Genomic DNA, 114,301 nt, shown 5'->3' with positions numbered 1-114,301 from the left:
CCCTGGGGCCGGTCCACAGGAACATCTCCAGGACCAGGATGTAGACGTGCAGAGCGGCGATGAGCAGTACCACGGCGGTTGCAATGATTGACATGAGGAACAGGTTCACACGACGCTCCCGGTCATCGTGCAGGTGCGGCTGCCGTTGGCCTCCCCCGTTGAGACCACGCCGCCCTCCGCCTACCGGTATTCGCGCTGATGATCGGTATCGTCCGCCCCGACGCACAGGGCCTTCAGTACAGCGGCCTGCAACGAGGAGGATTCACCATGGCCGATCACCGGCAGGGGACCGCGCCCGAGGACGGATCCCCATCGCGGACGCCGGACACCGATCATGCGGGCGCGCACGGCACGGTGCGCCTGGCCCTCGTGATCGGTGCTCTCGGCGTGGTCTTCGGTGACATCGGGACCAGCCCGATCTACACCCTGCAGACCGTGTTCGACCCGGGCGACCCGCACCCCGTCCCGGTCACCACTCAGAACGTCTACGGGGTGGTGTCCCTGGTGTTCTGGTCGGTGGTGGTCATCGTCCTGGTCACCTATGTGCTGCTGGCGATGCGCGCCGACAACGACGGCGAGGGCGGCATCATGGCGCTGATCACCCTGGTACGGCGATGGAGCTCACGGCGGGCCGGACGCACCGCCGCCGTACTGGCAGCGCTGGGCATCTTCGGCGCGTCGCTGTTCTTCGGCGACAGCATGATCACCCCGGCGATCTCGGTCCTGTCCGCGGTCGAAGGACTCAAGGTCGTCCAGCCGTCGCTGGAAGGCGCGGTCGTACCCGTCACCGCGGTGATCATCGTGCTGCTGTTCCTCGTGCAGCGCAGGGGAACCGCGGCGGTGGGCCGGGTCTTCGGACCGGTCATGATCGCCTGGTTCGCGGCCATCGGCGCCTGCGGTGTCGCCGGCATCGCCGACCATCCGGCCATCCTCAGGGCGCTGTCGCCGAGCTACGCCCTGGGCTTCCTGTTCGGCCATTTCGGCACGGCCTTCTTCGCTCTGGCCGCGGTTGTGCTGGCGGTCACCGGCGCCGAGGCGCTGTACGCCGACATGGGGCACTTCGGCCGCCGGGCGATCACCCGCGCCTGGCTGTTCCTCGTCTTCCCCGCCTGCATCCTGAGCTACTTCGGCCAGGGCGCGCTGATCCTCGCCGATCCGCACAACATCAGCAGCCCCTTCTTCCTGCTCGCACCGGACTGGGGACGCCTGCCGATGGTCGTGCTGGCCACGGCGGCCACCGTGATCGCCTCCCAGGCAGTGATCACCGGCGCGTACTCGGTGACCTCCCAGGCAGCCCAGCTGGGTTACCTGCCGAGGCTGCGGATCGCGCACACCTCCGAATCCACCATCGGCCAGATCTACGTCCCCTGGATCAACTGGCTGCTGATGGTCGCGGTCCTCACCCTGGTCTTCGCCTTCCGCAGCTCCGCGGCGCTGGCCTTCGCGTTCGGCATGGCGGTCACCGGCACCATCACCATCACCACCCTGCTGTTCTTCTACGTCGCCCGCGCGAAATGGGGCACGCCCAAATGGCTGGTCGCCATCGGCGCGACCGTGCTGCTCTTTGTGGACCTGCTGTTCGTGGCGGCCAACCTGACCAAGTTCGTCCACGGCGCGTGGCTGCCGCTGATGATCGGCGTCACCGCGTTCACCGTCATGACGACCTGGCAACGCGGACGCGAGGTCGTCACCGCCGAACGGGCGCGGCTCGAAGGTCCGCTGCCCGAGTTCATCGAAGACCTCCGCTCAGGGAAGCTGTCGACGCTCCGGATCCCGGGCACGGCCGTTTTCCTCAACCGGGGCAAGCAGACCGCGCCCCTGGCCATGCGGGCCAACGTCGAGCACAACCACGTGCGTCACGACCAGGTCGTCATCCTCTCCCTGGCGACCGAACCCATGCCCCGCGTACCGGCCGACCAGCGGATCGTCGTCGACGACCTCGGCTACACCGACGACGGGATCATCCACGTCACCGCAAGGTTCGGCTACATGGAGACACCGGACGTGCCCGGCACCCTGGCCGTGCTCACCCCGGCACAGACCGAGGGGCCGCTGGACCTCGACCAGGCGTCCTACTTCCTGTCGAAGATCGAGCTCCGGCGCGGCACGTCACCGACGATGGCGCCCTGGCGCAAGCGGCTGTTCATCGCCACCTCCTACATCACCGCCGACGCCGCCGAGTACTTCGGCCTGCCCCGCGACCGCACCGTCATCATGGGCTCCCACGTCGAGGTGTAGACGCGTGGGTCACCGAGGACAGATGCCCGACTCCGCTCGGACTTCCACCATCACCGTCTGGGCGGCCTCGGCCGACGCGGCTGCCTGGCGGTGAGCAGTCCGATGTCCTCGACGTCGGAGGTCAGGATCGTCACCCGGCCGGGGTGCTGGAGCGCGGTCGCGCACAGCATGGCGTCGATGGCGTGCTTGTGACCATGCAGCCCCGCTGCTCGCAGTGTCCAAGGCACCGCTCATACGGCCGCCCCGGCATCCGAGGTCCCGCCGGTGAGCGGAGCCCGCTTGGCCGCCGCCTCCAGGTACGCCGAGACGCGCCCGAAGTGCGGGCCGTGGACGCGGAGTCGAGCGAGGACGGATGTCATGTCCGGCGAAGTGTCCGACACCACGCGGGTTTTGAGCGGCTCCGTTTCCGGGGCGGCAGGACCTACTCTGATCCCCGTGAGGCAGGCAGGCGCTGGGAAGGACGATCGGCGATGACGCCCCTGAGCACCGGGGACCCGGAGTCCATAGGCGGGTACACCCTTCTCGGCCGGCTCGGGGCGGGCGGTATGGGAGTCGTCTATCTGGGAGTCTCCGCCTCGGGACGGCAGGTCGCGGTCAAGCTCGCGCACGGGCCGTATGCCCAGGAAGAGGAGTTCCGGACACGCTTTCGGCAGGAGGTCGCGGCAGCGCGCAGAGTGAGCGGCGCCTTCACCGCGCCTGTCGTGGACGCCGACCCGGACGCCGACCGGCCATGGATGGCGACGCTCTACGTCCCGGGGCTCAACCTCGCCGAAGTCGTGGAGCAGGACGGCCCGTTGAGCCAGCGGGAACTGCGCGCGCTGGGGCTGGGGCTCACCGAGGCGCTGCGCGACATCCACCGGGCGGGCCTGGTGCACCGGGACCTCAAACCGCGCAACGTCCTGATGACCGAGGACGGGCCGCGCGTCATCGACTTCGGCATATCGCGCGCCTCCGACAACCAGAGCCTCACCACGACCGGCCGGATGATCGGCACTCCGCCCTTCATGTCGCCGGAACAACTGTCCGCTCCCCGAGACGTCACCCCGGCCTCGGACGTGTTCTCGCTGGGGTCACTGCTGGTGTTCGCGGCCGTCGGCACGGGGCCGTTCGACAGCGACAGCCCGTACATCACCGGCTATCAGGTGGTGCACGGGACCCCGGACCTCGACGGGGTGCCCCAAGCGCTCCTGGGCATCGTCGAGCGCTGCCTGGACAAGGACCCGGCCGCCCGGCCGGAACTGACGGACATACACCGCATGCTCCAGGCGCTGCCGGAGTCCGACGTCACCGCGTCCCCGAGGACCGGGCGGTCCGCGCGGCCCCGCCGCCGGGCACGGTTGCTGCTCACCGGCCTCGGCGCGGCGCTGGCCGTCACGGGGCTGTGTGTCGGGGTGGGGGTCTTCGTGTCCGGTCCGGACACCACCGCCGCCTCCCGGGCCGCCGCCACGGCCACCGCCCGTGCCGCGTCACTGCCCGACGGCTGGCGGCCGTGGCGCACGGAGCTGCGGTACGACGTGAAGGGTGTCCCTCTCGACTACGACAGCCCGGGATGCGTGGCGGCGGGAAGCGCCCTGTTCTGCGGCGGCACGGGCTTCACGGCCGCCAGGATCGACGCGGCCTCCGGCCGCACCCTGTGGCGGACCGGCACCCGCCCTCAGGGGGTGCAGCCGATCGGCGTTCGCGACGGGCTGGTCTATGTGTACGAGGATCCGGACGACAGGACCCGGCGCGTGGTGGCCCTCGACGCCGCCACCGGGCACCGGCGGTGGCAACGCGACATCGACAAGGCCGAGGACGCGGTCCTGTACGACGGCGGGTTGCTGACCCTGTCTCCCGACCACGCGTCGTTCGTGGCCTACGGGCCTTCCGGCAAGGAACTGTGGCGGGCGCCCTCGCCGGCCGAGTACTGCACTCCGTCGGCGCTGGGAGGCGTCCCCCGTGCCCTGTGCTCGAAGGGCACCGAGCCCGGCCGGGCCCCGGTCGAGCTGATGAAGCCCGGACCCGGCAGCCTGACCGGAACCGCCACACTGCCCACGAAGGCGCAGGCGCTCGGCGCTGTCGGCGGGCAACCCCTGTTCCTCGCCCCCCAGACCGCGAAGGACGTGTACGAAGCCGGGTACGAACGGCCGTACAACGCGCTGCTGCGGGTGACCTCGACCGGGCAGGTCAGACGGATACCGCTGGCACGTCCGCTGACCGGCGCGGCCACCCTTGTGGACGGCGTCGTCTACTTCGTCCGGTCCGACGGGTCGGTCACCGCGGTGTCGGCGGACAGCGGCAGACAGCTGTGGCAGAAGGTGACGGACGTGGAGAGTCTGTCCGCGCCCGCGGTGTCAGCGACGTACGGGCGGGTGTATTTCTCCAACCGCTTCGGCCGTCTGCTGGCGCTGGACAGCCGCACCGGAGCGGAGGTCTGGCGCACGTCCGCGCTGGACGACCCCGGGGACAAAGCGCAGGACTATCCGCCGCGCGTACTGCTCGTCGAGGACGCGATCGTGGCGACGGCCGGCGACACGGCCTTCTCCCGAAGCCCGCACGGGCCCACCTGACCCGGACACGGTCCCCGATCACGTCGCGGATGGGGGCACGGCCTCGACGTGACACCCTCCGCCAGAGGTACGCCGCCTCTCACTGCGTGATCAACCTGCCCGAACGGGGGTCTCCCCTCGTTACTGAGGCAATTGGGCCTTTCGGAGGAGGCGGGGCGGCGGCGCCACCGAGAACGCGACGGATGGCCCCTACAAGGGACAGTCACGGATATATCCGTTCTTTGTAACGCACATCCTTTCGTCGATCCGGTCCCGTGCCGGCGGGCCACAGTGTGGGGCCTCGGCACAGAGCCGGGAATCTCGGATGGCACGCCCGGCCCCGGCCAGGGGCCGGTATGCACGAACGTGAGGTGACAGCTTCATGTCTGTTTCTCGTACGACGATCCGCCTGATCGCCACCTGTCTGGCCTCGGGCGCCCTCATCGGCGCGGCCGCCATGCCGGCCCTGGCCGCCGGGGGCGGTCATGACCGCGACCACGGAAGGAACTACTCGCACAGTCGCAGGGGCGACCGCGACCACGACGGCCGATTCGGCGACCGGGGCCGGGGCCACGGCTGGGACCGGGGCCGTGACCGGGACCGGGGCTGGCACCGGGACCACGGCCGGTACGACGACCGGTACCGGGGTCACGAGCGCTACCGCGGCCGCCGCTAGCCCGCCCCGCCGGAGGGCCGAGGGCCGAAGACCGTTCCACGCGGTCCTCGGCCCTCCGGCCGTGTTCCGCACCGTGCGGCGCTCGCGCGCCCCGTCCCGCATGCCGTGGCGGGTTCGTCCCACAGGGCGGACAGTGGAATCGGGAGCCTCAGGGCATCAAAGGGGGCAGGGGCGTCAGGGGCGTCAGGAAATCGGGGTGATCATGGACCGTTACCCGCCCATCGCCGATCACGGCCTCGTCGGTGACCTCCAGACCGCCGCCCTGGTGTCGTCCCAGGGGGTCGTCGACTGGTTCACGGCTCCCCGGTTCGACTCGCCCAGCGTCTTCGCCTCCCTGCTCGACCACGACCGCGGCGGCTCCTTCCTGTTCGCCCCGGAGAGCCGGAACACCACCTGCAAGCAGCTCTACTACCCCGACACCGCGGTCCTGGTGACACGGTTCATGTCGCCCGACGGAGTCGGCGAGGTCTTCGACTGCATGCCGCCGGACCGCACCGGAACCCCCACCGACCGGCATGTTCTGATACGCGGCGTGCGGGCGGTCCGCGGCACGGTGCGCTTCACTCTGGAGTGCCGTCCGCGCTTCGACTACGGCAGGGCCGCCCACCGCCTCGACCTGCGGGACGGTACCGCCACCTTCCGGGCACCCGGCGCCGCCGCCTGGTTGCAGAGCACCTTCCCCCTGCGACAGGACGGCACGGACGTGCGGGGCGAGGTGACCCTGCGGACGGACGAGGTGGCCGCGGCGGTGTTCACCGTCGGCGGGCCCGGTGGCGATCCCCCGCCGCCGGTCACCGCGGAGCGGGCGATGGAGCGGTTCTGGGAGGTGGTGGACTTCTGGCAGGACTGGGTGCGCTCCTCCCGGTACCACGGCCGGTGGCCGGGGGTGGTGCACCGCTCGGCCATCACGCTCAAGCTGCTCACCTACGCGCCCACCGGTGCGCCCGTCGCCGCCGCGACCATGGGGCTGCCCGAGCAGATCGGGGGTGAACGCAACTGGGACTACCGCTACACCTGGGTCCGCGACGGCTCCCTGTCCGTGCGTGCCCTGCTCGACCTGGGGTTCGCCGAGGAGGCGGCGCGGTTCACGCGCTGGCTGGGGGACCGCCTCCAGGCCCGGGAGGGCGCCGGCGGCGAGCCGTTGCAGATCATGTACCGCGTCGACGGCGACCCCGAGGTGCCGGAAGAGGTGCTCTCGCACTTCGAGGGCTACCGGGGCTCGTATCCGGTACGGCTGGGGAACGCGGCGGCCGGCCAGTTGCAGCTGGACATCTACGGGGAGGCGCTCTACGCCCTGTCGGAGGGGAGCGAGGTGACGGCGGGAGGCAGCTACCACGGCTGGAAGAACGTCGCGCGCACGCTGGACTGGCTCGCCGACTCCTGGGACCGCCCCGACGAGGGCATCTGGGAGACGCGCGGCGGGCGCCGGGACTTCACCTTCAGCCGGGTGATGGCGTGGGTGGCCTTCGACCGGGGGCTGCGTCTGGCGTGGGAGCACAGCCGTCCGGCGGACGCTCCCCGGTGGACCGCGGCGCGCGACGCGATCCTCGAACAGGTGATGGAGCGGGGCTGGAACGAGCAGGAGCAGGCCCTCGTCCAGCACTACGGCAGCGACGTCCTCGACGCCTCGCTGCTGCTCATTCCGCGCGTCGGGTTCCTGGCGCCGAGGACGGTGAGCTGGCTGTCGACCCTGGACGCGATGGAGCGCACGCTGGTGTCGGACAGCCTCGTCTACCGCTACGACCCAGCGGCCTCGCCGGACGGACTGCGGGGCTCCGAAGGCACCTTCAGCCTCTGCACCTTCCTCTACGTGGACGCCCTCGCCCGCGCCGGCCGGATCCGTCCGGCGCGCTACGCGTTCGAGAAGATGCAGACCTACGCCAACCACGTCGGCCTGTTCGCCGAGGAGATCGGCCCCAGCGGCGAGCAGTTGGGCAACTTCCCGCAGGCTTTCACGCATCTGTCGCTGATCATGGCCGCCACCACCCTGGACGACGCCCTCGACCAGCAGCGCGTCTGAGAACCTTGCGCAGGGGTGGTGTGGTGCCGTCGTACGCGAGAGGGGCAGGTCTTGTGGGGGCCGCCGTGGGGTGGGCCGGGGCTGGATAGGCTCCCCGCGTGCCGATTCCGCGCGAGTTGTCCACGAACGCAAATCAGCAACTTCGATTCGCTCTGCTCGGGCCGCTCCAGGCCTGGCGTGGCGAGGCGGGTCTGGAGCTCGGGCCGGTTCGTGAACAGGCCCTGCTCGTGGCCCTGTTGCTGCGACCGGGCAGGACGGTCGGCCGGCGGCAGCTGCTCGACGGGGTGTGGGGTGCGGAGCCCCCCGGCACGGGCGACCGGGTGATCCCGGTCTATGTGCACCGGTTACGGCGGCGCCTGGACGCTCCTGGAGAGGGCTCGGCGACCTCCGTGATCGACACCGTTCGCGGCGGCTACCGCTTCGCCCCGGGGACCGCGGGTGTGGACGAGGCGCGGTGGGCGGAGCTCGCCGCCGAGGGGCGTGCGGCGAGGGACTCGGGGGACCTGGACGCCGCGGCGGACACGTGGTCCCGGGCGCTGGCCCTGTTCCGCGGCGAGCCCCTGGCCGGGATTCCCGGGCCCTTCGCGGAAGGGGAGCGGCTGCGGCTGGCGGAGCAGCGGCTCCTGCTGACGCAGGACAAGGTGGACTGCCGGCTCCGGTCGGGACGGCACGCCGAGGCCGTGGGAGAACTGTTCTCCCTGACGACGGCCCACCCCCACAACGAGGCGCTGGCCGCCCTGCTCATGCGCGCCCTGCACGCCGCCAACCGGCAGGCCGACGCGCTGGACGTCTACGCCGCGGTGCGCCGCCGGCTGGTGGACGAGCAGGGGGTGGAGCCCGGCGCCGAACTGCGCCGGGTGCACGAGGCGGTCCTCCGCGGCGACGACGCGTTCCTGCTCGGCGACACCGCCGACAACGCCGTACGGCAGGGGCGGGCGGCGCGGCACCCGACGCGACGGCCGACCGGGCCCCGGCGTCCCGAACCCGCTGCCGCCACCCGCCGGATACGCCATGAACTGCCCGTCGAGACAGGCAGCTTCACGGGCCGGGACCGGGAGCAGCGGCTGCTCGTCGCGCCCGCCGACGCGCGGGCGGTCACCGTCCGGGCGGTCGACGGCATGGCCGGGGTCGGGAAGACCGCCCTGGTGGTGCGCGCGGCGCGGGCGCTGCGGGACCGGTACCCCGACGGCTGCCTGTTCATCGAGCTGCACGGGCATCGCGCGGACCGTGAGACGGCGGGGCGGCAGCGCGTACTGCGCCGGCTGCTGCGGGCGGTGGGGGCCGGCGAGGGGGAGGACTCCGAGGACCTGGACGAGCTGGCCGCGTCCTGGCGGGCGGCGACCGCCTCCCTCCGGCTGCTCCTCGTGCTCGACGACGCCTCGCGCGCCGAGCAGGTGCGCCCGCTGATCCCCGCCGGTGCCGGCAGCATGGTGATCGTGACCAGCCGCCGGCGCCTGACCGGGCTGGACGCGGACCGCAGGGTCTCGCTGTCCCCGCTCGGCATCGACGAGGCCGCGAGGCTGCTGACCCGTATCGTCGGCGGCGGCGAGGACGCCGACGGGCCGGGCGAGGACCGATCCGTCCGGGAACTGGCCGTGCTGTGCGGCCGGCTTCCGCTGGCGTTGCGGATCGTCGGGGCGCGCGTCCAGGACCGCCCGTCGTGGGCGGTGGCAGCCCTGGTGGCGCGGCTGACCGACGACGAGTACCGGCTCGACGAGCTGGCGGTGGAGGACCGCAGCGTCGAGGCCGCGTTCCGGATCTCCTACGACCGGCTGCCGGCCGCCGAGCAGCGCGCCTTCCGCGCCCTGGGCCTGTCGCCCACCGTACGGCTGGACCGGCTGACGCTGGCGGCCCTGCTCGGCTGCCCGCCCCCCGACGCGGCACGCACCCTGGAGAGCCTGGCCGACGCGAGTCTGGTGCAGCGGGTGACCGCCGACCGCTACCGGCTGCACGATCTGGTGGCGGTCTATGCCCGGCGCGTCGCCGCCGCCTCGCCCGACGAGGTCGCGACGGCCCAGGAGGGTGTGTTCCGGCTGTACGTGGTCGCCGCCCGCTGTGCCGGTGACTGGGGCACCACGTCCTTCCCGACCGGCCCGCGGGGCATCGGCCCCTTCGCGGACTGGGAGGAGGCCGCGGCCTGGCTGGACGAGGCGGGCGGTGAACTGGTCGACGTGATCGGCCGGGCGGCGGCCGCGGGCCGGCTGGACGAGGCCTGCTGGATCGCCGAGGGCCTGGTCGACTACCTCACCCGGCAGGGCCGGTTCCACGAGTGCCGCACCGCGCTGGAGACACTGCTGCCGCTGGTCGGCCGGGCCGGCGACCGGCGGATGGACTCCGCGCTGCGCACCGGCCTGGGCATCCTGTTCGGGCTCCAGGGCCGTTACGGGCAGGCCCGCACCTGGTTCACGGAGGCGCTGGACATCAGCCGCCGGGCCGGTGACCGGCATGAGCAGGCCAAGGCCGCGGCCGGTCTGGGCACCTTCGCCAACCTGGAGGGGCGGATCGCCGAGTCCATGGCCCATTTCGCCGAAGTCCTGGGTCTCGTAGGAGAGTTGACGCACGACGACTGGCTCATGGGCTCGGTCATGACGCGCGCCGGCGATGTGCACCACCAACTCGGCGAGTACGACAAGGCGTACGACCGCTACCTGGAGGCGATCGCCCTTGCCGAGCGGGCGGGCAGTCCCCGGCTCCTCGGCAAGACGCTGCTCCGCCTCGGTGGTCTCCAGCTCGACCTCGGGCGGCCGGCCGAGGCCGTGGGCACGCTCGGCAAGGCCGAGGACCTGGCGAGGCGTCTCGGGGACGTTCCCCTGCACTCCGCCGTCCTCGGCCGGCTGTCCGCGGCGGAGGCCGACCTGGGCAACCTGCGGGCGGCGGCCGAACTCCGCCGCCGGTCACAGGAGTTGCTGGACGAGCAGACCGGCAGCGCGCCGGAGATCGCGATACGCCATCGGCTGATCCGGCCGGGCGCCGTGGCGGAGGACCTGACCGGGGCGCGCGACTTCTTCGAGCGGGGCACCGCCCTGCCCGCCACCGACGCCAACCGTGCGCGCATCTCCCGGGTGCTGGACGACCTCGGCCGCCGCCGACGCGCACACCGGCGGCCGGACGCGGACGAGCCGTAGCGGCCCGGGTGGGTACGAGCGGGGCCGGGCCCGGCCGGGACGTGCCGGCCGGGCCCTTCTTCCCCCGTGTCCTCCCCTGCCCCCGTTGCCCCGTTCGCTCAGGGGTCCTACACGGGGTCTCCGTTCTCGTTCAGCCACTGGACGCCGTCTTGGCCGTCCTGGGTGAGGTTCTTGGGGATGACGAAGTCCGGGTACTTCCAGTGCAGGTTGACGTAGCCGGGGGCGTTCGTGAGGGACCTCAGGTCGCAGACCGGGTCGCCGACGATGCAGTACCGCCTGACCGGGATGCCGTTGAACTCCACCGGGCCGGCGCCGGGGGCGGTGGCCACCCCGGGGATGCCCAGCCCCTTGGGCAGGTGCGCCCCGAAGCCGGTGTCGGGCTGCATCGGGTCGGCGTAGAGCATGCCGTCGACCTGGGAGAGCGGGATGCCGGTGCTGCCGCTCGCGATCGTCTGGAGCACCCGGTCCGCGGCCTGTGCGCCCTGGGAGTAGCCGGTGATCGTGATGCGGGCGCCGGGGTGCGCCCGGTGGGTGTCCTGCGCCGCCTGCAGCCCCCGCTGGTAGCCGAGTTCGACGCTGGCGTCGTAGGTCGGTGCGGTGAGGGCCTCGGGGTTGACCTTCAGGGGGAGCTCGACGAGCCCGCCGGTGGGGCCGATGACGGGGCCGGCGGTGGCCGGGTAGCACACCTCGATCGCAGAGGAGCCGAGGCCGAGACGGTCGTTCGCGGTGGTGTAGGAGCGCGTGGTGGTGGGGCAGCCGTCCTTGTTGTCCGTGGGGCCGGTGCCGCCGATCTCGATGTAGTAGTGCCCCGCGTCGGCCGCGTGGGCGGCGGCGGGAAACGCGACGGCGGCACCGGCGGTCAGCGTCGCGGCGACGGCCGCGGTGCGCACGGCCCGTGCCAGCCTGCTCGTTTTCGACATGGCGTGATCTCCCCCTGGGATGGTGGTCGTGCCGGGCGACGAACGCACCAGACGCTAGGCACCGGTGTTCACATCGCGTTGACATACCGATGACTGCGCAGGTGGCAGGGCGCGCTCAGCCGCCGGCGGCGCGGCGTCGTACGAGGGCGAGCAGCGAGCCGAGAGCCAGCAGGACGCCGAGGGTCGCGTAGCCGTGGGTGAGGGTGGTGAGCGAGGCGACCGTGGCGACGAGCAACGGGCCGCCCGCGTCGCCGAGTTCGCGGCCGAGTTCGGCGGCGCCCATGGTCTGCCCGAGCCGTTCGGCGGGGGTGCTCGCGGCGAGGGCGGCGAAGCCGAGCGGGGTGATCAGGCCGGTCCCGGTCCCGGTCAGGGCGGCGCCGAGGAGGATGCCGGTCAGGCCCGGCAGCATGGCGCAGCCCATTCCGGCGGCGGCGAGCAGCAGCCCGGCCGTGATGCCGGACCGGGTCGTGAGCCGCCCGTCGTCCAGGGCCCGGCCGGCCCGTGGCTGGACCACGGCCGAGCAGGCGGCCAGCACGGACACCGCGGCGCCGGTGGCCACGGTGCCGAGCCCGGCCGCACGCCCGGACACCGGCAGGAAGCCGACCCCGACCGACAGGGCGGCCGTGGCCGCCGCGAGTGCGGACGTCGGGGCGAGGAAGGCCGGGTCGGCCAGACGTCGGGCGAGGTCGAGGACCGTCTGCCGGGCCTTGGGCAGCGGGGGTACGACGGGCACGGCGAGCGCGGCCCACCCGGCGACCGCCGCACCGAGCACCGCGAGTACGGCGAACAGCAGCCGCAGGCCGCCCGCCCACACCAGGACGCCGCCGAGCAGCGGGCCGAGGGTGTAGCCGATGGATTTGCAGAAGCCGTAACTGCCGAACGCCCGGCCGTGCCTGGCGGCCGGGTTGAGGCGGGCGACCAGGGCGGAGGCGGACGGGGAGAAGGCGGAGGCCGCGGCGCCCTGGCCGAGCCGGGCGGCCCACAGCCAGCCGGGGCGGTCGGCGACGACGTACAGGGCGGACGCGGCGGCGAAGGCGACGAGTCCGCCGAGCAGCACGGGCCGGGCGCCGATGCGGTCGGCGAGGGTGCCGAACAGCGGCTTGAGCAGCACCTCGGCACCGTCGTACAGGGCGAGCAGGCCGCCGAGCACGAGCAGCGAGGTGACCGCGCCCCGGCCGTGCCCGCCGAGGTTGGCCGCGATGCCGTGCGCGCCGAAGGCGGTGGTGAACCCGGCGGCGTACAGCGGCCACATCTGCCGGGCCGGAGCCGTCCGCGCCGTCGGCGTCGTGCTCACTGTTCCGCTTCCGTCCGCGGGGCCTGGTGCAGGGCGGCGAAGACGCGCTCGGCGTAGTCCTCGCAGACGGCCACGCACCGCCCCAGCCGCTCGCCGGCCTCGGCCGCCTCGGGAGTCCCGAACACGTCGCGTGCCGTCAGGTCCCGGTGCCGGCGCCGAAGCCGCTCCAGCGACCGCTCCTCCTCCTCCAGTTCGGCCAGCGTGAACGTGGCGACGCGGATCCCCTCGGCGATCTCCGCCTCGAACGTGCCGCAGTCGGCGAGGAACTCCGCCCAGTCCGCCGAGCGGGCGGCGTCGAACATCTCCTGGAGGAGGGTGGCGTCCTGGGCGCCGCGCCCGGAGGCGGCCAACGTCACGACCTGGCCCGCGGCCTGCTCGGTGAGTACGACCGCCCGCGCGATGCCGTCGGCGAAGACCGGCACGTCCGGCACGGCCCAGATCCCCTGGCCGAGCGAGAGCGCCCCGATCCTGCGCAGCTCCCGCCAGACGCCGACGCGGTGCCGCGACGGCTGGGCGGGGAGTCTGATCAGGAGGACGAGCCAGCGGCTCACCGTTTCGACGTTCGACACACCGCCGAATGTAGCAGCGGTTACATCCGGTGGTGTGCGGATGAGTGATGCGGCCGTCATCCGCCGGTCCGGGCGGAGGTGCGTTCAGCGGCCCGGCCGGCGCCGGGCAGGAAGAAGCCGGAGCAGGCCCGCCTCAGGCCAGCGTGAAGTACGCGAGGCTGCCCAGGCCGGCCAGTGTGCAGTAGACGGCGAACGGGATGAGGGTGCGGTGCTCGAAGTAGCGGACCAGGAAGCGCGTGGCGAGGTAGGCCGCGACGAACGCGGCCACGCTGCCGGCCAGCAGGGGGCCGCGCAGGCCGTTGCCCTGCGCCCCGAGCAGCGGCGGGAGCTTGAGCAGCGCGGCGCCGCCGATGACGGGGGTGGCGAGGAGGAACGCGAAGCGGGCGGAGTCCTCGTGGTCCATGCCCTTGAAGATGCCCGCGCTGATGGTGGAGCCGGAGCGGCTGATGCCGGGCAGCAGGGCGAGGATCTGGGCGGCGCCGATGGTCACGGCCTGCCGGATGGTCAGCCGGGTGATCCGCAGGTCGGACTGCTCGTCCGCCGACAGGTGCTCCTCGCCGGGGGCGACGGCCGCCCCGGCCCGCCGGTGGCCGGTCCCGCCGCGCCGCAGCTGCTCGGTGACGAAGAGGACGATGCCGTTGAGCGCCAGGAAGATCGCGGTGGGGACGGGCTTGCCGAGCGTCGTGCGGAAGACCTTGTCGAGCGCGATGCCGGCGATGCCCACCGGGATGCAGGCCGTGATGATCAGCCAGGCGAGCTTCTGGTCCACGGTCTCGATGCGGCGCTGGGTGACCGACGTGAACAGACCGCGGACGATCCGCACCCAGTCCCGCCAGAAGTAGACGACCAGCGCGAGCGCGGTGGCCAGGTGGAGGCCGACCAGCTCGTTGAGGTAGAGGGATCCGTCGGCGGAGACGTCCAGGTCGTGCTTCCAGTGCCCGCCGAGCAGCGCGGGTATCAGGATGCTGTGCCCCAGGCTGGAGACGGGGAACAGCTCGGTGACGCCTTGCAGCAGGCCGACGCCGACGGCTTCGGGATAGGTCAGGACGGACATGGAGGGCCTTCGACTCGGAATGCGGGAAAGTGAGGCTTCGGGCGACGCTCGCGGCGGCTCCGACCCGTCCGGAAACTACTACATCTTGTAAAACTTGATGGCCGGGGTGAGGGGGTGTTCATCTCGGCGTCCCGCAAGGTTCACCTTCCCCGGCCGGGCACGCGTCGACGGCGGTGACCTTCTCGCACCGCCCGACCGGGAGGGGCGCGCACCCGGGCGTCGGCGCTCTCCTGACCGCGCCGCGGAAGTTCCGGTCGGCCGGTCTCCTCGATGAGTACGACCATGCCCCGGACGACGCCGGAGACATCGCAGACGTCGTCGTCGGTCAGGGGCGATGCCGACCAGGAGACCGGGACCAGCCGTCCGTCACCACGCAGGCACCCGTCGTCGTCCACACGCCGTACGCCCCAGCAGCTGCTCCGCGGCCGGGTTGGCCGCGACGATCCGCCCGGCCGGGTCGATCGCGGCGACGGCCGTACCCAGCTGCTCGACGACCCGCTGCCACAGATCCGGCTTCGCCGCCGACGGCAGCCGTTCGTGCTCTCCGCCGGGCTTCGAGCCGTCCGTCACGCCGCCGCCCTTCCCGCACGGACCACACCGCCGCCGGGCCCGGGCCCCGGTCATGAAGGCGCCGGTGCCCCGACGGTCCCCCTGCGGGTACCCGCCCGCACGGCCGGCACGACGGCGCATGCGCGACACCGCTGTCCGTGGCAGTGTGATCCGTACCGGGCGTTGGGTCCTTCGGCCCCATGCCCGGGAACTGTGGCCCGGATCGGCCGAGGTCTCGCTGATCCATCCTGGTGGCGCTGGGTCGGTCGGCCGAGGGAAGTGATCGGCATGATGTGGTACGACGGCGGCTGGGGCTGGGGCGGCTGGATCGTCATGACGGTGTTCATGGTGCTGTTCTGGGCCGTCGTGCTCGTCGGGCTCCTGGCACTCGTGCGCCACCTCGCCGGTTCCCGTCATCATCAGCAGCCGGGCTCGCCTCCACCGCCCGGCGAGGGCGGGTGGCAGGAGCGGCGGGCCGAGAACCTGCTCGCCGAGCGGTTCGCACGCGGGGAGATCGACGAGGACGAGTACAAACGCCGGCTCGCGGTGCTTCGGGAGCACCGATGACTCCGCGTCGCCGCCGAGAGGTGTGGACGGCGCTCGCCATCGCCGCCGCGGCCTTGGTCCTGGGCATCGCCACGACGGGCCTGATGGCCGCGTCCGGCGCCTTCCACAGGGCGGGGCCGGCCTCCTGGAGAGCGCAGAGCACACGCTGTACGGCACCGGCCGCGAAAGGCAGTGCGGTCGACGTGACCGTATGGGACACGGGACGCATGATGCGGGGCCCGGACGGGCCCGCGCCGAACAACGGCCACCCCGGTTGGTACGGCATGGGCATGATGCGCCTGGCGGCCCGCCCCATGACCGTTCCGGCGGGCAGGGTGACCGTGCGGGTGGTCAATGCGGGAGCCCTCACGCACGAGGTGATCGTGTTGCCGCTGCCGGCGGGCCGGGCTGCCGGAGAACGTGCCATCGGCTCCGACGGCCGGGTGTCGGAGGCGGGCAGTCTCGGCGAGGCGTCCCGCACCTGTGGCGCGGGTGCCGGAGAGGTCATCGCCTCGGGTGCGGCGGCCTGGACCACGGTGACGCTGCGACCGGGCCGCTATGAGCTGCTGTGCAATGTCCCGGGCCACTACGCGGCCGGGATGTACGCGGAACTGGACGTCACCCGCTGAGGGTTCGGCCGCCGTCTCCACCGGGCGCGGGCTTGCCGCTGTACCGGGTAGGGGCACCGCGTCTGCCCTTCACTGTTTTTCTACGTCTCGTAGTAGCTTGAACGGGGCGAAGACGCGGCTTGCTGGAACAGGCAGAGGGAGGTGCTGGATGACCGGCGGTGCTGACGGCCGGAAGGAGTCCCGGCGCCGTGCGCGGGGAGAGCTGGAGGGACAGGTGCTTGCGGCCCTGTGGGCGGCCGGCGGGCCGGCGACGGCTGTCGTGGTGCACGAGAACCTGGGCGACGACGGCACGGCCCACACCACCGTCCTCACCATCCTGACGCGGCTGTGCGACAAGGGGCTGGTGACCCGGCGGCGCGAGGGGCGCAGTTACGTGTACACACCCGTGGACGACCGGCCGGGGATGGCCGCCGCCGGAATGCACTCGCTGCTCGACGACGGTGGAGACCGCGCCGTGGTACTGGCCCGGTTCGTGTCGGATCTGTCGGCGGAGGACGAGCGTCTGCTGGAGCAGTTGCTGCACGGTGACGGCCCCCTGCGGGGGTGAGGCGTGTTCTGGCCCGTCCCGATGCATCTGCCGCTGCTGGTGAGCGCGGCGCCGGCGCTGGTGGCGGCGCAGGGGCCGTGGTCGGTGAGCGTGCTCGCGGCGGAGGACCCGGTGAACCGGAAGGTCGCCGCGGTGTGCGCCGGGGTGGGGCCGGCCGTGGTGGCCGGTGTGACGGTGGCGTCCTGGCGGCGGGGACGAGCGCTGGTCGACGCCTGGCGGGAGTGCCGGGACAGCGCGGGGGGGGGCGGGGAGCTCGCGGTGGTCGACGATCCCGTCCCTGCGGCCTTCGCCGTGCTCGGCGTGCCGGGGCGCGTGGTGGTCTCCTCCGGGATGCTGCGGCTCCTGGACGCGCGCATCTGACGGCCATGATCGATCCGTTGCTGCGACCGATCCCTTGCTGCGACCGCTGGAGCGGTCGGCGGACGAGGAGGCGGGGGCCGAGGTGGCGGACCGGCGCCTGGTGGCGCGGGCCATCGCACGGGCGGCAGGACTCGAACTGCACCGCTCCGCTCCCGGCCCGGTGACCGCCATCGCCGCCACGCCCGGACGGCGGCGGCTGAGCCTGGCCGTCGCAGGTGCGGCGGCCACGGTGTCGCCGGGCATCGCCGTCCCGCTCGCCTGCACCGAAGCCCCCGCGCACCTGTAGTGCGGTGAGGGCCGGGCCGAGGGCGCCGTCGGGGTGAGCAACGGGCCGCCCGCGTCGCCGAGTTCGCGGCGGGGCGGCGGCGCGCCGCTTCCGGCTTCGGCGCGTCCGGGGATGTAGCAGGCGTTACACCCGCCCTGCGGGCGCATGGCACACTCGGACGACGGCGGCACGGACGCGGCCGTGGAAGTGGAAGCGGAAGCCGAACGGGAGGACGGTGGATCCATGAGTGCCCCTGCACGCGGACGCGGCCCCCGGCGGTCCGGCCCGGTGCGCGAGGCCGTCCTCACCTGCGTACCGTCCGTCCCCCGCGCCGAGTCGCCGCGCCGGCTGCTCGGCCCCGACCAGCACCCCGGCCGGTAGGACCGGCGGGAACCGGAAGAGGCCGCCCGGAATGCGCGTCGCCGTCTATGTGCCGCTGCTGCTCTCGCTCGTCGCCCCGCTCGGCGCACGCCCGCTGGCCGAACGCTGTGAGCCCCGCCTCGCCACCTGGCTGCTCACGGCCTCGGCCCTCGTGCTCGGCACGGCGAGCACGATCTCCCTGGGCCTGCTGGCCGTGACCGGTCTGATCCGCGTCCCGCGCCTCGCGGCCCTGGGCCACTGGTCGGCCGCCACCGCCCGGCACGACGACCCCGCCGCGCTGCCCGTCGCGCTGCTCGCCGGACTGCTGCTGGGCGTCGCCGTGCTCATGGCCGCCCGGATGCTGTGGCGCCGGACCCGGTCACTGGCCTCCGCCGCGTGGGACGCCGCCTGCATGCCCGCGCGCGAAGGTCTGGTCGTCCTCCCCGACGACGCCCCGGACGCCTTCGCCCTGCCCGGACTGCCCGGCCGGGTCGTCGTCTCCACCGGCATGCTGCGCACCCTGGACGAGACCGAACACGGCATCCTGCTCGCCCACGAACGCGCCCATCTGACCGCCCACCACTACGCGTTCGTCGCCCTCGCCCAGTTCGGCGCCGCCGCCAACCCGGTCCTGCGCCCCCTCGCGACGGCCGTCACCTACACGATCGAGCGCTGGGCCGACGAGAGCGCGGCCGCCCAGGCGGGCGACCGCAGGCGGGTCGCCCGTACGGTCGGCAAGGCGGCACTCGCCGCCCTCCGCGCCCCGGCCCCCGCCCACGCCGCCGGTACAACCCTCGGCATCCTCGGCATCCTCGGCCGCCGCGGCCCGCTCGCCTCCGCGGGCCCGGTCCCCCGCCGCGTCGCCGCCCTCCTGGCCCCGCCACTGGGACGCCACCCGGCTCTCACCGCCGCCACCGCGGCCGTCCTCACCGCCACGGCCCTCACCACCGCCGAAGCCGCCCACGACCTCCACCTCCTGCTCCGCACAGTCGGCGCCTGGTAAGGACCCATAAGCCGGAGGCCGGCCACGGCTCCGACCCAGCAACCCGGCCCAGCCCGGACCGATCCGGCCGACCGATCCCGCCCCGCCGCCCGAAAGGGGTGGACCCGCGCCGTCGCCGCGGCCGATCGTGAGCGGTATGGACGATCACCGCGACGCACCCGCCACGCCCGCTGACGCCACCGAAGCCGCCGAAGTCCGCCGTTTCTGGACCGGGCTCGGCCTTCCCGGGCTGGTCGACGTGCACACGCACTTCATGCCCGAGCGTGTCCTGCACAAGGTCTGGGACTACTTCGACACGAACGGACCGCTGATCGGCGGGCTGGAGTGGCCCATCACCTACCGGACGCAGGAGGCCGAACGCGCCGGTCTGCTGCGGGAGTTCGGCCTCCGGGCCTTCACCGCGATGCTCTACCCGCACAAGCCCGGCATGGCCCGGTGGCTGAACGACTGGGCGGCCGGCTTCGCCCGCCTCACCCCCGGCTGTCTGCACACCGCGACCCTCTACCCCGAGCCGGGCGTCGAGACGTACGTCCGCGAGGCCGTCGAGGCGGGCGCGCGCGTGTTCAAGGCACATGTGCAGGTGGGCGGTTACGACCCCGCCGACGAGCTGCTCCGGCCGGTCTGGGGGCTGCTGGCCGAGGCGCGGATCCCCGTGGTCGTCCACTGCGGCTCCGGACCCGCGCCCGGCAAACACACCGGTCCCGAGCCGATCGCCCGGGTGCTGGCGCGGCATCCGGGACTGCGGCTGGTCGTCGCGCATCTGGGGATGCCCGAGTACGAGGAGTTCCTCGGCCTCGCCGAGCGGTACGACCAGGTGCGGCTGGACACGACGATGGCGTTCACCGACTTCACCGAGGCATTCCTGCCGTTCCCCCGCCGCGCCCTGCCCCGGCTCGCCGCACTCGGCGACCGCGTCCTGCTCGGCACCGACTTCCCCAACCTCCCCTACCCCTACGTCCACCAGCTCCACGCCCTGGAACGCCTGGACCTGGGGCAGCACTGGCTGCGGGCCGTGTGCCACGACAACGCGGCACGGCTCTTCGGGCTCTGAGTCCCCCCTCCCTGAACAGCGGGGATTCCCGGCTCAGCCGGGGACGTCGCCGGGGGTGGCGTCCTTCCACACCGTGTCGAAGGCCAGGCGCAGACAGGTCGCGAGGGCGGGGTGCTCGATGAAGAGGGTGGTGGTGGAGCCGGCGGCCACCGGGTCGGGCATGTCGCACAGGACGAGGGAGGCGTCGGCGATGACGAGCTTCAGCGGCAGGTCGGGGGCGAAGCGGGCCTCCTCGCCGGCGGCGGCGAAGCGCCGTACGTGCTCCATGGTCTCGGGGTCGTCCCGGGCCTCGTCGAGGTAGAGGGCGCGCACGGTGCCGCCCGCCCGGTGGAGCCGGCGCACCACCGCGATGCCCTCCGTGTTCTCGGCGGGGGCCACGAACGGCGGTTTGCAGAAGGTGAGCAGCTCGTGCCGGGCCTGCCGCTGGATGTCGGCGAAGCGCTCGGCGATCGCCTTCGGGTCGCGCAGGATCTCGATGTAGTCCAGCGGGTCGGTGTGCTCCCGGCCCTGGGACCACAGCGGTTGCAGGACACCGGCCAGCCCCTGCGAGACCCGCTCCAGCCGGTCGACGGACTCCCGCTGCACGGCCATCAGCCGGGCGACGGCCAGTTCGGGCGTGACGGCGGAGTACGTGGCGACGCGGCCGGGATGGGCGGTGACCAACTGGCGTCGTACGAGCCCGTCCAGCACGTCGTACACGCGCTGGCGCGGCACGTCGGCCTCGCGGGCCGCCTCGGCGGCCGTGTAGGAACCACGCCTGATGAGCGCCAGGTAGACCCGCGCCTCGTACCGGGCGAGGCCCAGCGACATCAGGTCGTTGACCGTTGCATCTTCCAGCTCCATGGCTGCACAAGGTACCCGCCGCAGCCGAGGAGTTGAGGGCAAGGTTTTACCAATCGCCCCTGTTCTCTTCGGCAAATGTTCCATAACCTCGTCAACAGCCACCACTGACCGGGGTGGCACGACCGACAGCATGCCCGGAAGCGGGCTCCTCCACGGCACACCCCCAACGGAAAGCGCTTGTCATGCACTCGCCACCTCGCTGAGGCGGGTGCCACCGCAGCGCTTCCGCCCCGCCGTCGCGGAGCCCATCCATCCCCCCACGGAGGGCAGTTCATTGCATTCGCATCGCAGAAGGAATCCGATACGCCGCGGCATACCCGCCCTGCTGTCCGCAGCGGCCCTGATCACCGGCGGTTTCGTCGCCTCGCAGTCGGCGGCCTTCGCGACCACGACCACCTCTTCTTCCACGGCCTCCTCCGCCGCCACCACGGTGCACACCCACCGGCTCTGCTCGCAGCCGAGCAAGCCCGGCTACATGGCCTGTCAGGCGGAGGTCCGCACCGACCTGAAGACCCAGAAGTCCCTCGGCCGCCACGACACCCCCAAGGGCTTCGGCCCGGCCGACCTCCAGGCCGCCTACAACCTGCCCAAGGACGGCGGCAAGGGCGCGACCGTCGCGATCGTCGACGCCAACGACGACCCGAACGCCGAGAAGGACCTGGCGGCCTACCGCTCGCAGTACGGCCTGCCGGAGTGCAGCACCGGCAACGGCTGCTTCAAGAAGATCGACCAGGACGGCGGCTCCAACTACCCGACGGCCGACGCGGGTTGGGCGGGCGAGATCTCCCTCGACGTCGACATGGTCAGCGCCGCCTGCCCGCAGTGCCACATCCTGCTCGTCGAGGCCAAGTCCGCCAACATGGACGACCTCGGCGCGGCCGTGAACCAGGCCGTCAAGCAGGGCGCCAAGTACGTCTCCAACAGCTACGGCGGCGGCGAGGACACCAGCGACACCAAGGCGGACGACCAGTACTTCAAGCACCCCGGTGTCGCCATCACCGTCAGCTCCGGCGACAGCGGCTACGGCGTCGAGTACCCGGCCGCCTCCCCGTACGTGACCGCCGTCGGCGGCACCTCGCTCAAGAAGGACAGCAGCACCCGCGGCTGGTCCGAGTCGGTGTGGGGCACCTCCGCCGGCGGTGACGGGGCGGGCTCGGGCTGCTCGCAGTACGAGGCCAAGCCGTCCTGGCAGAAGGACACCGACTGCGCCAAGCGCAGCGTCGCCGACGTCGCCGCGGTCGCCGACCCGGCCACCGGCCTCGCCGTCTACGACACCTACCAGGCGAGCGGCTGGAACGTGTACGGCGGCACCAGCGCCTCCGCGCCGTTCATCGCCGGCGTCTACGCCCTCGCGGGCGCCCCGGGCTCCGGTGACACCCCGGCGTCCTACCCCTACGCCCACCCGGACAAGCTGAACGACGTCACCAGCGGCGCCAACGGGTCCTGCTCGAACTACCTGTGCAAGGCGGGCACGGGCTACGACGGTCCGACCGGCCTCGGCACCCCGAACGGCGTCTCGGCCTTCACCAAGTGACACCCGAGAGCTGAGCATCGGCGAGAAGGGCCCGGCACGCCATGTGCCGGGCCCTTCCCCTGTGTCCGGCACTCGGTGAACGAACCCGCGTCCCGCGTGAGCGCGGGCCCGCCCGATGCCCGTGCCGGCTGAGCGGCACCACATCGAGCGAGCAGGCCGGAATCTCCCTGTCCCAGGGAGAGCAGGTCAATTCAGCCCGATCGCGGCGCAGTCCGCCGCGTACGCCGGGGTGCAGATGTCCTTGACCGTGTAGACACCGTCCGCGATCACGGTCTCCTTGACGGTGTCCCGGGTGAGGGCGACGACCGGCACGAGCCGCGCGGGGATGTTCTTCTCCGTCGGGCTGTCGACCGTGTCCCGGGTCAGCGCGTCGAACTGGATGTCCTTGCCCTGGACCTTGTCCACCGCCAGCTGCGCGGCGTCGGTGGCCTCGTCCAGGAACGACTTGTACACGGTCATGTACTGCTCGCCCGAGACGACCCGCTGCACCGCGTCCAGGTTCGCGTCCTGCCCGGTCACCGGCGGCACCTGCGTCGCGCCCGCCGCCTTCAGCGCGTCGATGACCGCGCCCGCCATGCCGTCGTTCGCCGAGTAGACGGCGGCGATGTTCGCCAGCCCCACCGACCGGATCGTCTTCCTCATGTTCGCCCCGGCCACCGCGGGCGACCACTTGTCGGTGTCGTACTGCCGGACGATGTCGACCTGGCCCTGGAGTTCGCCGAGCGCGCCCTTCTTGAGCAGGGCCGTGTTCGGGTCGGCCGGGTCGCCGTTCATCACGACGACCTTGCTGCTCGCCGCCTTCGGTCCGAGCGCCTTGACGATCGCGCGGGCCTGCACCTGGCCGACGAGTTCGTTGTCGTGGGAGACGTACGCGTCGACCGGCCCCTGGGCGAGCCGGTCGTACGCGATGACCGGTATCCCCGCGTCCTTGGCCTTCTGCACGTCCGGCGCGACGGCCCTGGCGTCCAGGGCGTCCACCAGGATGACGTCGACCTTGCGGGCCACCATCTGCCGGAACTGCCGGCTCTGCGTGGCCGTGCTGGCCTCGGCGTTGGCGTAGACGACCTTGCCCTTGCCGTTCGTGAGGGCGGCGACCTCCTTCGCGATGATGGGGTGGTCGAACTTCTCGAAGCGTGCCGTGTCCTTGTCGGGCAGGAGCAGCCCCACCGTGATGCCGTCGCCCTTCGCCGAGGGCGTGGAGCTGTCGCTCCCGCCGCCGCCGAGGGCGCCGCACGCGGTGAGGGCGAGGGCCGAGGCGGAGGCGGTCACGGCAACTGCGAGACGGCGCGGGGGAGTTCCGTGGGGGGTCGGAGCGTTCACTGCAGGTGCCTTCCGGAATCAGGGAGCATCTGGGAACCCAGGTGGCGGAAGCAAACGCGGAAACGGCCCGGAACGTCAAGACGTCAGGACATCACGATAGTTGAGCCGCGTCGCCGCTGACGCCGCCGGCGAGGGCGTCGAGGGCGGTGAGGACGTCGGCGGGCTCGGCACGCCTGGTGTAGTCGGTGTCCACGAACGCCCAGCGGACGACGCCGTCGCGGTCGATGACGTACGTGGCGGGCAGCGGCAGGGTCCGGGCGTGGCCGCCGTTGACCCACTGGAGGTCGAAGCCGAACGCGTCGTAGACGGCGGCCAGTTCGTCGGTCAGGTCGAAGGCGAGGCCGTAGCGCGCGGCGGTGTCCGAGCCGAGGTCGCTGAGCACGTCGAAGGCCAGCTCGTGCTTCTCGGTCAGGGTGAGGGACTCGTCGGGGATCTGCGGGGAGACGGCCACGAGGCGGGCGCCGCGCGCGGCGATGGCGTCGTGGTGCCGCTGGAGGGCGCGCAGGGCGAGGTTGCAGTAAGGGCACCAGGCGCCCCGGTAGAAGGTCAGCACGACCGGGCCCGCGGCCAGCAGCTCGTCCAGGGCGACGGCCCGGCCGGTCGCGGAGGGCAGGGTGAAGCGGGGTGCGTCGGCGCCCGCGGACAGGGCGCGGTCGGCCTGCCCGGACGCGGCGAGCTCCTGGGCCGCGCGCCGCATGACCTCCCGGTGCTCGGCCGGGACCTCGGGGTAGCGGGACTCGAAGGAGGCGCGCAGGGCGCTCAGTTCGGCGTCGAGACTCATGGTGGGTGCCTTTCGTCCGGTGCCCGTCGCGGAAGATCTCGGAAGATCTCGGAACGACCGTTCCAAGTTCGCTTCAGCCTAGCGGGCGACGGGCGTATCTTGGAACCCTCGTTTCAGGATGATGAGGGAACCATGCCGGACATCAAGCACTTCGACCCGGACACGGCCCTGGACACGGTGGTACGGCTGTTCTGGCGCCAGGGCGTCGCCTCGACCGGGATCCAGGACGTCGTGTCCGCGACCGGCCTCAACCGCTCCAGCCTGTACGCGACCTTCGGCGGCAAGCAGGACCTCTACCTCGCCGCGCTGCGGCGCTACGTCGAGACCCACTCCGCGCCGGCGTTCCGGGGCCTCGCCGAGGACGGGCGGGGGCTGCCGGCCGTCGCCGCGTTCTTCGCCGGACTGATCGAGGTGCGCTGCTCGGGGCCGTACGCCCGGTGGGGCTGCATGGCCGTGAACGCGCACGCCGGCGCCGAGAACGGCGACGCGGAGGTCCGCCGCGTCCTCGAAGACCACCACCGCCGGCTGCGGGACGCCCTGCTCGCCGCCCTGCGCACCGCCCGGACCCTGGGACAGCTGTCCGCGACGACCGATCTCGACACCGCCGCCGAGCTGCTGGCCGTGCTCGCCTACGGGGTCAACCTGCGCTCCCGCACCGGCGCCGACCCCGCCGACCTGCGCCGGACGGTGTCCGCGGCACTGGCGCCCCTCGGCGGTGAGCCCGCCTGAGAGCCTGAAGCGCGAGGTCGCGAGCCGCTTACACCCGTGCCCTCGGCGGGCAGAATCGAGGTATGCGGGTTCTCGTCGTCACCGCCGGTTCGCGGGGGGACGTCGCGCCGTTCACGGGGCTGGGGCGGCGGCTGCTCGCGGCTGGGCACGAGGTCACCCTGGCCGCCCATGCCCCGTTCACGGCGCTGGTCGAGGCGTGCGGTCTCGCCTGCCGGGCGCTGCCGGGAGATCCGCAGGAGCTGATCCGCTCCCGGGACCGGACGGTCGCCCCGGCCGAGGCCCGGGCGGTGATGACGACGTTCCTGGACGACCTCGCCTCGGGCGTGGTGGACGCCGTGGCGGGCGGCGCCGATCTGCTGCTGACCGCCTTCGGCCCGTCGGCGTTCAGCCGGGCGGCGGGAGAGGCGTTCGGCGTCCCGGTGCTCGGCACGTATCTCGCCCCGGCCTTCGCCACCAGGGAGTTTCCACTGCCCGGCGCCGCGGCGGCCGACGCCGACCTGGGGCCGGAGGCCAACCTCGCCGCCGGCTGGGCGGTGCTCCGGCGCGGGGACCTGCTCTTCGCGGACGCCGCGGCCCGGCTGCGCGACCGCCTCGGCCTGCCCGCCGGACGACCGCCGGCACCGGGGCGGCCGTCGGCACCGCTCGCCCACCGGGGGCCGGTCCTGCACGGCTTCAGCCCGCTGGTGGTGCCGCGCCCCGCGGACTGGCCGTCCGGGGTCGGCGTGGCGGGCTACTGGTGGCCCTCCCGGCCGCGGGACTGGCGGCCGCCCGCCGGACTGGTCGACTTCCTCCAGGCCGGCCCGGCCCCGGTGTTCGTCGGCTTCGGCAGCATGGCGCCCGGGGAGGGCGAGCGGCTCGGCGCCCTGGTGGCCGCCGCGGCGCGGCGGGCCGGGGTGCGCGCGGTGGTGCAGGCGGAGTGGGCCGGGCCGAGCGGAGCGGGCGACGACGTCCTGGCCGTCGGCGACCTGCCCCACGACTGGCTGTTCCCCCGCACGGCCGCCGTGGTCCACCACGCCGGGGCGGGCACCACGGGAGCCGGGCTGCGGGCCGGGGTCCCCGCCGTACCGGTCCCGTTCATGGCGGACCAGCCGTTCTGGGCTGCGCGCCTGCACCGGCTGGGCGTCGCCCCCCGGCCGCTGCCGTACCCCGACCTCACCGCCGAGAGCCTGGCCGCCGCGATCACGGCGGCCGCCGCCGAGCCGCTCCGCCACCGCGCGGCGGCCATCGCCCGCCTGATGGCGACGGAGGACGGCGCCGGCGCGGTCCTGACCCGCATCTCCGAGGGCTTCGCCCCTTGACCTCCGTGACCGAAAGGCGCCCCCCGTTCCGCGAACGGCGCCCCTCGGTCGGCCCGCGCGGTGTCAGTCGGCCAGGGCGCCCATCGGGTCCCAGGCGGGGAGGACGATCGGGGGCTCGTCCAGGGCGGCGGCCAGGTGCGGGGGCAGGGCGGAGCGGCGGGCCGCGATCTCGAAGACGTGCTCGTCGAACCACGAGTCGTTCATGGTCCAAAAGCCCCGGTCGGCCTTCTCCTCGCCCCAGCTGTTCTCCACCCGCCAGCGGCGCGGGCCGCCGTCCACCACGTCGACGCCGGTGAACAGCATCGCGTGGGTCATCTGCGTGTCGTGGTGCAGCAGCCGGTCGGCCTTGTCCATGGTGAACGGGGCGTCGTAGACCGCCGCGTAGTCGAAGAGGGCGGCGTCCCAGACGCCCGCGTCCGAGCGCATCATCTTGGCCACGTCGCAGCCGAACCACACCGGCTCGCCGCCGGTGATCGACTCCATGGCCAGCCGCTTCAGCAGCTCCATCCCGACGTTGAGATAGACCACCGGCGGGCCGTCCACGACATTGCCGAGGTACTCGACGGTGAACGTACGGCCGACCGGGCTCGACGCGCGCGGGTCGTGCACCAGGCAGACGTACTCCTCCAGCGGGAGGTCCACGTAGGAGGCGGCGAACTCGGCCGGGGTGAGCCAGCCGTCGCGGTGGAACTCCTTGTCCTTGTCCTCCCACTGCCACAGGAACCGCTGCGGGGGCGTGCCGAGGTGGATGCCGAGCACGCGGTGGACGGCGGCCAGCACCTCCCGCTTGAGCTCCCGCTGCGCCTCGGCCCCCTCGCCGGCCTGCCCGCGCAGATCACGGGCGCCCTGGCGGAGCAGGGTCTTCAGGGCCCGGTTCATCGCCCGGGTCGCCGAGGAGCTGTCGGTCTCCGGCATGGCCGACTTGGGCACCAGGCCGTGCTTGGCGATCAGCGCCACGAACATGTTCCACTGTCCGCCGTCGCTGATCGGGTCCTCCAGCAGGTGCGCGACCGTACGGTCGTCGACCTCCCGGTCCGAGGTCTCTATGACCGCCTCCAGGAAGTGGTTCGCGCGCTCGAACTTGTCCCACCAGAGCAGGTAGTTCTGGGAGAACTCGAAGTCCTTCACGCCCAGCTTCCGCGCGGCGCCGACCCGCAGCAGATTGAGCCCGGCGAACATCCAACAGCGGCCGCTCTGCTTCTGGTTGGTGGCTTTCCAGTCGTCCAGGTGGTGGGAGACGGAGTGGTCGATGCCGGTCAGGATCCGCCGGTCCAGGGCGACGTCGTCCACCGGCGTCTGGGTGACGGCGTTCTGCATCAGCCGGTTCACCGGCCGGGCGGCGAACTCCTTGTCGAAGGACTCAAGTTGATCCGGGGTCAGGCTGCGGTCCATGCTCCTCACCGTCGCACGGCCGTTCACCCGCAGTCAACGGAACGTCGAACACCGGACGACAACACGTGACGACCATGATCGACATGTGAGGTGTGTCACACTTCACAGGGGGAGGGAAAGGCAGGGAGAGAGGGAAAGGGGGAGCGGGGGAAGGAAGAGGCGGTCATGGCGGAGCAGCCCCGGCGACCGGACGACCCCGGTGGCACCCACGTCTCGGGTCCCCGCACATCCAGCGTCGGCCTCCCCAGCATCACCGAGTCCGCGCGCTACACGCTCACGGAGATGGGGCCGAGGCGCGGCCTGCTGACGCTGCTGTCGGTGAACCACGTCGACGGCTTCGACTGCCCGAGCTGCGCCTGGGGCGAACCGGCCCCCGGGCACCGCAAGACGGCGGAGTTCTGCGAGAACGGCGTCAAGGCCGTCGCCTGGGAGGCGACGCGCAAGCGGGTCGACGCCACCTTCTTCGCCGCGCACTCCGTCGCCGAGCTGCGCGAGCGCGACGGCCACTGGCTGGAGTCGCAGGGCCGGCTCGCCCAGCCGATGCACCTCGCCCCCGGCGCCACCCACTACACCCCCATCACCTGGGACGACGCCCTCGCGCTCGCCGCCGCCCGGCTCCGCGACCTGCCCGATCCGAACCGCGCCGTCTTCTACACCAGCGGCCGTACGAGCAACGAGGCGGCCTTCCTCCACCAGCTGCTGGCGCGCCGCCTCGGCACCAACAACCTGCCGGACTGCTCCAACATGTGCCACGAGTCCAGCGGCGCGGCCCTGAAGGAGACGCTCGGCGTCGGCAAGGGCCTGATCGCGTACGACGACATCACCGAACACGCCGACCTGATCATCGTCGTGGGCCAGAACCCGGGCACCTGCCACCCCCGCATGCTCACCGCGCTGGAGGCGGCCAAGCGGCGCGGCGCCCGCATCATCGCCGCCAACCCGCTGCCCGAGGCCGGCTTCGGCCGCTTCCACAACCCGCAGACCGCGCGCGGACTGCTCGGCCCCGGCACCCGGCTCGCCGACCGCTGGCTCCCGGTGCGCGTCAACGGCGACCTCGCCCTGTTCGCGGGCCTGAACCGCGCCCTGACCGACCGGGAGGACGCCCGCCCCGGCACCGTGTTCGACCACGACTTCATCGACCGGTACTGCGAGGGCTTCGGGGCCGCCGTCGCGGCCTGGCGGGCCCTGGACTGGTCCCGGATCGAGGCGCTCAGCGGACTGTCCCGCACCCGTATCGAGGCCTGCGCGGACGACGTGCTCCGCGCGGACCGGGTGATCGTCTGCTGGGCGATGGGCCTGACCCAGCACCGCAACGCGGTGGCGACCATCCGCGAGATCGTCGACTTCCTGCTGCTGCGCGGCAACATCGGCCGCCCCGGCGCCGGGCCCGCCCCGATCCGCGGGCACAGCAACGTCCAGGGCGACCGCACCATGGGCATCTGGGAGCGGATGCCGGACGCGTTCCTCGACCGGCTCGGCGAGGAGTTCGGCTTCGACCCGCCCCGCGCCCGCGGCCTGGACACCGTCGACGCGATCAGAGCCATGCGCGACGGCGAGGTCGACGTCTTCGTCGGCCTCGGCGGCAACTTCGCCTCGGCCACTCCCGACACACCGGTCACCGAGGCAGCACTCGCCAACTGCGGCCTCACCGTGCACATCGCGACCAAACTGAACCGGTCCCACCTCTGCCACGGCACCGAGGCCCTGCTCCTGCCCTGCCTCGGCCGCACCGAGCGCGACCGGCAGGCGTCCGGCGAACAGTTCGTCACCGTCGAGGACACCATGGCGATGGTGCACGCCTCACGCGGCCGGCTCCGGCCCGGCTCCCCGCACCTGCGCAGCGAGGTCGCGATCGTCGCCGGCCTCGGCCTCGCGCTCTTCGGCGACGGCCTGGGCTGGCGGGCCATGCGCGACGACTACGCCGTGATCCGCCGTCACATCGAACACGTCGTCCCCGGCTTCCACGCCTTCGAGCAGCGCGTCCGGCAGCCCGGCGGCTTCATGCTGCCCCGCGCGCCCCGCGACTCCCGCACCTTCCCCACCGCCACCGGCAAGGCCCGCTTCACCGTCAACCCGCCGACGGCGGCCGACGTCCCGCCCGGCCATCTGCTGCTGACGACGGTGCGCTCGCACGACCAGTTCAACACCACGGTCTACGGCCTGGACGACCGTTACCGCGGCATCTCCGGAGGCCGCCGCGTCGTCTTCCTCAACCCCGACGACCTACGCCAACTGCGCCTGAAAGACGGTGACTTGGTCGACCTGATCAGCGTCAACCCCGACGGCGAACGCCGCGCCCCCGGCTTCCGCGCCGTCCGCTACCCGACCCCGCGCGGCTGCGCGGCCGCCTACTACCCCGAGACCAACGTCCTGGTCGCCCTGGACGCCACGGCCATCACGAGCAACACCCCGGCCTCGAAGTCGATCGTCATCCGCGTCGAGCCCGCCGCACACCGGGAGCCCGGAACGTGACCCACGTCACATAAGGATCCCATGAGGTCTTGGGCAACTCTTTACGGTCGGCGAAGGTCATCTCTGCGCACACACCGCTCACTCCTGCCCTGAGGTTCGCATGAAGCTTCGCCGTTCCCTCGCCCTCGCCGCCGCGACGGCCGCCCTCGCCCCGGCCGTCCTGCTCACGGCCCCGCTCGCCCACGCCGCCGACGGCGACACTCCGACGACGCCCACGGCCTCCGAGACGACTCCCACCCAGGACGAGTCCACGCCCGCCGCGGACGAGACCACCCCCGCCGCCGGCGACACGACGCCGGCGCCGGCGGAGTCCAGACCCGCGGGCGAGGAGAGCAGCCCGGCGGCCGGCGCGTCGACCCCGGCCGCCGGCCAGTCCGCCCCGGCGTCCTCCGCCTCGCCCCAGCCCACCGCCTCGCTGTCGGCCTCCGCCTCGGCCCCCGCCTCGGCCTCGCCCTCCCCGTCGGCCTCCGGCTTCCCGGGCCAGTGCGCCGACAGCGACGAGCCGAAGTACGACGACAACCTGCACACCACCCTGAGCGGCCTGCCCTCGCGGATCGTCGCCGGCAGCGGCTTCCACGGCTTCAAGCTGAACGTGAAGAACACCGGCGGTCACGCCTACCCGCGCGTCGACCTCGGGGTGTTCGCCGCCCAGACGAACGACACCGACTACTTCGTCGACACCAGCCACCTCACGCTCCAGTACCAGGACCCGTCCTCCCGCAAGTGGATCGGCATCTCCCTGGACGAGAACGACGCGGGCGCCGGCTACCTCGGCTACACCGGCGTCAAGGCCAAGGAGTCGTTCTCCGTCAACCTGCGGGTGAGCGTCGACAGGACCGCCCCGGCCGGCCTCGGCTACGCCATCAGCATCGGCATGTACGCCGACGACCAGGGCAACTGCGTCTACTCCAGCGACGACAGCTTCTACCAGTTCGACATCCTCAAGGCCGGCTCCGCGCCCGGCCACCCCGGTGACGCCAAGCCGCAGGGCGGCAAGAAGCCGCTGCCGAAGCAGCCCACCGGCAACACCCGGATCGAGCCGCAGGGCCACCTCGCCGAGACCGGCTCCAGCTCCGCGCTGCCGGTGCTCGCCCTCGCGGGCGGCGCCGCGGTCGCGCTCGGCGCGGGCGCCGTGTTCGTCGTACGCCGCCGCAGGAACGCGGGCCCGGACGCCACCGTCTGACCGGGACGTACCGGAACCGGACGTACCGAACCAGGGCAGGCGGCGGCGCGGCTGCTCCGCTACTGCGCTGCCGCCTGGCGCGGGTTCGGCTTCAGGACGGCGAAGACCGCGCCCGCCGGATCCGTCAGCCAGGCCACGCGGCCGACGTCGGGGATGTCCGACGGCGGCATCAGGACGGTGCCGCCGTTGCCCCGGACGGCGTCGGCGGTCGCGTCCGCGTCGGACACCGCGAAGTACGGCACCCAGCGCGCCTCCTGGCCCTCCTGGAGCGGGGCCACGCCGCCGAAGGCACCCTCCTGCTGGTCCCCGTCGGCGATGCTGAGCACGCGGTACGTCATGCCCGGCGCCGACATCTCCGCCGCACGCCAGCCGAAGAGCCGCCGGTAGAAGGCGAGGGCGGCCTCCGGGTCGGGGACGTGCAGTTCCACCCATACCAGCGTGTTGTCCTGCGACACCCGCTGCAGCCCCGTACCGGACTGGATCACGGCGAACTCGGCGCCCTGGGGGTCGGTGAGCTGCGCCATGGAGGCCTCGCCCATGGTGATGGGCTCGACGCGCACCGCACCGCCGGCCGCGGTCACGGCGTCGACGGTGGCCCGGATGCCGTCGGTCCGGAAGTACGTCACCCAGGCGGGTTCCGCGCTCTCCTCGGTGAGCCGGCCCGCGGCGGCCACCGTCGCGCCGTCCTGCTGGAAGAAGCCGTAACCGCCGGTGTCGGGGCCGGCGGAGGTGAAGTGCCAGCCGAAGACGGCGCCGTAGAAGGCGGCGGTCCGGTCGAGGTCGGGACTGCCGAGGTCGAGCCAGACGGGTGACCCGGTGCGGAAGTCTGTGCCGAGCATGCGTTTCCTCCTGCCGATCCGGTGCGGAGCCGCCCGCCACTATGCCCACCGTCACGGGACGGGACGGCGCACCGACCGGGGCGGCCGACGGGTTTCACCCGGGTGCCGAGTGCCGACGGCGGACCGGACCGTGGCACATGCCTTCGGCGAAGAATCTGCGCAGGAGTGCCACACCGGCTGCACACAGCGTTTCGAAAGTCTCGTTAGCGTGTTGGGTCGCTCGATCTCCCGTACGAGCGTGACCAGGCCGTGGTCCCGGTGACCGACGGCGCAGTCAATCCAGGAAGACCGCAGATGGACTACTGCTCCTCGTGCCGCCGGCACCTCAACGGTGCCCTGGTCTGTCCCGGGTGCGGCGCCTACGCCCCGGACATCGCCCCGCCCGGCACCGACGGGTACTCCGGCGCGAACGCCACCGGCACCGCCTCTCCCCACATACCCTCCACCACACCTGCACCGGCACCGGCACCGGCACTCGACGACATCGCCTGGTACGACGGCGTGCCGGCCGCCGACCCGGCCGAGTACGGCGCCGAGGCCGCGGCCGGGGCGGCCGACATCACGGACGCGCCCCGGGCCCCGCAGGGACGGGCGGCCCGGCGGCGGCAACTCGCCCGCTGGAAGAAGAGCCAGCGCCGGGCCGTGGTGGCGACCGCCGTGGCACTCGTCGGGGGCGGTCTCGCCTTCTCCTCGATGGACCGCGGCTCCGGCGACCGCGCCCAGGCGGCCACCGCCCCGGACAACCGCAGCATGGGCCTCGGCGAGGAACAGCCCGCCTCGCCCGGCCAGCCGCCCGCCACGCCGACCCCGTCCGCCCCACGGCACGCGGCACCCAGCTCATCCGGCACACCCACCGGGTCCACGGACCGGACCCCGGCCGGTTACAGCTACGTACCCCAGCAGCAGTCCCGCACCTCCACACCCCACACGGCACGATCGGCGACCCGCCCGGACAGCGTCCCCACGACACCCCGCCCGACGGGTACGTCGACCCCGAGCACCGGCACCTCCACCAACTCCTCTACGGGAACAGGGAGTTCAACGGCTTCGACGCCGCCCCCGGCGCCCGGCACGAGCACCTCCTCAGGCTCCTCTTCCTCCTCAGGTTCCTCTTCCTCTCCTTCGTCCCCTTCCTCCTCTTCCTCCTCCAACCAGCTCTGCCTGGTCGTGATCTGCCTCGGCGGATCCTGACCCGCCACGGCCCTTCCATGGGCCTGGCCCTCGTCGGCGGGCCCGCCGGCGGGGCCGTGCTCCTCGGGGCCACCGGCGCGCTGCTGCGGCGCCGGGCCGGGCTGTGGGCGGCGAGCGGTGCGTTGCTGGGCACGCTGGTGATGTGGTGCGTCGCCCTCCACACCCTGGGAGAAGGTTTCCAGCACTCGAACGTCGACTTCTGACCGCATCAGCGGTCGCCGTCGCCACCCCGCACCCGCGTGATCGCCGACTCCACCGCCGCCACCCGGTCCGCCAGCAGGCCGAGGGCGGCGACGGCGCGGGTCAGGGGGTCGCCCTCGGGGCCGCCGAGTGCGTGGGCGCGGATGTGGGCGGACTTCACCTCGGCCCAGCGGGCGGACTGCTCCTCGTTCAGTTCGCCGCGCAGCTCCGCCAGTTTCAGCAGGTTGGCCTCGGCTCCCGTGGTGAGGGTCTGGGCCTCGGCCGTGTAGTGGTCGTGGACGACGGCCTCGCGCTCGGTGTCGTTCATGACCGGGCGCAGCCGCTGGGCGATCCTGTTCATGTCGCGGTAGGAACCCTGGAGGCGGAACGGGGGTTCCGTGCGGGCGGCCTCGGACTGGGCGGCGGAGGCGATGTAGGCCGCGTTGACCCGCAGGACCGTCTCGCGGACCGCGACGGCGTGGCGCAACACCCCGACGACGCGGTCGAGTTCGGCCGGTGAGAGCGGTGGGGTGAGGTGGTCGGCGCGGGCCGTCGGGTCGCCGGACGCCAGCCGGACCAGTTGGTCCAGGTCGGCCCGGTCGCGGGCGGCGAGCGGGGCGAGGACCGCGTTGGCGGTGAGGGCGTTCTCCAGGAAGCTGAGCGCGAAGACGTCCTCCCTGCCGGTGAGGACGTCGCCGAGGTTCCACACGTCGGCCCGGTTGGCGAGCATGTCGGGGATGCGGAAGCGCTCGCCGGACTCGGTGTACGGGTTGCCGGCCATGCACACCGCGAACCGCTTGCCGCGCAGGTCGTAGGTGCGCGGCTCGCCGTCCCGGACGCCGTCCACCCGGCGCGTCGCGTCGCACAGCGGGATGAACTTCTGGAGCAGCTCGGGCGAGGTGTGCTGGATGTCGTCCACATACAGGAGTGTGTTGTTGCCGGCCGCCAGCGCGAAGTTGATCTTCTCGATCTCGTGCCGGGCCGTCGCGTTCGGGGCGTCGGCCGGGTCCAGCGAGGTGACGTCGTGGCCGAGTGCCGGGCCGCTGACCTTGACCAGCATCAGGCCGAGCCGGTCGGCGACGTACTCCATGAGCGTCGTCTTGCCGTAGCCGGGCGGGGAGACGAGCAGGAGCAGGCCGCCGGTGTCGGTGCGCTTCGTCTCGCCGGTGGTGCCGAGCTGGCGGGCCAGGCTGTCGCCGATCAGGGGGAGGTACACCTCGTCGACCAGGCGGCCCCGGACGAACGCCGACATCACGCGGGGGCGGTGGTCGTCCAGGCGGAGCCGGTCGCGTTCGGCCGCCACCAGGGCCGTACGACGGCGCTGGTAGGCGCGGAAGGCGGGGACGTCCGTGGCGGTGAAGCGGGTCGTGCGGGAGAGGAACTCGTCGATGCGAAGGGTCAGTTGACCGGCGCTGACGCGCGGGTGCGTGCCCAGCAGGCCGTCCGCCGTGGCCGTGAGCGGGGCGTCGCCGTCGTAGCGGGGCAGGGCGGGGCACAGCTCGGCGGCCACCGCCTCCGCCAGTTCGCCGGGGCCGGTCTCGGTGCCGGTCGCGGCGGCGTACGCGCCGAGCCAGGCCGCGACCACCTGCCGGCGGGCGGCGAGCTCCGTCAGCCCCTCCAGGTCGGCACGGTAACTCCCGTCCGTGTGGCGGAACTTCTCCAGCAGGGTGCGCGCCACCGTCCCGAGCACGAAGCCCTCCGGGCCACAGGTCAGCTCCTCGAAGAGGTACGCGGCGGCCGGGCCGGCGGGCCCGGAGCGGTCCCACTCCCCGATCGCCGCCGCCAGCTCCCGCTCCAGCTCGCCGACGGCCGGTACGGCGCCGAAGGTGTCCCGGGCGCGGGCCAGCGACACCGCCCGCCGGGTCCAGGCCGTGCGGGCCTCCTCCGACGTGCCGTGCGCCCAGAACAGCTGGGCGGCGGCCCGGGCGGCCGGCTCGTGGCGCAGGGTCCCGGCGCCCTCGTACAGGGGCAGCAGCGCACGCAGCAGGACCGTCGCGTCGTGGTCGTGGACGCCGCGCTCGTACCCCTCGTCGTACGACTCCTGCGCCGCCCGGCGCACCAGGTCCGGCAGGTCGTCGGCGGCGGCGAGGGCGGCCGGGCCGTGCTCGGCGAGCAGGCGGGCGGCCAGGTGCTCGGCGCGGTACACCTCCGGTGACTCGGAGGGCAGATGGCGCTCCCAGTAGGGGCGGTACGCCGCGAAGTCGGGGTCGGTGACCGGGGCGCGGTAGTCCGTGCCGGTCACCGCGAAGGCGAGGGCGTCGCCGTGCGGGACGAGGGTGAGGTCGAGGGGCTGGGTGTTGACGGCGAAGCGGTGGCCGCCGAGCACCAGGGTGCGGCCGTCGTCCGCGTACAGGTCGGCGCGGTCGCGCAGGGCGCGGGCCGCCTCCTGGCGGGCGGACTTCAGGCGCCCGTCCAGCTCCTCGGCGCGCACGCTGTCGCCGAGGTCGCGCAGTTCGCCGGCGGTGCGGCGGACCTTGCCGACCAGCGGGTCGGAGGCGAAGTAGGTGGTGACCGCCTCCGTGTCGGCCAGCGTGGCCGCGCGGCGGGCGATGGTCTCCAGCATGCGCCCGGCGGAGACTGCGAGCTGTTCGGCGCGGCGGGCGCGGGCGTCGGCGAGGGACTGTTTGCGCGCGGCGAAGGCCTCGTAGACCTCGGCGCGCCGGTCGGCCAGTTCGGCGAGGAAGTCGTCGAACTCGGCGAACCGGCCGTCCAGGTCCTCCAACCGGCCGAGGACGGAGGTGAGTTGGTCGTCGCACTCCTGCGGGGTGGCGCAGACCCCGAGCGCGGCGGTGACGGCCTGGGCGAGCAGGGCGGTCTCGGCGGCGAACTCGGCACGCCCCTCGCTGTCCTGGAGGGCGCGGCGGCGGGCGTCGAGGGTGGCCCGGGCGCGGTTGACGCCGCCCAGCACGTCGGCGATCCGCTCCAGCACGGCGGTGCGGACGGTGGCGTCGGCGATGTCGAGGCCGGTGACGACCTCGGTGACCGTGCGCAGCCCGTCGGCGAGGTCGTCGAGGCGGGCGGCGACGGGTGCGGCCGCGGCGACGGTCGGGGCGGCCGCCGCGTCGGCGACGAGCCGCTCGACCTCCGCCCGCTGCCCGGTGAAGGCGTCCTCGCGGGCCAGGAACGACACCGCGCGCCGGCCGAACGCGGCGAGGTCGTCCTCGGCGGCGGACGCCAGTTCCGCCAGCCGGTCGGCGTCGACGTACCGCAGTTCCCGCAGGGTGAGCAGGTGGCCGTGCGCATGGCGCAGTTCGGTCAGCCCGCGCACCCAGGCGGCGGCCTCGCGCGGGGCCTCGCCGCGCAGCCGGCGCACGACGGCGGCGATCCGCTCGGCGGACTCGTCCAGCGCCTCGGCGGACTGCCGGGTCAGCTCCCGCACCGTCTCGAACTCGGCCAGCACCTGCTCGGCGGTGCCCCGGACGTCTTCCAACGGACCGGCCAGCTCGCCGAGTTCGGGATCGGTGAGCCAGTGGTGGGTGTCGGCGGCGCGCACGCAGGCGGCGGCCAGCGCCCGGTAGCCCGCGCCGGTCTCGATCCCGTCGGCGACCAGCCGGGCCACCGACAGACAGTCGGCGAGCCCGCGCACGAGGTCGGCGTTGCCGACGCGGGCGAGCGGCCCGGTGCCGGTGCGCAGGGCGGCGGCGTGGGTGTCGGAGACGTACGGCGAGGTCCACCACTGGAGGGGGTGGGTGTGCGCGGGTTCGTCGCCGCCCGCGCGCAGCACGGCGAGCGCGCCGTCGGCGAACAGCGCCCAGCCCCGGCACGGCAGCGGCGTCTCCACCTCCTTGCGCAGGGTGTTGTACGGCAGCAGCAGCGTGCGGCCGCCGGCCCGGTCGCGGAAGGCGTACAGCACGTCCTCGCCGTTCGGCGCGCGCACCTCGTGCTCGAACTCCAGCCCCTGCACGTCGAGTTCGTACGCCTTGTGGCCGCCGCCGGCCAGGCAGTAGCCGCCCGGGAAGACGATGCCCTGCTCCTCGGGGAGCCGGCGGCACGCCTGCCCGATGCCGTCGAGGCGGACCACCGTACGGGTCAGGGTGTCGAAGACCAGGTGCCGGTCGGCGTCCTCCTTGTACGGCCGCACGCGCAGCAGCACCAGCGGGCCGGCCTGGGCGTGTGCGACGGCCGCGTCGGCGAGGGACTGGAGCGGTTCCCGCACCGGCTCGGTGTGCAGCGTCTCCCCGTCCGGGGTGCGCACGACGAGGGCGCCGCCGACGGTCGTGACCCCGAGGCCGCCGGGGACGGCCACGTAGGGGTCGCGGCCGAGGACGTGGTCCTCGCGCGTGGTCTCCGTCCAGGTGACGTCCTGGCCGGGCGGGAAGACGTCGTCGCGGTCGCCGCGCGCGTCGAGGAACGCCGCCCGGCCGTCGTCGGCCACGCTCCAGCGCAGGACGCGCACGTCGTCGGCCTTCTCGCCGGTGCGGAACACCGCGAGGAGCCGGCCCTCGACCCGGCGCAGCCGCAGCAGGCGGGCCTCGCGGTAGTAGCGGTGCAGGGCGGTGAACTCCCGTACGAACGCCGGGTCGTCGAGCAGCCCGGGCACGGCGTCCTGCGGCAGGCGCTCGCCGGAGCGGTCGTACAGCCCGAGGACGTCGGCGACGGACACCTCGGTGCCGTCGGCCGGCCGGCCGGTGCCGCCGAAGAGGAGGACGTCGCCGACGGCCACGATGTCGCTCGGCACGCACGGGTGGCCGGTGCCGAGGCGGGCGGTGGTCGCCAGCCCGACCCGGGCCGAGCCGAACTCGTCGGCTCGGCGGGTGTTCAGCGTTTCTGCCCTGCGGGCCAGCTCGGCGGCGTGGGCGGTGAGGCGGGCGCGGAGGAGGTCGTAGGTGCCGGCGTCGACCTCCGGAGCGGTGGCCATGGCGGATGTTTTCCCTTCGGGACCGTGCGACTACGAACTCGGGGCTGCGGGTCGCGTGCCGGGTGCGGGTCGTGGTGGGCTGATCGCGCCCACGCGGCGGAGCCGCATGTCGATACGGCCCCGCGCCCCTTCGGGGCGCTTCAGTTCAGGGCGCTTTTCCGTTCAAGGCGCTCAACGGCGTCTCCGCCAGGCCCAGTTCGCCGGCCTTCTCCAGGAGTTCCTGGATGTCGGCCGACCGGGATCCTCCGCCGTTCATCAGCTTCATCAGCAGCGCCGACACCGTCAGGTTCTGCACGTCCGCCGTGCCCACGGATCCCAGGATCCGGCTCAGGTCGTCCGTGAAACTGGCCGAGCCGTCCAGCCAGGGGCCCGCCAGGGCCTGTGCCGTACGGGAGTTGTCCACGAAGCCGTCCACGCCCTTGCCGAGCGCGACCGAGGACACCAGCCGGTCGAAGAAGACGGACTCCCCGCCGACGATGTCGATGTCGGCGTTCTCCAGCCCGGTCGCGAGGACGGCCGCCTGCGCCTCGGCGACCTGCCGCTGGGTCTCCAGGCCGGCCAGCCGGATCTCCTTCTCCGCCTGGAGCCGCAGCCGGTACTCCTCGTGCCCGCGCGACGCGTCGTCCAACGCGGCCATCGCGGCGGCCTTCTCGGTGAGGCCCTCGGCCTCGGCCTTCAGCTTCTCGCCGATGGCGGCGGCCTCCGCGAGCGCCCTCGCCTTGGCGCCCTCCGCCTCGGCCAGGCCCTTGGCCCGCACACCCTCGGCCTCGGCCCGCAGCCGCGCCTCGGTGGCCTGCGCCGCCGCCTGCGCGCCCTGGGCCTCCGCGAGCCCCCTGGCCCGCGCACCCTCCGCCTCGGCCTTCAGCCGGGCCGAGGTGGCCTCCGCCGCGGCCCGCGCCGCCTCGGCCTCCGCGAGCCCCTTCGCCCGCGCGCCCTCGGCCTCGGCGAGCGCCCTGGCCTGGGTGCCCTCGGCCTCGGCGCGCAGCCGGGCCTCCGTGGCCTCCGCCTCCGCGCGCCCCGCCTTGACGGTGACCTCGGCCTCCTTGTCGCGGACCTGGACGGCGGCCAGTCCCTCGGCGGCGGCCTCCGCCTGCACGCCCTCGGCGAGCCGCAGCTTGGCGCGGGCGTCGAGGTCGGCGGTCTTCAACCGGGCCTCGGCCAGGGTGAGTTCCTCGCCGGCGCGGTGCGTGGCCGCCTGTTCCGCCGCCTCCGCCGCCTTGATGTCCTTGACCAGCTTCTCCTGCGCCTCCGCCTCGGCGGCGATGACGAGGGCCTGCCGCTCGCGCTCGGCCTCCTCGACCACGCGGAGCTTCTTGATGGACTCCTCCTGCTCGGCGACCGTACGGTCCACCGCGACCCGCTCCCGGATGACCTCGGCGATCTCCCGCTTCTCCGCCTCGACCTCCTTCTCGGCGGAGATCTTCGTCAGCTGGGTCTCCCGCTCCCGGGCGATGACCTCCAGCAGCCGGTCCTTCTCGATGCGCTCGTTCTCGACGGCGATGACCCGCTCGCGGTTCTTCGCGGCGACGGCGATCTCCCGGGCCTGGTTCTCGCGCTGCACGCCGAGCTGTTCCTCGGTGCGCAGGAAGGCGCCCTGGGCGCGCAGCCGTTCCTCCTCCACCACGCGGGCGGTCTCGGCCTCCTCGCGGGCGCGGGACGTCTCGATCTCCCGCTTCTGCTTGATCTCGGCGTCCGCCTGCCGGCGCTCCAGCTCCAGGATGGTCTCGCGCGCGTCGACGTTCTGCCGGGTGATCTCCTTCTGCTCGGTGCGCTGGGCCTCGTTGGTGCGCACGTGCTCGATCGCCGTCAGCTCGGTGATCTTGCGGATGCCCTGGGCGTCGAGGACGTTGGCGGGGTCGAGCTGGGTGAGCGGGGTCTGCTCCAGGTAGTCGATCGCGGCGTCCTCAAGGTGGTAGCCGTTGAGGTCGATGCCGATCAACTCGATGACGTGGTACCGGAGTTCCTCGCGCTTGGTGTAGAGGTCGGTGAAGTCCAGCTGCTTGCCGACGGTCTTCAGCGCCTCGGAGAACTTCGCGTGGAACAGCTCCTGGAGGGTGTCCTGGTGGCTGGCGCGTTCGGTGCCGACGGTCTGGGCGACCTTGATGACGTCCTCGACGGTCTTGTTGACCTTCACGAAGAACAGGATCCGGATGTCGGCGCGGATGTTGTCCCGGCAGATCAGCCCGTCCCGGCCGGCGCGGCTGATCTCGATCGTCTTCACCGAGATGTCCATGACCTCGGCCTTGTGCAGGATCGGCAGCACGACCTGGCCGGTGAAGGACACGTCCACCCGGCGCGTCTTCGACACGATCAGGGCCTGGCTCTGGTCGACCTTGCGGTACAGCCGCGAGAACCCGAACACCGCGAGCACCACGACGACGAGACAGACGGCGGCGAGCACGCCGAGGGCTTCCATGGCATACGTCCTTGCCTCAGACGACAGATCGGAGCCCCTGGCAGTCGCAGTTCCCGGTGCCGGACCTCGGCACGCATACCGGCGTCCGGCACCGGAAACCCCCCGTAGTGCTCCCCACCGGCAATGGTGCGACGGGGCGCGTGCCGGCGCATTGCCGGTTTCCGGCAGTGTTCACTAGGGTCTTTGTGCCGGACATGCGCTAAGAAGGCGTCACCGGCGCGTCAAGATCACGGGGGCGGGGGCGGACGGCGTGCGGGATCGCCATGACATATCCGGGCATTACGAGGACTATCTGGACGGTTTCGCCGACACGCTCGCCGAGGTCGCGGCCACCGGGCGCCGGCTGAGCCGGGAGGAGCTGAAGGCCCGCCGCACCCTGGGCGAGCAGGCCGCCGAGGCCGGACACGGCCTGCGCGCCCTGGTCGTCGCCCACCTCGCCGCCGCCCGCGGCGCCTGGCCGGTCGGCCCGGGCTCGGCCGAGAGCACGCTGGCCGCCCTGGCCGCCGTGGAGCAGGCGGTGGACGCGTTCGCCGAGGGGTACGAGCGCGCCCAGCGGCTCACCGTGCGCCGCGAGGAGGCGGCCCGCCGGGAGTTCATCGACGACCTGCTGCACGGCCGCGGCGGCCTGGGCCGTCTGGCCGAGCGCGCCGAGCGTTTCGGCCTGCGCCTGTCCCGGGCGCACGCGGTGGCCGTGGCCGAGGGCCCGACGGCGTACGTCGAGGGCGGCGGGGTGGCCCGCACGGTGGAGGCCGCCGTACTCGGCCGCTTCGAGACCCGCAGCGTCCTGTTCACCACCAAGCACGGCCGGCTGCTGTGCATCGCGCCCGGCGACGAGGACGAGGTCCTCACCTACTTCGCCCAGCAGGCGTACGCGGCGACGGACGGCGGCCGGGTCGCCGTCGGCCGCGCCCAGCCGGGCCCCGGCGGCGTGGTCCAGTCGTACGAAGAGGCCCTGGCCGCGCTGGAGATGGCCGAGCGCCTCGGCCTCGCGGACCCGGTCCTGCGCGCCGCCGACCTCCTCGTCTACCCGGTCCTGGCCCGGGACCGCCAGGCGATGGCCGACCTGGTCTCGCACGCCCTGGGCCCGCTGACGGAGGCGAGAGGCGGCGCGGGCCCCCTGCTGGAGACCCTGACGGCGTACTTCGACGTGGGCTGCGTGGCGGCGGAGGCGGCCCGCCGCCTCTCCCTGAGCGTGCGGGCCCTCACCTACCGCCTGGAACGCATCCACCACCTCACCGGCGCCAACCCGGCCGACCCGGCCCACCGCTACATGCTCCAGACGGCCGTGATCGGCGCCCGCCTCCTGGACTGGCCGAACCGGCCGCTGTGACACACCGGCACACCCCTCCGGGCCGCTGCCCGGGCAAGCGGCGACGGCCAGGCGGGCCGCCGGCTCCCGCACCAACGACCCGTCCGAGGCGGGCAGTTGACACGTCCCCCGGCGGCCCCCTGACATTCCTCCCCTCCCGGGCTAATCGCCGTTGACGGTCCGCACCGGAGTCGACTCCCCGGGCTCCAGCGGCTCGTCCAGCTTCGCGCGCAGCAGCAGGACGTCACCGATGAACAGGTCGTAGACGACGATCCCGATCACGCCGCCGATCAGCGGGCCGACGATCGGGATCCACCAGTAGTGGCTGAACGAGCCGGACACGCTGCCCGGGAAGGCCAGGCTCTGCCAGCCCTGGGACCAGATCAGCAGCCGCGGCCCGAAGTCGCGGGCCGGGTTGATGGCGTAGCCCGCGTTGGCGCCGTAGGACATGCCGACCGCGGCCACGACGAGGCCGACGACGAAGGGGGCGAGGTTGGACTGCACGGCCTGGTTGCGGACGTCGAGGACGGCGGCGATCAGCATGAGCAGGAACGCCGTACCGACGATCTGGTCGATCAGCGGGCCCCAGACGCCGCCGTGGAAGTACGGGGCGGGGAAGGTCGCGAAGATGGAGAAGGTGGCGTTGGTGTGGCCGTTCACCTTCGGGCCCGTCGCCGCCTTGTCGTAGGCGTGGATCGCGTCGTGGTAGACGAGGTAGACCAGCGCCGCGCCGGCGAAGGCGCCCACGACCTGGGCGAACCAGTACGGCACGACCCTGGCCCAGGAGAACCCGCGGCGCACGGCCATGGCGAGGGTGACCGCCGGGTTGAGATGGGCGCCGCTGACTCCGCCGCCCACGTAGACACCGAAGGTGACGCCCATCGCCCAGCCCCAGGTGATCAGCAGCCAGTCCCCGGCCGCGAGGAAGATCGTGGTGGGCGTGGCGGCCCGGCCGGAACCGGGCAGCGCGGCGACCGCCATCGCGACCACACCGCAGCCGAAGGCGATGAGGACGAAGGTCCCGAGGCACTCGGCGAGGCACTCGCCGAGGAGCCCTCCCCGGCTTCTGAGCCGGGACGGCTTGATGATCGTGGGGATTTCGACAGCCATGCCAAGCCCCCTCGAAGAGAGCATTACGGCCAACGTCACCATATTGGCCTACAAACCGGCACCGCGCAGTTCAGCTGTCGAGGTCGTCGGCGAAGTGCCGGAATCCGTGCCGTTCCCGGTGCAGGCCCCACAGCACCTCGGCGAGCACGTCGGGGTCCTTGCGCGCGTGCCCGGGCGTGATGGCGCCGGGGACGACCAGCTGGGCGACGTGGATGCCCTCGCCGGCGAGCCGGTCGTGCAGCAGATGCCCGTACGCGCTCTCCGCCGCGAACGCGATCGAGGTACCGGCCCGCTCAGGATGCGGTACGGCGGCGGTCCCGCCGTTGACGAGGAGGATCGTCCCGCGCCCGAGCCGCCGCATCCCCGGCAGCACCTGCTGCACGGCGGCGACGACCCCGTAGACGGAGAACTCGATCGGCCCGACCAGCTCCCGGTGCCCGGTCTCCAGCACGGGCCGCATGAAGTCCCGGTGCGGCACCGGGCTGTACTGGAGCACCTCCACCGTCCCCAGCTCCCCGGCGGCCCGCTCCAGCGCCGCGGCCAGCTCCTGCGGCCTGCGGACGTCGGCGGTGAACCCCGCGGCCCGCACGCCGCTCGCGGCGAGGTCCTCGACGAGCCGGTCGAGGTGGTCCCGCCGCCGGGCGAACAGCGCCACGGCGAACCCCTCCCGCCCGAACCGCCGCGCGACCGCGGCCCCCAGCCCGGTCCCCGCACCCACGATGGCGATACTGCTCATGGGGGCCATCCGTACCGCACCCGGCGCCGCTCCACACCCCCGCCGGCCCCGGGACCGCCCGGGGAACTACGCCGCCCCGGCCTCCCGCATCCGCTCCGTCTGCGCGGCGGTGACGGCCCGTACGGCGAAGAACCCGGCGATCGCGGCGCCGACCACGGCCGCGTCGGACGTCAGCAGCGGCCAGACCTCGTGGTAGGCGCGGGCGATGATCTCGTCGGTGGAGTCGCTGTACACCAGCCCGACGCCGCTGAGCATGCCGATCACCCACAGCACCCACCACACGTTCACGGAGACGGGCACCCGGCGCCCGGGCGCACTGCCGCGGAACGCGTCCACGACGATCCCGCGCGGGAACCAGAGGTTGACCAGGGGCACGACCCACCCCAAGTACACCCAGATCCCCGCGTACTTCGGCTCGTTCCCCGACAGCGCGCGGGCGTTGTCGCGCAGCTGCCACAGCCAGGAGACGAAGAGCAGGGCGCACAGCGCGACGGCCGCACCGCCGACCGACGTCACCAAGTGGTACGAGTTCTCCAGGGAGTTGAGCGGGCGGTGCACGCCGTCGCCCTGCTCGGGCGGGCCCGCGGCCGGTTCCCCGGCGGCGGCGAGCCGCAGTTCCCACACCCCCCGCACCACCCAGGCGAGCCCGGCCAGCAGCAGTCCCCCCGAAGCCAGCCACCCGGAGGCCCTGATCGGCCGGAGCGCGAACGGGCGGGCGGAGAGCACGTTCATCTGTTCGGTCACCTGATCATCCTGTCCCATGGAAGGCGCCGCTGCGCCATCCGTGTGCATCCGTCATGCGATCGGCCGTGCGCGGGCCGTTCCGGCTCTCCCGCACGGCGTCCGCGCGGCAAGGATGACGAGGAGCATGACGAGGCGCGGACGTCTTGGCGTGCGCGGAGCGCGAGCAGCGGGAGACAGACGACTTGTGAGCATCATCGACGAACCCCACGGTGCCGCCGCGGCCGCCGACTCGTACGAGAGCGAGGTGCCGCTCCGGGGCAGACAGCCCGGCGGCGTCGTGGTGAAGTGGCTGACGACCACCGACCACAAGACGATCGGCACGCTGTATCTGCTGACGTCGTTCGCGTTCTTCCTGATCGGCGGCGTGATGGCGCTGCTCATGCGCGCCGAGCTGGCCCGGCCGGGCCTGCAGCTCATGTCGAACGAGCAGTTCAACCAGCTGTTCACCATGCACGGCACCGTGATGCTGCTGATGTTCGCGACACCGCTGTTCGCGGGCTTCACCAACTGGATCATGCCGCTGCAGATCGGCGCGCCCGACGTGGCGTTCCCGCGGCTGAACATGTTCGCCTACTGGCTGTACCTGTTCGGCTCGCTCATCGCGGTGGCCGGCTTCCTCACCCCGCAGGGCGCGGCCGACTTCGGCTGGTTCGCCTACTCCCCGCTGACGGACGCGATCCGCTCCCCTGAGGTGGGCGGCGACCTGTGGATCATGGGCCTGGCGTTCTCCGGCTTCGGCACCATCCTCGGCTCGGTCAACTTCATCACCACCATCATCTGCATGCGCGCCCCCGGCCTGACCATGTTCCGCATGCCGATCTTCTGCTGGAACGTGCTGCTGACGGCCGTCCTGGTCCTGCTCGCCTTCCCGGTCCTCGCGGCCGCGCTGTTCGCCCTGGAGGCGGACCGCAAGTTCGGCGCCCATGTCTTCGAGGCGACCAACGGCGGCGCGCTGCTGTGGCAACACCTCTTCTGGTTCTTCGGCCATCCCGAGGTGTACATCATCGCCCTGCCGTTCTTCGGCATCGTCTCCGAGATCATCCCGGTCTTCGCCCGCAAGCCGATGTTCGGCTACATGGGACTGATCGCCGCGACCATCTCCATCGCCGGTCTGTCCATCACCGTCTGGGCGCACCACATGTACGTCACCGGCGGCGTGCTGCTGCCGTTCTTCTCCTTCATGACGTTCCTGATCGCGGTGCCGACCGGGGTGAAGTTCTTCAACTGGATCGGCACGATGTGGAAGGGCAGCCTGTCCTTCGAGACCCCGATGCTCTGGTCGGCGGGCTTCCTCGTGACGTTCCTCTTCGGCGGGCTGACCGGGGTCATCCTGGCCTCGCCGCCGCTGGACTTCCACGTCTCCGACTCGTACTTCGTGGTGGCCCACTTCCACTACGTCGTGTTCGGCACCGTCGTCTTCGCCATGTTCGCGGGCTTCCACTACTGGTGGCCCAAGATGACCGGCAAGATGCTGGACGAGCGGCTCGGCAAGATCACCTTCTGGACCCTGTTCGTCGGCTTCCACGGCACCTTCCTGATCCAGCACTGGCTGGGCGCCGAGGGCATGCCCCGCCGTTACGCCGACTATCTGGCGGCCGACGGCTTCACCGCGCTGAACACGGTCTCGACCATCAGCTCCTTCCTGCTCGGCACGTCGATGCTGCCGTTCCTCTACAACGTGTGGAAGACCGCCAGGTACGGCAAGCCGGTGGGCGTCGACGACCCGTGGGGCTACGGCCGTTCGCTGGAGTGGGCCACCTCCTGCCCGCCGCCCCGGCACAACTTCGTGACCCTGCCCCGGATCCGCAGCGAGTCCCCGGCGTTCGACCTGCACCACCCCGACATCGCGATGGCGGAGCACGAACACCAGGTCCCGGTGCGGCCCGACCGAGGGCAGGCGTGACCGGCACGGCCGGGCACGGAGCCGACGGCACGCTCGCCAACCAGGTGGAGGGTTACCTCCTCTGGCAGGCGCGGATCGCCGAAGCGGAGCAGCGCGCGCGGGAGTTCACCGGTCCCCTGGACTGGCTGACGACCGCGCAGCGCGAGGAGATCGAGCGGCGCTACACCGCCGACAGCCTGCGCCGGGCCCGCGCGGACCTGGAGCGCGTCGCGGCCCGGTGCCGGTCGCTGCGCACCGAGTACGAGCACCGCTACGCCGAGCTGCGCCGCCGCTGTCTGGCCGTGACCGTCGCCACCGCCGTCGCCGTGTGCGCCGGCTGCACGGCCGTGGCCGCGCTGTTCCTGGTCCTGTGACCGTGCCGTACGGCTCTCACGCCATCCAGAAGAAGACCGCCGTCATGCGCTTCTCCTCCAGGGTCCTGCCGGTGTAGTCCGTCGCGCTGTGCACGAGGTTGGCGTTGTAGAGGAGCAGCCGGTTGTACTTGTGCGGGACGCGGACGTCCTCCTCGAAGTGGTCACCCGGGACGTAACGCGTGCCGAGGGCCTCGACGAGGTTGTTGTGCGGGGCCTGGACGATGTTGCCGCCGAGCCGGCCGCCGGGCAGGGACTGGCGGTAGAAGGCGGTGCCGCAGTTCTTCGGCACGTGGGGGTTGAGGTAGAGCACGGCCGCGTACCGGCACAGGGCGCGTGAGTCGGTGTGCGGGCGGGGCTCGCTCTCGCCCTCGCCGACCACCTGGACGCAGTTGTGGTTCAGGGTGCCGCCGCCGGGCGCCTGCTGCACCCACAGCTCCTTCGCGCCGGTCGCCTTCTTCACCAGCCGCTCGATGACGGCGAGTTCGCCCGGCTCCAGCCCCGGCATGGCGCGCAGTCCGGGCCAGGTCTCGGAGGTGTACGGATACCCCCGCACCCAGTCGTCCTTGGCCAGACACCGCTCCCGTACGGCGTCGACGTCCGGCAGGACGTCGTCGAAGACCCAGTAGTCACGGCCCTTGGTGGGCTTGCGGTAGGGCAGCACCGGCAGCGCGGCGGGCGTCCTGGGGGGTGGCTGTGGGGGCATGCGGCGAATCTATGCCAGCGTTTGCCCCGCTCTCTCCCGAGGAATGGTCAACTCTTCTTTACCTGTCGAACAGATACGAACGGCTTCCGCATCCGTACTGCTGTGTGTCCGAGCCGCCCCGCACGCCGTCACGCGGGCGGCACCCCGACCGGGCAGGAGGCACGGTGCGCTTTTCGCGGAACGCGACGGGAACTCTCTTCGTGGGCGGTGCGATGGCCGTGACCCTCGTGTCACTGGCCTACCCGAGCATGCTCGGCATCACCAAGGTCACCACCGCCCAGGACCGCGTCATCGCCAACACGCAGTGGGGACCGCTGACCGAGCAGGACCGGGACTTCGTGGTGAAGGTGCGGGCGGCCGGTCTGTGGGAGTACCCGGTGGGGCAGATCGGACTCCAGAAGGGGACCACGCCGGCGGTCAAGACGGCCAGCGAGCACCTGGTCGACGGGCACGCGGCGCTGGACACCACGTGCCGCAAGATCGCGCCGATGCTGAACATCACGCTGCCCAACATCGCGAGCCCGCAACAGGAGGGCTTCGTCCGGCAGTTGCAGGCCGACAGCGGGACGAAGTTCGACAGCGACTTCGCCAACATCCTGCGGATGACGCACGGCGCGATCTTCAACACCATCTCGAAGATCCGCTCCACCACGAAGAACACACTGGTGCGGGCACTGGCCGACCAGGCCAACAACACCGTGCTCGACCACATGACGGTGATGGAGAAGACCGGCTTCGTCGACTTCGACCAGACGATCTTCCAGCAGACGACCCCGCCGAAGCTGCCGAACTCGGACCTGACCCCACCGCCGCCCCCTGCGGGTCAGCCACAGGTGGTGCTGACCCCGCCGCCGAACGCGACGTCGACTCCGGTGGACATCAACGGGATCGCCGGGGGCGGGGGCGGGGGCGCGGCCGGGGCCTCCCCGGGAGCGAGCCCCGCGCCGACCGCCGGTTAGGTGCGTCGGCGCCGCTATCCCAGCCACACCGTCGTATCGGGCGGGAGATCTCCGCTCCCGCCGAGCGGCCCGCTCGCCAGCAGCACTTCCGCCCGCGGCAGCGGGACCGGCGCGTCCCCGAGGTTGGTGACACACCGCCAGCCCGGCGTGCGGGCGAAGTCCAGGACGTCGGCCGCGCTGCCGGCCGACCACGTCAGCGTCTCCCCCTCCAGCAGCTTGCGGCGCAGGCGCAGGGCGGCGCGGTACAGCTCCAGGGTCGAGCCGTCCGCCCCCGTCTGGGTCTCGACGGCGTACGACGCGAAGGCCGGCGGCTGCGGGAGCCAGGCGGGGCCCGGACCGAAGCCGTACGACGGGCCCGTCGCGGTCCACGGCAGGGGGACGCGGCAGCCGTCGCGGCCCTTGCGGGTGTGGCCGGTCTGTTCCCAGACGGGGTCCCGGAGGGCCTCGGCGGGCAGGTCGGCGACCTCGGGGAGCCCGAGTTCCTCGCCCTGGTAGAGGTACGCCGAACCGGGCAGCGCCAGCATCAGCAGGGTCGCCGCCCGGGCCCGGCGCAGTCCGGCCGCGGTGTCCAGCGCGGGGGTCCTGCCGTCCGACAGCAGCCAGGCTTCCGCGTCCGTGCCGGGCGGCAGCAGGAGCCGGGAGGCGTGGCGGACGACGTCGTGGTTGGACAGCACCCAGGTGGCGCAGGCACCGGCGGCCCGGGCGCCGGACAGCGACGCGGTGATCAGTTCACGCAGTTCGTCCGCGTCCCAAGCCGCCTCCAGGTACTCGAAGTTGAAGGCCTGGCCCAGCTCGTCGGGGCGGGCGTACGCGGCGCGGCGGGCGCCCGGCACCCAGGCCTCGGCGACGGCGGTGCGCGGCGGGGAGTAGCCGTCGAGGACCGTGCGCCAGTCGCGGTAGATCGCGTGGACCTCTTCGCGGTCCCAGTACGGGTGGCTGCCCGGCGCCACGCGCAGCAGCGACTCCTCGCCGGTGGCGCCGATGTCCCCGGTGTTCCGCAGCGGTTCGGCGAGATCCTTGGCGAGGCCGTGGGCGACGTCGACGCGGAAGCCGTCGACGCCCCGCTCGGCCCAGAAGCGCAGGGTGGTGCGGAAGTCGGCGCGGACCTCGTCGTTCGCCCAGTTCAGGTCGGGCTGCTCGGGCGCGAACAGATGGAGGTACCAGTCGCCGTCCCCGGTGCGCCGCCAGGCACTGCCGCCGAAGACGGACTGCCAGTCGGTGGGCGGGAGTTCGCCGTGCTCGCCCGTGCCGGGGCGGAAGACGTAGCGGTCGCGGGCCGCCGATCCGGGTCCGGAGCGCAGCGCCTCCTGGAACCAGGGGTGCAGACGGGAGGTGTGGTTCGGGACGATGTCGACGACGACCTTCAGGCCCAGGCGGTGGGCCTCGGCGACCAGCGCGTCGACGTCGTCCAGCGTGCCGAGGCGGGGGTCGACGTCCCTGTGGTCGGCGATGTCGTAGCCGCCGTCGGCGAGTTCTGACGGGTAGAAGGGGCTCAGCCAGAGCGCGTCGACACCGAGCGCGGCGAGGTGGTCCAGCCGCCCGGCGGCGCCCCGCAGATCGCCGACGCCGTCACCGTCGGCGTCGGCGAAACTGCGGGGATAGACCTGGTAGACGACGGCCTGCCGCCACCAGTCGGGGTTCTTCGCGGAGAGGTCGGGGGAACGGGTGGCCATGCGGGCTCCTTCCGACAGCGGGCTCCGCCGTGTCCGGCGTACCGCGCCCTACCTCTCTACCGTGTCCAGATAGAGCTTCACGTACCGCTGCACGTCCACCTCCAACGCCACGTCCACCAGCGCCTGTTCGCGTCCGCCGCCGTGGATCTCGGACTCGCCGGGGCGGGGGCGGCGGTCCACGATCGTCTGGCCCCGGGACGGGCCGGGGGCCAGGGAGACCTCGACGGGCAGCCGACGGGTGGTGAGGCCGCCCGGGTCGGCGACCGCGCACACCGCGCCCGCGTCGCCGAGGCCGCCCGCCTCCTCCGCCTCCGGCTCCTCGCCGATCGTGGTCGGCCGGTGGGCGAGCAGGTCACCGGCCAGCCGGGTGCCGGGGTCGGCGCTCGCGCGCAGCCGCCGGACGTCCGGGGTGTCCACGGTGACCTGCATGAAGACGTCGAGGCCGTACATCGTGATCGGCACCCCGGCGGTGAGCAGGATCGCCGCCGCCTCCGGGTCGTGCCAGACGTTGAACTCGGCGACCGGGGTGGCGTTCCCGCTGCCCACCGCCCCGCCCATGAAGACGATCCGCTCGATGTTGCGGGTCACCTCCGGGTGGGTGCGCAGGAGCAGGGCGATGTTGGTCAGCGGCGCGGTGGGGACGAGCGTGACCGGGCGCGGGCAGGCGAGGATCTCGCGGCGCAGCAGGGCCACGGCGTCCAGCTCGGACGCGGTCCGCTTCGGCGCGGGCAGGCCGAGGTCGCCCATGCCGTCGCTGCCGTGCACGTGCTGGGCCGAGCGGGCCGGTTCGATCAGCGGGCGGGCGGCACCCCGGCCCACCGGGATGTCGGGGGCGCCCGCCCGCTCCAGCACGGTCAGCGTGTTACGGACCACGCCGTCGACGTCCGTGTTCCCGGCCACGCAGGTCACCGCCCTGAGGTCGATCCCGGGGTGGCGCACGGCGAACAGCAGGGCGAGGGCGTCGTCGACACCCGTGTCGCAGTCGATGATCACGGGGGTGGGCTGACCGGTCACAGTGGACTCCTTCCGTCGAGGCGACCCTAGAGCAGTACGGTCACTCCCACAGCGCGGTGCCGCGCGCCGCGACCCGGTCGGCGATCCGGCGCAGCAGTTCGGGCACCGGCACCTGCCCGGGGCGCCGCCCGTCGCGCAGCCGTACGGCGGCCAGCCCCTCGGCCGCCTCCCTCGCACCGATCACCGCCTGGTACGGCACCAGCCGCGCGCCCCGGACCCGGGCGCCGAGGGTGCCTTCCCGTGGCCCGACGACCTCGGCACGCAGCCCCCTCTCCACCGCCTCCCGGACGACCGCCGCCGCCTGCTCCGCCTGCTCCTCCCCGACCGGCAGCACCGCCAGCTGCACCGGGGCCAGCCAGGCCGGGAAGGCGCCCCGGTGGACTTCGACCAGGTGGGCGACGGCCCGTTCGACGCTGCCGACGATGCTGCGGTGGACCATCACCGGGCGGTGTCTCGCGCCGTCGGCGCCGATGTAGTGCAGGTCGAAGCGGGCCGGCTGGTGGAAGTCGATCTGCACGGTGGACAGGGTGGACTCGCGGCCCGCCGGGTCCGCGATCTGGACGTCGATCTTCGGGCCGTAGAACGCGGCCTCGCCCTCGGCCTCCTCGTAATCGGTCCCGGACTCGTCCAGCGCCTCCCGCAGCAGCGCGGTGGCCCGCCGCCACAGCTCCGGGTCGGCGACGTACTTGCCGCCCTCGCCGGGCAGCGACAGCCGGTGCCGTACGGCCTCGATGCCGAGGTCGGCGTAGGCGCGGGCGATCAGCCGCAGCGCGGCGCGGGCCTCCGCCACGGTTTGCTCCAGGGTGCAGAAGACGTGCGCGTCGTTGAGCTGGATGGCGCGGACGCGGGTCAGCCCGCCGAGCACGCCGGAGAGTTCGGCGCGGTGCATGCCGCCCAGTTCGGCGATGCGCAGCGGGAGTTCGCGGTAGCTGCGGGAGCGGGAGCGGTAGATCAGGGCGTGGTGCGGGCACAGGCTCGGGCGCAGCACGACCTCCTCCGCACCGAGCCTCATGGACGGGTACATGTCGTCGCGGTAGTGGTCCCAGTGCCCGGAGATCTCGTACAGCTCGCGTTTGCCGAGCACCGGCGAGTACACGTGCCGGTACCCGGCCCGGCGCTCGGCGTCGCGGACGTACTCCTCCAGGGCGTGCCGGACGACCGCGCCGTCCGGGAGCCAGTACGGCAGCCCGGCGCCCATCAGCGGGTCGGTGTCGAACAGGTCGAGTGCGCGGCCGAGACGGCGGTGGTCGGGGAGGCGGTGGTCGGGGAAACGGTCGTCGCTCATGGTCCTTGGTCCTCTCCTCGCTGCGGAGGGAGGCGAACGCCCCGCGACGCGCGAAAGCCCCGGGGCGTTCGCCCCGGGGCTTCGTTGCTGCTGGTCAGGTGTCAGCGCGCCGGGACGGTCTCCGGCGTCGTCGTGCTCGACGGGCACTGCTGGGCGCGCTGCATACGGCGACCGTAACAGCAGCGGAGGCGGCGGGGCGAGGCAATTTCGCCGCGCCCGCTCTCTCTTCCCCCCGGACTCCCGCCCGGCCCCTCACCCGTACGGACCGGAGCGCTGGTGGGGTGGGCGGGGCGGTGGTGCCGTGAGAACAGGACCCCACCGGCCCGCAGTCCAGGAGGCAGCCCGATGCCGTCGATGCCGTCGTTGCAGTCGATGACCTCGTTGACCGAGGCGATACGCTCCCGCCCCCGTCTGCGGCTCTCCCTGATAGCCGCCGGGCTCATCGCCGTCGGCGGCTGCGCCGCCCTCGGACTGAACCACCCGGCGACCGCGCCCCAGCCCCTGCCGACGATCGACCGGCCGACCCCGATACCGAAGGCGCCCGGACGGCCGAACGGGTCCGCGCTCACCGACGCGCAGGCACAGGCCGCGCTCCTGACCCCGACCGACCTCGGCGCCCCCTGGGCGGCGACCGGCGGGTTCGCCACCTGGCGGGACGGGATGCTGAAGGCGACCAGCTCGGCCGGGGAGTGCTCCCGGCTGCTGAACGCGCTCTACACCGACGAACTCCTCGGCGGCCCGCCCCGCGCCGCGATCGGCCTGGACGACACCGACACCGGCGCCCAGCTGCGCTACCAGATCGGCGCCCGCCGCCCCGCCGACGTCGACGCGGCGCTCGGCTGGCTGAAGTCGCTGCCGGCGCAGTGCGCCCGGTTCACGGCCACCACCGACAACGGGCTCCAGGAGGACGTGCGGGTCGACACGGCCGCGCTGCCCGAGGTCGGGGACGCCCGCCAGGGCCTGCACATCACCATCGCCACCACCACCTCCGACGGCCGGAACCGTCTGCTCACCCTGGACGTGGCCGCCGTCCGGGTCGGCCAGGACGCCTTCGCCCTCACCAACGGCGGCCTCGGCGACGTACCGAACGCCGCGACCCAGGCCGCCGTCCAGGTGGGCGCACTGCACCTGACGGACGTCCACCGGCGGGGGCGCGCCCAGGTGTGACCTGCCCGGGCACGGCCCGCACGGGTGTCACAGCGGTGGCTGGGCCGGGGCCGGGCCCAGCGTCGTCGTGCCCGGGGCGGTGCGGTGGCCGAGGCCGGTGCGGTAGGCGTCCAGGGCCGCCTCGGTGCGGCCGGTGCGGCGCAGCAGGTCGCCGAGGAGGCGGCACAGATCGGCCAGGTCGCCGGCGGCGCCCGCGCGTTCCAGCAGGCTGAGCGCGCGGACGTAGTGCTCCTCGGCGGCCTCGGTGTCGCGGGTGTCCTCGGCGATGATGCCGAGGAGGCGGTGGGCCGCGGCGGCGTGCACGGCGCCGCGCTCCGAGGAGAAGTCGCCGAGGACCTCCTGGAGCAGGACGGCGGCCTCGTCGGACTTGTCGCGCCGGTGCAGCACGTCGGCGAGCTCCACGGCCGCCTGGCTGCGGTACAGGGCGGCCCGGCTCTCCGAGAGCATGGTGTACGCCTGCTTCAACTCGGCCTCGGCTCGGTCCAGTTCGCCGTTCTGCGCGCAGACGTAGCCACGCATCCAGTGGCAGTTGGCCAGTTCGGTGCGCAGCCGCAGCCGGCGGTACAGCTCGGCGGCCTTGGCGAGGGAGGCGTCGGCCTCGGTGAGGCGGCCCTCGGCGAGCAGGGTGCGGGCCACCGAGCGGTGCATCCGGGCGATCAGCGCCGGGTCACCGGCCTGCGGGGCGAGCGCGAGGGCGAACTCGGCGGCCTGGGCGGCGCGGGCGTGCGCGCCCATGTCCATGTACGGGCCGATCGCGCTGGCGTAGAGGAGGAGCAGGGCGTCGGGGTCGTGCAGTCCGCCCCGGTTCAGTTCGTCGAGGGCGGACTCCAGCAGGTAGACGGCGTACCGGAGCTCACCGGCGAGGTAGTGCGAGACCGCCCGGCCGCGCAGCGCGGGCACGCGCACCGGCAGCGACTCGCCGTCCAGGCACCGCTCGGCCCGCTCGAAGCGCTCCCGGGCCTCCGTCAACTCCCCTGTCTCCAGAGCGCATTCACCGAGCCCGAGCAGCGCGGTGGCCTGCTCGGCGCCCAGCCCGTAGCCCTCCGCCTCGGCGAGCAGCGCCTCGTACCGCCCGGCGGCCTCCTCGGCCCGCCCGTCGGCGAGCACCCGCTGGGCCTCGGTGAGCCGCAGCCTGAGGTCGGTGGCGAGATGGGCGGGCTGCCCGACGGCCAGTTCCTCGAAGGCGACGCCGAGCCGCCCGGCGATGTGCCGCAGCGCCTCGTCGGAGGCCCGCACCCGGCCGGCCTCCACGGTGGAGATGTAGGCGGGCGTGTAGGCGGGCTCCGCCAACTGACGTTGCGTCAGCCCGCGTTCCGTACGAAGTTGCTGTACGCGCCGCCCCACGACCGCCGGATCGTCCCGTTCCCGCATCCGTTGGATCCCCCCAACTCCCTTGGCGCCCCTTGCCGTTCGCATCGGGCAGCCCTAGGTTAAACGGCGGATTAAGCGTGCTTAATACGTCGCTGTTGTGTTCGTCGTTGTGTTCGTCGTTGTTGTGTTGCGAGGTCGCCGTGCAAGGACGTACGCCCGCCCCCTACGGACCCCCCACCCCCGCACCCCTGATCCCTGCCCGGATTCGCCTGAGCGCAGCCACCCCGACCGTGCGGGGTGTGGCGGCGGCCGTGATCGCCGCGGCGGCCCTCATCCTCGCGGCCAACGCGGGCCCGGCCCACGCGGCGGACGGCACCCGGGCCCCCACGGCCGTCCAGCAGCACGTCCACCACCACTGAGGACGCGCCGCCCGACCGGCCTCCGGCGGCCCTCTCCCCCCTGCCCCCGCCGGAGGCCTAGTCTTGCGCCCGTGACCTCCGCCGCCGCGCGTACCGCCCTGGACCTGACCGCCGACCTCCCGGTCCCGGACCTGGAGGATCTGTACCGGGATCTGCACCGCCACCCCGAGCTGTCCCTGCGCGAGCACCGCACCGCCGGGCTGCTCGCCGGGCGGCTGGCGGACGCCGGGTTCGAGACCGCCGAGGGGGTCGGCGGCACCGGCGTCGTGGCCCGGCTGCGCAACGGCGACGGGCCCACCGTCCTGCTGCGCGCCGACATGGACGCGCTGCCGGTGCACGAGGAGACCGGGCTGCCGTACGCCTCCCGGACGGACGGCGTGATGCACGCCTGCGGACACGATCTGCACGTCACCTGGCTGGCCGGGGCCGGCGCGGCACTCGCCGCCGGCCGGGACGCCTGGCGCGGCACCCTGCTGCTCGTGGGCCAGCCCGCCGAGGAGACCGGCCAGGGCGCGGCCCGCATGGTCGCCGACGGCCTGTACGAACGCTTCGGCCGCCCCGACGTGCTGCTCGGCCAGCACGCGGCCCCCGGCCCGGCGGGCCTGTACCCGCACTCACCCGGCCTGATCATGTCGGCGGCGACGGACGTGGACATCGTCGTGCACGGCCGGGGCGGACACGGCTCACGCCCGGAGGCCACCGTGGACCCCGTGGTGACGGCCGCCTACCTGGTCACCCGCCTCCAGACGGTCGTCTCGCGGGAGCTGGCGGCCGGTGAGTCGGCCGTGCTGACCGTGGGCCGGATCGAGGCGGGCACCCGGCACAACATCATCCCCTCCGAGGCGCGCATCTCCCTCAACCTCCGCAGCCAGTCCGAGGAGGTCCGCCGGCGGATGCTCGCCGCGATCGAGCGCATCGCGCGCGGCGAGTGCCTGGCCGCCGGCTGCCCGCGCGAGCCGGAGGTCGTCGTCGGCAACACGTTCCCGGTGACCGTGAACGACGCGGCCACCGACACCGCCGTCGCCGCCGTGCACGGCGAGGTCTTCGGCCCCGGCACGGTCTTCGACCCGGGCCCGGCGATGGGCAGCGAGGACTTCCCCCAGCTGGCCCTCGACGGCACCCTCCCGTACGCGTACTGGTTCGTGACGACCACCCCCGCCGAGGTGTGGGAGAAGGCCCCCGGCGACACCCTCCCGGAGAAGTTCGCGGCCGTCCCGAGCAACCACAGCCCGCACTTCGCGCCCGACCTGTCGGTGATCGCCCCGGGCGTCCGCACCCTCGTCTCCGGGGCCCTGGCGTTCCTGCCGACCGCGTGACTACCGGGCTGCCGCCTGGAGTTGGCTCAACTGCCGCTGGACGTTCTCCAGCGCACCCTGCCTGCGGCCCGGTACCCGCAGCCGCAACTCCGCGAGCGCGGGGCCGAGTTCACGGGCCCGCGCCGAGTCCCTGATCCGGCCCCACTGGTGGTGCGCCCGGTCCGCGGCCGCCTCCACGGCAGGCGCGTCCACGGCCTGCCCGGCGGCCAGCCGCACCCCGGCCACCGCGAGCCACGCCCGGCAGCTGCCCACCGCGTCCCCCGCGAACATCGCGAGATCGGCCCGCACTTCGGCCCAGTGCAGGGCCGTGTCGGAAGCCGGCCCGTGCGCCCGCACGGCCGCCGCCTCGTACCGGGCCGCCAGATCGGCGGCCTCGGCGTGCCGGCCGCTGCGCACGGCGGTGCTGATGACCGTGTGCGGGTCCTGAGGGGCGGGGTGCGCGGGGCGCGCGGGGTGAGTGGTGGTGAGGTGGGCGGCGGGGGCGGCCGGTGGGGCGGCCGGGGTGCCGGGGCGGGGGTTCTGGGGGTGGGGGTAGAGGTGCGGGGAGGCGCCCGGTGGGGGTGGGGTCGGGGTCTGCGGGCGGGGGAGGCCGGTGGGCGGGTGCGCGAAGACCAGGTCCCGGCCGGCGCCGGACTCGGCGACCCGGGCCAGCGCCTGCTCGTGCAACCGGAGAAGCGGCGGCCGATGCCCGCTGCGCAGCAGTGTCGCCACCGCCTTCATGTACGCCGGCTCCGCCGGGCCCCGCCGCCCGGACGCCGGAGCCACCCGGCCGTACACCGCCGCGTTGGGCCCGCAGTCCAGCCCCCGCTCGGCGACGTACCGCCACGCCTCCGCGTCCGCGTGCAGATCCACGACCAGCGCCGCGTCCGCCGCGGAGCGCAGCCGCAGCTCGTCCCGGATCCAGTGCCACGGCAACGCGGTGTAGCGCACGGTCGCCGCGGTGGTGCGGGCCAGCGCCACGTGCGGCAGATGCTGCTTGCGGTCCAGCTGGAGCTGCCCGGCGAGGTACACGGTCAGCGGCCCGGGCGCGGCCGCCGCGGCCCGCAGCCGGGTCAGCACGGCCTGCGGATCCAGCGGATCGGCGAGTTCGACCACGTTGGCCGTCTCGGTGCCGGACAGCACGGCCGGGGCGACCGCGGCCAGCACCGGCAGCACGGCGGCCGCGTCCACCAGGCGCCCCTTGCCCAGCGGCGAGGCCGCGAGCAGCAGTACGGTTCCGGGCATCGTCCCTCCCCCTGTCGACCGTCGACCCCGCGCAACCCGTGGTCACGGCTTGCTTCCAGCCAGCACCGTAACCGCTGCGGCTGCACACGCGCGCCTCAGGACCGCGGACAACCCCGTTCGGTCGCTTCGTCCCCGCCCGCACCGGCCGGCTCCTCCGCCCCCGGCTCCGCCCGCGCCTCCGCCTCCGCCAGGCGTCGTACGGCGAACACGGTGGTGTCGTCGCCCAGCCGCCCTCCGCTGTGCCGCAGCACCCCGTCCCGGACCCGGCGGACCAGGCTCAGGGGCTCGGCGCGCAGGTCCGGTTCGGCGGCGACGGCGCGGGCGACGTCCGGGGCCAGTGCGTAGAAGACGCCGCCGCGGTCACGGGCCTCGGTCACCCCGTCGGTGACCAGCAGCAGCGTCTCGTCGGCGGCCAGCGGCACCCGGTGCACGGGCGGCGGTCCCGCCGCCAACTCCCCTAGTCCGAGCGGCAGCCCGTCCCCGCTCGGCAGCTCACGCACCCCGTGCGGGCCGACGGCGAGCGGCGCCTCGTGCCCGAAGTTCACGGTCTCGACGACGTCCGGGCAGTCGTCGCAGAAGCCGATCAGCACGGCGGTCGCGAACCGGTCCCCGTCGTCCCGGCCGAGCGCCGTGGAGAGCGTGCGGTGCCGCAGCATCCGGATCTCCAGGCGTTCGGCGACGGTCGCGAGATCCTTCTCGTGGTAGCCGGCCTCGCGGAAGGTGCCGAGCAGCGCGGCGGCGGCCTCCACCGCGCCGAGCCCCTTGCCCTGCACGTCACCGACGAGGACCCGGGTGCCGTGCGGTCCGGGCTGGATGTCGTAGAAGTCGCCGCCGACCCGGGCCTCGACGTCGGCGGCCAGGTACACGCCCGCGTGCTCAAGCCCGGCCCAGCGCGCCGGCAGCGGGCGCAGCACCGTGCGCCGGGTGGTCTCGGCGATGTCCAGGATGTGCAGGGTCTGCCGCTCCTTGCGCTCGCGTACGGCCGCGGCCAGCGTGGCGAGGATGCCGCCGAGGCCGACCAGGACGAAGTCGCCGAGCCCGGCCCGGTACTCGCCGGGCCAGGCGCTGTCGACGGCGAAGTACGTCACCACCGCGAGCACGGCGAAGGCGCCCGTCGTCCACACCCCGCAGATCGCCGCGGCCGTGCCGGGGACCAGCACGATCCAGGAGATGATCCGGAACCGCTCGGTGGTGTTGAGGTCCACCAGCACGATGCCGACGAGCAGCAGCAGCGACGGCACCCAGGCGACGCTCCGGCCGCGGACCCGCAGCAGCTGACGCCCCCGCCCGTACTCCGTCTCCGTCACGGTGGGCAGCCCTCCATGCGCCCAGCGAAACACGCCGGGTATCCGCCCGCATCCGGGCACCGCCCGGGCGACTTCACCCGTCCGGCCGACTTGCCGGGCCGCGGTCCCAGGTGTGCTCTGGAAGGCGGGGGCGAGGAGAGAGAGGAGCGCTCTCATGGCTCAAGCGGCACCCGCGCCCGGCGGCATGTCCCGCCCCGGGCGGACACCGGAGGTGGAAGCTGCCCGGCACACCCGCCCGCCCGACGTCTTCGACGCGCGCACCCACCGCGTCGCCCACATCGCCGGCCCGGTCGTGCTCGGCCTGGTGTACGGCTACTGGGTCGCGGCCGACAACCGCGCCGGCGGCGCCATCACGGGCTGGAACCTGCTGCTCGGGTTCGTCAGCGCGCTGGTGTTCGCGGTCGTGTCCATGGCGCTGCTGACGCTGGCCCCGCGGATGCCGCGGGAGGTGCACGCGCTGCTGTGGACGGTGTTCGCCGGCTGCGCGTTCGGCTTCCTCTACAGCCAGACCGGGCACTCGATCTGGCGGTCGACGGTGATGTCGCTGGTGGTGTCGGGGGCGACGTTCGCCACGTTCTTCTACCGCTACTACACGCGCGAGGACGCCTTCGGGCACCGCATCCGCTGAGCGGGCCACCGCGTGGCGCGTGTGTGCGTGGGCCCCGTCCGGCGGGTCGTCGGACCGGGGCCCACGCACTCCCCTGTTTCCCTCTACCCACACCGGCCCCATGAGCCGGTTTCCGTCTCCCCAGCACCAGGAAACACCCGTTCGGCCGAACCCTCCACCGGAGGAGCCGAAGCCCCAGGTGCGCGCGGTGCGGCCCACGGCGGGGCGCACGGTGGCCGCACGGCGGGGCGCACGACGGGGCGAAGACCACCCGAACGCCGCGCCCGGGTCGCGCGCCCCGTCCGAAGGCCGTTGCCTGGAAACGTGCCCCCACGTCTCAGGAGCGCCCTGTCGGCCGCACTGATCACCCTGTCCTGCCTCCTCGTACCGTTCGGCACGCTGGCGGCCTGGGCGGCGTACGGGCTGGTGGACACGGGCCGCTACGTCACCACGATGGCGCCGCTCGCCGCCGACCCGGCGGTGCGGGAAGCCGTCGCGAACACGGTCGGCGACGGCCTCTGGCGCGTGGTGGACGAGCACATGACCGTCCGCCCGGCCGGGGGTACCCCCTCCGGGGGAGGCTCCCTGCGTCCCTTCGTGCACGACGCGGTGCGCTCCTTCACCCAGACCGAGGCGTTCCGGCTGGCCTGGGACACCGGCAACCAGGTCACCCACGACGCGGTGCTGCGCGCCCTGCGCGACGAGCAGGACATGACGGCCGGGCAGCCGGTCACCGTCGACCTCGCCTCCGTCACCGACCCGGTCAAGCGCCGGCTCACCGAGGACCACGTGCCGCTGGCCGCGCGCATCCCGGTGCAGCACACCCCGGTCGCCGTGCTCCCCGGGGACGAACTGGCCGCGTACCGGAAGGGGTTCCACGTGCTGGAGGTAGCCGGCTTCTGGCTGCCGGTCGCGGCGGTCGCCTTCGCCGCGACCGGCATCGGCCTGGCCGTCCACCGCCGCCGGGCCATCACGGCGACCGCCCTCGGCACGGCTCTGGGCGGCGGCCTCCTGGCCCTGGCCCTGTCCATCGGCCGCGCCCTGACCCTCGCCGACCTGCCCGCCGACGTCCCCCACCCCGCCGCGGCCGCGGTCTACGACGCCCTCACCGCCACCCTCCGCACCACGGCCTGGCTCCTGCTGGCCCTCGGCCTGACCGCGGCCGCGGTCACCTGGCTGACCCGCAACGTCCGCCTGAACCGCCCGGGCCGCCCCTCCCGCCGCCGGCCGCCGGCCCCGGCGCCGACACCGGAGACACCCCGGTCCCGGGCACAGGCCTGACCCGACCTGACCTGACCTGAGAGGAAGCCGGAGCGGAACCGGATAATGGGCCCATGTCCCGAGAGTTCCCCATCGGCCTCACCCCTCCCGACTGGCTGGTCCGGAACCTCCAACCCCAGCAGTCCCCCGTCAACCGGCCCGCCGTGGCCCGCGCCGCCATCGCCCTGGCCCTCCCCCTCGCGATCGGCCTCGCCACCGGCCACCCGGCCTACGGCGCCCTCGCCTCCATGGGCGCCCTCTCCGGCGTCATCGGCGACACCGCCGACGCCTACCGCATGCGCATCCTCAACATCGCCGTCCCCCAGCTCCTCGGCGCGGTCGGCGTCACGCTGGGCACGCTGGTGTACGGCCACGGCTGGTACGCGGTGGCGGCGGTCACCGGTGTGGCCCTGCTCTCCGGCATGATCTCGACGATCGGCGCGGTCGCCTCGGTCTCCGGCCTGCTCCTGCTCCTGAACTGCGTGGTGGGCGCGGGCCTGCCCCTGCCCCGCCCCTGGTGGCTCGCCCCGGCCCTGATGAGCGGCGGCGGCCTCCTGGTCCTCCTCCTCGCCCTGCTCGCCTGGCCGTTGCGCTCGGGCGTACCGGAACGCGCGGCGGTGGCCGCCACGTACCGCGCGGTCGCCGCGCTCCTCACCGTCTCCGGCACCGACCGCATCGAGGAGTACGACCAGGCCCGCCAGGCGGTCACCCAGTCCCTGAACCAGTCGTACGACCTGGTGCTGGCCCGCCGCGCCCGCCAGCACGGCCGCAGCCCCGAACTCACGCGTCTGCTGGCCCAGTTGAACGCCGTCACCCCGATACTGGAGGCGGCCCCCGCGGCCCACTGGGCGGCCCGCCCGCTGTCCCCGCAGATCCCGGAGGCCGTCCACCGCCTGGCCCACGCCGTCGAAACGGGCGCCACGGGTCCGACGGCGCTCGACCTCCCGGTCCCGCTGACCGAGACGGCCCGCGCGGTGGACCACGCCCTGCGCCACACGGCCGAGGTGGTCGCCTGCCCCGACGTGGACCCGCGCGGCATCGACGACCGCCTCGGCCGCCCCGCCGCCCTGGGCATCCGCACGGCACGGGCGACCCGCAACGTGATCCTCTCCGCCAACTCCTGGCGCTACGGCCTGCGCCTCGCTGTCTGCATCGGCATCGCCCAGGCCCTCGTCTCCCTGATCCCGGTCCCGCGCTCGTACTGGGTGGCCCTGACGATCACCTTCGTCCTCAAGCCCGACTTCGGCTCGGTCTTCTCCCGCGCCCTGCTGCGCGCGCTCGGCACGGTGGCGGGCCTGGTGATCGCGGCGGTGGTCCTGGCCGAGGTCCCCCTGGGCTGGTGGGACGTCCCGGCGATGCTGTTCCTGGCCCCTTTGATCCCGGCCCTGACCCCACGGGGCTACGGCTACCAGACCGCCGCCATCACCCCGGTGATCCTCCTCCTCTCGGACATCCTGAACCACCAGGGCACGGCCCTCCTCCTGCCCCGCCTGACGGACTCCCTCCTGGGCTGCGCGATCGCCCTGACCGCCGGGTACCTCCTGTGGCCGGAGAGCTGGCGCACCCGCGTCGGCGACCGTCTGGCGGACGCGGTGGCGGACACGGCGGCCTACGTGGAGAAGGCGTTCGCCCCGGGCACGGCCCCGGACCCCGCCGCCCGCGCCCGCATGCGCCGCCGCCTCTACCGCGATCTGTCGGTCATCCGTACGGAGTTCCAGCGGGCCCTGACCGAACCGCCGCCGACCGGCCGCCGCGCAGCGGCCTGGTGGCCGCTGGTCGTCGCCGTCGAGCGCATCGTGGACGCCACGACGGCGGCCCGCGTCCGCGTGAAGCACGGGGCGCAGCCGCCGTCGCCGGCCGAGGTCGCGCAGATCGCGCTGCAACTGCGGGAGCTGTCGGAGGGCGTGCGCAACGCCGAAACGTTGACCCCGGTTCGCACGGATCTCACCGGCCCGGCGGGCAGCGTTCTGGAACCCCTGCGCCAGGAGGTCGCCGCGGCCCGGTCGATCGCATCTCCCCACTGAGCGCTTCGCTAACCTTACGTGTCCGTCCTGGCCAGGGATCTACGGGCATCAACTCACGCGAAGGGTTGCGCACATGGGCATTCTCACTCTCCTGCGGAACGCATTCGGCCGCTCACGCAAGGGACGAGCCGCCGAGGCGGAGGGTGCGAGCCGTCTCGCGACCCGACCGACCGAGCCCCCCACAACGGCCTCCGGCCCGACCGCCACGGTCCCCGAACCCCGCCAGGAAAACCCCGGCACCCACGACCTGGTGGCAGCCGCCTTCGACAACGTCAAGGTCCCCCACCCGACCGAGCCGGAGGCCCTGACCGAATCCAGCACCGGCCCGGAGACGAAGGCTGAGGCCGAGACGAAGGCCGGGGGCGAGGCGACGGCTGAGGCGACGGCCGAGGCTGAGGCCGGGGGCGAGGCGACCGTCGAGGACGAGGTCGAGGCCACGGCTGAGGCTGAGGCCACGGCTGAGGCCGAGGACAAGGCGACCGTCGAGGACGAGGCGGCGGCCGAGGCTGAGGCCGGGGGCGAGGCGACCGTCGAGGGCGAGGTCGAGGCCACGGCTGAGGCTGAGGCGACGGCTGACGGCGAGGTCAAGGCAACGGTCGAGGTCGACACCGAGCCCAAGGCGACGGTCGAGGGCGAGGCAACCGTCGACACCGACGCCGAGCCCGAGACGACGGCCGAGGTCGGGGGCGACGCCGAAGCCAACTCGCTGGTCGAGGCTGACATCGAGGCCGACGCCGACATCGAGCCCAAGACGACGGCAGAGGCCGAGGCTGGCACCGAGCCCGAGACGACGGCCGGGGTCGAGGCTGGCGCCGAAGCCGAAGCCAAGGCTGACACCGAGCCGGAGGCGGAGCCCCGGAACGAGGAGCCGCAGGCGGCGGACGGCGCCGAGCCGGGCCCGCAGGAGACGGCCGAGGCCACGCCCACCACCGACGTGGACCCGACGCCGGAACCGGAAGCGGCACGGACCGAGCCGGAGGCCGCACCGGAACCCACCACCGCGGAAGCGGCCGAGCCGCAGACGGCCACGGAGCCGACGGCCGAACCGGAGACCGAACCCCAGCCGACCGTCGAGCAGGTCGCGCAAGAGCCCACCGAACCGGAGACGGAGGCGGAGCCGGAAGCCACTGCCCCCGCCCCGGAGGCGACCGCCCCCACGCCCGAAGCCGAGCCCGAGGCCGAGCCGGCGCCCGTCCCCGCCGCGCCGGAGGCAACCGCCGCCACCCCGGAAGCCGAGCCCGAACCGGAGGCAGCGCCCGCCCTTGTCGCGCCGGAGGCCCCGGCACCGGCCCCCGAGGCCGACGAGACGACCGCCCCCGCGGACAACGCCGCCGCGGCGGCCGGGGAGCCGGCCACCGTGCCGCAAGCCGCCGACGGCGAGGACGTCCCGCAGGGGCCACCCGCGGTCGACGACGAGAGTGGTACGGGTGGTGCGGGTGGGGGCACCGGTGCCGAAGGCGAAGCCGAGGCGCCGACTCCCGTCGCGCCGGAGGCAACCGCCACCACCCCCCTGCCCCACTCCCTCACCACCGCCCACAAGGCCGCCGCGGACGCCCTCGCCACCGCCGGCCTCACCGGCACCCGAGCCAAGCTCTACCTCGTGCTCGACCGCTCCGCGAGCATGCGCCCGTACTACAAGGACGGCTCCGCCCAGGCCCTCGCCGACCAGACCCTCGCCCTCGCCGCCCACCTGGAGCCCGAGGAGACCTCGGTCCACGTCGTCTTCTTCTCCACGGAGGTCGACGGCACCACCGACCTCACCCTCACCCCGGACCACGAGACGAAGATCGACGACGTCCACGCCGGCCTCGGCCGCATGGGCCGTACCAGCTACCACGCCGCCGTGGAAGCCGTACTCGCCCACTACGACCGGCACAACGACGCCAACGACAACGACGGCCCCGGCACGCCCGCCCTCGTCGTCTTCCAGACCGACGGCGCCCCCGACGCCAAGACCCCCGCCACCCAGGCCCTCACCGCGGCCGCCGGCTCCCACCCCGCCGTCTTCTTCTCCTTCGTCGCCTTCGGCGACCACGACAACAAGGCCTTCGACTACCTCCGCAAGCTGAAGACCCCCAACACGTCCTTCTTCCACGCGGGCCCGGCCCCCCGCGAGCTGACGGACACCGAGCTGTACGACGGCGTACTGATCGACTGGAAGCCGTAACCGACAGTAGTCACCCCGTCCCCACCGGGCCGCCCCCTTCCCTCCGGGTCCCACCCTGCAAAACGGGAAGCGGGCGGCCCACCCCTGTCGGCTACGATTTCAAGGTTCGAAACCGCAGAAAAAGCAGCGACCTGGGAGCAGCCACGATGGCTCGACACCTCATCACCAGCGCCCTTCCGTACATCAACGGGATCAAGCACCTGGGCAACATGGTGGGGTCCATGCTCCCGGCGGACGTGTACTCCCGGTACCTGCGCCAGCGCGGCCACGACGTCCTCTACATCTGCGCGACGGACGAGCACGGCACCCCCGCCGAGCTGGCCGCCAAGGAGCAGGGTCTGCCGGTCGCCGAGTTCTGCGCGCAGGCGCACGACGCCCAGAAGGCGGTCTACGACGGCTTCGCGCTCGCGTTCGACTACTTCGGCCGCAGCTCGTCCCCGGAGAACCGCGAGATCACCCAGCACTTCGCCCGTCGGCTGAACGAGAACGGCTTCATCGAGGAACGCGCGATCCGGCAGGTGTACAGCCCCGCCGACGGCCGCTTCCTGCCCGACCGCTACGTCGAGGGCACCTGCCCCCACTGCGGTTACGACAAGGCCCGCGGCGACCAGTGCGAGAACTGCACCCGCGTGCTGGACCCGACCGACCTGATCAACCCGCGCTCGGCGATCTCCGGCAGCACGGACCTCGAAGTGCGCGAGACCAAGCACCTCTTCCTCCTCCAGTCCAAGCTGGAGAACGAGGTCCGCGAGTGGGTCGCCAAGCACGACAAGGACTGGCCGCAGCTGGCCTCCTCGATCGCCCACAAGTGGCTGACCGAGGGTCTGCACGACCGCGCGATCACCCGTGACCTGGACTGGGGCGTCCCGGTCCCGGCCGACACCTGGCCGGAGCTGGCCGCCGAGGGCAAGGTCTTCTACGTCTGGTTCGACGCGCCGATCGAGTACATCGGCGCCACCAAGGAGTGGGCGGACCGGGACCCGGAGAACCGCGACTGGAAGTCGTGGTGGTACGAGGCCGAGGACGTCCGCTACACCGAGTTCATGGCCAAGGACAACGTCCCCTTCCACACGGTGATGTTCCCGGCCACGGAGCTCGGCATCCGCGAGCCCTGGAAGATGGTCGACTACGTCAAGGCCTTCAACTGGCTGACGTACTACGGCGGCAAGTTCTCCACCTCGCAGAAGCGCGGCGTCTTCACCGACCAGGCCCTGGAGATCCTGCCCGCCGACTACTGGCGCTACTTCCTGATCGCCAACGCGCCCGAGTCGGACGACTCGTCCTTCACCTGGGAGCACTTCACCGCCACGGTCAACAAGGACCTCGCCGACACCCTCGGCAACTTCGTCAACCGCGTCCTGTCCTTCTCCAGGAAGCGCTTCGGCGACGCGGTCCCGGAGGGCGGCACGCCCGGCGAGGCCGAGACGAAGCTCGGCGAGCAGATCGCCGAGCTCCTCGCCGAGTACGAGGGCCACATGGAGACCCTCCAGTTCCGCAAGGCGGCCGCCGCCCTGCGCGCCCTGTGGTCGGCCGGCAACTCCTACCTGGAGGAGAAGGCCCCCTGGCTGGAGATCAAGACCGACAAGGACGCGGCCGCCCTGACGCTGCGTACGGCGATGAACCTGATCCACCTGTACGCGGTGGTCTCCGAGCCGCTGATCCCGGCCACGGCCAAGGCGATGCGCGAGGCCTTCGCCCTGACCGAGGACACCGCGACCTGGGTCACCCCGGACGAGGCCAGGTCCCTCGCCTCCGTCCCGCCGGGCACCGCCTTCACCGTCCCGCCGGTCCTGTTCGCCAAGCTGACCGACGAGGACCTGGCGGCGTACAAGGAGCGCTTCGGCGGCGACGCGGGCTGACCGGGTCGTACTCCGTAGCGCAGAGGGCGCCGGGTTTCAGCACTCGGCGCCCTCGCGCATGCCCGGGTCCGGACGGCCTCCTTCAGGACGCCGGTGCCGTCGCCGCTGAGCAGCGCCGCGACCTTGCCGCCGCTCGGCACCCTCCAGAAGTTGTTCTGCGCCACGACCTGCGCCTTGACGCGGGAGTCGATGCTGTACAGGGGCGCATAGCCGTCGTCGACGGTGACCAGGTCCGAGCCCTTGGTGATGTCGAAGTCGCCGTCGTGGATCTGGTACTGGCGCCCCCTCAGTGGCCGCCGCGCCGCGAAGAGTTGCCCGCCTGCCCGGAATTTTCTCTGGCAGAGTCCGATGTCGTGAACCACCACGTCCACCTCCCCGAATCCCACCGCCGGCTGCTCGCCGACGTCGTCACCGCGGGCGGCCCCCACGGGCTGGTGCTCGCCGGCGGCTACGCCCTCCAGGCGCACGGTCTGCTGCACCGGCCGCACGCGAACCTCGACTTCGCCACGGAGAGCCCCGAGGACCTGCCGATGATCGCCGGTGCCGTGGCCGCCGCGCTGGAGGCACGGGGCCGCCGGGTGCGGACCGGGACCGTCGGCGTGCTCACCGCTCAGCTGACGGTCACCGACCCCGAGAGCGGCGAGCAGTGCGCGCTCGCGCTGCACAAGGAGGCGCTCTGGCGGCCGCCGTGCCTCACCGAGTACGGCCCCACGCTGTCCCTGGCGGACGCGGTCGGTACGAAGATCCGCGCGCTGTACGACCGGGGCGCCGCCGTCGACCTGGTCGACGCGCGGGCCGCGGCCGCCCGGTTCCCGCTGCCCGGCCTGGAGGAGCTGGGCCGCCGGCACGCCCATGACCCCTTCGACCTGCCCACCCTCCAGTCCCGGCTGACCGGCACGGACTTCTACGCCGACCGGGACTTCCTGCGCCACGGGCTGGACGAGAACGAGGTCGTCGCCCTGCGCGCCTGGGCCCAGCACTGGTCCGACGACATCGCCGAACGGCTGCTGGAGGACGGCGCGTCTCCCGACGAGGAGTTCCCCGACAGCGACGACGAGGACAACGACGACACCGGCAACGGCTGAGGCCCGGAACCCACCTCGGGGTTCCGGGCCTCAGCCGCACGCACTGTCTACTTCGGCTGCGGCTTCCTGATGTTCAGGTGCAGCTCGCGCAGCCGGGCCTCCTCCAGCTCGGTCGGCGCGCCCATCATCAGGTCCTGGGCGTTGCCGTTGAGCGGGAAGGAGATCGTCTCGCGGATGTTGGGCTCGTCCGCGAGGAGCATGACGATGCGGTCCACGCCGGGGGCGATGCCGCCGTGCGGCGGGGCGCCGAAGCGGAACGCGCGGAGCATGCCCGCGAACTTCTCCTCGACGGTCTCGCGGTCGTAGCCCGCGATCTCGAAGGCCTTCAGCATGATCTCCGGCTCGTGGTTCCGGATCGCGCCGGAGGACAGCTCGACGCCGTTGCAGACGATGTCGTACTGCCAGCCCAGGATGTCCAGCGGGTCCTGGGTCTCCAGGGCCTCCAGGCCGCCCTGCGGCATCGAGAAGGGGTTGTGCGAGAAGTCGATCGCGCCGGTGTCCTCGTCCTTCTCGTACATCGGGAAGTCGACGATCCAGCAGAACCGGAAGACGTTCTCCTCGAAGTGGCCGGCGCGCTTGGCGGCCTCGACACGGACGGCGCCCATGATCTTGGAGACCTCGTCGAACTCGCCCGCGCCGAAGAAGATCGCGTGGCCGGGGGCGAGCGAGAGGCGCTTGGTCAGCTCGGCGACGTTCTCCTCGGTGAGGAACTTCGCGATCGGGCCGGACAGCGCGCCGTCCTCGCCGACGCGGACCCAGGCCAGGCCCTTGGCGCCGAGGGAGACGGCGAAGTCGCCGAGCTGGTCGAAGAACTTGCGCGGCTGGGCGGAGACGTCCGGCACCGGCAGGGCGCGCACGTGCTTGCCGGCGAAGGCCTTGAACTCCGAGCCCTCGAAGACGTCGGTGATGTCCACCAGCTCCAGCTGGGCGCGCAGGTCCGGCTTGTCGGAGCCGTACTTCAGCATCGCCTCGCGGAACGGGATCCGCGGGAAGGGGGAGGTGACGTGGCGGCCGCCGCCGAACTCCTCGAACAGCTCGGTCATCAGCCGCTCGATCGGCTGGAAGACGTCCTCCTGCTCGACGAAGCTCATCTCGACGTCGAGCTGGTAGAACTCGCCCGGCGAGCGGTCGGCGCGGGCGTCCTCGTCGCGGAAGCAGGGCGCGATCTGGAAGTAGCGGTCGAAGCCGGAGATCATCAGCAGCTGCTTGAACTGCTGCGGGGCCTGCGGCAGGGCATAGAACTTGCCGGGGTTGAGCCGGGAGGGGACGACGAAGTCGCGGGCGCCCTCGGGGGAGGTCGCGGACAGGATCGGCGTCGCCATCTCGTTGAAGCCGAGCGCGGTCATCTTGTGGCGGATCGCGGAGATGACCGCCGTACGCAGCATGATGTTGCGGTGCATGCGCTCGCGGCGCAGGTCCAGGAAGCGGTACTCCAGGCGCCGCTCCTCGTTGACCCCGTCCTCGGCGTTGATCGTGAAGGGCAGCGGGGCTGCCGCGCCGAGCAGCTCGACCTCGGAGACCTCGACCTCGATCTCGCCGGTGGGCAGCTCGGGGTTGATGTTCTCGGTTCCACGTGAAACAACGCGGCCGTCGACGCGGACCGTGGACTCCTTGGAGATCGTGTCCAGGGCCTCGTACGCGGGCGTGCCGGGGCGGGCGACCAGCTGCGTGATGCCGTAGTGGTCGCGCAGATCGATGAAGAGGATGCCGCCCAGGTCGCGCCGATTGTGCAGCCAGCCACTCAGCCGGACGTCGGTGTCGACGTCAGAGGCGCGGAGCTGGCCGCAGGTGTGGGACCTGTACCGATGCATCGTCGTTCATCGTCCTTCGTTCGTGGTCCGCCAGGGTGCTCTCCCTGACCGAATCGGGCACGGGGCCCGGACCCATCAAGGGTACCGGGCACCCCAAGATCGGCTCTCCACCCTTTTCCGCGTCCCCGACTGGAGGATCCTCCGTATGCGAGGGCGGGCAGGTTCCTCCCGTTCCTACGGTGGCACCCTCCGCTCGGACCTTCCTAAAGTGGGGCAATGCGTACACGCGAGCCGCTTCCGTCCGTCGGGGACGTCCTCGCCGCCCTCGCGACCGGGCTGTGGCACTGGGACACGGCCACAGGACTGGTCACCGTCGACGCGGAGGCGGCGCGGCTGCTCGGGCTGCCCGCGGAGCCCGCCACCCTCACGGAGGCCCAGGCGCGGGCCCGGCTGCACCCGGCCGACTGGAACGAGATCACCGGGGTGGTGCCGCTGGCGGTCGCCGAGGGCACGCTCGCCGAGGTACGCATCCGGATCATGGACGAGCGGGGGAACGTCCTGCGGGTCGTGCGCAGCCGGTCGAAGCCGTCCTACGACCGTGAGCGGCAGGCCTTCGAGCTGATCGGCACCCTCCAGGAGGTCACCGAGCCGGCCCCGGGCACGCCGGCCGGGCGCAGCGCGGTCACCGGGGACTGGCGGCGCTCACGGGAGGCGTTCCTGCTGGACGCGGGCCGGGCGCTGGCGGAGGCCCGGTCGACCGAGGAGGTGCTGCGGGTGGCCGGCGGTCTGTCGATGCCGGGCTTCTCCCCGGACGGGCTGGTGGTCTTCGGGGTCCAGGGCGACCGGCTGACGATCACCGGCCAGCACGGGCACGAGCCCGGCGACATGAACCCGTTCTCGGACATGCCGCTGGCCACCGACTACCCGGCGGCCGAGGTCGCTCGCACCGGCCGGGCGGTCTATCTCTCCTCGCCGCAGGAGTACAAGGAGCGCTACCCCGTCACCTGGCCGCTCGCCCAGCCCTTCGGCCGCCGGTCCTGGGCCTTTCTGCCGCTGACGGTCGCCGGGCACACGATGGGCGCCTGGCTGGCCGCCTTCACCTGCCCGGTGGCGTTCACGCCCGACGAGCGCGCGGTGCTCACCACGGTCGCCCGGATGCTCGCCCAGGCGCTGTCCCGGGCCAGTGCCGTCGAGTCCGAGCGCGAGCTGACGGAGGGCCTCCAGCGCTCCATGCTGCCCTCGCTCGGCCCGAAGATCCCGGGCATGCGGGTGGCCGCCCGGTACATCCCGACCGGCGGCGGACTCCAGGTCGGCGGCGACTGGTACGACATGATCCCGCTGCCCTCCGGCCGCTTCGCGCTGGTCGTCGGGGACGTCCAGGGCCATGACGTACGGGCGGCGGGCCTGATGGGCCAGCTGCGCATCGCCCTGCGGGCGTACGCCTCCGAGGGCCACCGCCCGGACGCCGTGCTCTCCCGTGTCTCCCGCTTCCTGCACGGCATCGCCCACGACGGCCACGACACCCGCGACGCCCGTGCCGACCACACCGACCAGTCGGCCGACCTGCGCTTCGCGACCTGCGTGTACATCGAGGTGGACCCGGCAACCGGGATGCTGGAGATCGCCCGCGCCGGACACCCACACCCGGCGATCCGGATGGCCGACGGCACGGTGATGATGCGGCCGACGGCGGGCGGGCTGCCGCTCGGCATCGACCCGGACGCCGACTACCCGACGACCCGCTTCGCCCTCGAACCCGGCGAGACGATGATGCTGTGCACCGACGGCCTGCTGGAGACCGGCGGGCACGACATCGACAGCGGCTGGCTGCGGCTGCGCGCGATCCTGGAGGACCACCCGGCGGACGCTCAGCAGGGGGCGGCCGGCCTGGAGTCGCTGGCGGACGCGCTGGTGCAGGGCGTGCACGGGCCGTCCTCGCACCACACCACCGGCCCGCTGGCCGACCGCCGCGAGGACGACATCGCGCTGGTGCTGCTGTGCCGGACGCCGGAGCGCACCGCCCGGCCCGCGGTCCGGCGCACCCTGCTGTCGGTGGCGCAGGACGAGCCGGACCGGATCACCGAGGCCCGCCAGCACCTGCGCGAGCTGCTGCACGACTGGGCCTCGCCGGACCAGGTCGACTCGGCGGTGCTGCTCGTCTCGGAGATGGTCACCAACGTCCTCGTCCACACCGACACCGACGCGCTGCTGCTGGCCGAGGTGACCGGCGAACCGGGGGCGCGCCGGCTCCGGGCGCAGGTCACGGACACGGGCGACGACCTGCCCCACCGGCGCCGCCCCGGCGAGCTGGCCTCCTCCGGGCGCGGCCTGATGCTGGTCGAGCTCCTCGCCGACGCCTGGGGCGTGGACCCCCGGGGCGAGGGCAAGAGCATCTGGTTCGCGCTCTACGAGTCCGGGGGCGGGGCCGACGGGTCCGACGGCGTCGGGGAGGCCGAGGCGGCCGCGGAGGGCGGCGCCGCGTAACGGCCGCGCAGCTCCTGCACCACCCCGAAGGCGGCCGCGGTCAGCGGTACGGCGAGCAGCATGCCGAGGATGCCGGCGACGGACGCCCCGGCGGTGATCGCGAGCATCACCACCGCCGGATGCATCTGCACGGTCCGGCTCTGGATGACCGGCTGCAGCACATGCCCCTCCAGCACCTGCACGGCGAGGACGACGCCGAGCGCCCACAGCGCGATGACGAAGCCGCGGTCGGCGAGGGCGACCAGGACGGCCACCGCGCCGGAGAGGAAGGCGCCGAGATAGGGGATGTAGGCGCCGACGAAGACCAGCGCGCCGAGCCCGATCGCGCCGGGCACCCGCAGGACCAGCAGGCCGACGGTGATGCAGACGGCGTCGATGAGCGCGATGAGCGTCGTACCGCGCATGAACCCCTCCACCGCCTCGAAGGCCCGCCGGGCGATGGCCTCCACGGTGTCGGCGGTGTCCCCGGGCGCAATGGCGCGCAGGCCCTCGACGGCCCGGTGGGAGTCGCGCAGGAAGAAGAAGACGAGCAGCAGGGCGAGGACCGCCATGGCGATGCTCTCGGCGGCGACGCTCACCCCGCTGATCACGTTGGAGGCGGCCGTCCCGCCGAACTTGGCCAGCAGCTTGCGGGAGTTGGCGGCCAGGTCGTCCAGCCCGGTCCCGGCGGCCCCGAAGTGCTGGGACACGCTCTTGGCGGCGGCCCGCAGCGAGGAGATGATCTGGTCCCCGGTGTCGACGAGCGCGGCGACGACGATGTACACGGCCCCGCCGACCACGGCCACGACGGCGACGCAGGTCAGGGCGGCCGCCACCGACGGCTGTACCCGCGCCGCGACGAGCTGCCGGTACAACGGCCCGAGCAGCGCGGTCCCGAGCAGCGCGAGCAGCACCGGCGTGACGGCCGTACGGAACTCCCCGCACAGCCGCACCCCGACCCAGCCCACTCCCGCGACGAGCAGCAGCACGGCGCACCAGGCGGCGAGGCGCCGGACGGGATCGGGGAGCAGATGCACACGTCCAGCGGATCATGACCGCCGGACGTGTGCCCTGTTTCCTTGAACCAACCGAGTCAGCCCTGCGGTCCGCCCTCGGTCATGCCGTGCACCGCCGGGATCGTCCCCAGCCGGCCCTTCTGGAAGTCCTCGAAGGCCTGCTGGAGCTCGTCGCGGGTGTTCATGACGAACGGGCCGTAGTGCGCCATGGGCTCACGGATCGGCTGTCCGCCGAGGAGGACGATCTCCAGGTCCGGGGTGTGGCTGTCCTGCTTCTCGTCCGCGCGGACGGTCAGCGAGGACCCGGCGCCGAACACCGCGGTCTGGCCCAGGTGGACCGGACGCCGCTCGGCACCGACCGCACCGCGCCCCGCCAGGACGTACGCCAGGCCGTTGAAGTCCTCGCGCCACGGCAGGGTGATCTCCGCGCCCGGCGCCAGCGTCGCGTGGATCATCGTGATCGGCGTGTGCGTGATCCCGGGGCCCTGGTGGCCGTCCAGCTCGCCCGCGATGACGCGGAGCAGCGCGCCGCCGTCGGGGGAGGTGAGCAGCTGGACCTGACCGCCGCGGATGTCCTGGTAGCGCGGAGCCATCATCTTGTCCTTGGCGGGCAGGTTCACCCACAGCTGGAGGCCGTGGAAGAGGCCGCCGGACACCACGAGGGACTCCGGCGGGGCCTCGATGTGCAGCAGGCCCGAGCCGGCGGTCATCCACTGGGTGTCACCGTTGGTGATGGTGCCGCCACCGCCGTGGCTGTCCTGGTGGTCGAAGGTGCCGTCGATGATGTAGGTGACGGTCTCGAAGCCGCGGTGCGGATGCCAGGGGGTGCCCTTGGGCTCGCCCGGCGCGTACTCCACCTCGCCCATCTGGTCCATCATGATGAACGGGTCGAGGTGACGGTAGTTGATCCCCGCGAACGCCCGACGGACGGGGAAACCCTCGCCCTCGAAACCGCTCGGAGCGGTGCTGACAGCCAGCACCGGACGCGCGACGGCGTCGGCGGGTGCGGTCACGCGGGGCAGCGTCAACGGGTTCTCGACGGTCACTGCAGGCATGGTCGGTACCTCCTTGTGCGCCCACTTTAGTTGAGCGTTGAACTTTCTGCCACCCCCAACGCGAAGAGCCCGGAGGGCATTCCCTCCGGGCTCTCTCGGTCGAGACGGCGCGCGGCTCAGCCGCCGTACATCCGGCGCATCGCGAAGTCCACCATCTGCTCGACGGCCTTCGCGTCGAACACCATCCGGTGCTCGCCCTCCATGTCCAGGACGAAGCCGTAGCCGGTCGGCAGCAGATCGATCACCTCGGCGCCGGTGATCACGAAGTACTTGGACTCCTTGCCCGCGTACCGGCGCAGCTCCTTCAGCGAGGTGAACATCGGGATCACCGGCTGCTGGGTGTTGTGCAGGGCGAGGAAGCCGGGGGTGTCACCGCGCGGGCAGTACACCTTCGACGTGGCGAAGATCTGCTGGAAGTCCTCGGCGGCCATCTGCCCGGTGGTGAAGGCGCGCACCGCGTCCGCGAGGGAGGGCGGGGACGGCTCCGGGTAGAGCGGCGGCTGCTGGCCGTACCCGCCGGCTCCGCCCTGCATCTGCTGCTGCGCCGAGCCGTACTGCTGCTGAGCAGCACCACCGTCCATGGGCTGGCCGTATCCGTACATGGGCGCAAGCGTACCGAGGCCCGGGGCGGGGCAGGGGCAGAGCGGCAGAACCCCCGCGGAGTAGACCCTTCTCACACTCGGGCCGAGAGGGGTTGCGTCTTATTACCGACGGGTAGCATCATCGTAGCTACTTGTTGGTATGTGAATTAGGCTGCGAGGAGTCAGTGCCTCGCCGATCCCTCTACGGAGCCGTCGCCATGGGGCACTACAAGTCGAATCTCCGCGACATCGAGTTCAACCTCTTCGAAGTACTGGGGCGCGACAAGGTGTACGGCACCGGCCCGTTCGAGGAGATGGACGTCGAGACCGCCAAGAGCGTCCTGGAGGAGCTGACCCGCCTCTCCGAGAACGAGCTGGCCGAGTCCTTCGCCGACGCCGACCGCAACCCGCCGGTCTTCGACCCGGAGACCAACACCGCGCCGGTCCCCGCGTCCTTCAAGAAGAGCTACCAGGCCTTCATGGACTCCGAGTACTGGCGCCTCGGCCTGCCCGAGGAGATCGGCGGCACCACCTCGCCGCGCTCCCTGATCTGGGCCTACGCCGAGCTGATCCTGGGCGCCAACCCGGCCGTGTGGATGTACTCCTCGGGCCCGGCGTTCGCCGGCATCCTCTTCGAGGAGGGCAACGAGGTCCAGAAGCACATCGCCAAGATCGCCGTGGAGAAGCAGTGGGGCTCCACGATGGTGCTCACCGAGCCCGACGCGGGCTCCGACGTGGGCGCCGGCCGCACCAAGGCCGTCCAGCAGGAGGACGGCTCCTGGCACATCGAGGGCGTGAAGCGCTTCATCACCTCCGGTGAGCACGACATGTCGGAGAACATCCTCCACTACGTCCTCGCCCGCCCCGAGGGCGCCGGCCCCGGCACCAAGGGCCTGTCCCTCTTCCTCGTGCCGAAGTACGAGTTCGACTTCGAGACCGGCGAACTGGGCGAGCGCAACGGCGTCTACGCCACCAACGTCGAGCACAAGATGGGCCTGAAGGCCTCCAACACCTGCGAGATGACCTTCGGCGACCGGCACCCCGCCAAGGGCTGGCTCATCGGTGACAAGCACGAGGGCATCCGCCAGATGTTCCGCATCATCGAGTTCGCCCGCATGATGGTCGGCACGAAGGCGATCTCCACGCTCTCCACCGGCTACCTGAACGCGCTGGAGTACGCCAAGGAGCGCGTCCAGGGCCCCGACCTCGCGCAGTTCATGGACAAGGCCGCGCCCAAGGTCACCATCACCCACCACCCCGACGTGCGCCGCTCGCTGATGACGCAGAAGGCGTACGCCGAGGGCATGCGCGCCCTCGTGCTGTACACCGCCTCCGTCCAGGACGCGATCCAGGTCAAGGAGGCGAACGGCGAGGACGCCGCCGCCGAGCACGCGCTGAACGACCTGCTCCTGCCGATCGTCAAGGGCTACGGCTCCGAGAAGGCCTACGAGCAGCTCGCCCAGTCGCTCCAGACCTTCGGCGGCTCCGGCTTCCTCCAGGAGTACCCGATCGAGCAGTACATCCGGGACTCCAAGATCGACACCCTCTACGAGGGCACCACGGCGATCCAGGGCCAGGACTTCTTCTTCCGGAAGATCGTCCGCAACCAGGGCGCCGCGCTGAACTCCCTCGCCGAGGACATCAAGAAGTTCCTGGCGCTCGGCACCGGCGGCGAGGAGCTGTCCGGCGCCCGTGAGCACCTGGCCAAGGCGGCCGTCGAGCTGGAGGCCATCGTCGGCCTGATGCTGACCGACCTCGCGGCCACCGAGCAGGACACCAAGAACATCTACAAGGTGGGCCTGAACACCACCCGCCTGCTGCTGGCCTCCGGCGACGTCGTCATCGGCTACCTGCTCCTCAAGGGCGCCGCCATCGCCGCCGAGAAGCTGGCCACCGCCTCGGCGAAGGACCAGGCCTTCTACACCGGCAAGATCGCCGCGGCGAAGTTCTTCGCCGCGAACGTCCTGCCCGGCGTCACCCTCGCCCGCAAGGTCGCCACGGGCGTCGAGCTGGACCTGATGGAGCTGGACGAGGCCGCGTTCTGATCCCGTAGGTCCGTCGCGCGGGCCCGCTTCCCTTCCGGGGGGAGCGGGCCCGCGCCCGTCGTTAAGGTGAACCCATGAGCGCACCCGCTGCCCGCTTCGACCGCGGCCACACCGACGACCTGATGTCCTTCCTGGCGGCCGGACCGTCGCCGTACCACGCCGTGGCGACCACCGCGGCGCGGCTGGAGAAGGCCGGCTTCCGCCAGGTCTCGGAGACGGACGCCTGGGACGCGCGGACATCGGCGGCCTCCGCCGCGGGGAGCGGCGGCAGGTACGTGCTGCGCGGCGGCGCGATCGTCGCCTGGTACGTCCCCGAGGGCGCGGAGCCGCACACCCCGTTCCACATCGTCGGCGCGCACACCGACTCCCCGAACCTGCGCGTCAAGCCGCAGCCGGACAGCGGTGCGCACGGCTGGCGCCAGGTCGCCGTCGAGATCTACGGCGGCCCGCTGATGAACTCCTGGCTGGACCGCGACCTGGGCCTGGCCGGCCGGCTGACCCTGCGCGACGGCTCCTCGGTCCTGGTGAACGTGGACCGTCCGCTGCTGCGCGTCCCCCAGCTGGCGATCCACCTGGACCGCTCGGTGTCCACGGAGGGCCTCAAGCTCGACAAGCAGCGCCACCTCCAGCCGGTGTGGGGCCTCGGCAACGACGTGCGCGAGGGCGACCTCGTCTCCTTCCTGGAGCAGGAGGCCGGGCTCGCGGCCGGCTCGGTGGCCGGCTGGGACCTGATGGTGCACCCGGTGGAGGCGCCGGCCTACCTCGGCCGCGACCGGGAACTGCTCGCCGGCCCGCGCATGGACAACCTGCTGTCGGTGCACGCGGCCGCCGCCGCCCTCGCCTCGGCCGCGACCTCCGGCGCCGCCCTCACCCGCATCCCGGTCCTCGCCGCCTTCGACCACGAGGAGAACGGCTCCCAGTCGGACACCGGCGCGGACGGCCCGCTGCTCGGCTCGGTCCTGGAACGCTCGGTGTTCGCCCGCGGCGGCTCCTACGAGGACCGCGCCCGCGCCTTCGCCGGCACGGTCTGCCTGTCCTCCGACACGGGCCACGCCGTCCACCCCAACTACGCCGAGCGCCACGACCCCACCCACCACCCCCGGGTCAACGGCGGCCCCATCCTCAAGGTCAACGTCAACAACCGCTACGCCACGGACGGTTCGGGCCGGGCGGTCTTCGCCGCGGCCTGCGAGAAGGCGAACGTCCCCTTCCAGACCTTCGTCTCCAACAACTCCATGCCCTGCGGCACCACGATCGGCCCGATCACCGCGGCCCGCCACGGCATCCGCACGGTCGACATCGGCGCGGCGATCCTGTCGATGCACAGCGCCCGCGAACTCTGCGGCGCCGACGACCCGTTCCTCCTGGCGAACGCGCTGACGGCGTTCCTGGAGGGCTAGCCGGCGACTCGGGGGCGCCACCGCGGCGCCCCCGGCCCGTCACGGATCCAGGAGTGCCGCCCGGCTCCGGCACCGGGTCAGGACAGGGCGTGTCCCGTGGTCGCGTCCACGTGGTCCGGCACCTCCTCGTGCCGGTCGCCGACCGAGAGGGTGCCGGTGGGCTCGAAGAGGAGGACCTCGGCGCGCCGGGGCGCGGACGGCTTGTGAAAGGTGCCGCGCGGGACGGTGAACACCGACCCCCTGGTCAGGACGACCGTGCGCTCGCCGGCCGGTTCGCGCAGCCCCAGGTGCACCTCGCCGTCGAGGACCAGGAAGAACTCGTCGGTGTCCTCGTGCACGTGCCAGACGTGCTCGCCCTCGAACTTGGCGATACGGACGTCGTAGTCGTTGACGGCGGCGACGATACGGGGGCTCCAGCACGCGTCGAAGGAGGCGAAGGCCTTGTCCAGCGAGATGGGTTCGATGGGTTCCATGCCGTCATCGTGCGGGTGGCCGGGCTGCTCGTACGAGTGCCAGGAATCGCATATGCCGCAAAGATCCTCTCAACACCGGGTCGTCGTGATCGTCGACGAGGGCACCAACCCCTTCGAGGTCGGCGTCGCCACCGAGCTGTTCGGCCTGCCGAGGCCCGAACTGGGCTTCCCGGGGCCCCTGTACGAGGTGACGCTGTGCGCGCCCGGCTCCGCGGCCCGGATGAACCACGGCTTCTTCACCCTGACCGGCGTGTCCGGCCTGGAGGCGGTGGACGAGGCCGACACCCTCGTCGTACCGGGCCGCCCCGACAACGTCGTACCGCGCGGCGCCGACGTCCTCGACGCCATCAGCCGCACGCACGCGCGTGGAGCACGGATCATCAGCTTCTGCACCGGCAGCTTCGCCCTCGCCGAGGCGGGACTGCTCGACGGCCGGCGCGCCACCACGCACTGGATGTGGGCGGAGAAGTTCCGGGAGCTGCATCCCAGGGTGCTGCTGGAGCCGGACGTGCTGTTCGTGGACGAGGGCGACCTGCTCACGGCCGCCGGCAGCGCGGCCGCGCTCGACCTCGGGCTGCACGTCTGGCGCCGCGACCACGGCGCCGAACTCGCGAACGCCGTCTCCCGGCGCCTCGTCTTCGCCGCCCACCGGGACGGCGGCCAGCGGCAGTTCGTGGAGCGCCCGGTGCCCGACGTGCCCGACGAGTCGCTCGGCCCGCTGCTGGCCTGGGCGCAGGAACGGCTGGCCGAGCCGCTGACCGTGGCGGACCTCGCCGCCCGCGCGGCCGTCAGTCCCGCCACGCTGCACCGCCGCTTCCGCGCGCAGCTCGGCACGACCCCGCTGGCCTGGCTCACCGGCGAGCGCGTGGCCCTGGCCTGCCGGCTGATAGAGCGGGGCGAGGAACGCCTGGACGCCGTCGCGGCCCGCAGCGGCCTCGGTACGGCGGCCAATCTGCGGGCACGGCTGCGCCGGGAGACGGGGCTCAGCCCATCGGCGTACCGCAGGCGCTTCGGGCCGGCGGTACGGTGATGATCAAGGAACGGCGGGGAACGGTACCCGCATGAGATTCCTCGTACGCGACCGGCTCCTCGGCATCGGTGAAGACTATTGGATCGAGGACGAACACGGCCGGAAGGTGTTCCTCGTCGACGGCAAGGCGATGCGGCTGCGGGACACCTTCGAGCTGAAGGACGCCCACGGACGCGTCCTGATCGACATCCACCAGAAGATGTTCGCGCTGCGCGACACGATGGTGATCGAGCGGGACGGCGAGGGCCTGGCCAGGATCCGCCGCAAACGCCTGTCCCTGCTGCGCAACCACTACCGGGTCGCCCTGGCCGACGGGAGCGAGCTGGACGTCAGCGGGAAGATCCTGGACCGCGAGTTCGCGGTCGAGTACGACGGCGAACTCCTCGCGGTGATCTCCCGCCGCCGGCTGCACCTGCGGGAGACCTACGGCGTCGACGTCGTCCGCGAGGACGCGGACCCGGCCCTGCTGATCGCCGTGGCGGTGTGCGTGATCCACCTCGCGGAGAAGGAGCGCGAGGAGGACTAGGCCGCTGGTGGGGCTAGGCCCTGTCGTGCGGCGGGCGCAGGCCGAGGACCCGGTCCTTCAGGGCGGGGAACTGCTCGCGGGTGGCGGCCACCTTCGCCGGGTCGAGGTCGACCGTTAGGACCTCCTCGCCCGGGCCCGCCTCGGCGAGCACCTCGCCCCACGGATCCACCACGATCGAGTGACCGGCCTGGGGAACTCCGGCGTGCGTCCCGGCCGTTCCACAGGCGAGCACGAACGCCTGGTTCTCCACCGCCCGCGCCTGAGCCAGCAGCGTCCAGTGCGCGCGCCGCCGCTCGGGCCACCCCGCCGGGAGGACGAGGATCTCGGCGCCGGCGTCGACCAGCCCGCGGAAGAGTTCGGGGAAACGGAGGTCGTAGCAGGTGGCCACGCCCAGCGTGGTCCCGGGCAGCCGGACCGTCACCAGCTCCTGCCCCGCGCCCATCAGCACGGCCTCGCCCTTGTCGAAGCCGAAGCGGTGGATCTTGCGGTAGGCGGCGGCCAGTTCACCGGAGGGGGAGAAGACGAGAGAGGTGTTGTAGAGCGGCCCGTCGCCCGAGGCGGAGCCGCTGTCGGATGCGGCGCGCTCCGGGATCGACCCGGCGTGCAGCCACACGCCCGCGTCGCTCGCGGCCTTGGCCATCGCTTCGTACGTCGGCCCTTCGAGCGGCTCGGCCTCGCGGCCGAACTCCTCGTAGGCGAAGGCGCCGGTGGTCCACAGCTCGGGGAGGACCACGAGATCGGCACCGGCCTGTTCCCGGACCAGCCCGGCCACCCGCTGCCGCCGGGAGTCGACCGATTCGTCCTCGTTCACGGCGATCTGGATCAGCGAGGCGCGCACACTACCACCGTCCTGGCATTCGAGACGTCCACACAGGCCTACGATCGTCACACGAAAGCACTGCCGGGGTGACTGATTGCAGCGTAACTTGGGGGTCCCCCCGATTCGAGCGCAGCCGAGAATTGGGGGAGACCCAGACACCCACCGCCGTGCCGCCGCCGCCCGCTGGCAACGCCGCCACAACCTGCCCGTGTACCGACCGCCGAGGGGTCCCGTTCCGTGAGTCTGCATCCCACCCTCCAGCCCTACGCCGACGCCTGGACACACTCCGTCGAAGCGATATCCGGGATGCTGCAGCCGCTCGTCGAGAGCGAGTGGAACCGGCGGACCCCCTGCCCCGGCTGGTCGGTCCGCGACGTCGTGTCGCACGTCATCGGCCTGGACTGCGAGATGCTCGGCGACCCGCGCCCCATCCACTCCCTGCCGAGCGACCTCTTCCACGTCAGGACCGAGCACCAGCGCTACATGGAGATGCAGGTCGACAGCCGCCGCCATCACACGGCGCCGGAGATGACGGCCGAGCTGGAGTACACGGTCATCCGGCGCAACCGCCAGCACCGCAACGAGTCCCGCGACCCCGGCACCACGGTGCGCGGCCCGCTGGGCAAGGACGTGACCCTGGAACAGGCCTACCGCACCCGGGCGTTCGACGTGTGGGTGCACGAGCAGGACCTGCGCACGGCCCTCGGCCTGCCCGGCAACCTCGACTCGCCGGGTGCGCACGTGGTCCGCGACGTCCTTCTGGACGCGCTCCCCAAGGTCGTCGCCAAGGGCGCGAACGCGCCGCGCAGCTCGGCGATCGTCTTCGACGTGCACGGCCCGGTGGAGTTCCTGCGCACGATCCGCGTCGACATCCAGGGCCGGGGCACCCTGGAGACGGCCCCGGCCCTCGGCCCCGCCGCCACGCTCACCCTCGACTGGGAGACCTACGTCCGCCTGGCCTGCGGCCGCGTCACCCCGGAGGCGGTGACGGACCGGGTGAAGACCGAGGGCGACCCGGACCTGACGGCGGCGATCCTGCGCAACTTCACGGTGACGCCGTAGCCGATGTCGTGGCGGGCGGCCGCCGGTGAGCGCCACGGCAGGTTGTCACAGCAGGTGGGGGCGGGGGCTACGCCGCGGGCACGTGGACCGTCTCCACCCGGCTGGCGACGAGCCGCTCGCGCTCACGCCGGGCCGCCCGCCCCCGGAGCCGCAGGATCTGGCTGACGCCCAGCGCCTGCAGCACGAACACCGCCGAGAACGCGATGTCGTAGTCGTCACCGGTGGCGTCCAGCAGCACCCCGATCGCGAGCAGCGTCGTCATCGAGGCGATGAACCCGCCCATGTTGGTGATCCCGGACGCCGTCCCCTGCCGCTCGGGCGGATTGGCCGGCCGCGCGAAGTCGAAGCCGAGCATCGACGCCGGCCCGCAGGCCCCGAGCACCGTGCACAGCACCACCAGCAGCCACATCGGCGCCCGCTCCCCCGGGTAGACGATCGTCGCCGCCCACATCAGCGCCGTCGCCCCGACCGTCCCGAGCGCCAGCGGCAGCCGCGCCGCGTGGTGCCGGGCGACGATCTGGCCGTAGACGAGCCCGATCACCATGTTGGACAGCACGACCAGCGTCAGCAGCTCGCCGGCCGTGGCCCGGCTCAGCCCCTGCGCCTCGACCAGGAACGGCAGGCCCCACAGCAGCAGGAACACCATCGCCGGGAACTGGGTGGTGAAGTGCACCCACAGCCCCAGCCGCGTCCCGGGCTCCCGCCAGGAGGCCAGGATCTGCCGCCGCACATAGGCCGCGCCCCGGTGCGGGGACGGCTCCGGCTCGTACCCCTCGGGGTGGTCCTTCAGGAACAGCAGCGTCAGTGCCAGCACCACGGCACCGGCGAGCGCGCTGCCCGCGAACGCCGGGGTCCAGCCGATGCTGTGCAGCAGGCGGGCGAGGACCAGCGTGGAGACCAGGTTGCCCGCCATGCCGACGAGCCCCGCGAGCTGCGCGATCAGCGGACCGCGCCGGGCCGGGAACCACCGGGTGCCGAGGCGCAGCACGCTGATGAAGGTCATCGCGTCGCCGCAGCCCAGCAGGGCCCGGGAGGCGAGCGCGGTGCCGTACGACGGCGAGAAGGCGAAGCCGAGCTGCCCGGCCGTGAACAGCACCGCGCCGATGCTCAGCACCTTCTTCGTGCCGAGCCGGTCGACCAGCAGGCCGACGGGTATCTGCATGCCGGCGTAGACCAGCAGCTGAAGTATGGAGAACGTGGACAGCGCGGAGGCGTTGACGTGGAACCGGTCGGCGGCGTCCAGACCCGCGACGCCCAGTGACGTACGGAAGATGACGGCGACGAAGTAGACGGCGACGCCTATGGACCATACGGCGGCGGCGCGTCGGCCGCCCGGCGGGTCACCCGGGAGGGTGGCCTTGCTCGTCGTGGCGCTCACCGCACCTCACCCCGCGCGAGGTGCTCGAACCAGGACACGTGCCGGTGCACGACCCCGACGGCCGCCTGCGCGTCCCCGGCGCGCAGCGCTTCCAGGATCTCCTCGTGCTCGGCCAGGGTCTTGGCGATCCGGTCCGGGTGCGAGTGCATGACGGCCACACCCATCCGCAGCTGGCGGTCGCGCAGTTGGTCGTAGAGCCGGGAGAGGATCTCGTTGCCGCCGCTGCGCACGATCTCGGCGTGGAAGGTGCGGTCGGTCACCGCCGCACCGGCCAGATCCCCGGCGGCGGCCTGCGCCTTCTGCTGCTCCAGCAGCACGGCGAGCCGCTCCAGCAGTGCGGGCGGCGCGGGTACGGCCTTGCGCGCGGCATGCTCCTCGACCAGCTGCCGGGTCTCCACGACATCGGCGATCTCCTGCGCGGAGACGGGCAGCACGAGGGCGCCCTTCTTCGGGTAGAGCCGGATCAGGCCCTCGACCTCCAGTCGCAGCAGCGCCTCGCGCACCGGGGTGCGCGAGACCCCGACGGCTTCGGCCAGCTCGCCCTCGGTGAGCAGGGTCCCGCCCTCGTAACGACGGTCGAGGACACCTTGTTTGACGTGGGTGTAGACGCGGTCGGCGGCGGGTGGCTGCTTGATCGGGGGCGCTGGCTGCTGGACGGCCGTTTTCATGCCCACAGGATAGATACAACACGTACGCATGCGGCGCCGGCGTCCACGATCCGGACGAGACCGAGATCCCCGGGCAGCAACCGCACAACCTTGTGTGCTACTTACGTGTCACACGTGTGCGGCCCTCCACTCTTGCCACCTCAACTCGGCCGCGCTTCAGGGGCATTCAAGACAATCGGGGTACTTCACTTTGATTACCGGCATTCACGGCACCCGCAGGACCCGTATCCGCAGAGGCGCCGCCGTCGCCGTCACCTCCGGCGCGCTGCTCGCGACCGGTGCCCTCACCGCGGTGCCCGCGCAGGCCGTCACGGCGCCCTCGATCGTGGCCGCCGGCGGCTACGTGATGAACAACGCGAACGGCGCGTCGCTCTACACCAAGGCCGCGGACACCAAGCGGTCCACCGGATCCACCACCAAGATCATGACCGCCAAGGTCGTGCTCGCCCAGTCGAACCTCAACCTCGACAAGAAGGTGACGATCCAGAAGGCGTACAGCGACTACGTCGTCAAGAACAACGCCTCCCAGGCCCACCTGATCGTCGGCGACAAGGTCACCGTCCGCCAGCTGCTGTACGGCCTGATGCTGCCGTCCGGCTGCGACGCCGCCTACGCGCTCGCCGACACCTACGGCTCCGGCACCACGCGCGACGCGCGCGTGAAGAACTTCATCGGCAAGATGAACAGCGCCGCCAAGAGCCTTGGGCTGAAGAACACGAGCTTCGACTCGTTCGACGGCATCGGCAACGGCAACAACTTCTCGACGCCGCGCGACCTGACGAAGATCGCCAGCAGCGCGATGAAGAACGCCACCTTCCGGGCGATCGTCAAGACGACGGCGTACACCGCGAAGACGATCACCAAGACCGGCAGCACCCGCACGATGCAGACGTGGACCAACACCAACACGCTGCTCTCCAGCTACAGCGGCACCATCGGCGTGAAGACCGGCTCCGGCCCGGAGGCCAAGTACTGCCTGGTCTTCGCCGCGACCCGGAACGGCAAGACGGTCATCGGCACCGTCCTCGCCTCCTCGTCCATCGCGCAGCGCGAGTCGGACGCCAAGAAGCTCCTCTCCTACGGCTTCACCAAGCTCGGCTGACGCCTGGTCGGACAGACATCCACGGGCCCGTCGCGACCAGCGGCGGGCCCGTTGCCGTTCCCGGACGCGGGCCGGAGCACGGACACGGACACGGACACCACCTGGACGATGCCCGGTGACATGAGATGAAGTGAATGGTGCTAGTGTCATTAGCACCATGCTGCTGCGTCTGGACAAGACCGACACCCGCCCCCTGCACGAGCAGGTCGCGGCGGCGATCCGGCGGGCCGTCGCCGAGGGCGAGTGCCGCGCCGGTGACCGGCTGCCCTCCGCCCGCGATCTCTCCGAGGCCCTGGACATCAACGTCAACACCGTCCTGCGCGGCCTGCGCGAACTGCGGGACGAGGGCCTGCTGGAGTTCCGCCGGGGCCGCGGGATCACCGTGGCCGAGGGGGCCGACCGGCGGTCCGGACTGCAGCTCAGGGTGCGGGAACTGGTCGCCGAAGCCTCCCGGCTCGGCTACAGCCGCACCGACCTCATCGACATGATCCGGGGGATCTCATGACGGACGGGGACGACATGAAGAACGGCAGCGGTCCGGCCGCGCACAGCGGTTGGCGCGGTGGGCACGCCCCCCGCTGGGGCACCGCGGCGTGCGTCGCGGCCGTCGCCGCACTGCTCGCGGGCCTGCCCTGGGCCGCCCACGGCCGGCTCCCCGGCCGCCTGGCCACCCACTGGAGCGGCGACGCCGCCCCCGACGGGTCGATGCCGCTGTGGGCCGCCGCCGTGTTCCCGGCCGGGATCTGGCTGCTGATCGCCCTCGCGGTGTCCCTGAGCCGGCGCCGTGCGCGGGCGGGCGCCCGCCCCTGGCGGGGGCTCGTCCTGGCCCCCACGGGTACCGTCCTCGTCGGCGCGCAGGCGTCCGTCGTCCGGGCCAACCTCGACCGCACGGACTGGCACGAGGCCCGCCAGCCGGTCTGGGCCATCGTGCTGATCCTGGCCCTGACGGGGGCCGCCCTCGCCGTCGCCTGGCGGATCGCCGTCCACGTCGCCTCCGCCACGCCCGCCATCGCACCGCCCGAGCTGGACCTGCCCGAGGGCGAACGGCTGGCGTGGTTCTCCCACGCGGCCAACCCCTGGCTCCAGTTGCTGTCCGCCGCCGCATGCCTGGTCGCCGCCGGCACACTGGTGGCCCTCGGCGTCGGCCTGGCGAGCCCTGAGGCCCTGTGGCCCGTGTTCGCGGTCTGCGGCGTCATCGCCCTGGCCGGCGGCGTGTTCTCCTCGGTCCGCGCGAAGGTGTCGGAAGCGGGTCTGGAGGTGGCGTTCGGCCCCCTCGGCTGGCCCGCCCGCCGCTGGTCCCCCGCCGCCATCGAGTCCGCCCGCGCCGAGCAGCGCCGCCCGTCCGAGGTCGGCGGCTGGGGCTACCGCCTCAGCGGCCACGGCACGACGGTCATGCTCCGCGCCGGCGACTGTCTGGTCGTACGCCCCCGGGGCCGCCGCAGCGACTTCGCGGTCAGCGTGGACGACGCCGAGCGCGGCGCGGCCCTGCTGAACGCCCTGCGCCGACGGGACCGAGCGGGCATCGGATGAAGCGGTCTCAGCGCAGACGTCGGCCCTCCTTCACCGCGAGCTGGTCGTAGGTCTTGAAGGTGTACACGGCGTCGTAGGTCATCAGGTTTCCCTTGGCCGCCGGCACGCCGAGCCGGTGGTTGAGGGGGCCGGTGAGCGGGCCGCAGTCCTCGGCGGCCGGGGCGGTGAACGTGTCGTCGTACGCCGAGAAGGCGATCACGGGCGGGTCCTGGGAGATCCACGTGGAAGGGCCGGACCGCTTCAGCTGGAAGTCGACGGGGGCGCTCGCCCCGACGGCGCACCCGTGCGGCAGCAGCGGGCTCAGGAGCCGGAAGCGGAGGCTGAACCGGCCGGTGTAGGCGTCGAACCAGCCGCCGTACTCCGCCTGTATCGCCAGTCCCAGGGCCGCCGTGCGATCGCCCGCGGGGGTGCCGGTCAGTCCGCCCGGTACAGCGGTCGGCGTGCTGTGCATCGCGCCCCACACCTGCCCGTTGACACCGTCCGGCATCGGACCCTCTGCGTGCGTCAAGGTGATGGGGGCGAACGCCACCGTGACCTTTCCCATCGTCAACCGCGGTGCCGCGGTGTGCACTTCGCATCTCCAGCGGGCCGGGTCGACGCCGTCGGGAAGGGATGGGCAGTCGCTGAAGTCGGTCGTGGACGCGGACGGGGGAGCGGCGCGGGGCGCGGCGTACGCGGCAGCCGGCGCGCACACCGCCGCCGTACCGGCGAGGACGGCGGCGCCCGCGACGGCGGCGACACGGCGGACCGGAGAGGAAGGAGAAGGGGGAGCAGGGGGAGCGGAAGGAGAGGAACCGGGGCGGGCGGCAGTCGATTTCTTCATGGCACCAGCGTCCCGCCGGCGGCCGCTCCGTCACTATCCGTGACACCCCCCACTCCACCCTGAGGAACCCCTGAGGCAACGTCCTGAACACACCCTGAGGCGACGTCGGGGATCCGCACAAAACACCTGCTGGGACGGCCTGTTGGAGGGGCCGAGGTCAGCGGAGTCCCGGCAGCCGCCGCAGTTCGCCGACCTTCAGCAGCCGCGCCAGCAGAAGGAAGACGAGCGCGAGGGCGAGCGTGCCCGCCACGGTCGCCAGGGCCGCCCCCGCCGTGCCGTCCCCGAGCACGCCGGCGCAGCCCCGCGCCGCCGCCCAGCCCGCCACCGCGCCCCCGGCACCGGCGCACAGCAGGGCCGAGGTGCAGCCCGCCGAACCCGGTGCTCCCATCGCCTACGCCATGCCGGAGCAGGTGGCGGAGGCCATCGTCCGGCTGGAGGCGCACAACCTTCAGGTGGACGAGGAGCTTGCGATCGCACAGCGCGAATCAGTGGTCGTGCAGCGGGAGTTGCTCGCCACGCAGAAGGCCGCGCCGGCCGTGCAACAGGCCATGGTCCGGGCGATGGAACGCATCGCCGACCGCCTCGACCTCCTGGCCCTCGGCCGTCCCGTCCCGCCGCCGGACGCTTCCACGGCTCTGCCCACGACGGCATCCGTCCTGGCGGACTGGCGGCAGCGGCTGTCCGTGACGGAGGACGTGTGGGCCGTGGCCGTCGTCATCGCCCCCGTTCTCGTGGACAAGGGCGAACTGCGCGAGCCCCTCGAATCCATCGCCGCCCGGACGGGGCTCTCGGTGCGGCGTGTCAATGAGTGCCTACAGCTGCTGCGGCGGCGGCACGCCTGCATCCGCCCTCACGGCGGGGCCGAGGACGGGGCGCCGGTGTACGCGCTGAACCGGTGAGCTCCTGGCAGCAGGGAAGGCGGCCGCAAGTCGATGTTGCGGCCGTCCTCCCTCGACTCCGAAGATTAACCACTCAGCGGCGTCACGCCCAGCTGATCAGCCTCTTCGGCTGTTCCAGGATCGCGGCCACGTCCGCGAGGAACTTGGAGCCCAGTTCGCCGTCGACCAGGCGGTGGTCGAAGCTCAGCGCCAGCGTGGTGACCTGGCGGGGCTTGACCTTGCCCTTGTGGACCCACGGCTGGAGCTTGATCGCGCCGATCGCGAGGATCGCCGACTCACCGGGGTTGAGGATCGGCGTGCCGGTGTCGACGCCGAAGACGCCGACGTTCGTGATGGTGATCGTGCCGCCCTGCATCGCCGCCGGGGACGTCCTGCCCTCGCGGGCCGTCGCCACCAGCTCGCCGAGGGCCCCGGCCAGCTGCGGGAGCGTTTTGTCGTGCGCGTCCTTGATGTTCGGCACGATCAGGCCGCGCGGGGTGGCCGCGGCGATGCCCAGGTTGACGTAGTGCTTCTGCACGATCTCCTGGGCGGCCTCGTCCCAGGAGGCGTTGATGTCCGGGTTGCGCTTGACGGCGACCAGCAGGGCCTTGGCGATCAGCAGCAGGGGGTTGACCCGCAGGCCCTGGAACTCGCGGTCCTGCTTCAGCTCCTCGACCAGCTTCATCGTGCGCGTCACGTCCACCGTCACGAACTCCGTGACGTGCGGCGCCGTGAACGCCGAGCCGACCATCGCCGTGGCCGTCGCCTTGCGGACGCCCTTGACGGGGATGCGGGTCTCGCGCGCGGTGTCGTACGACGCCACGGGAGCCGGCGCCGGCGTCACGGGGGCGGCGGTAGCAGCGGGAGTGGCGGTCGCCGGTGCGGCCGTCGCGGGCGTGGCCGCCGCGTGGACGTCCTCGCGCGTGATGACGCCGTCGGGGCCGGACGGGGTGACCGTGTCCAGGTCGACGCCGAGGTCCTTGGCCAGCTTGCGCACCGGCGGCTTGGCCAGCGGGCGGGGCCTGTCCACGGCCGGGGCGGCGTGGCCGTTCAGCTCCGCCTGGATCGCCTGGGCCGGTGCCGGGACCGTGACCTCGGAGCCCTTGCGGGGGCGGCGCTTGGTGGAGGACGTCGCCACGCCGTAGCCGACCAGGACCGGCTGGCGGCCCTCCGGCTTCGCCTCCTCGGCCGGGGCCTCGGCCGGCGCCACGGGCTCCGCCTGCGTCGGGGCCGGCGCGCCGCCCGCCACGTCCACCGCGATGATGGTCGTGCCCACGTCGACCGTGGTGCCCTCGGGGAAGTGCAGTTCGCGGACCACGCCGTCGTAGGGGATGGGCAGTTCGACGGCCGCCTTGGCGGTCTCGACCTCGCACACCACCTGGCCGTCGGTGACCGTGTCGCCCGGCTGGACGTACCACTTGAGGATCTCGGCCTCGGTGAGTCCCTCGCCGACGTCCGGCATCTTGAACTCGCGTACGGACGCTTCCGTCATCGTCGTCACGAACCTCTCCTCAGTACGCCAGCGAGCGGTCGACGGCGTCGAGCACGCGGTCCAGGTCCGGCAGGTACTCCTCCTCCAGGCGGGCCGGCGGGTACGGGGCGTGGTAGCCGCCGACCCGGAGCACCGGGGCCTCCAGGTGGTAGAAGCAGCGCTCGGTGATGCGGGCGGCGATCTCCGCGCCGGAACCGAGGAACACCGGCGCCTCGTGGACGACGACCAGGCGACGGGTCTTCTCGACGGACGTCTGGATCGCGTCGAAGTCCAGCGGGGAGACCGAGCGCAGGTCCAGGACCTCCAGGGACTTGCCCTCCTCGGCAGCCGCGTTCGCGACCTCCTGGCACAGCTTCACCATCGGGCCGTACGCCGCCAGGGTCAGGTCGGTGCCCTCGCGGACGACCTGCGCCCTGTGCAGCGGCGCGGGGATCGCGTCGACGTCCACCTCGGCCTTGTCCCAGTAGCGGCGCTTGGGCTCGAAGTAGATCACCGGGTCGTCGCTCTGGATGGCCTGCTGCATCATCCAGTACGCGTCCGAGGCGTTGGAGGGGCTGACCACCTTCAGGCCCGCCACGTGCGCGAAGAGCGCCTCGGGGGACTCGGAGTGGTGCTCGACCGCGCCGATGCCGCCGCCGTAGGGGATGCGGACGACGACCGGCATCTTGACCTTGCCCAGCGAGCGCGCGTGCATCTTCGCGAGCTGGGTGACGATCTGGTCGTAGGCGGGGAAGACGAAGCCGTCGAACTGGATCTCCACCACCGGGCGGTAGCCGCGCAGGGCCAGGCCGATCGCGGTGCCCACGATGCCGGACTCCGCGAGCGGGGTGTCGATGACCCGGCTCTCGCCGAAGTCCTTCTGCAGGCCGTCGGTCACCCGGAACACACCGCCGAGCTTGCCGACGTCCTCGCCCATGACCAGGACCTTGGGGTCGGTCTCCAGGGCACGGCGCAGCGACTCGTTGATGGCCTTGGCCATCGCCATCTTCTCGGCCATGTCAGTGACCCCCTTCAGATGCGTCCGCGAACGACGCCTGGTAGGCGGCGAACTGGGCGCGCTCCTCGTCGACGAGCGCGTGCCCGTCCGCGTACACGTTCTCGAAGATGGCGAAATGATCCGGGTCGGGCATGGCACGGACCACTTCGCGCACTCGTTTGCCCAACGCCTCGGACTCGGCCTCGAGTTCCGCGAAGAATCCCTCGTCCGCGTGGTTTGAGGCTTCCAGGTACCGGCGAAGGCGCAGGATCGGGTCCTTGGCCTCCCAGGCCACGCGCTCGTCGTCGGCCCGGTAGCGGGTGGGGTCGTCCGAGGTGGTGTGGGCGCCCATCCGGTAGGTGAACGCCTCCACCAGGGTGGGGCCCTCGCCCCTGCGGGCGCGCTCCAGCGCCCACTTGGTCACCGCGAGGCAGGCCAGCACGTCGTTGCCGTCGACGCGGACGCCGGGGAAGCCGTAGCCCTGGGCGCGCTGGTAGAGCGGCACCCGGGTCTGCTTCTCGGTCGGTTCGGAGATCGCCCACTGGTTGTTCTGGCAGAAGAACACGACCGGGGCGTTGTAGACCGCGGAGAAGGTGAACGATTCGGCCACGTCGCCCTGGCTGGAGGCGCCGTCGCCGAAGTAGGCGATGACCGCGCTGTCCGCGCCGTCCTTGGCGATGCCCATCGCGTAGCCGGTGGCGTGCAGCGTCTGGGAGCCGATGACGATCGTGTACAGGTGGAAGTTGTTGCTGTTGGGGTCCCAGCCGCCGTTGTTCACACCGCGGAACATGCCGAGCAGGTTGGTCGGGTCGACCCCGCGGCACCAGGCGACGCCGTGCTCGCGGTAGGTCGGGAAGACGTAGTCGTCCTCGCGGGTGGCCCGCCCGGAGCCGATCTGGGCGGCCTCCTGGCCCAGCAGGGAGGCCCACAGGCCCAGCTCGCCCTGGCGCTGGAGGGCGGTGGCCTCGGCGTCGAAGCGGCGGGTGAGCACCATGTCGCGGTACAGGCCGCGCAGGTCTTCGGGGGTGATGCCGGCGACGTAGGCGTCGTACTCGGCGTTCTTGACCCGCTTGCCCTCGGGCGTCAGGAGCTGGACGAGCTCGGGCTCGGCGCTCTTCTTCGCGGCGGTACGGGTGGTGCGGGTGGTGCGCTGGGTACCGGTGGCTCCGGACGCGGTGCCGGACCTGCCGGACTTCGCTCCGGTACCGGTCTTGCCGGCCTTGTCTGCGGCGCTGCGTCGCGGCTGGCGCGCGGCACTGCTGTCCACGGTCACGTGTGCTCCTCCGTCGTTCCGGCCCCCGGGGTTGCCGGTAGGCCAGTGCGGCTCACCTGTTTCGACCACGGGGCACGGGGTGGGTGCCACTCGGCCGGGAACAGGCGTGACAGGTGCCCCGGCGAGCGCCCTGCAACCAACACGTTACCCAGTGCCTCACATTTCTGTGAAACCCCATCTGACCTGCGACTTTGCTTGGATTTCCAAGTAAAGTCGAAGGGAGGGAGAAGCGTGCTGGTCACAGCCTCGCGAAAGGCCGGAGCAAGCGCACGTTATCCCGCGCACCCAGGTCACGGGAAGAGTTTGCGTGGGAGACTCCTTCCGTGCACGAGGGCGGAAAAATCGTGGCATTTCTCCTCGATGGCCGCCGGACGGCAGCGGGGCCGAGGTGCGCCGGGAGGCGATCCCCGGCAGCGAGCCGCTCCGGATCGGCGAGCGTTTGCATCCCGCCTTGCATCCCGCCGAGAAGACGATCAAGAATTACGTTTCGCGTCCGCTTTCCAAGCTCGGCAGGCAGGTGGAAAAGAGCGGAAGCGACGGAAATCTCTGATAAAGCCTGGCGCGTGACCGAAAGCGATCATCGTCGACTGCTTGTGACAACGCCCAGCTCACGGGCGCTTTTCGTGCCCTAGCATCTGCGGCGTGCCGCGCTCTTGTGTACCACCCCTCGTACCCCAAGCGCCCCCTCTGGGCGACTTGCTCCGCATGTACTCCGCCGGTAGCGCTCTCACCTGTGAACCGGTCGTGCAGGGCCTCCTCAATCGCGCATACCGGGTGTGTACCACCCGCGGCAGCTATTTCCTGAAGCACCATTTCGACCCCGACACGGCCGACCCGGCCGCCATCGAGCGCCGTCACCTGGCCACCCGACGCCTGGCCGACCTGGGCGTCCCCGTCCCCGTGCCGCTCGCGTCCCGCGAGGGCCGTACGGTCGCCGTCGTCGGCGGCCACGCCTACGCCCTGCACCCCTGGATCGACGGCCGGCACCGCCACGGCGGCCAGCTCACCCGGCCCGAGAGCGCGCGCCTGGGAGCGGTCCTGGGCGCCGTGCACGCCTGCCTGGAGCGCGTGATGCCGCCCAAGGGGCGCACCCGTCCGGCCACGAGCCCCCATCCCGTGGAGAGCGCCGACCCGGACGACACCTTCGACCTCATCGACGACCTGCTCGGCCGGGTCCGCCGCCACCGTCCCGCCGACGCCTTCGACGAGCTGGCCCGGCACCGGCTCCTGGAACGCCGCGCGCTCCTGGAGCAGCACGCGGACCGGCGCCCCCCGCGCGGGGGCTCGGTGGGCTGGGTGCACGGCGACTTCCACCCGTTCAACCTGCTCTACAAGGACGGCGTGCCCGCGGCCATCGTCGACTGGGACCGGCTCGGCGTGCAGCCCCGCGCGGAGGAGGCCGTACGCGCCGCGGTGATCTTCTTCGTACGCCCCGCGGGCGCCCTGGACCTGCCGAAAGTACGCGCCTACGCGCGCGCGTACCGGCGCGCGGCCGGGGCCACGCCCTCGGAGCTGTCGGCGGCCGTGCACCGGGTGTGGTGGGAGCGGCTGAACGACTTCTGGATGCTGCGCTGGCACTACGAACGCCGTGACACGCGCGCGGACTGTCAGTTCCCGGCCGCGTCGGCGCTCGTGGTGTGGTGGACGCGGGAGTACGACGCCGTCTGCGAGGCGTTCACCGGCTGACGGCGCCCGCGCCCGCCCCGGGCGCCGGTCGGCTCACGGGGAGGCCGTCACGGGGATGCGGCCACGGGCGCCGGAGGTGTCCTTCAAGCGGTGGGGTCGCCCGTCACGCCGGACGTCACGCCCGCGTCCGTGCCGCCGTTCGTGGTGCCGGTGGTCGTCCCGCCGTTCGTGCCACCGTTGGTCGTCCCGCCGTTGGTCGTGCCGCCATTGGTCGTGCCACCGTTGGTCGTGCCACCGTTGGTCGTCCCGCCGTTGGTCGTGCCACCGTTGGTCGTGCCGCCATTGGTCGTACTCGTGCCCGTGGACTGCGACGGCGTGGTCTGCGGATCCGTCGGGCGCGTGGTCTGCGACTGCGTGGTCTGCGGATCCGTCGGGGTGTAGCCGGTGCCGCCCGAGCCGGTGTCCGAGCCGTTGTCCGTGCTGGAGCCGGTCGGCTGGTCGGAGGTGCTGTCCGACGGCGACGGGGACGTCGAGTCGTCCGTCGTGGACTGCGAGGGCGTCGTCGTCTGATGGGTGTCGCCGCCGGTCTTCCCGCTGCCGCCCGCGTTGTTCAGCGCGAACGCGACGCCCGCCGCGATCGCGATCACCGCGAGGACCGCGACGATCCACAGCTTGCCGCGCCCGCCGCCCCTGTTGCCGTGCCCCTCGAAGCCGCCGTCGTCGCCGTTGCCGTACCGGGAGGGCAGGATCGGCTGCGGGATCTGCGCGGTGCCGGGGCCGAAGTCGCCCGGGTGCTGCATCGCGGTCGTCCCCGTGAAGCCGCCCGCCGGGGTGTGCCGGCCGTCGTGCGACTGCACCGGGCCGGTGTTCCAGGTGCCGGTGTGGCCGCCCGCCTCGTAGAGCATCTGCAGGCCGTACTGGATCAGCCCGCGCATCTCCTCGGCCGTCTGGAACCGGTCGTCCGGCTCCTTGGCGAGCGAGCGCATCACCAGGCCGTCCAGCTCCGGCGGGCAGCCGTCGGTGACCTGCGAGGGCGGGATCGGCATGTCCTGGACGTGCTGGTAGACCACCGACAGCGGGGTCTCACCGGTGAACGGGGGCCGCAGCGCGAGGAGTTCGTACAGCAGGCAGCCGGTCGCGTACAGGTCGGAGCGGTGGTCGACGGCCTTGCCGAGCGCCTGCTCCGGGGAGAGGTACTGCGGCGTGCCCATGACCATGCCGGTCTGCGTCATCGTCGACTGGGCGCCGTGCAGCGCACGCGCGATGCCGAAGTCCATCACCTTGACGGCGCCGCTGTTCGTGATGATCACGTTGGCCGGCTTGATGTCGCGGTGCACGATGCCGTGCTGGTGCGAGTAGGCAAGCGCTTCCAGCACGCCGGAGACGATGATCAGGGCCTGCTCGGGGCCCGGCGCCTCGGCGTTCATCAGCAGGTCGCGGATGGTGCGGCCCTCGACCAGCTCCATCACGATGTACGGCACGGACTGGCCGCCCACGAAGTCCTCGCCGGAGTCGTACACGGCGACGATCGCGTGGTGGTTGAGGCCGGCGACGGACTGTGCCTCGCGGGTGAAGCGGGCCTTGGAGACCGGGTCCTCGGCCAGGTCGGCGCGCAGCAGCTTGACCGCGACGGTCCGGCCCAGCCGGACGTCCTCGGCCGCGAAGACCTCGGCCATGCCGCCCCGGCCCAGCCGGTGGGTCAGCCGGTAGCGGCCGTCGCCGACGAGCCCGCCGTTGCCCCACAACTCCGGCGCGTCCGACATGCCGCCGCCACTCGCCTCGGGGTCGGACGGGCCCTGGGCGCGCTGCGTCTGTGCCATCAGTCCTCGCCGTCGTTTCTGCCCGCGGTGCGCGCGGTGTTGTCACGGTCTCCGTCGGCCACGCTACAGCCTTCGTGGGGGCCACCGGTTCGGAACGGGAACCGGGACCAGCCACGAGCGTGACCGGCCATGAAACCTCTAGCACGCGCTGTCGTGCAAATTCTGTGTGCCGGTCGTACGCCCCCTGTAACGCTTGCGCGACGCTTCTTGCGCGTACGGTCACGGAACGGGCACCGAGCTTGACGTGTCAGTGCCCTGGGGCAGACTTGGCCGGTAATGACACGTTCGATCAAGGCCCTGCGATGAGCGAAGGTGCCGGACGGCCGGTGGGGGACGGGGAGAGATGAGCCAGGACGGCGCGCACGGCCGGTATGCGGGACAGGCCCTCGCGGGCGGCCGCTACCAGCTGCGGGACCTGCTCGGCGAGGGCGGCATGGCCTCGGTGCACCTGGCGTACGACGCCGTGCTCGACCGCCAGGTCGCGATCAAGACACTGCACACCGAGCTCGGCCGGGAACAGGCGTTCCGTGAGCGTTTCCGCCGCGAGGCCCAGGCCGTGGCCAAGCTCACGCACACCAACATCGTCTCGGTCTTCGACACCGGCGAGGACGATCTCGGCGGCACGGCCATGCCGTACATCGTCATGGAGTACGTCGAGGGCCGTCCGCTGGGCTCGGTCCTCGACGAGGACGTCCGGCAGTACGGCGCGATGCCCGCCGACAAGGCCCTCAAGGTCACCGCCGACGTGCTGGCGGCGCTGGACATCAGCCACGAGATGGGGCTGGTCCACCGCGACATCAAGCCGGGCAACGTGATGGTGACCAAGCGTGGTGTGGTCAAGGTCATGGACTTCGGCATCGCCCGCGCCATGCAGTCCGGGGTCACCTCGATGACCCAGACCGGCATGGTCGTCGGCACCCCGCAGTACCTCTCGCCGGAGCAGGCCCTCGGCCGCGGCGTGGACGCCCGCTCGGACCTCTACTCCGTCGGCATCATGCTGTTCCAGCTGGTCACCGGACGGCTGCCGTTCGACGCGGACTCGCCGCTCGCCATCGCGTACGCGCACGTGCAGGAGGAGCCGGTCGCGCCCTCCACGATCAACCGGTCCCTGCCGCCGGCGGTGGACGCGCTGGTCGCCCGCGCGCTGAAGAAGAACCCGAACGAGCGCTTCCCGACCGCCGAGGCCATGCGCGACGAGTGCCTGCGCGTCGCCGCCTCCTTCCAGGCGGCCGCGCCGAGCATCGTGCCGGGCACCGCGACGCAGAGCGGCTCGGGCGTCGGATCCGCGGTGTTCCCGCCGGTCGACCAGAGCGCCCAGTCGGCCCCCGGCCCCGTGCAGACGCCGTACCAGCCGGGTCCGTACGGCGCGCCGCAGACCCCCGCCCCGGCCGCCTACGGCTACCCGCAGCAGGGCGGCTACCAGACACCGCCCCCGGCGGGCTACGCCCCGCAGGCCGCGCAGGCGCCGACCCCGCCGCCGTACGGGGTCACGGCGCCGACCGCCCAGACGGCCGCGCACACCGCCGGCTCCGGCGGCGGCAAGGGCAACAAGCCGGTGATCATCGGCTCGATCGCGGTGTCGCTGGTCGCGGTCGTCGGCCTGATCGTCGCGCTGACCCTGAACAGCGGCGGCAACGACGGCAACGCGGGCGGCGGCGGTGCGAGCGCCTCGGCGTCCACCTCGCACCAGGCGGGCTACCGCGGCCCCGACACCACCCGGGTCATCGACAAGACCAAGTGCACCGAGCCGACCGAGGCCTACAACGACACGAAGAAGGTCGAGCTGCCGGACTTCCGGTACAAGGACATCAACTCGGTGAAGGCGTGTCTGCAGGCCGCGAGCTGGAGTTACGAGGTCACGCCCGTGAACGACAACACCTGGGGGGACGGCACAGTGCTGGACGAGTTCCCCGCCGCGGGAACGCCCGTCGACCCGAAGAACGCGGGCACCATCCAGCTGAAGGTGTCGAACGGCAATCCCGCCTGAAATCGCCGCGAACTGAGAGAAGTTGACGCTTCTCGCTTCTCCTCGACGACGGCAACGGTTCGGCGGAACGAAGACCGGGGCCCGGCACTTTCCGTGCCGGGCCCCGGCCGTTCGCGGTACAGGCCGCATCGTCACGGGTGCGGCCCGCATCCTCGCGGGTGCGGGCCGGTCGTCACGGATGCGGGCCGCTCGTCACAGGTACAGCCCGGTCGTCACAGGTACGGCCCGCCTGCTCGGCCGCCTGCGTGCGGGTCGTCGCCCTCGTAGCCCGTGACACCGGGCGGCAGCGCGCGGCGCATCTGCTCCAGTTGGGCCCGCGCGGCCATCTGCTGGGCGAAGAGCGTCGTCTGGATCCCGTGGAAGAGGCCTTCGAGCCAGCCCACCAACTGCGCCTGCGCGATCCGCAGTTCCGCGTCGCTCGGGGTGGCGTCGTCGTTGAACGGCAGGGAGAGCCGCTCCAGTTCCTCGACCAGTTCCGGCGCCAGGCCGTCCTCCAGCTCCTTCACCGAGCTGGCGTGGATCTCCTTCAGCCGGACCCGGCTGGCCTCGTCCAGAGGAGCCGCGCGCACCTCCTCCAGGAGCTGCTTGATCATGCTGCCGATCCGCATGACCTTGGCCGGCTGTTCCACCTGCTCCGTCACCGGGATCTCGCGGGAGTCCTCGTCCCCGTTGCCGCCGCCGAGCGCCATTCCGTCCTGGCCCACGACAAGGATCTGAGGATTCTCCGGCGACCGTTCGTTCCTCGGCATCTCCATGCCGCCATTCTCTCGCACCCGTATACCTCACCACCGTGGTGCCCCCTCCTGGGAGTGATCCACCGTTTCGACCCGACGGAGCATTCTGAAATGCCCTGATTGTCAATGAATGTGAGGCTTGTTTCTGTCGGTCATCCATCGATCACCGCATCCGGGCTCCGGGAGGTCACCGACGTGACTCCATGGCTGCGACTCATCCTCCGCTCCGTACGCCTGCTGCTCGCCCTCGCCGTGACGGCGGCCCTGCCGGCGTACGGCACCGGCACCGCGTACGCCCTGCCCACCTGCGCGGCCGACCCCGGCCCCGGGACCGCGGCCGGCCAGAACCGCCCACACCACTCCGGCTCCGGCTCCGGCTCCAGTCACGCGAAGCATCCCGGCCACTCGGCTCAGCCGAACGGCTCCGGCGGCTCGGACGGCTCGGTCAGTGGCCGGCCGGAGGGCCCGGGGCACCGGCCGGAGGCACCGGATCACGGTGACCGGGGTGACCGGGCCTCCCCCAGCGCCGCCGCCTCGCCCGTCCCCATGCCCTCCGACTCCGCCTCCGCCTCGTACCACCCCGGGGCCGCCGACCCGACCCGGGCGGGCAGCCTGGCGGGCGAGGGGCGGCTGCGGCCGGGCCGGCCGGACGGGCCCGCCGCCGAGGTGGAGGGCGGCGACGCCCCCGTGCCCACCCGGGCCCCCGGCACGGGCCGGGCGGAGGAGCCGGAGACCGCGGACCTCCCCGCCGTGACGCCGACGGCCCCGGAGGCCTCCGGCAAGGCCGGTCTCGACCGGACCCCGGCCCGCCACGCCGCCCCCCAGGGCGAGAGCGCCGCCGAGCCGGTGCTCCAGCTCCTCCCGCTGGGCAGCGGCCTGGTCCTCATCGGCCTGGGCCTGGCGTTCCTCGGCCTGAGACTCCGCAGGGGCTGACGGCGGCGGGTGGCCGCACCGGCGCGGCGAGGTGTCCAGCCGCGCGGGCGCGTCGATCGGGCACCGCTCCCTACGGCGCCACCAGCAGCACCTTGCCCACGTGACCGCTGGCCTCCAGGACCCGGTGCGCCTCGGCCGCCTCCGGCATGGGAAGTTCGCGGTCGACGACCGGACGGACGTGTCCGGAGGCGATGAGGGGCCACACGTGCTCCCGTACGGCGGCCACGATGGCCGCCTTCTCGCCGAGCGGCCGGGCGCGCAGCGAGGTCGCGCTGATCGCGGCCCGCTTGGCGAGCAGGGCGCCGATGTTCAGCTCACCCTTCACCCCGCCCTGCATGCCGATGATGGCGAGCCGGCCGCTGACGGCGAGCGCGTCGACGTTGCGCTCCAGGTACTTCGCCCCCATGTTGTCGAGGATCACATCGGCCCCGGCACCCCCGGTGGCCTGCTTGACCTCGGCGACGAAGTCCTGCTCGCGGTAGTTGATCAGGATGTCCGCGCCGAGCTCGGCGCAGCGCTCCAGCTTCTCCTTCGTCCCGGCGGTCACCGCGACCTTGGCACCGACGGCCTTGGCGAGCTGGATGGCCATGGTGCCGATGCCGCTGGAGCCGCCGTGCACGAGCAGCGTCTCGCCGGGCCGCAGGTGGGCGATCATGAACACGTTGGACCAGACGGTGCAGACCACCTCGGGCAGCGCGGCCGCCCGCGTGAGATCGATGCCCTCGGGCACGGGCAGCAGCTGCCCGGCCGGTACGACGACCTTCTCGGCGTAGCCGCCGCCCGCGAGCAGTCCGCACACCGGGTCGCCGACGGCCCAGCCGGAGACGCCGGGGCCGAGCGCGGCGATCCTGCCGGAGCACTCCAGGCCGGGGTAGGGCGAGGCGCCGGGCGGCGGGGTGTAGAAGCCCTGCCGCTGCAGGACGTCCGCACGGTTGACGGCGCTGGCCACCACCTCGACCAGCACCTCGCCCTCGCCGGGCACCGGATCGGGGACCTCCGCCCACACCAGCGCCTCGGGACCACCAGGTTCGGGAATCGTGATCGCATGCATGCCGGTGACGCTACTCCCCGTGGGTGCCCTGTCCCGGGCAGGCTCCCCAGACGTGCGCCCTCGGGCCCGGCGCTCAGTCGAGCGGCCGCGGCCGGATGCCCGGGGTGGCCCGGTTGCCGGGGGACACGCGGACGATGGTGATGAGCCGGTCGGTGAGCTGGAGGACGCCGACGGCCGGGTCGTCGTAGCCGAGCAGCCGGTGTCCGCGTACGACGCTCACCACGAGGTCGTCGGTCTCGCGCGGCCGCTTGCCCACCTCGCCGCGCACCACCGGCCGTTCGACGAGGTCCAGTCCGCTGCCCTGCTGGATCAGGTCCTCCATGACCATGCCGGCGGCGGGGCTGAGCACGGACAGGCCGAGCAGCCGGCCGGCCGCGCTGGCGCTGGTGATGACCGCGTCGGCGCCGGACTGCTTGAGCAGCGGTGCGTTCTCCTCCTCGCGCACGGCGGCCACGATCTTCGCGCCCCGGTTGAGCTGCCGGGCCGTCAGCGTGACGAGGACGGCGGTGTCGTCGCGCTGCGGCGCCACGATGATCTGCCGGGCCTTGTGCAGCTCGGCCCTCTTGAGCACGTCACTGCGGGTGGCGTCGCCCATGACCCCGGCGTAGCCCTCGGCGATCGCCGCGTCGACGGCCTTGGCACTGGGGTCGACCACGACCACCTGTTCCGTCTTCAGCCCGGTCGCGCAGACGGTCCGGACCGCCGACCGTCCCTTGGTGCCGAAGCCGATGACGACGGTGTGATCCCGCAACGTGTGCCTCTGAGTCATCAGTGGGTGATCCCATGCTTAATACGGAAGCCAAGGGCAACAATGCTGGAGCGATCTCCAGCGTCACGATGTCGTACAGCAGAGGAAACGCGCAATGAGTGCCCCGAGGCAACCCGGACCCGGCTCGGACAGAACCCGCCTTCCACTCCTGCGGTCCCTGCGGTACTGGTCCAGATCCGAGGACGGGCAATCGGTCCGCTTGCCGGCCGGGGCGACGGTGCCGCCCCTGCAACAGGTGCTCCGGCGCCTGGCCCTGGCGCTGCTGGTGCTCGCCCTCACGACCCTGCTCGTGTGGCTCGACCGTGCCGGCTATCGAGACAGCGCAGACGGCACAGTGGACCTGGTCGATTCGGCGTACTACGCGACCGTCACCCTCTCCACCACCGGTTACGGCGACATCACCCCGGTCAGCCACGGCGCCCGGCTCACCAACATCTTCGTCGTCACACCCCTGCGTGTGCTGTTCCTGATCATCCTGGTCGGCACCACGCTGGAAGTCCTCACCGAACGCACGCGGAACCAGGTCCGGATCGAACGCTGGCGCACCCGCATCCGCGATCACGTGGTCGTGGTCGGGTACGGCACGAAGGGCCGTCATGCCGTCGAGACCCTTCTGGGACAGGGGACCTCGAAGGATCAGATCGTCGTGGTCGATCCGCAGAAGAAGGCGGTGGACCTCGCCACCAGTGACGGGCTCGCCGCCGTCCACGGCGACGCCACCCGCGCAGAGACTCTGAGCAGGGCCGAACTGCACCAGGCAGCTCACGTCATCGTGGCTCCCCAGCGCGACGACACCGCAACGCTGGTCACCCTCACCGCTCGGCAGCTCAACAAGAGAGCCTCGATCGTCGTCGCCGTCCGAGAGGACGAGAACGTGCCGCTGGTGAAGCAGTCCGGCGCCGACGCCGTGATCACCAGTTCCAGCTCGGCCGGCCGTCTGCTCGGTGTGGCCATGTCCAGTGCACGCAGCGCGGACGTCCTGGAAGACCTCATGACGTACGGGAGCGGGCTTGATCTTGTGGAGCGAGGGGTGTCCCCGGGCGAGGTGGGGCACTCTCCACGTCAGAGCCCCGATCTTGTCGTCGCCGTCGTGCGGGGCAAGGAGATGCTGGACCATGCCGATCCCCGAGCGGAAACCCTCCGGGCCGGGGACCGGTTGATCACCATTCAGCGTGCGGCACCCCGCCACTGATCCGGCACCGCGTCATGGCCCGGACGTTTCACGTGAAACACACCCCGATCCCGGCGCTCGCCCACGGCAGATCCAGCAGCTCGGTCTGCGCGTTCTGCGGCGCCCCGCCGGACGGTACGACGGCCAGCGCGTCGGCGGCGGCGACCCCGCGGAGCATGGCCGGGCCGTTGTAGTGCAGCGGTACGGCACGGTCGCCGCGCAGCACCACGGGGACGAGCCGGGTGTCGTCCGGGTGTCCCTGGACCGCCTCGGTCAGCGGCAGCGCGTACCGCTCGGGGGCCGGGTGGGCGGCGAGGGTGCGCAGCAGCGGCTCGGCGAGCGTGAGCAGGCCGGAGACGGCCGCGAGGGGATTGCCGGGGAGGCCGACGAGATGCTGGTCGTCCTTGGTGCGGGCCAGCAGCATGGGGTGGCCGGGGCGCACCGTGACCCCGTCGACGAGGAGTTCGGCGCCGATGCGGTCCAGGATCGGGTGCACATGGTCGCGCGGGCCTGCGGCGGTACCGCCGGTGGTGACGATCAGGTCGGCGTCGGAGCCGGTGACGGCGCGGTGCAGGGCCTCGGCGTCGTCGCCGATCCGCCGCACCGCGACGACCTCGGCGCCGAGCGCGCGCAGCCAGGGCGGCAGCAGCGGGCCGAGCGCGTCCCGGATCAGCCCGTCGTGCGGCAGGCCCTCGGTCAGCAACTCGTCGCCAAGGACGAGGACTTCGGCGCGCGGCCGGGGTACGGCGGTGACGGTGTCGTATCCGGCTGCGGCGGCGAGGCCGAGGACGGCGGGGGTGACCAGGGTGCCGATGGGCAGCAACTGGTCGCCCTTGCGGCACTCCTGGCCGCGCGGGCGGATGTCCTGGCCGTGCGCCAGGTCCCGGGTGGCGTGCAGCCGGCCCTGTGTGTCGGTGTGGCCGTGCTCGCCGCGCAGGACCGCGGTGGTGTCGGCGGGGATGCGGGCGCCGGTCGCGATGCGCGCGGCCTCGCCGTCGGTGAGCGGCTCAGGCAGGCCGTGGCCGGCGAGCACGCCCTCGTCGCGCACCTGCCAGGGGCCGGGTCCGGCGACCGCCCAGCCGTCCATCGCGGAGGTGTCGAAGGAGGGCAGGTCGGTGAGGGCGTCGAGGGGGGCGGCCAGGACCAGGCCGAGGGCGTCGTCGAGCGGCACGGAGACGGGGGCGCGGCGGGGGCGGGCGCGCGCGGCGCGGGCGGCGGTCTCGCGGGCCTGGTGCCAGGGCGTGGCCCGGCGCCGTTCGCCGTCTGCATCAGGATCCGGAGCGGGCGTCTGGCCCGCGTCGTGGTCCCTGGGTTCTCTCACGAGGGCGAGGGCCACCTCCAGGTCGAGGTCGTCGCTGTCCTGCGCGGGCGCCCCGTTCCGGGTGTCGGGGGCGGTCATCCGGCGTCCGGGGTGTCCGGGCCGCTGCCGTCCCCACCCCCGTCCTTCGCCTCGTTCTCCTCTTCCCAGCGCAAGGCCAGCGCGGTGGCCTTGCGGGCGGCCTCGGCGACGGCCTCGGGGCTTCCCTTGCCCTGGGCCGCGGCGTAGCCGACGAGGAAGGTGGTCAGCGGGGCGGCGGGCCGGGCGACGCCGTGCGCGGCGTCCCGGGCCAGGTCGAGCAGGACGCCGGTGTCGACGTCGAGGTCGATGCCCAGCTCGTCCTTGACTGCGGAGATCCATTCATCCAACACGTGCCCATGCTCCCTGATGCGTGCCCTGGCGTCGGCGATGTCGTCCCAGGTGTCGCAGTCGAAGGACGCGAGCGGGTCCGGGACACGGGTGAGGCGGAGGGCGCCGGTCAGCCGGCGCAGGGGCAGTCCGGTCAGGCCGTCGGATCCGGCCGCGAGGGTGCCCAGTTCGCGGCGCAGTGCGCCGGTGCGGTAGGCGGCGACGAGCGGCTGGTCGCGGCCGCCCGCGTCGGTGAGCAGCGCGCCGTCGGCGCCGCTGTCGCGCAGGGCGGCCAACAGGCGCTGGAGGGTGGCCGGTTCGAGGAAGGGCAGGTCGGCGGAGAGCACGACGGCGTGCTCGGCGGTGGTCAGGCGCAGTCCTGCCGCCAGCGCGGCGACCGGTCCGGCACCGGGCGGCTCCTCGTGCGTCCACAGCACCGGCCGCACGGTGGGCCGCCGGGCGGCCACGACGACCGTCGTACGGGCACCCGCGCAGGCGGTGAGCACCCGGTCGAGCAGCGCCCGGCCGCCGACCCGCAGCCCGGGTTTGTCGGCCCCGCCGAGCCGCCGGGCGGCGCCGCCGGCCAGCACGACGGCGTCGTACGGCGCGGGCGGCCCGGGCGCGGCGGGGGCGTTGTGGCTCATCCCCCGAGTATGTCCCGCCCGGGCCTGCCTGTGTGCGCCGTCCGCGGGGACCTTGTGCCGGGCCCCGCGGGTGTCACAGGGTGCGCAGCAGCACCGCCGGCTGTTCCACGCAGTCCGCGACGTACCGCAGGAAGCCGCCCGCCGTGCCGCCGTCGCACACCCGGTGGTCGAAGGTGAGCGAGAGCTGGACGACCTGGCGCACCGCCAGCTCGCCCTCGTGCACCCAGGGTTTGGGGACGATGCGGCCGACGCCGAGCATGGCCGCCTCGGGGTGGTTGATGATCGGGGTGGAGCCGTCGACGCCGAAGACCCCGTAGTTGTTCAACGTGAAGGTCCCGCCCGTGAGTTCCCCGGGCGTCAGGGTGCCGGTGCGGGCGGCCTCGGTGAGCCGGGCGAACTCGGCGCTCAGCGCTTCGGCGTCGCGCGCGTGGGCGTCCCGGACGACCGGCACGACCAGCCCGCGGTCGGTCTGCGCGGCGAACCCGAGGTGGACGTGGTCGAGCCGGACGATCTCGCGGGCGTCCGTGTCGACGAAGGAGTTCAGCTCGGGGAAGCGGGCGAGGGCGGCGGTGCAGATCCGGGCGAGCAGCGCGAGCACGGAGATCTTCGGGCCTCCGGCTGCGTTCATCGCGGCACGCGCACGCATGAGCTCGGTCGCGTCCGCGTCCACCCAGCAGGTGGCGTCCGGGATCTCCCGGCGGCTGCGGGAGAGCTTGTCGGCGACGGCTCCGCGGACGCCCTTGAGGGGGACGCGGACCCCGGCGGCGCGCGGGGCCGGGGAGGCGGGGGCGGGCGCGGCCGGGACGGCGGGTGCCGCCGCCGCGGCCGGTGTCTCGGCCCAGCCGCTGCCCTGGGCCGTCCTGGTCCGCAGGGCGCCCTCGACGTCCGCGCGCAGGATCAGTCCGTCCGGGCCGGAGCCCGCCAGCTGCCGCAGGTCCACGCCGCCCTCACGGGCGAGCCTGCGCACCAGCGGGGAGATCACGGGCACGGGGCCCTCGGCGTGCAGTGCGGTCACGGGCACGGCGGCAGCGGCGAGGGAGGCCGGGGTCCCGTTCCGCCCCGCCGCCGCGTCCGGGACGGGTGTGCCGCTTCCGGCGGTCCTCGCGCTCGCGCCGTCGGCCGCCATCGGCGCCGGCCGCAGCCTACGGCGTCGCGCGGGTGCTTCCGACGTGCCGTATCCGACCAGGACGTTGCCGGAGCCCTCGGGCTCGGTGTGCGGCGCCGCCTCGCCCACCGCAACCGTCAGCAGCGGGGCGCCGACGGGCAGTTCGGTGCCCTCCTCGCCGAAGCGGGCGGTGACCACGCCGCCGTAGGGGCAGGGCACCTCGACCATGGCCTTGGCCGTCTCGACCTCGACGACCGGCTGGTCGACGGCGACGACGTCACCGACCTGGACGAGCCAGCGGACGATCTCCGCCTCGGTGAGTCCTTCGCCGAGGTCGGGGAGCTTGAACTCCAGCACCTGTGCCATCAGCCCTCGGCCTCCCACTGCAGCCGGGCCACGGCGTCCAGGATGCGGTCGACGCCGGGCAGGTGGTGCCGCTCCAGCATGGGCGGCGGGTAGGGGATGTCGAAGCCGGCCACGCGCAGCACGGGCGCCTCCAGGTGGTGGAAGCAGCGCTCGGTGATCCGGGCCGCGATCTCGCCGCCCGGTCCGCCGAACCCGGTGGACTCGTGGACGACGACCACGCGTCCGGTGCGCCGGACGGCCGCGCAGACCGTCTCGTCGTCGAACGGCACCAGCGAGCGCAGGTCGACCACTTCCAGGTCCCAGCCCTCGGCCCGGGCCGCCTCGGCGGCCTCCAGGCAGACCGGCAGGGAGGGGCCGTAGGTGACGAGGGTGGCGCTGCGGCCCGGCCGGCGCACCACCGCGCGGCCGATGGGCTCCACGTCGGTCGGGTGCTCGGGGTTCCAGGAGTCCTTCGACCAGTACAGCCGCTTGGGCTCCAGGAAGACCACCGGGTCGTCCGAGGCGATCGCCCGGCGCAGCAGGCCGTAGGCGTCGGCGACGGTCGCGGGCGTGACGACGTGCAGGCCCGGGGTGGCCATGTAGTAGGCCTCGGAGGAGTCGCTGTGGTGCTCGACGCCGCCGATGCCGCCGCCGTAGGGCACGCGGACGGTGATCGGCAGGGGCATCCGGCCGCGCGTGCGGTTGCGCATCCGGGAGACATGGCTGATCAGCTGCTCGAACGCCGGGTAGGCGAAGGCGTCGAACTGCATCTCCACCACCGGGCGCAGGCCGTACATGGCCATGCCGACGGCGGTGCCGAGGATGCCGGCCTCGGCGAGCGGGGTGTCGGTGCAGCGGTCCTCGCCGAACTCCTTGGCGAGGCCGTCGGTGACCCGGAAGACCCCGCCGAGCGCGCCGACGTCCTCGCCCATGACGTGCACGGTGGGGTCGGCGGCCATCGCGTCGCGCAGCGCGCGCGTGAGGGCCTGCGCCATGGTGGCGGGCTTGACGGCGACGGTGGTCATCGGGCGCCGCCTTCCGGCTCGCCGTGCTGCTGCTCGGCGTCCAGCTCGGCCTGCAACAGGGCGCGCTGTTCCCGCAGTTGGGCGGTGGTCTCGGCGTAGACGTGGTCGAAGAGGGCCATGGGGTCCGGTTCGGGATCGCGGTTCATGCGGGCGCGCAGGGCGGCGGCCATCTCCTCGGCGTCCTGCCGGGCGGCCTCCTTGCCGGCCTCGTCGATCAGCCCCCGCGCGGTCAGCTCCGCCTCCAGCAGTTCGATCGGGTCGTGCGCGCGCCAGGCCTCGACCTCGGTGTCGCCGCGGTAGCGGGTGGCGTCGTCGGCGTTGGTGTGGGCGTCGATGCGGTACGTCACCGCCTCCACCAGGGTGGGTCCGCCGCCCGCACGCGCGTGCTGCACGGCGTCGGTGAGGACCTCGTGGACGGCCGCCGCGTCGTTGCCGTCGACCAGTCGGCCCGGCATGCCGTATCCGACGGCCTTGTGGGCCAGGGAGGGCGCGGCGGTCTGCTTGGCGAGCGGGACGGAGATGGCGAAGCCGTTGTTCTGCACGAGGAAGACGACCGGTGCCTGCCAGACGGCGGCGAAGTTCAGCGCCTCGTGGAAGTCGCCCTCGCTGGTGCCGCCGTCGCCGACCAGGGCGAGCGCGACGACGTCGTCGCCCTTGAGGCGGGCGGCGTGCGCGAGGCCGACGGCGTGCGGCAGCTGGGTGGCCAGCGGGGTGGACAGGGGGGCCACGCGGTGGGCGTGGGGGTCGTAGCCGGAGTGCCAGTCGCCGCGCAGCAGCGTCAGCGCCTCGACGGGGTCCACGCCCCGGGCGACGACGGCGAGCGTGTCGCGGTAGCTGGGGAAGAGCCAGTCGCGTTCCTGGAGGGCCAGCGCGGCCGCGACCTGGCAGGCCTCCTGGCCGGTGCTGGAGGGGTAGACAGCGAGTCGGCCCTGCTTGGTGAGTGCGGTGGCCTGGGTGTTGTAGCGGCGACCGCGGACCAGCTGGGCGTAGAGCCGGCGCAGCAGGTCGGGGTCGGCCTCGGCGGCCGACCGGGTGCCGAGGACGCGGTAGGGCTCGGCGTCGGGCAGCAGCGGCGCGGGGTCCATACGGGGCTGCCAGGCGGGCGGCGGCGATGGCCGGTACGCGCCTCGCTGCTCCATGACCGTCATGACGGCACCTCCTCGTGGGAGCGGCTACGGGAGGCGGGTCGACGGTGACCCGTCCCACCTACCGATTGTTCGGTCGTCGGCACATTTTGGCTACAGGCACCTTCAGGCTGTGGACAAACGGTTCTCCACAGCCTGGAATGAACGCAGGACGTCCACGGCGAGGGAGCGGGGGGACATGGCAGCTGAACAATTGGCCGAGGGACCGCAGGATGGCATCCCGCTGCCGCCCCCGCGACCGCTGGACGCCATCGATCAGGACATCCTGAAAATCCTCCAGGGTGACGGCCGCGCCTCGATACGTGCGGTCGCCGAACGCGTCCACGTCTCGCGCGCCAACGCGTACGCGCGGATCAACCGGCTCGTCGAGGACGGGGTGATCCGCGGGTTCGGCGCGCGCGTGGACCACGAGCGGGCGGGGCACGGCACCTCGGCGTACGTGACCCTGAAGATCGTCCAGAACACCTGGCGCACGGTCCGCGAGCAGCTCAGACAGCTGCCCGGCGCCTCGCACATCGCTCTGGTGGGCGGCGACTTCGACGTCCTGCTGCTGGTGCACACGCCCGACAACCGGGCGCTGCGCGAGCTGGTCCTCACCCGGCTCCAGGCGATCCCCGAGGTGCTCAGCACGCGCACGCTGCTGGTGTTCGAGGAGGAGGACCTGGAGCCGGAGGAGTAGCGGCCCTGCCGGCTCTCAGGCGCTGCGCAGGCCCGAGAAGACGAGCCGGGCGACGGCGTCGGCCACCTCGCGCTCGCCGGCGCCGCGCGGGTCCGGCCGGTACCACTCCACGATCGAGTTGATCATGCCGAAGACCAGCCGGGTGGCCAGCCGGACCTCCACGTCGCCGCGGACGTCACCGTCGGCGGCCGCGGCCTTCAGCAGCTCGGCGACCCGGTGGTCGAAGTCGCGCCGCCGCTCCAGCGCCCACCGCTCGGTCTCGGTGTTGCCGCGCACGCGCAGCAGCAGCGTCACGTACGGCAGCTCGCCGATGAGCACCTCGACCATGCGGCGCACGACGTGCTCCAGACGCTCGACGGACCTCCCCACGCGCGCGTGCTCCTCGTCGAGGATGGCGAACAGTCCGTCCAGGGCCCGGCTGACGGCCCGGCTCAGCAGTTCCTCCTTGCCGCTGACGTGGTGGTATATCGACGACTTGGAGATGCCGGCCGCCTTGGACAGGTGCTCCATGGAGGTGCCGTCGTAGCCGCGCTCGTTGAAGACCTGCACGGCGACGGACAGGAGCGTCTCCGGGGTGTACGTGTCGCGTCTGGCCGTGGTCACGAGGCGCCCTCCCGCTTGTCGACGGCGTATGCGTGGCGGTAGAGCGCGAGTGAGGGCGCGTAGCGTCCGGACGGGTCGCGCTCGTGCATCTCGTCCAGGACGTCGATGGCGAAGTCGCGGCCGAGCTTGCGGTCCCACGCGAACGGGCCGAGCGGGTAGTTGACCCCGAGGCGCATGGCCGTGTCGATGTCCTCCTCGGTGGCCACGCCCTTGGCGACCGCGTCATGGGCGAGGTCGATGATCCGGGCGACCGTGCGCGCGACGATCATGCCGGGGACGTCGCCGATGACGCTGACGTCCTTGCCGAGCGCCTGGAACAGGCCGGTGGCCTCGGCGAGGGTCTGCGGCGAGGTGTCGTGGACGGCGGACAGGGCGATGCGGGTGGCCGTGCGGTAGTCGAGGGCGAGGTCGAAGTAGACGACGTCCCGGAACTCCACGGAGGTCTGCCCGTCGGCGAGGACCAGCTGGCCGCCGCCGGGCAGCACCAGGCGGGTGCCGTTGTCCTCGTCCTCCTCGCGGACCTGGATGCCCGCCTCGCGGATGAGCGCGAGCAGACCGGCGGCGGGGCCGAGGTCGCCCTCGGCGATGACGTACGCGGGCGGCCGCTCCTCGTCGGCGGTGTGCGGCTCGGCCGGCTCGGCGTCCTCGGCGTAGTCGTACCAGCCGTGCCCGCTCTTGCGGCCGAGGCGTCCGGACTCCACCAGCCGGCGCTGCGCCAGGGAGGGCGTGAAGCGCACGTCCTGGAAGAAGGCCTGCCACACCGAGTGCGTCACGGACTCGTTGACGTCCTGCCCGATCAGGTCGGTCAGCTCGAAGGCACCCATCTTGAAGCCGCCGGAGCCGCGCAGCACCGCGTCGATGGTGGCCGGGTCGGCCGCCTGGGCCTCGTAGACGGCGAACGCCTCGGCGTAGAACGGCCGGGCGATCCGGTTGACGATGAAGCCCGGGGTGTCCGCGCAGGCCACCGGGGTCTTGCCCCAGGCGCGGGCGGTCTCGTACGCGCGCGTGGCCGACGTGACGTCGGTGGCGAACCCGGAGACGACCTCGACCAGGGGCAGCAGCGGGGCCGGGTTGAAGAAGTGCAGGCCGACGAAGCGGCCGGGATGGCGCAGGGCGCCGCCGATCGCCGTCACCGACAGCGAGGAGCTGTTGGTGGCGAGCAGGCAGTCCTCGGTGACGATGTCCTCCAGCTCGCCGAAGAGCTGCTGTTTGACGTCCAGCCGTTCCAGGACGGCCTCGACGACCAGTCCGCAGTCGGCCAGCCCGGCGAGGCCGTCCACCGGCTTCAGCCGGGCACGGGCCGCGTCCCGGTCGGCGGCGCCGAGCCTGCCCTTCTCCACGAGCCGGTCGAGCCGGGCGCCGATCGCTTCGGCCGCGTCCCGGGCCCGTCCGGCGACGGCGTCGTACAGCCGCACGGGGTGGCCGGCGACCAGCGCGACCTGGGCGATGCCCTGGCCCATGGTGCCGGTGCCGACGACGGCCACGGGGCTGCTGAGGTCGAGTGCTGTCATGTGCGCGATCCTCCCGCACGGGGTTTTCCACAGATGCGGCGGTCCCCCTTGTCCCGACCGATCGTTCGGTTACTCTAGCTCTGACGATCCCATCCCGCTGCTCTTTCTGCCAGGCCGTGAACTCGATGGAGAGTTCCCCAGACGAGGAGTTGGTCCCGCATGGCCGCCGAACTGACCGCGCCCGAGCTGATCGCGAAGCACCGGCCCACCCTGGACCAGGCGCTGGAAGCGATCCGTACGCGCGCGTACTGGTCCCCGCACCCCGAGCACCCCAAGGCCTACGGCGCGAACGGCAGCCTGGACGCGGAGGCGGGCAAGGCCGCCTTCGACGCCGTGCTGAACACCCGCCTGGACCTCGGCCAGCCCGGCACGGACGACTGGACGGGCGGCGAGGTCTCCCCGTACGGCATCGCGCTGGGCGTGGAGTACCCGCACGCGGACGTGGACGTGCTGCTGCCCGCGATGAAGGCCGGGCAGCGCGCCTGGCGGGACGCGGGCGCGGAGACGCGCGCGGTGGTCTGCCTGGAGATCCTCAAGCGCATCAGCGACCGGACCCACGAGTTCGCGCATGCCGTCATGCACACCAGCGGCCAGGCCTTCATGATGGCGTTCCAGGCGGGCGGCCCGCACGCCCAGGACCGCGGCCTGGAGGCGGTGGCGTACGCCTACGCGGAGCAGGTCCGCACGCCGGAGACGGCCGAGTGGACCAAGCCCCAGGGCAAGCGCGACCCGCTGACCCTCACCAAGCAGTTCACCCCGGTCCCGCGCGGCATCGCCCTGCTCATCGGCTGCAACACCTTCCCGACCTGGAACGGCTACCCGGGCCTGTTCGCCTCCCTCGCCACCGGCAACGCGGTCCTGGTCAAGCCCCACCCGCGCGCGGTGCTGCCGCTCGCGCTGACCGTGCAGGTCGCACGCCAGGTCCTCACCGAGGCCGGCTTCGACCCGAACCTGGTGGCGCTGGCCGCCGAACGCCCCGGCGAGGGCATCGCCAAGCCCTTGGCCACCCGCCCCGAGATCCGGATCATCGACTACACCGGGTCGACGGCCTTCGGCGACTGGCTGGAGGCCAACGCCCGCCAGGCGCAGGTCTACACGGAGAAGGCCGGCGTCAACACGGTGCTGGTGCACTCCACCGACGACTACAAGGGCATGCTGTCCAACCTGGCGTTCTCGCTGTCCCTGTACAGCGGCCAGATGTGCACCACCCCGCAGAACCTGCTCGTTCCCCGGGACGGCATCCGCACCGACCAGGGCTCCAAGACCTTCGACGAGGTCACCGCCGACCTCGCCCGCGCGGTCGACGGCCTCCTCGGCGACGACGCGCGCGCGAACGCCCTGCTCGGCGCGATCGTCAACCCGGACGTCAAGGCCCGCCTGGAAGCCGCGGCCGGCCTCGGCGAAGTCGTCCTCGCCTCCCGGGAGATCACCCACCCGGACTTCCCGGACGCGGTCGTGCGCACCCCCGTCATCGTCAAGCTGGACGGCGCGCGGAAGTACTGGGAGGGGGCGGACGACCAGGCCGCCTACATGAGCGAGTGCTTCGGCCCCGTCTCCTTCGCCGTCGCGGTCGACTCGACGGCCGACGCGGTGGAGCTGCTGCGCCGCACGGTCCGCGAGAAGGGCGCGATGACGGTCGGCGCCTACACGACCGACCCCGAGGCCGAGCGGGCCGTCGAGGAGGTCTGCCTGGAGGAGGCGGCCCAGCTGTCGCTCAACCTGACCGGCGGGGTGTACGTGAACCAGACGGCCGCCTTCTCCGACTTCCACGGCTCGGGCGGCAACCCGGCGGCCAACGCCGCGCTGTGCGACGGGGCGTTCGTGGCGAACCGGTTCCGGGTCGTCGAGGTGCGCCGGGAGGCCTAGGAAGGGGCCCGGACAGCGGCCTGGGAAGCCGAGGGCGCGCCCCCGGTGACGCTCCAGTGGTACAGCGTCATCGCCACGCTGGTGGCCAGGTTGTAGCTGGAGACCTGGGGGCGCATCGGCAGCGCCAGCAGGTGGTCGGCACGCGCGCGCAGCTCGGCCGACAGCCCGCTGCGCTCCGAGCCGAACGCCAGCACGGCGTCGTCGGGCAGCGTGGTGCCCCGGATGTCCTCGCCCTCGGGGTCGAGGGCGAACAGCGGCCCGGCGGGCAGCTCCTCGACCCCGAGGCGCTCCACGGCGGTCGCGAAGTGCAGCCCTGCGCCGCCGCGCACGACGGTGGGGTGCCACGGGTCGAGCGTGCCCGTGGTGACCACCCCGGTCGCCCCGAAACCGGCGGCGAGCCGGATCACGGCCCCGGCGTTGCCCAGGTTCCTCGGGTTGTCCAGGACCACGACCGGCGCGGTGCGCGGCGTGCGGGCGAGCGCCCGCAGATTGGCCTCACGGGACGGCCGTACGGCCAGCGCGGCCACCCCGGTCGGGTGGGGCCGCGGCACGAGCGAGGCGTACGTCCGCGCCGGCACCTCGGTGAGCAGGGCGTCCAGCGCGGCCCGGACGTCCCCGGCCAGCTCCTCGGCCAGGGCGAGCGCGGCCGCCCGGTCGGTGGTGACCGCCACCGGCACCTCCGCCCCGAAGCGCACCGCGTGCTTCAGGGCGTGGAAGCCGTCGAGCAGCACGGCGCTGCCGGCGTGCGCGCGCCAGCGGGTCAGCGGGTCGGTCATGCCGTGAACCCTACGCGGCGCCCACCGCGCCCGGAGCGTCCTGCTCCGCCCCCTCCGGCTGCTCCTGCCCCGGCTCCGGCTCCGGCGAAGAGCGCGGTGCGGGCACCGCACGCTCCCCGCGCCCGGCGATCCGCGCACGCGCGCGTGCCACCAGGGCGCCCAGCCGGCGCAGGAAGGACGTCGGCAGGAAGACCGCGT

General features: G+C 72.8%; 98 protein-coding genes and 3 pseudogenes (2 of these 101 cut by a window edge). 49 read left to right on the top strand and 52 right to left on the bottom strand.

The features are described 5' to 3' along the window. Positions 1-94 carry the beginning of a DUF1304 domain-containing protein gene (locus AC4OXY_RS26745; RefSeq protein WP_356026174.1) on the bottom strand. It extends 269 nt beyond the left edge of the window, so the window shows 94 of its 363 coding nt (coding positions 1-94); it begins with the start codon at positions 92-94; the stop codon falls past the left edge of the window. A gap of 173 nt (positions 95-267) precedes the next feature. On the opposite strand from AC4OXY_RS26745, the gene AC4OXY_RS26740 reads away from it, so the two are divergent. Further along, the gene (locus AC4OXY_RS26740; protein ID WP_491991188.1) at positions 268-2,238 is read left to right on the top strand and encodes a potassium transporter Kup; all 1,971 of its coding nucleotides are present in this window, start codon (positions 268-270) and stop codon (positions 2,236-2,238) included. Between the two features lie 50 nt (positions 2,239-2,288). Here the strand turns inward: AC4OXY_RS26740 and AC4OXY_RS26735 are convergent, their stop codons facing one another. Then, on the bottom strand, positions 2,289-2,465 hold the full coding sequence (locus tag AC4OXY_RS26735) for a hypothetical protein (RefSeq protein WP_356026214.1): 177 nt from the start codon (positions 2,463-2,465) through the stop codon (positions 2,289-2,291). 3 nt (positions 2,466-2,468) lie between these two features. Further along, positions 2,469-2,597, bottom strand: coding sequence for a hypothetical protein (locus AC4OXY_RS26730; protein WP_356026169.1), 129 nt, complete (start codon positions 2,595-2,597; stop codon positions 2,469-2,471). Between the two features lie 111 nt (positions 2,598-2,708). Between AC4OXY_RS26730 and AC4OXY_RS26725 the strand changes: the two genes are divergently transcribed. The 4 genes from AC4OXY_RS26725 to AC4OXY_RS26710 all read left to right on the top strand — a co-directional run bounded on the left by AC4OXY_RS26725 (position 2,709) and on the right by AC4OXY_RS26710 (position 10,587). Continuing rightward, positions 2,709-4,787 carry a protein kinase domain-containing protein gene (locus AC4OXY_RS26725; RefSeq protein ID WP_491991187.1) on the top strand — a complete coding sequence of 693 codons (2,079 nt, stop codon included), beginning with the start codon at positions 2,709-2,711 and terminating at the stop codon, positions 4,785-4,787. A gap of 361 nt (positions 4,788-5,148) precedes the next feature. Beyond that, positions 5,149-5,442 carry a hypothetical protein gene (locus tag AC4OXY_RS26720; protein ID WP_356026164.1) on the top strand — a complete coding sequence of 98 codons (294 nt, stop codon included), beginning with the start codon at positions 5,149-5,151 and terminating at the stop codon, positions 5,440-5,442. A gap of 202 nt (positions 5,443-5,644) precedes the next feature. Next, positions 5,645-7,462, top strand: coding sequence for a glycoside hydrolase family 15 protein (locus AC4OXY_RS26715; RefSeq protein WP_491991186.1), 1,818 nt, complete (start codon positions 5,645-5,647; stop codon positions 7,460-7,462). A gap of 98 nt (positions 7,463-7,560) precedes the next feature. After that, the gene (locus AC4OXY_RS26710; protein ID WP_491991185.1) at positions 7,561-10,587 is read left to right on the top strand and encodes an AfsR/SARP family transcriptional regulator; all 3,027 of its coding nucleotides are present in this window, start codon (positions 7,561-7,563) and stop codon (positions 10,585-10,587) included. A 107-nt stretch (positions 10,588-10,694) separates the two neighbouring features. On the opposite strand, the gene AC4OXY_RS26705 is transcribed toward AC4OXY_RS26710, so the two are convergent. The 5 genes from AC4OXY_RS26705 to AC4OXY_RS26685 form a co-directional block, all read right to left on the bottom strand. Further along, positions 10,695-11,507: a cutinase family protein gene (locus AC4OXY_RS26705; RefSeq protein ID WP_356026159.1), complete on the bottom strand. Its 813-nt coding sequence runs from the start codon at positions 11,505-11,507 to the stop codon at positions 10,695-10,697. A gap of 115 nt (positions 11,508-11,622) precedes the next feature. Then, positions 11,623-12,759 carry an MFS transporter gene (locus AC4OXY_RS26700; protein WP_491994645.1) on the bottom strand — a complete coding sequence of 379 codons (1,137 nt, stop codon included), beginning with the start codon at positions 12,757-12,759 and terminating at the stop codon, positions 11,623-11,625. A gap of 38 nt (positions 12,760-12,797) precedes the next feature. Next, entirely contained in the window at positions 12,798-13,370 is a 573-nt protein-coding gene (locus tag AC4OXY_RS26695; protein ID WP_376287982.1) for a Chromate resistance protein ChrB, read from the bottom strand. Positions 13,371-13,503: 133 nt separating this feature from the next. Further along, positions 13,504-14,424: an undecaprenyl-diphosphate phosphatase gene (locus tag AC4OXY_RS26690; protein ID WP_491991184.1), complete on the bottom strand. Its 921-nt coding sequence runs from the start codon at positions 14,422-14,424 to the stop codon at positions 13,504-13,506. Between the two features lie 366 nt (positions 14,425-14,790). After that, positions 14,791-14,994 (bottom strand): PAS domain-containing protein, encoded by a 204-nt coding sequence (locus tag AC4OXY_RS26685; RefSeq protein ID WP_376287980.1) that lies wholly within the window; start codon positions 14,992-14,994, stop codon positions 14,791-14,793. A gap of 267 nt (positions 14,995-15,261) precedes the next feature. On the opposite strand from AC4OXY_RS26685, the gene AC4OXY_RS26680 reads away from it, so the two are divergent. From AC4OXY_RS26680 to AC4OXY_RS26645, 8 genes are all read left to right on the top strand, one after another. Then, a complete protein-coding gene (locus AC4OXY_RS26680) occupies positions 15,262-15,540 on the top strand; it encodes an SHOCT domain-containing protein (RefSeq protein WP_356026150.1) in 279 nt (92 codons plus the stop codon). Continuing rightward, complete coding sequence (locus AC4OXY_RS26675) at positions 15,537-16,148, top strand: sulfocyanin-like copper-binding protein (protein ID WP_491991183.1); 612 nt, start codon at positions 15,537-15,539, stop codon at positions 16,146-16,148. Before AC4OXY_RS26680 ends, AC4OXY_RS26675 begins: the two co-directional genes overlap by 4 nt. A 148-nt stretch (positions 16,149-16,296) precedes the next feature. Next, positions 16,297-16,695, top strand: a complete 399-nt coding sequence (locus tag AC4OXY_RS26670) for a BlaI/MecI/CopY family transcriptional regulator (protein ID WP_356026146.1) — start codon at positions 16,297-16,299, stop codon at positions 16,693-16,695. Between the two features lie 3 nt (positions 16,696-16,698). Then, positions 16,699-17,055 carry a M48 family metalloprotease gene (locus tag AC4OXY_RS26665; RefSeq protein WP_491991182.1) on the top strand — a complete coding sequence of 119 codons (357 nt, stop codon included), beginning with the start codon at positions 16,699-16,701 and terminating at the stop codon, positions 17,053-17,055. 34 nt (positions 17,056-17,089) lie between these two features. Then, positions 17,090-17,341 carry a hypothetical protein gene (locus AC4OXY_RS26660; RefSeq protein WP_376287977.1) on the top strand — a complete coding sequence of 84 codons (252 nt, stop codon included), beginning with the start codon at positions 17,090-17,092 and terminating at the stop codon, positions 17,339-17,341. 222 nt (positions 17,342-17,563) lie between these two features. Beyond that, a complete protein-coding gene (locus tag AC4OXY_RS26655) occupies positions 17,564-17,701 on the top strand; it encodes a hypothetical protein (RefSeq protein WP_491991181.1) in 138 nt (45 codons plus the stop codon). Between the two features lie 31 nt (positions 17,702-17,732). Beyond that, positions 17,733-18,683: a M56 family metallopeptidase gene (locus tag AC4OXY_RS26650; RefSeq protein WP_491991180.1), complete on the top strand. Its 951-nt coding sequence runs from the start codon at positions 17,733-17,735 to the stop codon at positions 18,681-18,683. Between the two features lie 136 nt (positions 18,684-18,819). Next, positions 18,820-19,734 (top strand): amidohydrolase family protein, encoded by a 915-nt coding sequence (locus AC4OXY_RS26645; protein WP_491991179.1) that lies wholly within the window; start codon positions 18,820-18,822, stop codon positions 19,732-19,734. Between the two features lie 33 nt (positions 19,735-19,767). Here the strand turns inward: AC4OXY_RS26645 and AC4OXY_RS26640 are convergent, their stop codons facing one another. Continuing rightward, on the bottom strand, positions 19,768-20,577 hold the full coding sequence (locus AC4OXY_RS26640; RefSeq protein WP_356026133.1) for a TrmB family transcriptional regulator: 810 nt from the start codon (positions 20,575-20,577) through the stop codon (positions 19,768-19,770). A 274-nt stretch (positions 20,578-20,851) separates the two neighbouring features. Between AC4OXY_RS26640 and AC4OXY_RS26635 the strand changes: the two genes are divergently transcribed. Then, complete coding sequence (locus tag AC4OXY_RS26635) at positions 20,852-22,111, top strand: S53 family peptidase (RefSeq protein WP_356026131.1); 1,260 nt, start codon at positions 20,852-20,854, stop codon at positions 22,109-22,111. Positions 22,112-22,297: 186 nt separating this feature from the next. Here AC4OXY_RS26635 and AC4OXY_RS26630 read toward each other — a convergent pair whose 3' ends face one another. Further along, complete coding sequence (locus tag AC4OXY_RS26630) at positions 22,298-23,380, bottom strand: sugar ABC transporter substrate-binding protein (RefSeq protein ID WP_376287973.1); 1,083 nt, start codon at positions 23,378-23,380, stop codon at positions 22,298-22,300. A gap of 142 nt (positions 23,381-23,522) precedes the next feature. Then, a complete protein-coding gene (locus AC4OXY_RS26625; RefSeq protein WP_491991178.1) occupies positions 23,523-24,212 on the bottom strand; it encodes a peroxiredoxin-like family protein in 690 nt (229 codons plus the stop codon). 132 nt (positions 24,213-24,344) lie between these two features. Here AC4OXY_RS26625 and AC4OXY_RS26620 point away from each other — a divergent pair, with 132 nt between their 5' ends. Then, complete coding sequence (locus AC4OXY_RS26620; RefSeq protein WP_376287971.1) at positions 24,345-24,941, top strand: TetR/AcrR family transcriptional regulator; 597 nt, start codon at positions 24,345-24,347, stop codon at positions 24,939-24,941. Positions 24,942-25,003: 62 nt separating this feature from the next. After that, positions 25,004-26,239: a glycosyltransferase gene (locus AC4OXY_RS26615; protein ID WP_491991177.1), complete on the top strand. Its 1,236-nt coding sequence runs from the start codon at positions 25,004-25,006 to the stop codon at positions 26,237-26,239. Positions 26,240-26,302: 63 nt separating this feature from the next. Here AC4OXY_RS26615 and AC4OXY_RS26610 read toward each other — a convergent pair whose 3' ends face one another. Beyond that, entirely contained in the window at positions 26,303-27,631 is a 1,329-nt protein-coding gene (locus tag AC4OXY_RS26610) for a C1 family peptidase (protein WP_356026119.1), read from the bottom strand. Between the two features lie 165 nt (positions 27,632-27,796). Here AC4OXY_RS26610 and AC4OXY_RS26605 point away from each other — a divergent pair, with 165 nt between their 5' ends. Then, positions 27,797-30,103 (top strand): FdhF/YdeP family oxidoreductase, encoded by a 2,307-nt coding sequence (locus AC4OXY_RS26605; RefSeq protein ID WP_491991176.1) that lies wholly within the window; start codon positions 27,797-27,799, stop codon positions 30,101-30,103. A 100-nt stretch (positions 30,104-30,203) separates the two neighbouring features. Continuing rightward, positions 30,204-31,286 (top strand): LAETG motif-containing sortase-dependent surface protein, encoded by a 1,083-nt coding sequence (locus tag AC4OXY_RS26600; protein ID WP_491991175.1) that lies wholly within the window; start codon positions 30,204-30,206, stop codon positions 31,284-31,286. A 59-nt stretch (positions 31,287-31,345) separates the two neighbouring features. Here AC4OXY_RS26600 and AC4OXY_RS26595 read toward each other — a convergent pair whose 3' ends face one another. Further along, a complete protein-coding gene (locus AC4OXY_RS26595; protein ID WP_356026111.1) occupies positions 31,346-32,125 on the bottom strand; it encodes a VOC family protein in 780 nt (259 codons plus the stop codon). Positions 32,126-32,419: 294 nt separating this feature from the next. Here AC4OXY_RS26595 and AC4OXY_RS26590 point away from each other — a divergent pair, with 294 nt between their 5' ends. Beyond that, positions 32,420-33,316: an SCO2400 family protein gene (locus AC4OXY_RS26590; RefSeq protein WP_491991174.1), complete on the top strand. Its 897-nt coding sequence runs from the start codon at positions 32,420-32,422 to the stop codon at positions 33,314-33,316. A gap of 17 nt (positions 33,317-33,333) precedes the next feature. After that, on the top strand, positions 33,334-33,519 hold the full coding sequence (locus AC4OXY_RS26585) for a hypothetical protein (protein ID WP_356026106.1): 186 nt from the start codon (positions 33,334-33,336) through the stop codon (positions 33,517-33,519). A 5-nt stretch (positions 33,520-33,524) separates the two neighbouring features. On the opposite strand, the gene AC4OXY_RS26580 is transcribed toward AC4OXY_RS26585, so the two are convergent. Together AC4OXY_RS26580 and AC4OXY_RS26575 are read right to left on the bottom strand one after the other, a co-directional pair. Continuing rightward, complete coding sequence (locus tag AC4OXY_RS26580) at positions 33,525-38,354, bottom strand: DNA repair ATPase (RefSeq protein ID WP_491991173.1); 4,830 nt, start codon at positions 38,352-38,354, stop codon at positions 33,525-33,527. Between the two features lie 145 nt (positions 38,355-38,499). Continuing rightward, a complete protein-coding gene (locus tag AC4OXY_RS26575; protein ID WP_491991172.1) occupies positions 38,500-40,770 on the bottom strand; it encodes a flotillin family protein in 2,271 nt (756 codons plus the stop codon). Positions 40,771-41,020: 250 nt separating this feature from the next. Here AC4OXY_RS26575 and AC4OXY_RS26570 point away from each other — a divergent pair, with 250 nt between their 5' ends. Then, positions 41,021-42,100, top strand: a complete 1,080-nt coding sequence (locus AC4OXY_RS26570; protein ID WP_491991171.1) for a PucR family transcriptional regulator — start codon at positions 41,021-41,023, stop codon at positions 42,098-42,100. A 141-nt stretch (positions 42,101-42,241) separates the two neighbouring features. On the opposite strand, the gene AC4OXY_RS26565 is transcribed toward AC4OXY_RS26570, so the two are convergent. From AC4OXY_RS26565 to AC4OXY_RS26555, 3 genes are all read right to left on the bottom strand, one after another. Further along, positions 42,242-43,189: an MIP/aquaporin family protein gene (locus AC4OXY_RS26565; protein WP_491991170.1), complete on the bottom strand. Its 948-nt coding sequence runs from the start codon at positions 43,187-43,189 to the stop codon at positions 42,242-42,244. A gap of 70 nt (positions 43,190-43,259) precedes the next feature. Continuing rightward, positions 43,260-43,925 (bottom strand): SDR family NAD(P)-dependent oxidoreductase, encoded by a 666-nt coding sequence (locus tag AC4OXY_RS26560; RefSeq protein ID WP_362822585.1) that lies wholly within the window; start codon positions 43,923-43,925, stop codon positions 43,260-43,262. Positions 43,926-43,991: 66 nt separating this feature from the next. After that, complete coding sequence (locus AC4OXY_RS26555; RefSeq protein ID WP_362822599.1) at positions 43,992-44,657, bottom strand: DUF4328 domain-containing protein; 666 nt, start codon at positions 44,655-44,657, stop codon at positions 43,992-43,994. A gap of 196 nt (positions 44,658-44,853) precedes the next feature. On the opposite strand from AC4OXY_RS26555, the gene ctaD reads away from it, so the two are divergent. Beyond that, the gene (gene ctaD, locus AC4OXY_RS26550; RefSeq protein ID WP_402066641.1) at positions 44,854-46,572 is read left to right on the top strand and encodes an aa3-type cytochrome oxidase subunit I; all 1,719 of its coding nucleotides are present in this window, start codon (positions 44,854-44,856) and stop codon (positions 46,570-46,572) included. Next, complete coding sequence (locus AC4OXY_RS26545; protein WP_356026089.1) at positions 46,569-46,925, top strand: cytochrome C oxidase subunit I; 357 nt, start codon at positions 46,569-46,571, stop codon at positions 46,923-46,925. Before ctaD ends, AC4OXY_RS26545 begins: the two co-directional genes overlap by 4 nt. 16 nt (positions 46,926-46,941) lie before the next feature. Here AC4OXY_RS26545 and AC4OXY_RS26540 read toward each other — a convergent pair whose 3' ends face one another. Next, positions 46,942-47,628, bottom strand: a complete 687-nt coding sequence (locus tag AC4OXY_RS26540; protein ID WP_362822587.1) for a DUF6445 family protein — start codon at positions 47,626-47,628, stop codon at positions 46,942-46,944. 200 nt (positions 47,629-47,828) lie between these two features. On the opposite strand from AC4OXY_RS26540, the gene AC4OXY_RS26535 reads away from it, so the two are divergent. Continuing rightward, entirely contained in the window at positions 47,829-48,587 is a 759-nt protein-coding gene (locus AC4OXY_RS26535; protein WP_356026200.1) for a DUF4142 domain-containing protein, read from the top strand. Positions 48,588-48,601: 14 nt separating this feature from the next. Here the strand turns inward: AC4OXY_RS26535 and AC4OXY_RS26530 are convergent, their stop codons facing one another. From AC4OXY_RS26530 to thrS, 3 genes are read right to left on the bottom strand one after another with little or no spacing between them, the layout of a single operon-like run. Next, positions 48,602-50,260, bottom strand: a complete 1,659-nt coding sequence (locus AC4OXY_RS26530; protein WP_491991169.1) for a glycoside hydrolase family 13 protein — start codon at positions 50,258-50,260, stop codon at positions 48,602-48,604. 48 nt (positions 50,261-50,308) lie between these two features. Beyond that, a complete protein-coding gene (locus AC4OXY_RS26525; RefSeq protein WP_356026081.1) occupies positions 50,309-51,274 on the bottom strand; it encodes a nucleoside hydrolase in 966 nt (321 codons plus the stop codon). 40 nt (positions 51,275-51,314) lie between these two features. After that, positions 51,315-52,559, bottom strand: coding sequence for a threonine--tRNA ligase (gene thrS / locus AC4OXY_RS26520; protein ID WP_491991168.1), 1,245 nt, complete (start codon positions 52,557-52,559; stop codon positions 51,315-51,317). A 345-nt stretch (positions 52,560-52,904) separates the two neighbouring features. Here thrS and AC4OXY_RS26515 point away from each other — a divergent pair, with 345 nt between their 5' ends. Further along, entirely contained in the window at positions 52,905-53,726 is an 822-nt protein-coding gene (locus AC4OXY_RS26515) for a hypothetical protein (protein ID WP_356026076.1), read from the top strand. 27 nt (positions 53,727-53,753) lie between these two features. On the opposite strand, the gene AC4OXY_RS26510 is transcribed toward AC4OXY_RS26515, so the two are convergent. Further along, complete coding sequence (locus AC4OXY_RS26510; protein ID WP_491991167.1) at positions 53,754-55,097, bottom strand: helix-turn-helix domain-containing protein; 1,344 nt, start codon at positions 55,095-55,097, stop codon at positions 53,754-53,756. A gap of 430 nt (positions 55,098-55,527) precedes the next feature. Here AC4OXY_RS26510 and AC4OXY_RS26505 point away from each other — a divergent pair, with 430 nt between their 5' ends. Then, positions 55,528-56,772, top strand: coding sequence for an amidohydrolase (locus AC4OXY_RS26505; RefSeq protein ID WP_491991166.1), 1,245 nt, complete (start codon positions 55,528-55,530; stop codon positions 56,770-56,772). Here the strand turns inward: AC4OXY_RS26505 and AC4OXY_RS26500 are convergent, their stop codons facing one another. Then, entirely contained in the window at positions 56,773-57,996 is a 1,224-nt protein-coding gene (locus AC4OXY_RS26500) for a hypothetical protein (protein ID WP_491991165.1), read from the bottom strand. 95 nt (positions 57,997-58,091) lie between these two features. Next, positions 58,092-59,303 (bottom strand): PP2C family protein-serine/threonine phosphatase, encoded by a 1,212-nt coding sequence (locus AC4OXY_RS26495; protein ID WP_362822592.1) that lies wholly within the window; start codon positions 59,301-59,303, stop codon positions 58,092-58,094. 154 nt (positions 59,304-59,457) lie between these two features. Between AC4OXY_RS26495 and AC4OXY_RS26490 the strand changes: the two genes are divergently transcribed. The 5 genes from AC4OXY_RS26490 (at position 59,458) to metG (ending at position 67,220) form a co-directional block, all read left to right on the top strand. After that, the gene (locus tag AC4OXY_RS26490; protein WP_402066652.1) at positions 59,458-59,931 is read left to right on the top strand and encodes a hypothetical protein; all 474 of its coding nucleotides are present in this window, start codon (positions 59,458-59,460) and stop codon (positions 59,929-59,931) included. A 303-nt stretch (positions 59,932-60,234) separates the two neighbouring features. Next, positions 60,235-61,191: a hypothetical protein gene (locus tag AC4OXY_RS26485; protein ID WP_356026062.1), complete on the top strand. Its 957-nt coding sequence runs from the start codon at positions 60,235-60,237 to the stop codon at positions 61,189-61,191. Positions 61,192-61,244: 53 nt separating this feature from the next. Beyond that, entirely contained in the window at positions 61,245-63,194 is a 1,950-nt protein-coding gene (locus AC4OXY_RS26480) for an FUSC family protein (RefSeq protein ID WP_356026059.1), read from the top strand. 73 nt (positions 63,195-63,267) lie between these two features. Further along, positions 63,268-65,361 (top strand): VWA domain-containing protein, encoded by a 2,094-nt coding sequence (locus AC4OXY_RS26475; protein WP_491991164.1) that lies wholly within the window; start codon positions 63,268-63,270, stop codon positions 65,359-65,361. Positions 65,362-65,507: 146 nt separating this feature from the next. Then, on the top strand, positions 65,508-67,220 hold the full coding sequence (gene metG / locus AC4OXY_RS26470) for a methionine--tRNA ligase (protein WP_356026054.1): 1,713 nt from the start codon (positions 65,508-65,510) through the stop codon (positions 67,218-67,220). Between the two features lie 89 nt (positions 67,221-67,309). Here metG and AC4OXY_RS26465 read toward each other — a convergent pair. Continuing rightward, positions 67,310-67,504: pseudogene (locus tag AC4OXY_RS26465) on the bottom strand (hypothetical protein); the annotation flags it as partial. Positions 67,505-67,573: 69 nt separating this feature from the next. Here AC4OXY_RS26465 and AC4OXY_RS26460 point away from each other — a divergent pair. Beyond that, positions 67,574-68,305, top strand: a complete 732-nt coding sequence (locus AC4OXY_RS26460) for a hypothetical protein (RefSeq protein WP_402066659.1) — start codon at positions 67,574-67,576, stop codon at positions 68,303-68,305. Between the two features lie 47 nt (positions 68,306-68,352). Here AC4OXY_RS26460 and aspS read toward each other — a convergent pair whose 3' ends face one another. Beyond that, on the bottom strand, positions 68,353-70,116 hold the full coding sequence (gene aspS / locus AC4OXY_RS26455) for an aspartate--tRNA ligase (protein ID WP_356026052.1): 1,764 nt from the start codon (positions 70,114-70,116) through the stop codon (positions 68,353-68,355). Between the two features lie 216 nt (positions 70,117-70,332). Between aspS and AC4OXY_RS26450 the strand changes: the two genes are divergently transcribed. Then, positions 70,333-72,540: an ATP-binding SpoIIE family protein phosphatase gene (locus tag AC4OXY_RS26450; protein ID WP_491991163.1), complete on the top strand. Its 2,208-nt coding sequence runs from the start codon at positions 70,333-70,335 to the stop codon at positions 72,538-72,540. Here AC4OXY_RS26450 and AC4OXY_RS26445 read toward each other — a convergent pair. The 3 genes from AC4OXY_RS26445 to AC4OXY_RS26435 all read right to left on the bottom strand — a co-directional run bounded on the left by AC4OXY_RS26445 (position 72,462) and on the right by AC4OXY_RS26435 (position 75,192). Next, positions 72,462-73,556, bottom strand: a complete 1,095-nt coding sequence (locus AC4OXY_RS26445; RefSeq protein WP_356026047.1) for an AI-2E family transporter — start codon at positions 73,554-73,556, stop codon at positions 72,462-72,464. The two genes, AC4OXY_RS26450 and AC4OXY_RS26445, sit on opposite strands and share 79 nt — an antisense overlap. A 56-nt stretch (positions 73,557-73,612) precedes the next feature. Then, a complete protein-coding gene (locus tag AC4OXY_RS26440; protein ID WP_356026044.1) occupies positions 73,613-74,590 on the bottom strand; it encodes a pirin family protein in 978 nt (325 codons plus the stop codon). Positions 74,591-74,706: 116 nt separating this feature from the next. Then, complete coding sequence (locus AC4OXY_RS26435) at positions 74,707-75,192, bottom strand: SseB family protein (RefSeq protein WP_356026042.1); 486 nt, start codon at positions 75,190-75,192, stop codon at positions 74,707-74,709. Positions 75,193-75,389: 197 nt separating this feature from the next. Between AC4OXY_RS26435 and AC4OXY_RS26430 the strand changes: the two genes are divergently transcribed. Then, positions 75,390-77,216, top strand: coding sequence for an acyl-CoA dehydrogenase (locus AC4OXY_RS26430; protein ID WP_491994644.1), 1,827 nt, complete (start codon positions 75,390-75,392; stop codon positions 77,214-77,216). A gap of 74 nt (positions 77,217-77,290) precedes the next feature. Next, positions 77,291-78,616: a M18 family aminopeptidase gene (locus AC4OXY_RS26425; protein ID WP_362822594.1), complete on the top strand. Its 1,326-nt coding sequence runs from the start codon at positions 77,291-77,293 to the stop codon at positions 78,614-78,616. A 77-nt stretch (positions 78,617-78,693) separates the two neighbouring features. On the opposite strand, the gene AC4OXY_RS26420 is transcribed toward AC4OXY_RS26425, so the two are convergent. Beyond that, positions 78,694-79,089 (bottom strand): cupin domain-containing protein, encoded by a 396-nt coding sequence (locus tag AC4OXY_RS26420; protein ID WP_376287953.1) that lies wholly within the window; start codon positions 79,087-79,089, stop codon positions 78,694-78,696. Positions 79,090-79,141: 52 nt separating this feature from the next. Between AC4OXY_RS26420 and AC4OXY_RS26415 the strand changes: the two genes are divergently transcribed. Further along, the gene (locus AC4OXY_RS26415; protein WP_362822596.1) at positions 79,142-80,119 is read left to right on the top strand and encodes a helix-turn-helix domain-containing protein; all 978 of its coding nucleotides are present in this window, start codon (positions 79,142-79,144) and stop codon (positions 80,117-80,119) included. Positions 80,120-80,150: 31 nt separating this feature from the next. Further along, positions 80,151-80,645 carry an LURP-one-related/scramblase family protein gene (locus AC4OXY_RS26410; RefSeq protein WP_356026033.1) on the top strand — a complete coding sequence of 165 codons (495 nt, stop codon included), beginning with the start codon at positions 80,151-80,153 and terminating at the stop codon, positions 80,643-80,645. A 13-nt stretch (positions 80,646-80,658) separates the two neighbouring features. Here the strand turns inward: AC4OXY_RS26410 and AC4OXY_RS26405 are convergent, their stop codons facing one another. After that, the gene (locus tag AC4OXY_RS26405) at positions 80,659-81,483 is read right to left on the bottom strand and encodes a carbon-nitrogen family hydrolase (RefSeq protein WP_362820702.1); all 825 of its coding nucleotides are present in this window, start codon (positions 81,481-81,483) and stop codon (positions 80,659-80,661) included. A gap of 219 nt (positions 81,484-81,702) precedes the next feature. Between AC4OXY_RS26405 and AC4OXY_RS26400 the strand changes: the two genes are divergently transcribed. Beyond that, positions 81,703-82,527, top strand: coding sequence for a maleylpyruvate isomerase family mycothiol-dependent enzyme (locus AC4OXY_RS26400; RefSeq protein ID WP_356026028.1), 825 nt, complete (start codon positions 81,703-81,705; stop codon positions 82,525-82,527). A gap of 67 nt (positions 82,528-82,594) precedes the next feature. Here the strand turns inward: AC4OXY_RS26400 and AC4OXY_RS26395 are convergent, their stop codons facing one another. Together AC4OXY_RS26395 and AC4OXY_RS26390 are read right to left on the bottom strand one after the other, a co-directional pair. Beyond that, positions 82,595-83,905, bottom strand: a complete 1,311-nt coding sequence (locus AC4OXY_RS26395; RefSeq protein WP_376287952.1) for an MFS transporter — start codon at positions 83,903-83,905, stop codon at positions 82,595-82,597. After that, positions 83,902-84,573, bottom strand: coding sequence for a GntR family transcriptional regulator (locus AC4OXY_RS26390; protein ID WP_356026023.1), 672 nt, complete (start codon positions 84,571-84,573; stop codon positions 83,902-83,904). The genes AC4OXY_RS26395 and AC4OXY_RS26390 overlap by 4 nt, the downstream gene beginning before the upstream one ends. Before the next feature lie 190 nt (positions 84,574-84,763). On the opposite strand from AC4OXY_RS26390, the gene AC4OXY_RS26385 reads away from it, so the two are divergent. From AC4OXY_RS26385 to AC4OXY_RS26375, 3 genes are all read left to right on the top strand, one after another. Further along, positions 84,764-85,675, top strand: a complete 912-nt coding sequence (locus AC4OXY_RS26385) for a D-alanyl-D-alanine carboxypeptidase family protein (protein ID WP_356026021.1) — start codon at positions 84,764-84,766, stop codon at positions 85,673-85,675. Between the two features lie 157 nt (positions 85,676-85,832). Beyond that, entirely contained in the window at positions 85,833-86,180 is a 348-nt protein-coding gene (locus tag AC4OXY_RS26380; RefSeq protein WP_356026019.1) for a GntR family transcriptional regulator, read from the top strand. After that, positions 86,177-87,205: a DUF1648 domain-containing protein gene (locus tag AC4OXY_RS26375; RefSeq protein ID WP_491991162.1), complete on the top strand. Its 1,029-nt coding sequence runs from the start codon at positions 86,177-86,179 to the stop codon at positions 87,203-87,205. The genes AC4OXY_RS26380 and AC4OXY_RS26375 overlap by 4 nt, the downstream gene beginning before the upstream one ends. Before the next feature lie 7 nt (positions 87,206-87,212). On the opposite strand, the gene AC4OXY_RS26370 is transcribed toward AC4OXY_RS26375, so the two are convergent. Together AC4OXY_RS26370 and AC4OXY_RS26365 are read right to left on the bottom strand one after the other, a co-directional pair. Next, positions 87,213-88,028, bottom strand: a complete 816-nt coding sequence (locus tag AC4OXY_RS26370; RefSeq protein WP_491991161.1) for a hypothetical protein — start codon at positions 88,026-88,028, stop codon at positions 87,213-87,215. Positions 88,029-88,185: 157 nt separating this feature from the next. Further along, positions 88,186-88,416, bottom strand: a complete 231-nt coding sequence (locus tag AC4OXY_RS26365; RefSeq protein ID WP_491994823.1) for a hypothetical protein — start codon at positions 88,414-88,416, stop codon at positions 88,186-88,188. Between AC4OXY_RS26365 and AC4OXY_RS26360 the strand changes: the two are divergent. Further along, positions 88,382-88,927, top strand: a pseudogene (locus AC4OXY_RS26360) (DNA-binding protein); the annotation flags it as partial. The gene AC4OXY_RS26365 and the pseudogene AC4OXY_RS26360 overlap by 35 nt on opposite strands. Before the next feature lie 82 nt (positions 88,928-89,009). On the opposite strand, the gene AC4OXY_RS26355 reads toward AC4OXY_RS26360, so the two are convergent. Genes AC4OXY_RS26355 through pdhA (AC4OXY_RS26345) form a run of 3 tightly spaced genes read right to left on the bottom strand, consistent with a single transcriptional unit; the run spans position 89,010 to position 92,647 of the window. Next, positions 89,010-90,407 (bottom strand): dihydrolipoamide acetyltransferase family protein, encoded by a 1,398-nt coding sequence (locus tag AC4OXY_RS26355; RefSeq protein ID WP_356026012.1) that lies wholly within the window; start codon positions 90,405-90,407, stop codon positions 89,010-89,012. 10 nt (positions 90,408-90,417) lie between these two features. After that, positions 90,418-91,395, bottom strand: coding sequence for an alpha-ketoacid dehydrogenase subunit beta (locus AC4OXY_RS26350; RefSeq protein WP_356026009.1), 978 nt, complete (start codon positions 91,393-91,395; stop codon positions 90,418-90,420). Between the two features lies 1 nt (position 91,396). After that, positions 91,397-92,647 (bottom strand): pyruvate dehydrogenase (acetyl-transferring) E1 component subunit alpha, encoded by a 1,251-nt coding sequence (gene pdhA, locus AC4OXY_RS26345; RefSeq protein ID WP_356026007.1) that lies wholly within the window; start codon positions 92,645-92,647, stop codon positions 91,397-91,399. Positions 92,648-92,954: 307 nt separating this feature from the next. Between pdhA (AC4OXY_RS26345) and AC4OXY_RS26340 the strand changes: the two genes are divergently transcribed. Both AC4OXY_RS26340 and AC4OXY_RS26335 read left to right on the top strand, forming a co-directional pair. Continuing rightward, a complete protein-coding gene (locus AC4OXY_RS26340) occupies positions 92,955-93,197 on the top strand; it encodes a hypothetical protein (RefSeq protein ID WP_491991160.1) in 243 nt (80 codons plus the stop codon). Positions 93,198-93,352: 155 nt separating this feature from the next. Next, positions 93,353-94,333, top strand: coding sequence for a phosphotransferase (locus tag AC4OXY_RS26335; protein ID WP_356026005.1), 981 nt, complete (start codon positions 93,353-93,355; stop codon positions 94,331-94,333). 83 nt (positions 94,334-94,416) lie between these two features. Here the strand turns inward: AC4OXY_RS26335 and AC4OXY_RS26330 are convergent, their stop codons facing one another. Further along, positions 94,417-96,093, bottom strand: coding sequence for a protein kinase domain-containing protein (locus AC4OXY_RS26330; RefSeq protein WP_362820693.1), 1,677 nt, complete (start codon positions 96,091-96,093; stop codon positions 94,417-94,419). A gap of 343 nt (positions 96,094-96,436) precedes the next feature. On the opposite strand from AC4OXY_RS26330, the gene AC4OXY_RS26325 reads away from it, so the two are divergent. Continuing rightward, positions 96,437-98,080 (top strand): protein kinase domain-containing protein, encoded by a 1,644-nt coding sequence (locus AC4OXY_RS26325; protein WP_376287946.1) that lies wholly within the window; start codon positions 96,437-96,439, stop codon positions 98,078-98,080. A gap of 212 nt (positions 98,081-98,292) precedes the next feature. Here AC4OXY_RS26325 and AC4OXY_RS26320 read toward each other — a convergent pair whose 3' ends face one another. Next, entirely contained in the window at positions 98,293-98,835 is a 543-nt protein-coding gene (locus tag AC4OXY_RS26320) for a bacterial proteasome activator family protein (RefSeq protein ID WP_491991159.1), read from the bottom strand. 174 nt (positions 98,836-99,009) lie between these two features. Here AC4OXY_RS26320 and AC4OXY_RS26315 point away from each other — a divergent pair, with 174 nt between their 5' ends. Next, complete coding sequence (locus tag AC4OXY_RS26315) at positions 99,010-99,747, top strand: hypothetical protein (protein ID WP_491991158.1); 738 nt, start codon at positions 99,010-99,012, stop codon at positions 99,745-99,747. A 70-nt stretch (positions 99,748-99,817) separates the two neighbouring features. Here AC4OXY_RS26315 and AC4OXY_RS26310 read toward each other — a convergent pair whose 3' ends face one another. Beyond that, positions 99,818-100,798 carry an NAD(P)H-quinone oxidoreductase gene (locus AC4OXY_RS26310; protein WP_356025994.1) on the bottom strand — a complete coding sequence of 327 codons (981 nt, stop codon included), beginning with the start codon at positions 100,796-100,798 and terminating at the stop codon, positions 99,818-99,820. A 73-nt stretch (positions 100,799-100,871) separates the two neighbouring features. Then, positions 100,872-101,558: pseudogene (locus AC4OXY_RS26305) on the bottom strand (potassium channel family protein); the annotation flags it as partial. Between the two features lie 103 nt (positions 101,559-101,661). On the opposite strand from AC4OXY_RS26305, the gene AC4OXY_RS26300 reads away from it, so the two are divergent. Further along, positions 101,662-102,759: a potassium channel family protein gene (locus AC4OXY_RS26300; RefSeq protein ID WP_356025992.1), complete on the top strand. Its 1,098-nt coding sequence runs from the start codon at positions 101,662-101,664 to the stop codon at positions 102,757-102,759. A gap of 28 nt (positions 102,760-102,787) precedes the next feature. Here AC4OXY_RS26300 and AC4OXY_RS26295 read toward each other — a convergent pair whose 3' ends face one another. The 5 genes from AC4OXY_RS26295 to pdhA (AC4OXY_RS26275) form a co-directional block, all read right to left on the bottom strand. After that, positions 102,788-104,137, bottom strand: a complete 1,350-nt coding sequence (locus tag AC4OXY_RS26295; protein ID WP_356025990.1) for a molybdopterin molybdotransferase MoeA — start codon at positions 104,135-104,137, stop codon at positions 102,788-102,790. Then, positions 104,134-105,048, bottom strand: coding sequence for an NTP transferase domain-containing protein (locus AC4OXY_RS26290; protein ID WP_491991157.1), 915 nt, complete (start codon positions 105,046-105,048; stop codon positions 104,134-104,136). Before AC4OXY_RS26290 ends, AC4OXY_RS26295 begins: the two co-directional genes overlap by 4 nt. Positions 105,049-105,121: 73 nt before the next feature. After that, positions 105,122-106,519 carry a dihydrolipoamide acetyltransferase family protein gene (locus tag AC4OXY_RS26285; protein ID WP_356025985.1) on the bottom strand — a complete coding sequence of 466 codons (1,398 nt, stop codon included), beginning with the start codon at positions 106,517-106,519 and terminating at the stop codon, positions 105,122-105,124. Further along, on the bottom strand, positions 106,519-107,523 hold the full coding sequence (locus AC4OXY_RS26280) for an alpha-ketoacid dehydrogenase subunit beta (RefSeq protein WP_356025983.1): 1,005 nt from the start codon (positions 107,521-107,523) through the stop codon (positions 106,519-106,521). The genes AC4OXY_RS26285 and AC4OXY_RS26280 overlap by 1 nt, the downstream gene beginning before the upstream one ends. Then, positions 107,520-108,671, bottom strand: a complete 1,152-nt coding sequence (gene pdhA / locus AC4OXY_RS26275; protein WP_491991156.1) for a pyruvate dehydrogenase (acetyl-transferring) E1 component subunit alpha — start codon at positions 108,669-108,671, stop codon at positions 107,520-107,522. Before pdhA (AC4OXY_RS26275) ends, AC4OXY_RS26280 begins: the two co-directional genes overlap by 4 nt. 175 nt (positions 108,672-108,846) lie before the next feature. Here pdhA (AC4OXY_RS26275) and AC4OXY_RS26270 point away from each other — a divergent pair, with 175 nt between their 5' ends. Further along, on the top strand, positions 108,847-109,347 hold the full coding sequence (locus AC4OXY_RS26270; RefSeq protein WP_356025979.1) for an Lrp/AsnC family transcriptional regulator: 501 nt from the start codon (positions 108,847-108,849) through the stop codon (positions 109,345-109,347). A 15-nt stretch (positions 109,348-109,362) separates the two neighbouring features. Here AC4OXY_RS26270 and AC4OXY_RS26265 read toward each other — a convergent pair whose 3' ends face one another. Further along, a complete protein-coding gene (locus tag AC4OXY_RS26265; RefSeq protein WP_356025976.1) occupies positions 109,363-109,950 on the bottom strand; it encodes a TetR/AcrR family transcriptional regulator in 588 nt (195 codons plus the stop codon). Next, positions 109,947-111,461 (bottom strand): 3-hydroxyacyl-CoA dehydrogenase, encoded by a 1,515-nt coding sequence (locus AC4OXY_RS26260; RefSeq protein WP_491991155.1) that lies wholly within the window; start codon positions 111,459-111,461, stop codon positions 109,947-109,949. Before AC4OXY_RS26260 ends, AC4OXY_RS26265 begins: the two co-directional genes overlap by 4 nt. Positions 111,462-111,620: 159 nt before the next feature. Between AC4OXY_RS26260 and paaN the strand changes: the two genes are divergently transcribed. Then, positions 111,621-113,327: a phenylacetic acid degradation protein PaaN gene (gene paaN / locus AC4OXY_RS26255; protein WP_356025972.1), complete on the top strand. Its 1,707-nt coding sequence runs from the start codon at positions 111,621-111,623 to the stop codon at positions 113,325-113,327. Here the strand turns inward: paaN and AC4OXY_RS26250 are convergent. Next, positions 113,324-114,103, bottom strand: a complete 780-nt coding sequence (locus AC4OXY_RS26250; protein ID WP_362820687.1) for a TrmH family RNA methyltransferase — start codon at positions 114,101-114,103, stop codon at positions 113,324-113,326. The genes paaN and AC4OXY_RS26250 overlap by 4 nt on opposite strands. Before the next feature lie 10 nt (positions 114,104-114,113). Continuing rightward, positions 114,114-114,301, bottom strand: the final stretch of a protein-coding gene (locus AC4OXY_RS26245; protein WP_491994643.1) for an HTTM domain-containing protein. 1,060 nt of this gene lie beyond the right edge of the window; the window shows 188 of its 1,248 coding nt (coding positions 1,061-1,248); its start codon lies beyond the right edge, outside the window — the gene reads right to left on this strand; the stop codon is at positions 114,114-114,116.

Source organism: Streptomyces sp. HUAS MG56 (assembly GCF_058673395.1).
This window is presented reverse-complemented; position numbering and strand designations above follow the sequence as displayed.

Bases quoted from the DNA above. Each gene is read 5' to 3' on its own strand.
- AC4OXY_RS26690 (WP_491991184.1), bottom strand. From the start codon at position 14,424: ATGTCCGTCCTGACCTATCCCGAAGCCGTCGGCGTCGGCCTGCTGCAA.
- AC4OXY_RS26370 (WP_491991161.1), bottom strand. From the start codon at position 88,028: ATGAAGAAATCGACTGCCGCCCGCCCCGGTTCCTCTCCTTCCGCTCCC.
- AC4OXY_RS26540 (WP_362822587.1), bottom strand. From the start codon at position 47,628: ATGCCCCCACAGCCACCCCCCAGGACGCCCGCCGCGCTGCCGGTGCTG.
- AC4OXY_RS26510 (WP_491991167.1), bottom strand. From the start codon at position 55,097: ATGCGGGAACGGGACGATCCGGCGGTCGTGGGGCGGCGCGTACAGCAA.
- AC4OXY_RS26580 (WP_491991173.1), bottom strand. From the start codon at position 38,354: ATGGCCACCGCTCCGGAGGTCGACGCCGGCACCTACGACCTCCTCCGC.
- AC4OXY_RS26615 (WP_491991177.1), top strand. From the start codon at position 25,004: ATGCGGGTTCTCGTCGTCACCGCCGGTTCGCGGGGGGACGTCGCGCCG.
- AC4OXY_RS26640 (WP_356026133.1), bottom strand. From the start codon at position 20,577: ATGGAGCTGGAAGATGCAACGGTCAACGACCTGATGTCGCTGGGCCTC.
- AC4OXY_RS26705 (WP_356026159.1), bottom strand. From the start codon at position 11,507: ATGTCGAAAACGAGCAGGCTGGCACGGGCCGTGCGCACCGCGGCCGTC.
- AC4OXY_RS26425 (WP_362822594.1), top strand. From the start codon at position 77,291: ATGAGCGCACCCGCTGCCCGCTTCGACCGCGGCCACACCGACGACCTG.
- AC4OXY_RS26440 (WP_356026044.1), bottom strand. From the start codon at position 74,590: ATGCCTGCAGTGACCGTCGAGAACCCGTTGACGCTGCCCCGCGTGACC.
- AC4OXY_RS26645 (WP_491991179.1), top strand. From the start codon at position 18,820: ATGGACGATCACCGCGACGCACCCGCCACGCCCGCTGACGCCACCGAA.
- AC4OXY_RS26625 (WP_491991178.1), bottom strand. From the start codon at position 24,212: ATGAGTCTCGACGCCGAACTGAGCGCCCTGCGCGCCTCCTTCGAGTCC.
- AC4OXY_RS26670 (WP_356026146.1), top strand. From the start codon at position 16,297: ATGACCGGCGGTGCTGACGGCCGGAAGGAGTCCCGGCGCCGTGCGCGG.
- AC4OXY_RS26490 (WP_402066652.1), top strand. From the start codon at position 59,458: ATGGCTCAAGCGGCACCCGCGCCCGGCGGCATGTCCCGCCCCGGGCGG.
- aspS (WP_356026052.1), bottom strand. From the start codon at position 70,116: ATGCATCGGTACAGGTCCCACACCTGCGGCCAGCTCCGCGCCTCTGAC.
- AC4OXY_RS26595 (WP_356026111.1), bottom strand. From the start codon at position 32,125: ATGCTCGGCACAGACTTCCGCACCGGGTCACCCGTCTGGCTCGACCTC.
- AC4OXY_RS26680 (WP_356026150.1), top strand. From the start codon at position 15,262: ATGATGTGGTACGACGGCGGCTGGGGCTGGGGCGGCTGGATCGTCATG.
- AC4OXY_RS26600 (WP_491991175.1), top strand. From the start codon at position 30,204: ATGAAGCTTCGCCGTTCCCTCGCCCTCGCCGCCGCGACGGCCGCCCTC.
- AC4OXY_RS26420 (WP_376287953.1), bottom strand. From the start codon at position 79,089: ATGGAACCCATCGAACCCATCTCGCTGGACAAGGCCTTCGCCTCCTTC.
- AC4OXY_RS26720 (WP_356026164.1), top strand. From the start codon at position 5,149: ATGTCTGTTTCTCGTACGACGATCCGCCTGATCGCCACCTGTCTGGCC.
- AC4OXY_RS26655 (WP_491991181.1), top strand. From the start codon at position 17,564: ATGAGTGCCCCTGCACGCGGACGCGGCCCCCGGCGGTCCGGCCCGGTG.
- AC4OXY_RS26330 (WP_362820693.1), bottom strand. From the start codon at position 96,093: ATGGCACAGACGCAGCGCGCCCAGGGCCCGTCCGACCCCGAGGCGAGT.
- AC4OXY_RS26375 (WP_491991162.1), top strand. From the start codon at position 86,177: ATGACGGACGGGGACGACATGAAGAACGGCAGCGGTCCGGCCGCGCAC.
- AC4OXY_RS26410 (WP_356026033.1), top strand. From the start codon at position 80,151: ATGAGATTCCTCGTACGCGACCGGCTCCTCGGCATCGGTGAAGACTAT.
- AC4OXY_RS26295 (WP_356025990.1), bottom strand. From the start codon at position 104,137: ATGACCGCCCCCGACACCCGGAACGGGGCGCCCGCGCAGGACAGCGAC.
- AC4OXY_RS26555 (WP_362822599.1), bottom strand. From the start codon at position 44,657: ATGAACGTGCTCTCCGCCCGCCCGTTCGCGCTCCGGCCGATCAGGGCC.
- paaN (WP_356025972.1), top strand. From the start codon at position 111,621: ATGGCCGCCGAACTGACCGCGCCCGAGCTGATCGCGAAGCACCGGCCC.
- AC4OXY_RS26560 (WP_362822585.1), bottom strand. From the start codon at position 43,925: ATGAGCAGTATCGCCATCGTGGGTGCGGGGACCGGGCTGGGGGCCGCG.
- AC4OXY_RS26350 (WP_356026009.1), bottom strand. From the start codon at position 91,395: ATGGCCGAGAAGATGGCGATGGCCAAGGCCATCAACGAGTCGCTGCGC.
- AC4OXY_RS26365 (WP_491994823.1), bottom strand. From the start codon at position 88,416: ATGGGAGCACCGGGTTCGGCGGGCTGCACCTCGGCCCTGCTGTGCGCC.
- AC4OXY_RS26475 (WP_491991164.1), top strand. From the start codon at position 63,268: ATGGGCATTCTCACTCTCCTGCGGAACGCATTCGGCCGCTCACGCAAG.
- AC4OXY_RS26515 (WP_356026076.1), top strand. From the start codon at position 52,905: ATGCCGTCGATGCCGTCGTTGCAGTCGATGACCTCGTTGACCGAGGCG.
- AC4OXY_RS26285 (WP_356025985.1), bottom strand. From the start codon at position 106,519: ATGGCACAGGTGCTGGAGTTCAAGCTCCCCGACCTCGGCGAAGGACTC.
- AC4OXY_RS26325 (WP_376287946.1), top strand. From the start codon at position 96,437: ATGAGCCAGGACGGCGCGCACGGCCGGTATGCGGGACAGGCCCTCGCG.
- AC4OXY_RS26530 (WP_491991169.1), bottom strand. From the start codon at position 50,260: ATGGCCACCCGTTCCCCCGACCTCTCCGCGAAGAACCCCGACTGGTGG.
- AC4OXY_RS26585 (WP_356026106.1), top strand. From the start codon at position 33,334: ATGGGCCTGGCCCTCGTCGGCGGGCCCGCCGGCGGGGCCGTGCTCCTC.
- AC4OXY_RS26715 (WP_491991186.1), top strand. From the start codon at position 5,645: ATGGACCGTTACCCGCCCATCGCCGATCACGGCCTCGTCGGTGACCTC.
- AC4OXY_RS26610 (WP_356026119.1), bottom strand. From the start codon at position 27,631: ATGGACCGCAGCCTGACCCCGGATCAACTTGAGTCCTTCGACAAGGAG.
- AC4OXY_RS26280 (WP_356025983.1), bottom strand. From the start codon at position 107,523: ATGACCACCGTCGCCGTCAAGCCCGCCACCATGGCGCAGGCCCTCACG.
- AC4OXY_RS26270 (WP_356025979.1), top strand. From the start codon at position 108,847: ATGGCAGCTGAACAATTGGCCGAGGGACCGCAGGATGGCATCCCGCTG.
- AC4OXY_RS26380 (WP_356026019.1), top strand. From the start codon at position 85,833: ATGCTGCTGCGTCTGGACAAGACCGACACCCGCCCCCTGCACGAGCAG.
- AC4OXY_RS26650 (WP_491991180.1), top strand. From the start codon at position 17,733: ATGCGCGTCGCCGTCTATGTGCCGCTGCTGCTCTCGCTCGTCGCCCCG.
- AC4OXY_RS26290 (WP_491991157.1), bottom strand. From the start codon at position 105,048: ATGAGCCACAACGCCCCCGCCGCGCCCGGGCCGCCCGCGCCGTACGAC.
- thrS (WP_491991168.1), bottom strand. From the start codon at position 52,559: ATGAGCGACGACCGTTTCCCCGACCACCGCCTCCCCGACCACCGCCGT.
- AC4OXY_RS26250 (WP_362820687.1), bottom strand. From the start codon at position 114,103: ATGACCGACCCGCTGACCCGCTGGCGCGCGCACGCCGGCAGCGCCGTG.
- AC4OXY_RS26590 (WP_491991174.1), top strand. From the start codon at position 32,420: ATGGACTACTGCTCCTCGTGCCGCCGGCACCTCAACGGTGCCCTGGTC.
- AC4OXY_RS26260 (WP_491991155.1), bottom strand. From the start codon at position 111,461: ATGACAGCACTCGACCTCAGCAGCCCCGTGGCCGTCGTCGGCACCGGC.
- AC4OXY_RS26700 (WP_491994645.1), bottom strand. From the start codon at position 12,759: ATGTGGCCGCTGTACGCCGCCGGGTTCACCACCGCCTTCGGCGCGCAC.
- AC4OXY_RS26300 (WP_356025992.1), top strand. From the start codon at position 101,662: ATGAGTGCCCCGAGGCAACCCGGACCCGGCTCGGACAGAACCCGCCTT.
- AC4OXY_RS26390 (WP_356026023.1), bottom strand. From the start codon at position 84,573: ATGAAAACGGCCGTCCAGCAGCCAGCGCCCCCGATCAAGCAGCCACCC.
- AC4OXY_RS26320 (WP_491991159.1), bottom strand. From the start codon at position 98,835: ATGGAGATGCCGAGGAACGAACGGTCGCCGGAGAATCCTCAGATCCTT.
- AC4OXY_RS26450 (WP_491991163.1), top strand. From the start codon at position 70,333: ATGCGTACACGCGAGCCGCTTCCGTCCGTCGGGGACGTCCTCGCCGCC.
- AC4OXY_RS26335 (WP_356026005.1), top strand. From the start codon at position 93,353: ATGTACTCCGCCGGTAGCGCTCTCACCTGTGAACCGGTCGTGCAGGGC.
- AC4OXY_RS26675 (WP_491991183.1), top strand. From the start codon at position 15,537: ATGACTCCGCGTCGCCGCCGAGAGGTGTGGACGGCGCTCGCCATCGCC.
- AC4OXY_RS26740 (WP_491991188.1), top strand. From the start codon at position 268: ATGGCCGATCACCGGCAGGGGACCGCGCCCGAGGACGGATCCCCATCG.
- AC4OXY_RS26435 (WP_356026042.1), bottom strand. From the start codon at position 75,192: ATGTACGGATACGGCCAGCCCATGGACGGTGGTGCTGCTCAGCAGCAG.
- AC4OXY_RS26565 (WP_491991170.1), bottom strand. From the start codon at position 43,189: ATGGCTGTCGAAATCCCCACGATCATCAAGCCGTCCCGGCTCAGAAGC.
- AC4OXY_RS26605 (WP_491991176.1), top strand. From the start codon at position 27,797: ATGGCGGAGCAGCCCCGGCGACCGGACGACCCCGGTGGCACCCACGTC.
- AC4OXY_RS26575 (WP_491991172.1), bottom strand. From the start codon at position 40,770: ATGGAAGCCCTCGGCGTGCTCGCCGCCGTCTGTCTCGTCGTCGTGGTG.
- AC4OXY_RS26620 (WP_376287971.1), top strand. From the start codon at position 24,345: ATGCCGGACATCAAGCACTTCGACCCGGACACGGCCCTGGACACGGTG.
- AC4OXY_RS26430 (WP_491994644.1), top strand. From the start codon at position 75,390: ATGGGGCACTACAAGTCGAATCTCCGCGACATCGAGTTCAACCTCTTC.
- AC4OXY_RS26730 (WP_356026169.1), bottom strand. From the start codon at position 2,597: ATGACATCCGTCCTCGCTCGACTCCGCGTCCACGGCCCGCACTTCGGG.
- metG (WP_356026054.1), top strand. From the start codon at position 65,508: ATGGCTCGACACCTCATCACCAGCGCCCTTCCGTACATCAACGGGATC.
- AC4OXY_RS26500 (WP_491991165.1), bottom strand. From the start codon at position 57,996: ATGCCCGGAACCGTACTGCTGCTCGCGGCCTCGCCGCTGGGCAAGGGG.
- AC4OXY_RS26310 (WP_356025994.1), bottom strand. From the start codon at position 100,798: ATGCATGCGATCACGATTCCCGAACCTGGTGGTCCCGAGGCGCTGGTG.
- AC4OXY_RS26480 (WP_356026059.1), top strand. From the start codon at position 61,245: ATGTCCCGAGAGTTCCCCATCGGCCTCACCCCTCCCGACTGGCTGGTC.
- pdhA (WP_491991156.1), bottom strand. From the start codon at position 108,671: ATGACGGTCATGGAGCAGCGAGGCGCGTACCGGCCATCGCCGCCGCCC.
- AC4OXY_RS26725 (WP_491991187.1), top strand. From the start codon at position 2,709: ATGACGCCCCTGAGCACCGGGGACCCGGAGTCCATAGGCGGGTACACC.
- AC4OXY_RS26415 (WP_362822596.1), top strand. From the start codon at position 79,142: ATGCCGCAAAGATCCTCTCAACACCGGGTCGTCGTGATCGTCGACGAG.